General features: G+C 63.6%; 86 protein-coding genes and 17 pseudogenes (2 of these 103 cut by a window edge). 43 read left to right on the top strand and 60 right to left on the bottom strand.

Annotation, left to right across the window (positions count from 1 at the left end):
- The 7 genes from ACYCO6_RS03035 to ACYCO6_RS03005 form a co-directional block, all read left to right on the top strand.
- A protein-coding gene (locus ACYCO6_RS03035) for a LysR family transcriptional regulator (protein ID WP_459769159.1) crosses the window boundary here: on the top strand, positions 1-51 show its end. The gene continues 816 nt to the left of window position 1, outside the view; the window shows 51 of its 867 coding nt (coding positions 817-867); the start codon falls outside the window, past its left edge; its stop codon occupies positions 49-51.
- Between the two features lie 617 nt (positions 52-668).
- Positions 669-1832, top strand: a complete 1164-nt coding sequence (locus ACYCO6_RS03030) for an ABC transporter substrate-binding protein (RefSeq protein ID WP_459769158.1) — start codon at positions 669-671, stop codon at positions 1830-1832.
- A 97-nt stretch (positions 1833-1929) separates the two neighbouring features.
- On the top strand, positions 1930-2805 hold the full coding sequence (locus tag ACYCO6_RS03025; RefSeq protein WP_459769156.1) for a branched-chain amino acid ABC transporter permease: 876 nt from the start codon (positions 1930-1932) through the stop codon (positions 2803-2805).
- Entirely contained in the window at positions 2802-4646 is a 1845-nt protein-coding gene (locus ACYCO6_RS03020) for a branched-chain amino acid ABC transporter ATP-binding protein/permease (RefSeq protein WP_459769154.1), read from the top strand. Before ACYCO6_RS03025 ends, ACYCO6_RS03020 begins: the two co-directional genes overlap by 4 nt.
- Before the next feature lie 6 nt (positions 4647-4652).
- Positions 4653-5423: an ABC transporter ATP-binding protein gene (locus tag ACYCO6_RS03015; protein ID WP_459769152.1), complete on the top strand. Its 771-nt coding sequence runs from the start codon at positions 4653-4655 to the stop codon at positions 5421-5423.
- A gap of 438 nt (positions 5424-5861) precedes the next feature.
- A complete protein-coding gene (locus ACYCO6_RS03010) occupies positions 5862-9809 on the top strand; it encodes an ATP-binding protein (RefSeq protein ID WP_459769150.1) in 3948 nt (1315 codons plus the stop codon).
- A 430-nt stretch (positions 9810-10239) separates the two neighbouring features.
- Positions 10240-11919 carry an ATP-binding protein gene (locus ACYCO6_RS03005; protein WP_459769148.1) on the top strand — a complete coding sequence of 560 codons (1680 nt, stop codon included), beginning with the start codon at positions 10240-10242 and terminating at the stop codon, positions 11917-11919.
- Positions 11920-12047: 128 nt separating this feature from the next.
- On the opposite strand, the gene oxlT is transcribed toward ACYCO6_RS03005, so the two are convergent.
- The 3 genes from oxlT to ACYCO6_RS02990 all read right to left on the bottom strand — a co-directional run bounded on the left by oxlT (position 12048) and on the right by ACYCO6_RS02990 (position 16385).
- Positions 12048-13325, bottom strand: a complete 1278-nt coding sequence (gene oxlT / locus ACYCO6_RS03000; protein WP_459769146.1) for an oxalate/formate MFS antiporter — start codon at positions 13323-13325, stop codon at positions 12048-12050.
- A gap of 240 nt (positions 13326-13565) precedes the next feature.
- The gene (gene tcuC / locus ACYCO6_RS02995; protein ID WP_459769144.1) at positions 13566-14879 is read right to left on the bottom strand and encodes a tricarballylate/proton symporter TcuC; all 1314 of its coding nucleotides are present in this window, start codon (positions 14877-14879) and stop codon (positions 13566-13568) included.
- 435 nt (positions 14880-15314) lie between these two features.
- A complete protein-coding gene (locus tag ACYCO6_RS02990; RefSeq protein WP_459769142.1) occupies positions 15315-16385 on the bottom strand; it encodes an ABC transporter substrate-binding protein in 1071 nt (356 codons plus the stop codon).
- A gap of 137 nt (positions 16386-16522) precedes the next feature.
- On the opposite strand from ACYCO6_RS02990, the gene ACYCO6_RS02985 reads away from it, so the two are divergent.
- Both ACYCO6_RS02985 and ACYCO6_RS02980 read left to right on the top strand, forming a co-directional pair.
- Positions 16523-17188 (top strand): response regulator, encoded by a 666-nt coding sequence (locus tag ACYCO6_RS02985; RefSeq protein ID WP_459769140.1) that lies wholly within the window; start codon positions 16523-16525, stop codon positions 17186-17188.
- On the top strand, positions 17185-18621 hold the full coding sequence (locus ACYCO6_RS02980; protein WP_459769137.1) for a sensor histidine kinase: 1437 nt from the start codon (positions 17185-17187) through the stop codon (positions 18619-18621). The genes ACYCO6_RS02985 and ACYCO6_RS02980 overlap by 4 nt, the downstream gene beginning before the upstream one ends.
- Before the next feature lie 196 nt (positions 18622-18817).
- On the opposite strand, the gene ACYCO6_RS02975 is transcribed toward ACYCO6_RS02980, so the two are convergent.
- Positions 18818-19603: an anti-sigma factor family protein gene (locus ACYCO6_RS02975; RefSeq protein ID WP_459769135.1), complete on the bottom strand. Its 786-nt coding sequence runs from the start codon at positions 19601-19603 to the stop codon at positions 18818-18820.
- Positions 19600-20409 carry a sigma-70 family RNA polymerase sigma factor gene (locus ACYCO6_RS02970; RefSeq protein ID WP_459769133.1) on the bottom strand — a complete coding sequence of 270 codons (810 nt, stop codon included), beginning with the start codon at positions 20407-20409 and terminating at the stop codon, positions 19600-19602. Before ACYCO6_RS02970 ends, ACYCO6_RS02975 begins: the two co-directional genes overlap by 4 nt.
- A gap of 281 nt (positions 20410-20690) precedes the next feature.
- Here ACYCO6_RS02970 and ACYCO6_RS02965 point away from each other — a divergent pair, with 281 nt between their 5' ends.
- From ACYCO6_RS02965 to ACYCO6_RS02955, 3 genes are all read left to right on the top strand, one after another.
- On the top strand, positions 20691-21659 hold the full coding sequence (locus ACYCO6_RS02965) for an MBL fold metallo-hydrolase (RefSeq protein WP_459769131.1): 969 nt from the start codon (positions 20691-20693) through the stop codon (positions 21657-21659).
- A 76-nt stretch (positions 21660-21735) separates the two neighbouring features.
- The gene (locus tag ACYCO6_RS02960) at positions 21736-22152 is read left to right on the top strand and encodes a tetratricopeptide repeat protein (RefSeq protein ID WP_459773411.1); all 417 of its coding nucleotides are present in this window, start codon (positions 21736-21738) and stop codon (positions 22150-22152) included.
- Between the two features lie 62 nt (positions 22153-22214).
- Positions 22215-22655, top strand: coding sequence for a DoxX family protein (locus ACYCO6_RS02955; protein WP_459769129.1), 441 nt, complete (start codon positions 22215-22217; stop codon positions 22653-22655).
- A gap of 122 nt (positions 22656-22777) precedes the next feature.
- Here ACYCO6_RS02955 and ACYCO6_RS02950 read toward each other — a convergent pair whose 3' ends face one another.
- Positions 22778-24067 (bottom strand): cystathionine gamma-synthase family protein, encoded by a 1290-nt coding sequence (locus ACYCO6_RS02950; protein ID WP_459769127.1) that lies wholly within the window; start codon positions 24065-24067, stop codon positions 22778-22780.
- Positions 24068-24616: 549 nt separating this feature from the next.
- Positions 24617-25786, bottom strand: a complete 1170-nt coding sequence (locus ACYCO6_RS02945; RefSeq protein ID WP_459769125.1) for a GGDEF domain-containing protein — start codon at positions 25784-25786, stop codon at positions 24617-24619.
- Positions 25787-26120: 334 nt separating this feature from the next.
- Between ACYCO6_RS02945 and ACYCO6_RS02940 the strand changes: the two genes are divergently transcribed.
- The 4 genes from ACYCO6_RS02940 to ACYCO6_RS02925 all read left to right on the top strand — a co-directional run bounded on the left by ACYCO6_RS02940 (position 26121) and on the right by ACYCO6_RS02925 (position 30523).
- Positions 26121-26714, top strand: a complete 594-nt coding sequence (locus ACYCO6_RS02940) for an SDR family oxidoreductase (RefSeq protein WP_459769122.1) — start codon at positions 26121-26123, stop codon at positions 26712-26714.
- Positions 26715-26782: 68 nt separating this feature from the next.
- Positions 26783-27940: a Gfo/Idh/MocA family protein gene (locus ACYCO6_RS02935; RefSeq protein WP_459769120.1), complete on the top strand. Its 1158-nt coding sequence runs from the start codon at positions 26783-26785 to the stop codon at positions 27938-27940.
- Positions 27941-28021: 81 nt separating this feature from the next.
- On the top strand, positions 28022-28291 hold the full coding sequence (locus ACYCO6_RS02930) for a hypothetical protein (protein WP_459769118.1): 270 nt from the start codon (positions 28022-28024) through the stop codon (positions 28289-28291).
- Positions 28292-29425: 1134 nt separating this feature from the next.
- A complete protein-coding gene (locus ACYCO6_RS02925) occupies positions 29426-30523 on the top strand; it encodes an extracellular catalytic domain type 2 short-chain-length polyhydroxyalkanoate depolymerase (protein WP_459769116.1) in 1098 nt (365 codons plus the stop codon).
- Positions 30524-30778: 255 nt separating this feature from the next.
- Here ACYCO6_RS02925 and ACYCO6_RS02920 read toward each other — a convergent pair whose 3' ends face one another.
- The gene (locus ACYCO6_RS02920; protein ID WP_459769115.1) at positions 30779-31843 is read right to left on the bottom strand and encodes a lytic transglycosylase domain-containing protein; all 1065 of its coding nucleotides are present in this window, start codon (positions 31841-31843) and stop codon (positions 30779-30781) included.
- 92 nt (positions 31844-31935) lie between these two features.
- On the bottom strand, positions 31936-33039 hold the full coding sequence (locus ACYCO6_RS02915) for a L,D-transpeptidase (RefSeq protein WP_459769113.1): 1104 nt from the start codon (positions 33037-33039) through the stop codon (positions 31936-31938).
- 161 nt (positions 33040-33200) lie between these two features.
- Between ACYCO6_RS02915 and ACYCO6_RS02910 the strand changes: the two are divergent.
- A pseudogene (locus tag ACYCO6_RS02910) lies at positions 33201-33444 on the top strand (IS630 family transposase); the annotation flags it as partial.
- A gap of 141 nt (positions 33445-33585) precedes the next feature.
- Here the strand turns inward: ACYCO6_RS02910 and ACYCO6_RS02905 are convergent.
- From ACYCO6_RS02905 to ACYCO6_RS02880, 6 genes are all read right to left on the bottom strand, one after another.
- Positions 33586-35313, bottom strand: a complete 1728-nt coding sequence (locus tag ACYCO6_RS02905; RefSeq protein WP_459769111.1) for a response regulator — start codon at positions 35311-35313, stop codon at positions 33586-33588.
- A complete protein-coding gene (locus ACYCO6_RS02900; RefSeq protein ID WP_459769107.1) occupies positions 35310-35771 on the bottom strand; it encodes a response regulator in 462 nt (153 codons plus the stop codon). Before ACYCO6_RS02900 ends, ACYCO6_RS02905 begins: the two co-directional genes overlap by 4 nt.
- A gap of 1 nt (position 35772) precedes the next feature.
- Positions 35773-38031, bottom strand: a complete 2259-nt coding sequence (locus tag ACYCO6_RS02895; RefSeq protein WP_459769103.1) for an ATP-binding protein — start codon at positions 38029-38031, stop codon at positions 35773-35775.
- Between the two features lie 397 nt (positions 38032-38428).
- Entirely contained in the window at positions 38429-38713 is a 285-nt protein-coding gene (locus ACYCO6_RS02890; protein WP_459769100.1) for a hypothetical protein, read from the bottom strand.
- Positions 38714-39135: 422 nt separating this feature from the next.
- The gene (locus ACYCO6_RS02885) at positions 39136-39762 is read right to left on the bottom strand and encodes a DsbA family oxidoreductase (protein ID WP_459769098.1); all 627 of its coding nucleotides are present in this window, start codon (positions 39760-39762) and stop codon (positions 39136-39138) included.
- Positions 39763-39833: 71 nt separating this feature from the next.
- On the bottom strand, positions 39834-40934 hold the full coding sequence (locus ACYCO6_RS02880; protein ID WP_459769096.1) for an oxidoreductase: 1101 nt from the start codon (positions 40932-40934) through the stop codon (positions 39834-39836).
- 111 nt (positions 40935-41045) lie between these two features.
- Here ACYCO6_RS02880 and ACYCO6_RS02875 point away from each other — a divergent pair, with 111 nt between their 5' ends.
- Positions 41046-41939 carry a LysR family transcriptional regulator gene (locus ACYCO6_RS02875; RefSeq protein ID WP_459769093.1) on the top strand — a complete coding sequence of 298 codons (894 nt, stop codon included), beginning with the start codon at positions 41046-41048 and terminating at the stop codon, positions 41937-41939.
- Between the two features lie 111 nt (positions 41940-42050).
- Here ACYCO6_RS02875 and ACYCO6_RS02870 read toward each other — a convergent pair whose 3' ends face one another.
- Positions 42051-42200: a hypothetical protein gene (locus ACYCO6_RS02870; protein WP_459769092.1), complete on the bottom strand. Its 150-nt coding sequence runs from the start codon at positions 42198-42200 to the stop codon at positions 42051-42053.
- A 7-nt stretch (positions 42201-42207) separates the two neighbouring features.
- Positions 42208-43893, bottom strand: a complete 1686-nt coding sequence (locus tag ACYCO6_RS02865; protein ID WP_459769090.1) for a methyl-accepting chemotaxis protein — start codon at positions 43891-43893, stop codon at positions 42208-42210.
- Between the two features lie 306 nt (positions 43894-44199).
- On the opposite strand from ACYCO6_RS02865, the gene ACYCO6_RS02860 reads away from it, so the two are divergent.
- Positions 44200-44439 carry a hypothetical protein gene (locus tag ACYCO6_RS02860; protein ID WP_459769088.1) on the top strand — a complete coding sequence of 80 codons (240 nt, stop codon included), beginning with the start codon at positions 44200-44202 and terminating at the stop codon, positions 44437-44439.
- Between the two features lie 1034 nt (positions 44440-45473).
- Here the strand turns inward: ACYCO6_RS02860 and ACYCO6_RS02855 are convergent.
- Positions 45474-46049 (bottom strand): helix-turn-helix transcriptional regulator, encoded by a 576-nt coding sequence (locus ACYCO6_RS02855; RefSeq protein ID WP_459769086.1) that lies wholly within the window; start codon positions 46047-46049, stop codon positions 45474-45476.
- 380 nt (positions 46050-46429) lie between these two features.
- On the opposite strand from ACYCO6_RS02855, the gene ACYCO6_RS02850 reads away from it, so the two are divergent.
- Together ACYCO6_RS02850 and ACYCO6_RS02845 are read left to right on the top strand one after the other, a co-directional pair.
- Positions 46430-46897, top strand: coding sequence for a 5' nucleotidase, NT5C type (locus tag ACYCO6_RS02850; protein ID WP_459769084.1), 468 nt, complete (start codon positions 46430-46432; stop codon positions 46895-46897).
- A 24-nt stretch (positions 46898-46921) separates the two neighbouring features.
- A complete protein-coding gene (locus ACYCO6_RS02845) occupies positions 46922-47146 on the top strand; it encodes a hypothetical protein (RefSeq protein ID WP_459769082.1) in 225 nt (74 codons plus the stop codon).
- A 525-nt stretch (positions 47147-47671) separates the two neighbouring features.
- Here ACYCO6_RS02845 and ACYCO6_RS02840 read toward each other — a convergent pair.
- The 7 genes from ACYCO6_RS02840 to ACYCO6_RS02810 form a co-directional block, all read right to left on the bottom strand.
- A complete protein-coding gene (locus tag ACYCO6_RS02840; protein WP_459769080.1) occupies positions 47672-48754 on the bottom strand; it encodes a polyhydroxyalkanoate depolymerase in 1083 nt (360 codons plus the stop codon).
- Between the two features lie 438 nt (positions 48755-49192).
- A complete protein-coding gene (locus ACYCO6_RS02835) occupies positions 49193-49402 on the bottom strand; it encodes a cold-shock protein (RefSeq protein ID WP_459769078.1) in 210 nt (69 codons plus the stop codon).
- Positions 49403-49679: 277 nt separating this feature from the next.
- Positions 49680-50072, bottom strand: coding sequence for a response regulator (locus ACYCO6_RS02830; RefSeq protein ID WP_459769076.1), 393 nt, complete (start codon positions 50070-50072; stop codon positions 49680-49682).
- Positions 50073-50316: 244 nt separating this feature from the next.
- The gene (locus ACYCO6_RS02825; RefSeq protein WP_459769074.1) at positions 50317-50499 is read right to left on the bottom strand and encodes a hypothetical protein; all 183 of its coding nucleotides are present in this window, start codon (positions 50497-50499) and stop codon (positions 50317-50319) included.
- A 206-nt stretch (positions 50500-50705) separates the two neighbouring features.
- Positions 50706-51667 (bottom strand): IS630 family transposase gene (locus ACYCO6_RS02820; protein WP_459764350.1). Its coding sequence is split into 2 segments (ribosomal slippage): positions 50706-51328 and positions 51328-51667, totalling 963 coding nucleotides; the frame shifts between segments, so codons are not numbered across the junction.
- 12 nt (positions 51668-51679) lie between these two features.
- Complete coding sequence (locus ACYCO6_RS02815) at positions 51680-52561, bottom strand: HNH endonuclease (RefSeq protein WP_459769072.1); 882 nt, start codon at positions 52559-52561, stop codon at positions 51680-51682.
- Positions 52542-52778: a hypothetical protein gene (locus ACYCO6_RS02810; RefSeq protein WP_459769070.1), complete on the bottom strand. Its 237-nt coding sequence runs from the start codon at positions 52776-52778 to the stop codon at positions 52542-52544. The genes ACYCO6_RS02815 and ACYCO6_RS02810 overlap by 20 nt, the downstream gene beginning before the upstream one ends.
- A gap of 1155 nt (positions 52779-53933) precedes the next feature.
- Here ACYCO6_RS02810 and ACYCO6_RS02805 point away from each other — a divergent pair.
- The gene (locus ACYCO6_RS02805) at positions 53934-55535 is read left to right on the top strand and encodes a purple acid phosphatase family protein (RefSeq protein WP_459769068.1); all 1602 of its coding nucleotides are present in this window, start codon (positions 53934-53936) and stop codon (positions 55533-55535) included.
- Between the two features lie 212 nt (positions 55536-55747).
- Here the strand turns inward: ACYCO6_RS02805 and ACYCO6_RS02800 are convergent.
- A pseudogene (locus ACYCO6_RS02800) lies at positions 55748-55918 on the bottom strand (IS66 family transposase); the annotation flags it as partial.
- 255 nt (positions 55919-56173) lie between these two features.
- On the opposite strand from ACYCO6_RS02800, the pseudogene ACYCO6_RS02795 reads away from it, so the two are divergent.
- Positions 56174-56683 (top strand): annotated as a pseudogene (locus ACYCO6_RS02795) (Ros/MucR family transcriptional regulator); the annotation flags it as partial.
- Between the two features lie 377 nt (positions 56684-57060).
- On the opposite strand, the gene ACYCO6_RS02790 reads toward ACYCO6_RS02795, so the two are convergent.
- Together ACYCO6_RS02790 and tnpC (ACYCO6_RS02785) are read right to left on the bottom strand one after the other, a co-directional pair.
- A complete protein-coding gene (locus ACYCO6_RS02790; protein ID WP_459769067.1) occupies positions 57061-57945 on the bottom strand; it encodes an RNA-guided endonuclease InsQ/TnpB family protein in 885 nt (294 codons plus the stop codon).
- Positions 57946-58159: 214 nt separating this feature from the next.
- On the bottom strand, positions 58160-59389 hold the full coding sequence (gene tnpC, locus ACYCO6_RS02785; protein WP_459769065.1) for an IS66 family transposase: 1230 nt from the start codon (positions 59387-59389) through the stop codon (positions 58160-58162).
- Between the two features lie 154 nt (positions 59390-59543).
- On the opposite strand from tnpC (ACYCO6_RS02785), the gene istA (ACYCO6_RS02780) reads away from it, so the two are divergent.
- Both istA (ACYCO6_RS02780) and istB (ACYCO6_RS02775) read left to right on the top strand, forming a co-directional pair.
- Positions 59544-60809, top strand: coding sequence for an IS21 family transposase (istA, locus tag ACYCO6_RS02780; RefSeq protein WP_459761958.1), 1266 nt, complete (start codon positions 59544-59546; stop codon positions 60807-60809).
- Positions 60806-61675, top strand: a complete 870-nt coding sequence (istB, locus tag ACYCO6_RS02775; RefSeq protein ID WP_459761956.1) for an IS21-like element helper ATPase IstB — start codon at positions 60806-60808, stop codon at positions 61673-61675. The genes istA (ACYCO6_RS02780) and istB (ACYCO6_RS02775) overlap by 4 nt, the downstream gene beginning before the upstream one ends.
- Here the strand turns inward: istB (ACYCO6_RS02775) and ACYCO6_RS02770 are convergent, their stop codons facing one another.
- On the bottom strand, positions 61676-61807 hold the full coding sequence (locus ACYCO6_RS02770; RefSeq protein ID WP_459769063.1) for a hypothetical protein: 132 nt from the start codon (positions 61805-61807) through the stop codon (positions 61676-61678). It lies immediately after the preceding gene.
- A 268-nt stretch (positions 61808-62075) separates the two neighbouring features.
- Between ACYCO6_RS02770 and ACYCO6_RS02765 the strand changes: the two genes are divergently transcribed.
- Positions 62076-63086 (top strand): NAD-dependent epimerase/dehydratase family protein, encoded by a 1011-nt coding sequence (locus tag ACYCO6_RS02765; RefSeq protein WP_459769061.1) that lies wholly within the window; start codon positions 62076-62078, stop codon positions 63084-63086.
- 168 nt (positions 63087-63254) lie between these two features.
- Here the strand turns inward: ACYCO6_RS02765 and ACYCO6_RS02760 are convergent, their stop codons facing one another.
- Complete coding sequence (locus tag ACYCO6_RS02760; RefSeq protein WP_459769059.1) at positions 63255-65159, bottom strand: acyltransferase family protein; 1905 nt, start codon at positions 65157-65159, stop codon at positions 63255-63257.
- A gap of 233 nt (positions 65160-65392) precedes the next feature.
- The gene (locus tag ACYCO6_RS02755; protein WP_459769057.1) at positions 65393-66238 is read right to left on the bottom strand and encodes a class I SAM-dependent methyltransferase; all 846 of its coding nucleotides are present in this window, start codon (positions 66236-66238) and stop codon (positions 65393-65395) included.
- 181 nt (positions 66239-66419) lie between these two features.
- Here ACYCO6_RS02755 and ACYCO6_RS02750 point away from each other — a divergent pair.
- A pseudogene (locus ACYCO6_RS02750) lies at positions 66420-67336 on the top strand (IS630 family transposase).
- A gap of 478 nt (positions 67337-67814) precedes the next feature.
- Complete coding sequence (locus ACYCO6_RS02745; RefSeq protein WP_459769055.1) at positions 67815-68771, top strand: class I SAM-dependent methyltransferase; 957 nt, start codon at positions 67815-67817, stop codon at positions 68769-68771.
- Between the two features lie 94 nt (positions 68772-68865).
- Here the strand turns inward: ACYCO6_RS02745 and ACYCO6_RS02740 are convergent.
- Positions 68866-69623 (bottom strand): IS5 family transposase gene (locus ACYCO6_RS02740; RefSeq protein WP_459769053.1). Its coding sequence is split into 2 segments (ribosomal slippage): positions 68866-69287 and positions 69287-69623, totalling 759 coding nucleotides; the frame shifts between segments, so codons are not numbered across the junction.
- Positions 69624-69706: 83 nt separating this feature from the next.
- On the opposite strand from ACYCO6_RS02740, the pseudogene ACYCO6_RS02735 reads away from it, so the two are divergent.
- Positions 69707-70015, top strand: a pseudogene (locus ACYCO6_RS02735) (transposase); the annotation flags it as partial.
- Between the two features lie 1249 nt (positions 70016-71264).
- On the opposite strand, the pseudogene ACYCO6_RS02730 reads toward ACYCO6_RS02735, so the two are convergent.
- Positions 71265-71589 (bottom strand): annotated as a pseudogene (locus ACYCO6_RS02730) (IS481 family transposase); the annotation flags it as partial.
- A gap of 91 nt (positions 71590-71680) precedes the next feature.
- On the opposite strand from ACYCO6_RS02730, the gene ACYCO6_RS02725 reads away from it, so the two are divergent.
- On the top strand, positions 71681-73702 hold the full coding sequence (locus ACYCO6_RS02725; protein WP_459769051.1) for an acyltransferase family protein: 2022 nt from the start codon (positions 71681-71683) through the stop codon (positions 73700-73702).
- A gap of 202 nt (positions 73703-73904) precedes the next feature.
- Positions 73905-74582: an SGNH/GDSL hydrolase family protein gene (locus tag ACYCO6_RS02720; protein ID WP_459769049.1), complete on the top strand. Its 678-nt coding sequence runs from the start codon at positions 73905-73907 to the stop codon at positions 74580-74582.
- A gap of 93 nt (positions 74583-74675) precedes the next feature.
- Here ACYCO6_RS02720 and ACYCO6_RS02715 read toward each other — a convergent pair.
- Positions 74676-74786, bottom strand: a pseudogene (locus ACYCO6_RS02715) (IS5/IS1182 family transposase); the annotation flags it as partial.
- Positions 74787-75005: 219 nt separating this feature from the next.
- Between ACYCO6_RS02715 and tnpA the strand changes: the two are divergent.
- Positions 75006-75410 carry an IS66-like element accessory protein TnpA gene (gene tnpA, locus ACYCO6_RS02710; RefSeq protein WP_459764273.1) on the top strand — a complete coding sequence of 135 codons (405 nt, stop codon included), beginning with the start codon at positions 75006-75008 and terminating at the stop codon, positions 75408-75410.
- Positions 75407-75583: an IS66 family insertion sequence element accessory protein TnpB gene (gene tnpB / locus ACYCO6_RS02705; RefSeq protein WP_459769047.1), complete on the top strand. Its 177-nt coding sequence runs from the start codon at positions 75407-75409 to the stop codon at positions 75581-75583. Before tnpA ends, tnpB begins: the two co-directional genes overlap by 4 nt.
- A 27-nt stretch (positions 75584-75610) precedes the next feature.
- Here tnpB and asnB read toward each other — a convergent pair whose 3' ends face one another.
- From asnB to ACYCO6_RS02675, 6 genes are all read right to left on the bottom strand, one after another.
- Positions 75611-77479, bottom strand: a complete 1869-nt coding sequence (gene asnB, locus ACYCO6_RS02700; protein WP_459769045.1) for an asparagine synthase (glutamine-hydrolyzing) — start codon at positions 77477-77479, stop codon at positions 75611-75613.
- 147 nt (positions 77480-77626) lie between these two features.
- Entirely contained in the window at positions 77627-79081 is a 1455-nt protein-coding gene (locus ACYCO6_RS02695) for a right-handed parallel beta-helix repeat-containing protein (RefSeq protein WP_459769042.1), read from the bottom strand.
- Between the two features lies 1 nt (position 79082).
- Positions 79083-81356 (bottom strand): glycosyltransferase, encoded by a 2274-nt coding sequence (locus ACYCO6_RS02690; RefSeq protein ID WP_459769040.1) that lies wholly within the window; start codon positions 81354-81356, stop codon positions 79083-79085.
- Between the two features lie 130 nt (positions 81357-81486).
- A complete protein-coding gene (locus tag ACYCO6_RS02685) occupies positions 81487-82698 on the bottom strand; it encodes a glycosyltransferase (protein ID WP_459769038.1) in 1212 nt (403 codons plus the stop codon).
- A 234-nt stretch (positions 82699-82932) separates the two neighbouring features.
- The gene (locus tag ACYCO6_RS02680; RefSeq protein WP_459769036.1) at positions 82933-84375 is read right to left on the bottom strand and encodes a lipopolysaccharide biosynthesis protein; all 1443 of its coding nucleotides are present in this window, start codon (positions 84373-84375) and stop codon (positions 82933-82935) included.
- Positions 84376-84502: 127 nt separating this feature from the next.
- Positions 84503-85804, bottom strand: a complete 1302-nt coding sequence (locus ACYCO6_RS02675) for an O-antigen ligase family protein (RefSeq protein ID WP_459769034.1) — start codon at positions 85802-85804, stop codon at positions 84503-84505.
- A gap of 726 nt (positions 85805-86530) precedes the next feature.
- Between ACYCO6_RS02675 and tnpC (ACYCO6_RS02670) the strand changes: the two genes are divergently transcribed.
- On the top strand, positions 86531-87811 hold the full coding sequence (gene tnpC, locus ACYCO6_RS02670; RefSeq protein WP_459762615.1) for an IS66 family transposase: 1281 nt from the start codon (positions 86531-86533) through the stop codon (positions 87809-87811).
- 176 nt (positions 87812-87987) lie between these two features.
- Here tnpC (ACYCO6_RS02670) and ACYCO6_RS02665 read toward each other — a convergent pair whose 3' ends face one another.
- Together ACYCO6_RS02665 and ACYCO6_RS02660 are read right to left on the bottom strand one after the other, a co-directional pair.
- Positions 87988-88998: a Rossmann-fold NAD(P)-binding domain-containing protein gene (locus ACYCO6_RS02665; RefSeq protein ID WP_459769032.1), complete on the bottom strand. Its 1011-nt coding sequence runs from the start codon at positions 88996-88998 to the stop codon at positions 87988-87990.
- Between the two features lie 22 nt (positions 88999-89020).
- The gene (locus ACYCO6_RS02660; protein ID WP_459769030.1) at positions 89021-90454 is read right to left on the bottom strand and encodes an MBOAT family O-acyltransferase; all 1434 of its coding nucleotides are present in this window, start codon (positions 90452-90454) and stop codon (positions 89021-89023) included.
- Positions 90455-90688: 234 nt separating this feature from the next.
- Here ACYCO6_RS02660 and ACYCO6_RS02655 point away from each other — a divergent pair.
- Positions 90689-90904 (top strand): annotated as a pseudogene (locus ACYCO6_RS02655) (IS6 family transposase); the annotation flags it as partial.
- A 507-nt stretch (positions 90905-91411) separates the two neighbouring features.
- Here the strand turns inward: ACYCO6_RS02655 and ACYCO6_RS02650 are convergent.
- The 6 genes from ACYCO6_RS02650 to ACYCO6_RS02625 all read right to left on the bottom strand — a co-directional run bounded on the left by ACYCO6_RS02650 (position 91412) and on the right by ACYCO6_RS02625 (position 97940).
- Positions 91412-92611, bottom strand: a complete 1200-nt coding sequence (locus ACYCO6_RS02650; protein ID WP_459769027.1) for a glycosyltransferase family 4 protein — start codon at positions 92609-92611, stop codon at positions 91412-91414.
- Positions 92612-92786: 175 nt separating this feature from the next.
- Complete coding sequence (locus tag ACYCO6_RS02645; RefSeq protein WP_459769025.1) at positions 92787-94067, bottom strand: polysaccharide biosynthesis/export family protein; 1281 nt, start codon at positions 94065-94067, stop codon at positions 92787-92789.
- Positions 94064-95071 carry an SDR family NAD(P)-dependent oxidoreductase gene (locus ACYCO6_RS02640; protein WP_459769023.1) on the bottom strand — a complete coding sequence of 336 codons (1008 nt, stop codon included), beginning with the start codon at positions 95069-95071 and terminating at the stop codon, positions 94064-94066. The genes ACYCO6_RS02645 and ACYCO6_RS02640 overlap by 4 nt, the downstream gene beginning before the upstream one ends.
- Before the next feature lie 105 nt (positions 95072-95176).
- Positions 95177-96004 (bottom strand): sugar transferase, encoded by an 828-nt coding sequence (locus ACYCO6_RS02635; RefSeq protein WP_459769021.1) that lies wholly within the window; start codon positions 96002-96004, stop codon positions 95177-95179.
- A complete protein-coding gene (locus ACYCO6_RS02630; RefSeq protein ID WP_459769019.1) occupies positions 96001-97224 on the bottom strand; it encodes a DegT/DnrJ/EryC1/StrS family aminotransferase in 1224 nt (407 codons plus the stop codon). Before ACYCO6_RS02630 ends, ACYCO6_RS02635 begins: the two co-directional genes overlap by 4 nt.
- Positions 97224-97940, bottom strand: coding sequence for a nucleotidyltransferase family protein (locus ACYCO6_RS02625; protein WP_459769017.1), 717 nt, complete (start codon positions 97938-97940; stop codon positions 97224-97226). The genes ACYCO6_RS02630 and ACYCO6_RS02625 overlap by 1 nt, the downstream gene beginning before the upstream one ends.
- Before the next feature lie 546 nt (positions 97941-98486).
- Between ACYCO6_RS02625 and ACYCO6_RS02620 the strand changes: the two genes are divergently transcribed.
- Positions 98487-100478: a GumC family protein gene (locus ACYCO6_RS02620; protein ID WP_459769015.1), complete on the top strand. Its 1992-nt coding sequence runs from the start codon at positions 98487-98489 to the stop codon at positions 100476-100478.
- Between the two features lie 137 nt (positions 100479-100615).
- Here ACYCO6_RS02620 and ACYCO6_RS02615 read toward each other — a convergent pair whose 3' ends face one another.
- The 3 genes and pseudogenes from ACYCO6_RS02615 to ACYCO6_RS02605 form a co-directional block, all read right to left on the bottom strand.
- A complete protein-coding gene (locus ACYCO6_RS02615; RefSeq protein WP_459769013.1) occupies positions 100616-101029 on the bottom strand; it encodes a transposase in 414 nt (137 codons plus the stop codon).
- Between the two features lie 63 nt (positions 101030-101092).
- The gene (locus tag ACYCO6_RS02610) at positions 101093-101764 is read right to left on the bottom strand and encodes a Crp/Fnr family transcriptional regulator (protein WP_459769011.1); all 672 of its coding nucleotides are present in this window, start codon (positions 101762-101764) and stop codon (positions 101093-101095) included.
- 555 nt (positions 101765-102319) lie between these two features.
- A pseudogene (locus ACYCO6_RS02605) lies at positions 102320-102877 on the bottom strand (DDE-type integrase/transposase/recombinase); the annotation flags it as partial.
- A 154-nt stretch (positions 102878-103031) separates the two neighbouring features.
- Here ACYCO6_RS02605 and istA (ACYCO6_RS02600) point away from each other — a divergent pair.
- Together istA (ACYCO6_RS02600) and istB (ACYCO6_RS02595) are read left to right on the top strand one after the other, a co-directional pair.
- Positions 103032-104297, top strand: a complete 1266-nt coding sequence (gene istA / locus ACYCO6_RS02600) for an IS21 family transposase (RefSeq protein WP_459761958.1) — start codon at positions 103032-103034, stop codon at positions 104295-104297.
- A complete protein-coding gene (gene istB, locus ACYCO6_RS02595) occupies positions 104294-105163 on the top strand; it encodes an IS21-like element helper ATPase IstB (RefSeq protein WP_459761956.1) in 870 nt (289 codons plus the stop codon). The genes istA (ACYCO6_RS02600) and istB (ACYCO6_RS02595) overlap by 4 nt, the downstream gene beginning before the upstream one ends.
- Before the next feature lie 69 nt (positions 105164-105232).
- Here istB (ACYCO6_RS02595) and ACYCO6_RS02590 read toward each other — a convergent pair.
- Positions 105233-105633 (bottom strand): annotated as a pseudogene (locus ACYCO6_RS02590) (transposase family protein); the annotation flags it as partial.
- 243 nt (positions 105634-105876) lie between these two features.
- Positions 105877-106293, bottom strand: a pseudogene (locus tag ACYCO6_RS02585) (transposase); the annotation flags it as partial.
- Between the two features lies 1 nt (position 106294).
- Between ACYCO6_RS02585 and ACYCO6_RS02580 the strand changes: the two are divergent.
- Positions 106295-106519, top strand: a pseudogene (locus ACYCO6_RS02580) (IS1182-like element ISMtsp10 family transposase); the annotation flags it as partial.
- 251 nt (positions 106520-106770) lie between these two features.
- On the opposite strand, the gene ACYCO6_RS02575 reads toward ACYCO6_RS02580, so the two are convergent.
- The 3 genes and pseudogenes from ACYCO6_RS02575 to ACYCO6_RS02565 all read right to left on the bottom strand — a co-directional run.
- Positions 106771-107472 (bottom strand): class I SAM-dependent methyltransferase, encoded by a 702-nt coding sequence (locus ACYCO6_RS02575; protein WP_459769009.1) that lies wholly within the window; start codon positions 107470-107472, stop codon positions 106771-106773.
- A gap of 102 nt (positions 107473-107574) precedes the next feature.
- Complete coding sequence (locus ACYCO6_RS02570; RefSeq protein ID WP_459769006.1) at positions 107575-108363, bottom strand: ATP-grasp fold amidoligase family protein; 789 nt, start codon at positions 108361-108363, stop codon at positions 107575-107577.
- Positions 108364-108719: 356 nt separating this feature from the next.
- Positions 108720-109002 (bottom strand): annotated as a pseudogene (locus ACYCO6_RS02565) (hypothetical protein); the annotation flags it as partial.
- A gap of 70 nt (positions 109003-109072) precedes the next feature.
- Here ACYCO6_RS02565 and ACYCO6_RS02560 point away from each other — a divergent pair.
- Together ACYCO6_RS02560 and ACYCO6_RS02555 are read left to right on the top strand one after the other, a co-directional pair.
- A pseudogene (locus ACYCO6_RS02560) lies at positions 109073-109381 on the top strand (IS3-like element ISMtsp5 family transposase); the annotation flags it as partial.
- A 1927-nt stretch (positions 109382-111308) separates the two neighbouring features.
- Positions 111309-111494 carry a hypothetical protein gene (locus tag ACYCO6_RS02555; RefSeq protein ID WP_459769004.1) on the top strand — a complete coding sequence of 62 codons (186 nt, stop codon included), beginning with the start codon at positions 111309-111311 and terminating at the stop codon, positions 111492-111494.
- Between the two features lie 190 nt (positions 111495-111684).
- On the opposite strand, the gene ACYCO6_RS02550 is transcribed toward ACYCO6_RS02555, so the two are convergent.
- Positions 111685-112974 (bottom strand): GMC oxidoreductase, encoded by a 1290-nt coding sequence (locus ACYCO6_RS02550; RefSeq protein ID WP_459773410.1) that lies wholly within the window; start codon positions 112972-112974, stop codon positions 111685-111687.
- 138 nt (positions 112975-113112) lie between these two features.
- A pseudogene (locus ACYCO6_RS02545) lies at positions 113113-113247 on the bottom strand (NAD(P)-binding protein); the annotation flags it as partial.
- Between the two features lie 471 nt (positions 113248-113718).
- Between ACYCO6_RS02545 and ACYCO6_RS02540 the strand changes: the two are divergent.
- Positions 113719-114006 (top strand): hypothetical protein, encoded by a 288-nt coding sequence (locus tag ACYCO6_RS02540; protein ID WP_459769002.1) that lies wholly within the window; start codon positions 113719-113721, stop codon positions 114004-114006.
- 661 nt (positions 114007-114667) lie between these two features.
- Positions 114668-114772, top strand: a pseudogene (locus ACYCO6_RS02535) (IS481 family transposase); the annotation flags it as partial.
- Here ACYCO6_RS02535 and ACYCO6_RS02530 read toward each other — a convergent pair.
- A pseudogene (locus tag ACYCO6_RS02530) lies at positions 114763-114936 on the bottom strand (molybdopterin-dependent oxidoreductase); the annotation flags it as partial. The pseudogenes ACYCO6_RS02535 and ACYCO6_RS02530 overlap by 10 nt on opposite strands.
- Positions 114937-115042: 106 nt before the next feature.
- A protein-coding gene (locus ACYCO6_RS02525) for an amidase (protein WP_459769000.1) crosses the window boundary here: on the bottom strand, positions 115043-115343 show its end. The gene runs 1262 nt beyond the window's last position; the window shows 301 of its 1563 coding nt (coding positions 1263-1563); its start codon lies beyond the right edge, outside the window — the gene reads right to left on this strand; it ends in the stop codon at positions 115043-115045.

The raw sequence follows: 115343 nt of genomic DNA, 5'->3' as shown, positions 1-115343 counted from the left end.
CCGCTGCAGTCACTTATGAAATTGCTGCCCCGTGGCACCGTCAACGCCTGAGCGTCCGTACAAAATCCGCTGCCGCTCTCAATGCAGTGTCTTTGATCTGGATTCGGCCCCATTCTTAAACAGGCACGTGGCCGTCAAAGAAGTCGTGTATGACTTTTCAACTCCGAACGCCCGATCTCACCCAAATCATGCGCGCAAATATTTTGCCTGCAGCTCAGAAAAGGTTCGATAATGGCTTTCCGCCTCCCGGCTCAAGCTGCAGGCAAGCGGACGTTCCATGCCGCTCAGGTAAATGCCTGAAAAATTCCCCATTCCGCCGAGGCCTGCAGCGTCCCGGAACTGGCCCCTGGTGCAACAAAGCTCTTGAGCCCCGAACGCACGCCAAATCGCCATTGACCTGTTACCAGTGAGCACACGTTCCGCTTCACACCCATTCCATCACTGGCGCTTCGGCCGCACCTCTTAACAGACTGTATTGCGTCAGCGTTTCGCAGCGATCGCTCCTCCCTCCTGCCGCGCCCAGCCGGACGCCGTCGAGTGACGATCTTAAGTCTTCCTCTCATCGAAGCAGACCACCGAACGTGCTGCAGGATAGACAGCGACACGCGGAGTATGGCCCATTGTCAGCAACGCCGGGCCTCAGCATCGGCGATGGGACGGATACGCCAATGAGGACAACGCGTCGCGTTTTCTTGACGGGTGCCGCATCCGCAGTCGCGGGCGGTCTGGCGCCGGGAGTGATCCGCTCGGCCTGCGCCCAGGGTGCCGGCTCGACGATCCGGATTGGCATGGTGCTGCCGGTGACGGGGCCGGGCGCAGATGCGGGCCGCTACGCGCTGAGCGGCGCCAAGATCGCCCTAGAGGCGGTCAACAAAGCCGGCGGCGTGCTCGGCAAGCCACTTGAGATCGTCACTGAGGACGACCAGACCACCAATCCCGGTGCGGTCTTCGCCTTCTCCAAGCTCGCCTCGCAGAGCGACCTCGTCGGCTTCCTGGGCTCGATCCGCTCGACCCAGAACCATGCCATGGCCCCCGACATCCTGAAGACCGGCAAGCCCGTCTGCTTCGGCGGCACCGACCCGGTGCTGACGCAGCTCGGCAACCCCTGGCTCTTCCGCTTCCGTCCCAACGACAGCTTCTCGGCCCGCGTGATCGCCGAGCACGGCGTCAACGGGCTCGGCAAGAAGAAGTGGGCAATCATCCACTCCACCGACGCCTTCGGCACAAGCGGCGCCAAGGCGCTGGCCGAGAGCCTCGCCAAGAGTGGCGCCACGGTCGCCCTCGACCAGGGCTACACCAACCAGAGCCAGGACTTCACGCCGGTCGTACTGGCGATACGCCAGTCGGGCGCCGACGTCATCGGCTCGTACTTCACCTTCGAGAACGACATCGGGATCTTTGCGAGGCAGTTGCGCCAGCTCGGCGTCACCGCGCCCTGGGTCGGCTCCCCGTCGATCACCAACGTGACGGCCCTGAAGCTCGCCGGGCCGTCCCTGTACGGCACCTACGGCGTGGCCGACTACGCCGAGGAATCGAGCGACGCCGCCCGCGCCTACGGCAAGGCCTACCGGGCGGCGACGAAGATCGCGCCCGACAACCAGTCGTCCTGGACCTTCGACGCGGTCACGGTGCTCGCCAAGGCGATCAACGCGGCGGGCAAGACCGATCCGCAGGCAATCCGCGAAGCTCTTCTTGCAGTGCGCGGCCACGAGGGCGCCGAGGGCACCTACAACTTCGATAAAAACGGTGACGGTCTGCACGGCTACAACGTCGTGCGCAACGACAAGGGTAACATCGTCTTCGATCGGCGGATCGATTTCTACCAGGGCTGAAACGCCCGGATCGAGACAGGCCCCGCGGCCGCACCGATCCGGCAGGGTCGGCACGGTCCCGGGGGCATCCCCCGGAGAGGCAACGCGTGCGGACCGCATGGACCTGATCCTGCAACTCCTCTTCACCGGGATCGGCATCGGCTCCGTCTACGCCCTGGTGGCGCTCGGCTTCGTGCTGATCTTCCGCGCCACCAACGTGGTGAACTTCGCCCAGGGCGAGTTCTCGATGGTGGCGGCCTTCCTGATGGTCGTCTTCGCCGTCGACCTCCAATGGCCGTACTGGTTGTCGATCCTCCTCACCATCGGCGGGATGGCGCTGCTCGGTGCCCTGTTTAACCTGGGCGTCTACTATCCGCTGCGACACCGCAGTTACCTACCGGTGATCATCTCGACCATCGGCGCCTCGATCTTCCTGGCCAACACCACCCTCGCCCTCTACGGTCCGCAACCGCAGGTGCTGCCGCCCGTCTTCGAGACGCAAGGCTTTCTGCTCGGCCCGGTCTTCCTCGACAGCCAGTACCTGCTGATCATCGCCGTTACGGCGACGCTGGTGGCGTTCCAGTACTGGTTCTTCGAGCACACGCTGATCGGCAAGAAGCTTCAGGCGACCTCGCAGGACAAGGAGATGGCCGCGCTCCTCGGAATTCCCGTGGCCGGGATGATCATGCTGACCTTCGTGTACAGCGCGGTGCTCGGCGGGATCGCCGGCATCCTCGTGGCGCCCGTTCTATTCGTGTCGATCCAGATGGGCGCCACGATCGCCCTCAAGGCCTTCGCGGCGACCATCATCGGCGGCTTCGGCGACGTGACCGGCGCGATCATCGGCGGCTTGGCGCTCGGCATCATCGAGACCTTCGGGGCGGCCTACATCTCGGTGCCCTACAAGGACGCCTTCGCCTTCCTGGTCCTCGTGATCTTCCTCGTCGTGCGCCCGCAGGGCCTGTTCGGCGAGCGCGTGGCGGAGAAGGCATGAGCGCCCCCCCTTCCCCGATCGCCGGCCCGGCCGCCGCGGCTCCGGTCCGCACGCCCGCCGCACGCCGCCGGCTGCCGCTCGGCAGCCTCGCCTATGCGGCTCTTGCGGTCGCCACCGTGGCGCTTGCCGCGACGACGCCGCTCAGCGGCTACGCCCTGAACATCCTGATGCAGGCGGCGACCTACGCCATCGCGGTGATCGGGCTCACCGTCGTGCTGGGCCTGTGCGGGCAGATCAACCTGGCCCAGGCCGCGTTTTTCGGTATCGGCGCCTACGCGGTCGGCCTCGGCACGGTCGACGGCGGGCTGAACTTCTGGATCTGCTTGGTCATCGGCCTCGGCCTCGCCGTGGTGCTCGGCGCTGCGCTCGGCGCCTCCACCCTGCGGCTCGGCGGCCACTATCTTGCCATGGTGACGATCTCGTTCCAGCAGATCCTGACGCTGGTGCTGACCAACTGGATCCCGGTGACGCACGGGCCGGACGGGGTACCCAACATCCGCCGCCCCGCCCTCTTCGCAGACGGACAGAGCTATCTCGCCCTCTGCGTGCTCGTGCTGGCCGTGGTCGGTTGGCTCGTCTGGCACATGCCGCAGACCCGGCTCGGGCGCGCCATGCGCGCGGTGCGCGACAACGAACTCGCCGCGGGCGTCTCGGGCATCGACATCTACCGCACCAAGGTTGCCGCCTTCGCCCTCGGGGCGCTGCTCGCGGGCCTCGGCGGCGGCCTGTTCGCCGGCAGCTTCACCTACATCAGCCCCGACCAGTTCTCCTTCGCCGAATCGATCGTCTTCCTGACGATGGCGCTGCTCGGCGGCGTCGGCTCGCCGGTGGGCGCCGTGATCGGCACCGCCCTGCTGATCCTGATCCCTGAATGGCTCCGCTTCCTCAAGGAGATCCCGGGGCTCTACCTCGCGATCTACGGGCTCGCGGTGATCCTGATCGTGGTGTTCATGCCCGACGGGATCTGGGGCTTCCTCGGCGATCAGGTCCGGCGCCTGCGCCGAGCCCGCCCGGCACCGCCGCAGGCGGCCGAGCTGACGCTGGTCCAGGATGAGGCCTCCGCCGCGCCGATGCTGGAGGTGTCGGGGCTGGCCAAGCACTTCGGTGGTCTCAAGGCCGTGGACGCGGTGAGCTTCACGGTGGCGCGGGGCGGAATCCACGCGCTGATAGGTCCGAACGGCTCCGGCAAGACCACGACGCTCAACGTCCTCTCGGGCCTCTACAGCCCGACGGGCGGCAGCGTGCGCCTGGCCGGCCGGGACGTCACCCATCTGCCGCCGCACCGGCGGGCGGCGGCCGGGATCGGGCGCACCTTCCAGAACATCCGCCTGTTCCGCTCCATGAGCGCCCTAGAGAACGTCATCATTGGGGCCGAGCGTCCCAACAACCCGCTGGCCGCCCGCGACCGGGCGGCGCTGGAGGCCCGCGCGCGGTCGGCCCTGGCCTTCGTGGGGCTCGAAACGCGGGCGCAGGAGCCGATCTCCGGCTTCTCGTACGGCCACCAGCGCCTGATCGAGATCGCGCGGGCGCTCGCCGGCAACCCCGTGCTCCTCCTCCTCGACGAGCCGGCCGCGGGGCTCAATTCCAGCGAGAAGATCGCCCTCACGGGGCTGCTGCGGCGGATGGCGGCCAAGGGCCTGACCATCCTGATCATCGACCACGACATGACGCTGGTGAGCGACGTGGCGAGCCACGTCACCGTCCTGAACTTCGGCCGCCGCATCGCCGACGGCGTCACCGCGGGCGTCCTGCGCGAGCCCGCGGTGATCGAGGCCTATCTCGGCGAGGACGCCTCCGCGGGCCCAGCGGCGAGCCTCAAGACCGACCTCGCTCCGGTGTGACCCGCGATGGCGCCGCTCTCGACACCGCTTCTGGAGATCCGCGATCTCGTCGTCCGCTACGGGGAGATCGAGGCCGTGCGCGGGCTGTCGTTCTCCGTGGGCGCCGGGGAGGTCGTGACCCTGCTCGGCTCGAATGGCGCCGGCAAGTCGACGACCCTGAAGGCGATCTCGGGTGTGGTGAGACCCGCCGCCGGCACGATCCTGCTGGAGGGGCAGCCTTTGGAGGGCCTCAAGCCGGAGGCGATCGTGCGCCTGGGCGTTGCCCACGTGCCGGAGGGGCGCCGGATCTTCCCGGGCCTGACCGTGCGCGAGAACATCATGCTGGGCGCCTCGAACCGAACAGGCCTCACCAAGCGAGCCCTGCGCGACGAGGTCGAGGCGATGTTCGACCTCTTTCCGGACATCCGCCGGTTCGGCAATGCGCTGGGCTGGACGCTGTCCGGCGGCCAACTCCAGATGGTGGCGCTCGCCCGCGGCCTGATGGCCAAGCCCCGCATCCTGCTTCTCGACGAGCCCTCGCTCGGCCTGGCTCCGGTGATCGTCCAGGCGGTGTTCGCGATCATCGCCGAGGTGCGCCGCCGCGGGACCACAGTGCTGCTGGTCGAGCAGAACGCCCGGATGGGTCTCTCGGTGGCCGATCGCGGCTACGTGCTGGAGACCGGCCGGCTCGTCTTGGAAGGCGAACCGCATGCGCTATGGGCTAACGACGAAATCCGGTCGGCGTATCTCGGAGGACGCACGAAGCCTGCGGTCCTGGTCTCACAGGAACGCTTGTAAGAGGGGAGCTTGGCGGTTCAGGTGATGCACGGTTTCACCGCGCTGCGCTGCCCGGAAGCAGGCACCCCGGGAGACCGCAACGGGTGGCAAGCCGCCCAGCGGGCCCGATGTCGGCTCCTGGCGTGATCCTGACCCGGAACCTTCGCTGTAGGAGCGTCCGCTGCCGGGTTCGGCTGGACGGCGGCAATGAGTGCTAGGCGAACGTCCGCCTGTCGGGGATCAGCCAAGGTTCGCTGAGAGCGTGTACGGTCGTCGAACGATCAGAGATCACGGCTGCCATGCGGAGGCTGGCCCACGGCTCGCATTGTCCCGGCTGAGGGAAGCCGATGAGGCCAAGCGCCTTGAGGGGGTGCCCGAGCTACCGGTCTCGCTGGCGCATGGGCGCAATCGCTCGTAAACGCCTAGATCGCCAAATCCCGCAGACCAGTGAAGACCGCAGTGGCCGAACGCCCACTCCCCGAAGGCCATCCGGAGCTCAGTTTCCTCGCGGGGGGAGGCGAACTCGGCGCGCTCATCCGCACGCAAGATTGGGCCTCCACACCCCTCGGCTCGGCCCATGCCTGGCCTCAGAGTCTCAAGACCGCAGTGCGGATCATGCTCACCTCCCGGCAGCCGATCTGGATCGGCTGGGGGCCCGGTCTCACCTTCCTGTACAACGACGCCTACAAATCGATCATCGGCGGAAAGCACCCCTCGGCTCTCGGCCGTCCAACCGCGGAGGTGTGGCGTGAAATCTGGGCCGATATCGGCCCCCTACTCGCGACTGCCATGGGCGGCATCGAGGGGACCTTTGTCGAAGAGCAGCTCCTGATCATGGAGCGCAACGGATACCCAGAAGAGACCTACTACACCTTCTCGTACAGTCCGATCCCCGGCGACGACGGCCAGCCGGGCGGCATCATCTGCGCCAACAGCGAGGACACGCACAGGGTCGTCGGCGACCGTCAGCTCGCGTTGCTGCGTGAACTGGCGGCCGAGACCGTGCCGGCGCGGTCCTGGCGGGAAGCCTGTGAGCGTAGCGCGGCCGCACTGGCGCGTGATCCGCACGACATCACGTTCGCTCTGCTCTACATCGTCGAGCCTGGCCAAGAGGAGGCCGAACTCGCCGCCGTGACGGGCCTGGACCCCGCGTCCGCCGGTGTCGGCAGCCGTATCGGGCTCGACGATGGCAGTTCCTGGCCGATCGGGTCCGTGGCCCGCTCCCAGGAGGTGCATCTCGTCGGGAACCTGGGTGAGATCGCCCCGATCGGGACCGCTGGCGTCTGGAAGCGTCCGCCCGATCGGGCCGCAGTGCTGCCTGTACCGGCCAGCAGTGACACCGGCCGCGGCGGCGTGCTGGTCGTGGGCCTCAACCCATACCGGCTGTTCGACAAGGACTATCGCGCCTTCCTCGGCCTCGTGGCGGGGCAGATCTCGGCAGCCATCGCCAGTGCCGATGCCCATGAGGAGGAGCGGCGCCGCGCCGAGGCTCTGGCCGAACTCGATCGGGCCAAGACCGCCTTCTTCTCCAACGTCAGCCATGAGTTCCGCACGCCTCTCACCCTGATGCTCGGCCCTCTTGAGGAGGTGCTGGAGAGCGGCTCGGGCAGCGATGCCGTACGCGCGCAGGTGGAGCTCGCCCATCGGAACGGCACGCGCCTGCTGCGCTTGGTCAACAGCCTGCTCGACTTCTCGCGCCTCGAAGCAGGGCGGGTGAGCGCCGTTTTCGAGCCGGTGGACCTGTGCCAACTCACAGGCGAGATCGCCTCCAGCTTCCGCTCGGCCGTCGAGCGGGCCGGCCTCTCTCTCGAGGTCCGCTGCAAGCCGCTGCCTCTGCCGTCGTACGTCGACCGGGAGCTGTGGGAGAAAATCGTTCTCAATCTCCTGTCCAACGCCTTCAAGTTCACGATGCGTGGCGGGATCACGGTGACCGTTGAGCCCTCGGCGGACGGTCGCGCTGCCCGCGTCGCGGTCGCGGATACGGGCATCGGCATCCAGGCCCCCGAGATCCCGAAGCTGTTCGAGCGATTTTACCGCGTCGAGGGCGTGCAGGGACGCAGTTTCGAGGGAAGCGGGATCGGGCTCGCTCTCGTACAGGAGCTCGTCCGGCTGCACGGAAGCGAGATCGCCGTCGAGAGCACCGTCGGTCAGGGCACAACCTTCACGATTACGCTTCCGCTCGGGCGCTTTCACCTCCCGGCTGCGCAAGTGCGCGACCACGCCGCCGATCCGGCGGCACCTGTGGCAAACGCGCACGAGTACCTGGAGGAGGCGCTGCGGTGGTTGCCAGAGGCTGCGCCGCTCGAGGCCGCCGGAGAGCTGTCAACCGCCGGACTGGAGGCGATTGCGCCCGACGGATCCCAGAGGGTCGGGGCAGGTAGATACGTGCTCCTCGCCGACGACAACGCCGACATGCGCAGCTACGTCGCGCGGCTGCTCGAGAGCCAGGGCTACCGGGTGAAAGCCGTGGGCGATGGGGAGGAGGCTCTCGCGGTCGCGTGCACCACGTCGCCGGACCTGCTCCTGACGGACGTGATGATGCCGAAGCTCGACGGCTTCGGGTTGCTGCGCGCGGTTCGCCGAGAGCCTGGCATCGCCGGGGTTCCGGTGATCATGCTCTCCGCACGAGCCGGCGAGGAGGCCAAGATCGAGGGCCTCAATGCCGGGGCCGACGACTATCTTGTGAAGCCCTTCGCGGCCCGCGAACTCCTGGCCCGCGTCAACGCGACCATCCAGGTGGCCGAAGTGCGCCGCGAGGCCAACCGGGCGATCTGGGCGAGCGAGCAACGTTTCCGCATCAGCCAGGACCGGCTGTCTATGGCGCTCTCGACGGGAGGCGTCGGCATCTTCGAGTGGGAGATCGACACCGACAAGGTGGCGGTGCTCGGGCCGATCGCTGCGCTGTTCGGCGTCAACCGGGAGGACTCTGAGGCCGCCGGCCTGCCGCTCGCATCCTTCATTGCCGGCATTCACCCGCAGGACCGATCACGCGTGCAGGAGGTGATCTCGCAGTCGATTGCCGCCTCGACACCCTACCGTGCCGAATACCGCGTTATTGGCGGTGATGGCGAGCGGATCGTGCTCGCGGTGGGCCAGCACTCGATATCACCGGGCCGGGGACGGCGGCTCGCCGGCGTGATCATGGACGTTACCGAGCGGCGGCGCGCTGAGCAGGGGTTGCAGGCGCTGAATGATCGCCTTGAGCAGCGCATCTCCGAGGAGCTGGGCGAGCGCCTGAAGGCCCAGGAAGCTCTGCGCCAAGCCCAGAAGATGGAGGCGGTGGGCCAGCTCACCGGTGGCGTGGCGCACGACTTCAACAACCTGCTGACCATCATCCGCTCGTCGGTGGATTTCCTGCAACGGCCGAATCTGCCGGAGGAGCGGCGGCGGCGATACATGGACGCGGTGTCGGACACGGTGGACCGGGCCGCCAAGCTCACCGGCCAGCTTCTCGCCTTCGCCCGGCGGCAGGCGCTCAAGCCTGAGACCTTCGAGGTCGGCGCCTGTCTGCGCGGCATTGCCGATATGCTCGACACAGTCACCGGCGCCCGCATCCGGGTTGTCCTGGAGGCGCCGGACACCCCCTGCTACGCCCGCTGCGATCGCAGCCAATTCGAGACCGCTCTGGTCAACATGGCAGTCAACGCCCGTGACGCGATGGATGGCGCAGGCACGCTGACCCTGCGGTTGGCCTGCCATCATCCGCTTCCGGCGATCCGCGGCCACGCCGGCTCCCGTTCAGCCTTCGTCGCGGTCTCGCTGACGGACACCGGCACGGGCATTACACCGAGCGATCTCACCCGCATCTTCGAGCCGTTCTTCACCACCAAGGAGGTGGGCAAGGGCACCGGGCTTGGGCTGTCCCAGGTGTTTGGCTTCGCCAAGCAGTCGGGCGGCGACATCGACGTGGCGAGCGCAGTGGGTGCGGGTACCACTTTCACGCTGTACCTCCCCGAAGTTGACGTGACGGATGCGGCTGTTTTCGAGCAGGCTGGTGAAGCCGGGGCGACCGACGGAGCCGGCCGGAAGGTTCTCGTGGTCGAGGACAACGTCGAGGTCGGCCGCTTCGCGACCCAGATCCTGGAAGACCTTGGCTATGCGCCGGAGTGGGCGGCGAACGCCGAGGCGGCCCTGGAGCGGCTTGGCTCGGACGGCGACGGGTTCGACGTGGTGTTCTCGGATGTGGTGATGCCGGGCATGGGCGGGCTTGCGCTGGCCGATGAGCTGCGACGGCGGCTACCCGATCTGCCGGTGGTGCTGACCTCGGGCTACAGCCACGTGCTCGCCCAGGAGGGTAGCCATGGCTTCGAGTTGCTGCACAAGCCCTATGCGGCCGACGAGCTCTCGCGGGTGTTGAGGCAGGTCATCGGTCATCGAGGCCGCGTCCCTCAAGACAGCATTCGGTAGTCCCCTTGGAGATGCCGGTTCGAGGAGCAAACCAGCTCTCCCCACCGCGGGCCTGGACGGTTCTCTGATGGCGCCACTCAGGTCCAGGACCTCTGCTGCGGCAGCGTCCGCGTCCGAGATGATGCCGGGTTCATCCGAGCGGCGACAATGGACGCGAAGCCGACGGCCGGATCTGGAGAAGTCCGGAGCAACGCGCATGCGAAGCCTCAAGCCCGTCGAGACCCCAGAACTCCTTTTGCGGAAGCTGCCTCTATCGATGCGAAGGCCGACCTCAGCCTTCAGGCTATGAGCTCATGATCGCCCGGACGGGGAGCATTCGGCGAGCAGCCGCATTCTCCGCTACATGGCGCCCATGAATGATGACCAACGATCACCAGAGCCCACCGGAGGTGACGGCGATGTCAGCGCGGGCGAGCCGGCCCGTGGCCGCATGGACCAGGGCGCCTTGGAACCGCTCGGCCGGCCAGGATTGCGCCACTGGCAACAGAGTACCATCACCGACCCGGGCCTGAACGAGCGCGGGAGCGTCTTCTTCGCCGCCGTCGAGATGACCCGGATGCCGATGATCCTGGCCGATCCGCGCCAGGACGACATCCCCATCGTCTTCGCCAACAATGCCTTCCTCGACCTGACCGGCTATGAGGAAGGCGAGGTACTCGGGCGCAACTGCCGCTTCCTGCAGGGCGCAGGCACCGACCCAGCGCACGTGCGCCAGCTCCGGGAGGCCGTCGCTGCGGGCAAGGCCACTGCCGTTGAGATCCTGAACTATCGTCGGGACGGCACGCCGTTCTGGAACGCGGTGTTCATGGGTCCGGTGCATAACCCCGAAGGCGAGATCATCTACTTCTTCGCCAGCCAGCTCGACGTGACCCTGCGGCGGGAGTCGGAGCAGCAGTTCCGGCAGGCGCAGAAGATGGAGGCCATCGGGCAGCTGACCGCAGGGCTGGCCCATGACTTCAACAACCTCCTGCATGTCATCAACGGCAGCCTGGAGCGGCTGGCAGCCAAGCGTCACGATGACAAGGCCTTCGAGCGGTATCATACGGCAGCCACCGCGGCGGCCGACCGCGGTGCGAAGCTGACCCATCAACTTCTCGCCTTCGCCCGCCGCGGCCGGCTGGAGCCGAAGGGCGTCGACCTGAGCGAACTGGTCAACTCCGTCGCCGAGTTGCTGGAGTCCTCGGTTGGCAGCAAGGCCACCCTGCACCTGAATCTGCAGCGGCGTCTGCCGCAGGTGCGGGTCGACGCGACTCACTTGGAAATGGCGCTCCTGAACGTGGTCGTGAACGCGCGCGACGCGTCTCCGAACGGCGGCGCCATCACGGTCACCACACGGCAGGTCCACCTCAACGGCGATGCCGCCTCGCGGCACTTGGAGCCGGGCGACTACGTGCTGCTGTGCGTCTCCGACGAGGGCACCGGAATGGCACCTCATATCCTGGCGCGGGCGACAGAGCCCTTCTTCACCACCAAGTCGCGCGGGGAGGGAACGGGCCTTGGCCTCGCCATGGCACACGGCTTCGTCCAGCAATCGGGGGGCCGGCTGGAGATCGAGAGTGCGGTCGGGCGCGGCACGACCATTCGCATGCTGTTTCCCGTGCTGAGGCAGAAGACGGATGACGCTGGCCACGGCGCGGTACAGACGGGCTATCAGGCGCGGCCCCTCGACCACCTGACCGCACCGCCGCTCGTCCTCGTCGTCGACGACAGCCGCGAGGCAGCTGCGCTGGCAGGAGAGGCGCTGCAGGACATCGGTTATCGCGTCGTGATCGCCCATAGCGCCGAGGAGGCGCTGGAGCGGTTCGAGGAAGCACTGGCGGGCGGGGACGGGTTCAAGCTCGTGTTCTCAGACGTGATCATGCCCGGCGGCGCGAATGGCCTCGTTCTGGCCGAGCAGGTCAGCAGCCGTGACCCGAGTGTGCCGGTCCTGCTCACCACCGGCTACAACGACGAGATGGCGATCGACGGCCCCCAGCCGCATGCCATGGACGTGCTGGGCAAGCCGTACCGGCGCAGCGAGTTGATCGACCGCGTGCAGGCTGCGCTGCGCAGGGGAGCACGGACCGGGCCGGGACGACAGAGCTCTGACTTCGGCCATGCTAAGGCATAAAGCCCCGCAAGGCCCTGTCCGCTTTGCCTTCCGGACCGTGCGCTTCCTGGATGCTGCCGGGTTCGGCTGAACGGCGGCGATGGACGCGAAACCGACTGCCGCTTCGCGGCCCACGGGTGCTCGTCCTCTCAGATCGTCGCGGCACTGCCGAGTGCGGGCTCAGGCGCCCGCTCGCGCCCAAGCCAGCTGCGCCGCATGGGTTTCAGTACGAAGTAGGCCAGCACGGCGGTGACGAGGTCGAGGACGATCGCGATCGAGAAGACCGGCTCCCAGTGGCCGGCCGCGTCGTGGATGAGCGCCGCGACAGGACCGCCCAGGAGCGAGCCAACGCCTTGTGCCATGTAGAGGAAGCCGTAATTCGTGGTGGCGTGCTTCGTCCCGAAGGTGTCGGTCAGGATTGAGGGGAACAACGAGAAGATCTCGCCCCAGGCGAAAAACACCACGCCTGACAGCAGTGCGAACGCGTAGGCGTTCTGCCGATTGTAGAGCAGCAGGCCGATCGCAAACGCCTCGAGCGTGAACGCGATCGCCATCGTATTCTCGCGGCCGATATGGTCCGACACCCAGCCAAAGAAGGGGCGCGTCAGGCCGTTGGTGATACGGTCGAAGGTCAGCGCGAAGGGGAGCGCCGCAAAGCCGAACACGAGGGCATCGGCGACGCCGAACTCGCGGGCGAAGTTGGCGAAATTCGCTGTGACCATCAAGCCGCCCGTCGACATCATCGTCATCATGGCGAACATCAACCAGAACAGCGGCGTGCGCAGCATCGCCCTCGGACCGGTGTCGGCTGCCGTGCTCGCGGTTCTTTCCGGATCGATCGACGGCACCTCGCCAGCCTGTGGCGCGCGCAGGCCGAGAGCGGCGAGCCCCCCGACTGCACCGAGGATGCAACCGAAGACCAAAAGCGTGTGCCGGAAGTCGGTGGCCGCGATCATGTCGGCGATCGGAAAGGTGGTGATCATGGCGCCCATGCCGTAGCCGGCCGCCACGATGCCGGCGGCGAAGCCCCGGCGGTCCGGGAACCAGCGCACCATCAGGCAGACTATGCCGACATAGACGATGCCGGTGCCGAGGCCGCAGAGCAAACCGTAGGTGGCATACAAGGCGAGCAGGCTCTCGGCTTTCGACGCCATGATCCAACCGAGCCCGCTCAGGGCGGCACCCACGGCGATCATCAGCTTCGGACTGAACCGGTCGATCAGGTAGCCCTGCACTGGCGAGAAGAAGGTCTGCAGCACGATCAGCAGCGTGAAGGTGACCTGCACAGCGGCGAGCGAAGCACCGGTGCTCGCCTGAAAGGGTTTGACGAACAGGGTCCAGACGTATTGCGGGCTCGAAATCGTCATCATGACGATCAGGCCCAGCAGGAGTTGCAGCCAGCGCCGACGCGACTCGACTGGGTCCATTTACACCTCCCGGCACCTTTTAAATAATGACATCATCAGCGCCGGCAGGCGTCAATCGTGCGCCGCAGCGCAGCTGCAGGCGCAGCGCCGCAGAATACGGTTGACCGCGCGTTGCATCTTGAGCGATGCGCGGGATTCGAGCCTTTATCGGGAGAGATCTGACTATAGAGGAGCGGCGTCGATCGAGCTGTGGCCGGCGCCTTTGTTGATCGGCGCCGGCTGGCAGCGATCCGCTGATTATCAAGCGGCCGCGGCGTCCCTGGCGAACTCCGTCCGCGCGGGGCTCCGCTCCCGATAGATGAGGAGCGTGGAGACGAGGCCGCAGGCGCCCGCGAACGCGAGCCAGAAGGCCGGGGCGGCGCGGTTGCCGGTCTCCTCGATGAGCCAGGTCGAGATGAGCGGGGTGAAGCCGCCGAACAGAGCCGTCGCCAGCGAATAGGCGAGTGAGAAGCCCGCGGTGCGCACGTGCGCCGGCACGATCTCGGTCAGCGCCACCACCATCGCGCCGTTGTAGCTCCCGTACAGGAAGGACAGCCACAGGAGCACGACCAGCATGTTGCCGAAGGACGGGTTGGCGACGAGCCACGCGAGCGCCGGGTAGGCGGTGAGCAGGGTCAGGGCCGAGAACGTGAGCAGGATGGGCTTGCGGCCGATCCGGTCAGAGAGCGCGCCCATCACAGGCAGCCAGAAGAAGTTCGACACCGCGACGCAGAAGGTGACGATGAGGCTGTCCTCGGCTGAGAGCTTCAGCACAGCCTTGCCGAAGGTCGGCGTGTAGACCGTGATGGTGTAGAACGAGACCGTGGTCATCACCACGAGCAGCATCCCGAGCCCCACGATCTGCCAGTTGCGGCCGAGCGAGGTGAAGATCTCCCGGGCCTTGGGACGGTGTTTGCGCTTGAGGAATTCCTCGGTCTCCTCCAGCGAGCGGCGGATGTAGAACAGGAACGGCACGATCAGGCAGCCGATGACGAACGGCACGCGCCACCCCCAGGAGCCCACCGCCTCGGGCGTGAGGGTCCGGCTCAGGCCGTAGCCGATGAGCGCTGAGGCCATGATGGCGACCTGCTGGCTGCCCGATTGCCAGCTGACGTAGAAGCCCTTGCGGCCGGGCGTCGCCATCTCGGCGAGGTAGACCGACACGCCGCCGAGTTCGACGCCCGCCGAGAAGCCCTGCAGCAGCCGGCCGATCAGCACCAGGAAGGGCGCGAACAGACCGATGGTCTCATAGGACGGCACGAAGGCGATGAGAATCGTGCCCATCGCCATGACACCGAGCGTGACGATGAGGCCCTGCCGCCGCCCGACCCGGTCGACGTAGGCACCGAGGAAAATGGCCCCGAGAGGCCGCATCAGGAACCCCGCCCCGAAGGTCACGAAGGTGAGCATCAGGGAGGCATATTCATTGCCGGCGGGAAAGAACGCCTTCGAGATGGAGGTAGCGTAGAACCCGAACAGGAAGAAGTCGAACATTTCGAGAAAATTGCCGCTCGTGACGCGCAGCACTGTGGCGATCTTGGATCGCGAGCGGTCTTCGGGGGCGAAGTGCGCCATAATATCCTCCCAGGGTGTGTTTGGCGTCGTTGTCAGGATGAGCCCGCCGCCGAGCGGCCGGGCTGCGATCGGGATTATCCATCGCGCTTCCGCGCCGGAGACCGCGCGGCGGCGCTCCTCGTCCCCTGCAGGGGGTGAGCAACCTCGGTCGGCGCCGCGAACCGACCGCCGTCTTGTCTGGATTGAAGAACCCGCGGCCGCGGCCGCGCGGATCGTCGGCGCGCGATCCGCGCGTCGATGGGCGCTTCACCCCGTCGCACTGAGCCTCTCGGCCGTCGGGAAGCCGCGGGGCTGCAAGGGCGCCGCGCTGGGCGATAGGTCCATGATCTGCATCCGTTCCCTCCTGATTGTATTTTGGAGGGACTGTAAGGATCGAACCTGTCACCAACCTGTCACGACAAGACGTCGCGCCATAAACTGGCCAAACCGTCCAGCTTACCGCCCCTCGATGACATGCCGCCACTGCTTCAGCGTGCGGTTGCGCTTGATCTGGTCGAGTGATGTGAGGAGTTCGGGCCCGACCTCGATGGGGCGTGGGTTGGGCGCCGCTGCGACCGGATCGTCGGGCCGGCGCGCGTCGGGCCGGGCCGGCGTCACCGAGCGGGCGGCCAGCTCCGCCTGGCCCTCCCGCGACAGCATGTAATCGAGGAAGAGCCGGGCCGCCGCCTTGTGCTGCGCGGCCTTGGGGATGAACGCGATGCGTGAGGTGACCAGCACGTAATCGGAGGGAAGGACGACGCCGATCTTCGGATCGCGCTTGGCACGCTCCAGCGCGTAGGAGCCGAAGACGTCGTAGGCCAGCAGCGCTTCGCCCGAGGCGACGCGGTCGAGCATGGGCGTGGTGGCCGTGTAGAGTTTCACCCCCACCTGTCCGAGGGCGCGCTCGAGATCCCAGGTCCGCGGCGTTACCGCGAGGTTCTGGGTGAGGAACAGGAACCCGACGCCACTGCGTTCCGGGTCGTAGGTGGCGATCTTGCCGTGCCAGTCCGCGGGGTTCTGCGTCAGGCTGCGCACGAGGTCCGCGTGGCTGCGCGGCACGCGGTCGTCGGGGAGCAGGGTGCGGTTATAGGCGATCGCGACCGGCTCGGCAGTGACGCCGTAGGCCTCGTAGCGCCACACGGCCCAGGCCGGCAGCCCGTCCGCCTCCCGGGAGACGTGGCGCTCGGCGAAGCCGTCGTTCACGAGCTTGACCTGGAGGTCCATGGCCGAACTCCAGAGGATGTCCGCCGTACCCTTGCCCTCGCCGACCTGGGTAAGGAACTCCTCGAAGAGCTTCGACGAGTTAAGCTTGGCGTAGGAGACGGCGATTGCCGGATAGTGCTGCCGGAAGCCCTCCAGCAGCGCAGAGGCCTCCGCCTCGTCGGTCGTGGCGCGGATCACCACCGCGCCTTCCCGCTGGGCCTGCGCGACGTCCTGGGGCTGCACGTCGACGGGGGCGTCGATCTGAGCTCGGGCGGAGACGGTGAGGACGCCCAAGGCGATCAGTCCAGCCGCGAGGATGCGCACGTTCCCTCTCCCGTCGCGCGGCTTTTCGGTTGCCAGCAGGGCCCCCAGTCGCGAGAATCGAAGGCTACAGGCTCGCGCCGCGATGCCAAGCCGCCGCAGCGCGGATACGCGGAGCCTCGACGGGGGAGGACGAGCGGATGCGGGTGCTCGTCGTGGAGGACGACGCCGCCCTGGCCCGGGGACTCCTGGCGTCGCTCCGGCTCGCCGGCTTCGCGGCGGATCATGAGCCGGACGGTGAGGCGGCCGCGTACCTTGCCCTCTCGGAACCCTACAGCCTGATCGTGCTCGACATCGGCCTGCCGGGTCTGTCCGGCTTCGAGGTCCTGCAGCGCATCCGTGCGGCGGGCGTCTCCGTGCCCGTGCTGATCCTGAGCGCGCGCGACGCTGTGGCGGACCGGGTGCGCGGCCTCGATCGCGGCGCAGACGACTACATGCTCAAGCCCTTCGCGCCCGCAGAATTCGAGGCGCGCGTGCGGGCGCTGATCCGGCGGGGCCAGGGGCAGCCCAACCCCGTTCTGTGCTGCGGGGCGCTCGCCCTCGACCGTGCCACCGGCGCGGTGACGCTCGACGGCGAGCCGCTGGCGCTGCGTCGCCGGGAACGCGCCGTGCTCGCCGTGCTGATGGCGAAGGCCGGCCAAGTGGTGCCGAAGGAGCGGCTGAGCGGCGAGGTATTCGGGTTCGACGACGAGGTGGCGCCGAACGCCCTCGAGCTCTACGTCGCGCGGCTGCGCAAGAAGCTGCTGCCAAAGGGGCCGGAGATCCGCACGATCCGCGGGCTCGGCTACCTGCTCGACGCCGGATGAGCCGGCGCCCGCCCTCCCTGCGGCGTGGGCTGATGGTGCGCATGCTCCTGCCCGCGACGGTCCTCGCCCTCGTGCTCGGCCTCGGCGGCGCCCTCGTCATTCGGGACGTCGTCGAGACGACGCACGACCGCCTCCTCGACGGCTCCGTCCTGGCGATCGCCGAGCGCCTCGCCGTGGACGAGGACAACGAGGTCACGGTCGACCTGCCGCGGGTGGCGCTCGGCATGCTGGAGAGCCAAGCGCAGGACCGGATCTACTACAGCGTCAGCTATCAGGGGCAGCTCGTCACCGGATACCGTGACCTGCCTCGCCCCGTCCCGGACATCGAGCCCGGCCCGACCCAGCACCGGGACGCGGTCATGCGCGGGGCGCCCGTGCGCGTCGCCGCCCAGGCTCGGCGCCTCTACGGCAAGCCGGGCTCGGTCCTGGTCCAGGTGGCCGAGACGCGCGACGCCCGCCGCGCCCTGGAGACGCGACTCCTCGGCGGCCTGTTCCTGCTCGAAGCCGTCCTTCTGGCCCTCGTCGGAGTGTTGACGTGGATCGGGATCGGCCGCGGTCTCGCGCCCCTGGAGCGGCTCAGCGCCGAGATCGACCGGCGGGCGGCCCCCGGCGCGATCAGCCTGCAACCGCTTGACGCCTCAAACGTGCCCGTCGAGGCGGCCGCCCCGGTTCTGGCCTTCAACATCCTCCTGGCGCGGCTGGACGAGGTCATGGCGGCCGTCCGGCGCTTCACCGCGGACGCCTCGCACCAGATGCGGACGCCTCTGGCCGTTCTGCGCACGCATGTCGACCTCGCGCGCCGCCATGGCGTCGACGCACGCCCCGAAGGCCGTGCCGCCCTCGACGACATCGAGGGCGCGGCGCTCCGCCTCGAGCATCTGCTGGCCCAGCTCCTCGCGCTTGCCCGCGCCGACGAGAGCCCCGGTGGGCTGGCGATGACGGATCTCGATCTCGCCGGCCTTGCGGCTTCCGTCCTGACGGAGCAGGTGCCGCGGGCGATCGCGGCGGGCATCGAGGTCGAGTACGAGCGGCCGGACGAACCCGTCCCGGTTCGCGGTGATCCGACCCTGATCGGCGAGATCCTCGGCAACATCATCGACAACGCGATCCGCTATGCCGGGCGCGGCGCCCGGGTGGTCGTGCGGGTGGCCAACGCGCCGGGCGGCGCCAGTGCGGAGGTCGAGGACGACGGGCCGGGTATCGCGCCGGAGCACCGGGAGAAGGTGTTCGCGCGCTTCTACAGGGTCGCGCGGAGCGGCGGCCCGGAGGGCAGCGGCCTCGGTCTCGCCGTGGTCCGGGCCCTTGCCGACCGGCTCGGGGCCGCCGTGTCTCTCCATGACGGTCGCCGGGGTGGGCGTGGGCTTCTGGTCAGACTCGTCTTCCCGCCAACCGCATCCGAATCCCCGGCCCGCCAGGCGAAGCGGCTGAACTAGCACCCGGTCGTGCGCTATCAGGGTTCAAGTTCCGTACGCCGCGCTCGTGCAACGACCAGAAGCAACCGATGGCTGCCGATCCGCGTCGGAGCGACTGAAGCGAAGATGCGGACAAGCCGCATTCGACCGGATCATCGGCACGCGCGCGCCTTCATTGCGCGTCGGTTTCCAGAGATCTGACGCGATGCAGGCGCCTCTATCGAGCATCGGACTGCGAAAAAGCCCGTCGGAGCTGCAAAAGATCTGAATCTGATACGTCTGATACGGCGCAGAACGTGAGGCCATCCGAGGTCCACCAGACCATATTGTATCCGTGTTCGCTGTACGTTTGCGCTCCAGTCTCGCGCGCGGGCCATACGAAGACGTTGATGACGTGCTCGCGGCGCCGGTAAACGATGACGGGCACCGGCCGGCCGGCGATGTAGTCGAGCCGCCCCCCTACGAGCGGAAACCCCTGCGGGCTAAGATCCACGACAGGCGGCGAGACGTCGGCCTTGCCGTTGAACCAGGGTTTGACCGTGTGCCGGTCAGAGGTCTGCACGTCGGTGAGGTGATCCACCAGCAACGAGCGTACGTGGCTCGACACCAGCTCGTCCTGAAGCGACGGGCTCGGGCGCGGGACCCCGAGCACGAGAAACAGGCTCGCGGCCAAGGCAGCGGCAGACGGGATGAAGCTCCAGCGCCGAACGAATGCGAGGATCTGTATGGTCTGTTGACCCGCATTGCGCCTCGCTCGCGCGCTCGCGCGTGCGACGGCGTCAACGAGCTGTGCGCGCACGTGCTCCGGGACCGGCCACGCGACGCCGTCCTGCCCGACGGTCCGCCTCAAGGTCGAGAAGCGCTCGACTTCCGCACGACAATGCGGGCAGCCTGCGAGATGGGACTCGAACGCGAGGGCGTTCACGGCGTCCAGCTCGCCGTCGATGAAGCCGTGCAGTGTCACCGCCCATTGTACGCAAGGATCGGCTTCGCAGGGTGTCACGAGCGCGTCCTCCCGGTCTGAGCGTCCCGTGTCCAGGCCTGGGCAAATTCGCTTCGAGCCCGTGCCAAGCGCGACATCACCGTCCCAATCGGCATCTCCGTCACCACGGCGATGTCGCGGTAGGAGAGATGCTCCAGCTCGCGCAGCACGAGGACCTCGCGCGAGGGCCGCGAAAGCCCGAGGAGGACGCTTCGAACCCGCTCCGCCTCAGTCTTGCGGATCAAGGCCGCCTCGGGTGTATCCTCTTGGGAGACGACACGGTCGAGCGCTGACCCGCCCTCGTCATCACCGCCCTCTCCGGCCTCGACGTCGGCCTCGTAGCGCGCCGTCCGAGCCCGAGCCGTGCGCCAATCGTGATGGCAATTGCGCACGATCGCGAACAGCCACGCCCGGACATTGCCGTCCCGGAAGCTGCCGAAATGCCGGCAGGCTCTGAGGCATGCGTCCTGCACGATGTCGTGGGCGGCATCGGCATCGCGGCTGAGGAACCGCGCGAAGCTGTAGGCGGCATCCAGTTGCGGAAGGATCAGGCGCTGGAACCGGTCAGCGGCATCAGCATCGAGCACCGGGTGCGTGTCCTCGTGCGATGCGGACGCCACGGCGGCGAAGATTCGGGCGAATGGATCCGCTGTCGCCGCTCGGCGACGGCGGTGGCGGGCGAAGGCCGGCACCCACGCACGGCGCGCGTCAACGGCAAGCAGGCTCACGCGCTTCACGAGCCCTTCGAGCGACATCCCCCGCACGCTCACGAGGTAGGCTGCGGCCGCTCCCTGCTCACCGCGGAAGTGTATCGGGTTGTTCGCCATCTCTGTCACCCGCTCATGAAATCGCACGTCCGAGTGCAGGTCTCTTATTGAGGGACTGTACGCGCGCTCGTTTTATTCGCGGCCGGCGCCGATACCGGTGCGAATGAGTCGAACGCCTCAGATTTTGAGAATAAAGCGCCGGCGCTCGCAGTCTCTCTCAATGGCAGGAGGGCTCATTGCCAGGCTGCACGCCGGAAAAGGGCTTCTTCCCCGGATCACCCGCCGACGAGGCGCGTGACCTTGCCGATCGAGTCTCGACCCGCAAAGAGGAGAGGAGATTCATGATGACCCTGTCTCGCCGGGCCGCCTGCGCGGCCTTGGGTGCTTCGGCGGCCTACGGCCTGAACCGGCCGCTGCGCTTCATTCCCGCCGCGAGCGCCGCGCTGGTCGAACCGACCGTGGGGTTTCACAAGTTCAAGGTCGGCTCGGCCGAGGTCACGGCTGTCTATGACGGCATCTGGCGCAAACCGCACGATCCGGCCTTCATCAAGGACGTGACCGTCGATCAGACGAAGGAGGCCCTCGCGAAGGCAGGCCTCACGACCGACTTCATGCCGATCCCGCTGACTGTCTTCGTGCTCAAACTGGGCGATCGATACGTGATGTGCGACGCAGGCTCGGGCGTTGGGCAGTGGCAGGCCAACGCCACGCACCTGCCCGGCAACATGGCGGCAGCGGGGATCGACCATACCCAGATCGACACCGTGCTCGTCTCCCACTTCCACCCCGACCACGTCTGGGGGCTGATGCAGAAGGGCACCAACGCGCCGACCTTCCCGAACGCCGAGCTCGTCGTGAGCAGCACGGAGTACCGGTGGTGGACCGACCCGAATCGGCTCGGGCAGTTGCCGGAGGGCCGGCGCGGCGCGGGCAAGCGGATCGCGGACGTATTCCCGACCTGGAAGAACTGGCATCTGGTCGAGGACGGGGCCGAAGTCGCGCCCGGGGTGCGGCTCGTCCTCGCGCCCGGCCACACGCCCGGGCACTCCGCGCTGCTCCTGTCCTCCGGCACGGACCAGCTGATGATCTCGGCCGACACGATGTACGTGCCCGCTTTGCTCGCGCCTCATCCCGACTGGCAGGGGAGCTACGACCAAGACGGTCCGATGGCAATCGCCAGCCGCCGCAAGCTGGTCGACCGCACCATCGCCGACAAGGTGGCGATCTGCGGCTCACACTTCCCGTTCCCGGGCTTCGGCACCTTCGTCAGGGACGGCAACGCCTACGCGTTCACGCCCGTGGAAGCCTGAACGTCCTCGGGACACAAGGAAACCGGACATGACCAACAGCATCTCACTGCGCGCCGTCGTGACGGCTGCCGGCCTCATGGCGGCCCTGCTCACCGCGTCGCTTCCCGCCGCTGCGGTCGACGACGACTCGTCGGACGGGACAGTCGACCTCACGTCTGTGCGGGCCAAGATCGCCGCCAAGGACTACACAGCCGCACTTTCCGAGCTGCGCGACTTGGCGGAGGATAACCAGCAGGCGGACGTCTACAACCTCCTCGGCTTCACCTTGCGCAAGGCCGGCGATCTCAAGACCTCGCTCACCTACTACACGAAGGCACTCGACTTGCGGCCAGACTATAGGGCGGCACGCGAGTATCTGGGCGAACTGTACGTGGAGATGGGCGACATGGCGAAAGCGCAAGACCAGCTCGCAGCGCTCGGCAAGCTCTGTCCTGGCGGGTGCGAGGAGCGTGCGGACCTCGAACGGGCGATCGCCGCGAAGGCCGGCGGCTGACGCCCCGGGCACGGGGCCGCCACCGGGCTCGTGCTCGGCTCTCATCAAGCGAGGATTCTGCCATGGCCCTCACCTTTCGTGCCGTACCGAGCCCCGTGTTCGATGGCCTCCTCCTGCTCGCACGGCTTCTGCTCGCCTGGATCTTCATCCGCGAGGGGCTCTCCCTGGCGGCGAACCTCGACGGCACCATCGCGGCGATGGGCAAGCTCGGCATCCCGCGCGCTCTGGCAATCGGGACGATCGTCCTTCAGCTCGGCGCGGGGCTCGCGATCGCAACGGGCTGGCAGACGCGAGGTGCCGCCCTGGCGCTCTGCCTCTTCTGTCTCGCGACAGCGACACTCTTCCATACGAACTTCGCCGCTCGCAACGAGTTGCTGCATTTCGAGAAGGATCTGGCGATCGCCGGCGGCATGCTCACCCTCATGGTTTGCGGCGCCGGTCGCTTCGCGTTGGATCGAGCGTCGTTCCCCGGAACGTTGGCCGGATGCCCGACGGGCGAATGACCGGGGCGGGCGCAAATCCGAAGGTCCGCCTTCGACGGAGTCGCAAAGTCGGTTCCTGGCGCAGGTCGGGCGGCCTGGATGGCGTCGCCTGACGTTCGCGTACCACGCGGGTTGAGCGCCGCTCAGCCGAGGACAGCGAGAGCCGCAGCAAGGTCGGCGACCAGATCGTCAGGATGCTCGATCCCGATCGATACCCTGATTGTCGCGTCCGTTATGCCGAGGCGGTCACGCACGGCCTTTGGCACACCCGAATGGGTCGTGGAGGCCGGATGGCTGGCGAGCGACTCCGTGCCCCCCAGGCTGACCGCGAGCTTGAACAACTGAAGAGCGTTGAGAACCTGGAACGCTTCCGCCTCGCCGCCGATGATGTCGAAGGAGAACGTCGAGCCTGGCGCCGCACATTGCTCGGCATAGACATGAGCTTGCTTCGATCCAGGGTCGAGATGTGCGAGATGGTGGAGGCGCGACACCTTCGGATGCGCGGCCAGCATGTGGCCGACGATCTCGCCGTTGCGATTGGCGGCCCCCATCCGCAGCGCCAAGGTTTCGAGCGACCGCCCGAGCATCCAGCAGGAATGCGGATCGAGACCGGTCCCGATCGCCGAGCGCAGCAGTCGCACCGGCCTTATCCGCGCTGATGAGCCGAGGGCAGCGCCAGCGATCAGGTCGGAGTGGCCGCCGACGTACTTTGTCAGCGAGTAAACCGAGATGTCGGCGCCGTGACGCAGCGGGTGCTGGAAGAGAGGACCGAGGAGGGTGTTGTCGCAGACGACGACCGGAGCCTCACCGCCCTGCCGGGCGCCTATCTCGTCGGCGACCTCGCGGATCAGGCTGAGATCGACGAGGGTGTTGAGCGGGTTCGAGGGTGTCTCGATCATGACGACGCTGACTCGGCCCGCCCCAGCGGCTTGGTTGGCCGCGGCGCGCACGCTCGCCGGATCGATCCCATCGGCGAAGCCGAACGGCGCGATACCGAAGCCGGCCAGGGTCTTGGAGATGAGCGTTTCGGTGCCTCCATAGAGTGGCTGCGAGTGCAGGATCGCGTCGCCGGGCCGCGCGAAGGCCAGGATGGTGGTCGCGATCGCCGACATGCCGGAGGAGAAGACCAGTCCGGTCTCGGCCCCCTCGAACACGGCCAGCCGATCCTCCACGATCTCGCTGTTTGGATGATTGAAGCGCGAGTAGACGAGCCCCGCCGCCTCGCCCACCGGGGGTTCGCGCCGCCCGGAGACATAGTCGAAGAAGGCCTTGCCGTGCTCGGCCGAGGTGAAGACGAAGGTCGATGTGAGGAAGACCGGCGGCTTCACCGCGCCCTCGGACAGGACTGGATCGTAGCCATAGCCGAGCATCAGAGTTTCGGGATGGAGCGGGCGGTCGCCGAGCACCTTCTTGTGGTAGCGATCATCGGACATGCTGGCCTCGCTCCGACACGGCTCCAGCCCGGGGCTGGGTCATCCGGCTGCACTTCGAATCCGGTTTTCCGGACGAAGAAGCATGGCATAGCCACGCCCGCTTCAAAACGTTGCGACGGGTTCGGAGAGCCTCAGGCACTCGGCGGCGCACGGGCGTTCTTGACCCAAAGCGGAGTGGCTGCCTTCAATGTTCAACCTGAAAAGCTGGACAGAATTCACTCGCAGCCCGCCGTAAAGGCGGCACCGCTCGCCAACGTGCTTTGAGACGAGGAGCCGGCGCTCGTCGGTCAGCGCAGGCATCGACATGGCGCGCCCCATAGGTCCGCCGCGTCGGATCTGGAACGAGACTCCATCCGCGGCCGTGACGGCCTGGGCTTCCCTCAGCGGCCCCCGCGACCGGTCGGTCTTGCGGAGTCCCTCGACGGCGATGGCCGAGGCTCCGGGAGCGATGGCGCGCGGAACCGGCGATTCGAGCGACGGGACGGCCGCCAACAGCTTGCGCGTGGCGGAACACCGCCCCGCCGGGACGGGTGGCACGATCTTCCGACGTTAGGCGGCCGCCATGACCGCGGCCGGCTCTGAGACCTCAAGCCGATCACGACCGAGGACCTTCGCCCGGTAGAGGGCGCGGTCGGCGCAGGCGAGGACTTCCCCGAGATCGTTTCGGCCAGGCACCGGTTCGGCAAGACCGATGCTGACCGTCGCCTCGATCCCGAGGCCGTCCGCGCGTCCGGCAGTCGCCTTGAACCGGCGCGCGATGGTCAGGCCGACCTCTCGTGCCTGTTGATGCCCGAGACCGGGTAGAAGCGCAGCAAACTCCTCGCCGCCCAACCTGACGAGGAGTGCGTTCGGCCCCGCCGCGTCGCGAGCCGTGTCGGCGAACAACCTCAGGACCTCGTCGCCGACCGCATGTCCGTAGCGGTCGTTGATCGACTTGAAGTGGTCGAGATCGAAGGCGAGCAGCGAGATGGGACTCCCAGTGTGTGCCGCCAGGATGCGCCGACCCTGTTCGAAGAAGCCAAGACGGTTGGTCAGTCCGGTAAGATGGTCGGTGCGGGATTCGCGACGCAGTAGCTCCTGCTCCTCCTCGCGGACGAGCGCCAGGAAGGACATCGGCATGGCGACGGAGTACAGGACGGCCTCGTACATCGTCGCCTTGGCCACGACGGACAGGACGGCGTCCCCGTAGCGCAGGGCGAGTACGGGGGTCACGGTCGCCCGGCCGAGATAGAACAGGGCATGGATGGCCGAGACGGCTGCAGCGACAGGTCTGGAGCGCAGGCGCAGAACCGTACGGCTGCGCAGGAGGGTCCAGGCCGTGAGGCCGCAGGTCAGCCCTATCGGCAGCGCCGAGACGTGATTCCAGAAGATCAGCGGGAAGCGCGTGCCGACGGTTGCCCAGAGCAGGGCGAGAGCGGAGAGGATGGCGGTCGTCCATCCCAGCCGGTGCCGCCCGTCGAAACGGGCGGCGCAATCGAGCACCAGAAGGTAGCCGCACATCATCAGGGCGTTGGTCAGGAGCAGGCCACCCGCACCCGGGAAGTGCGCGCGGGTCATCGCGACCACGCATCCCAGGGCGAAGACGACGAGGCTCGCGGCAAGCGTGCCGAGGAGGCCCGCGCGGCTGCGGTGGGCCTGCCGCTCCCAAAGGAGACCCGCCGCCGAGACCAGCAGCGTCCCGATCGTCAGATACCAGAGGGTTTGAAGATCGATCTGCATAGTTTTGACCGCCTCGATTCGAAGCCTACAGGACGAGGCGCGAAAGTTCCTTTACGTTGTCGGCATCCTCTTCGACATGGTTCGCGCATCGTTAAGCGCATCGGATGTTCGCCCGCGCCCGCTCGAGCGCTCCCGATCGGGTAGGACCGGCCCGAATCCCGCTAGGCTTGATCCCAGGCCGGTGCCCGCGTCTCCGGCAGTCCCGGTGGGAGCAGGCTCCGGGGGCGTCGGTCCACTGCCTGCAGCGAAGAGAGATCACATAACCTCAAGGTGCCACCGCCGGTCCGTTCCTGGCAGACTCTTGCAACATTTGCTGCGGTGCATGGTTGGCGGCATGCGCGCGCCGTCCTCCTCGGCGGCCGATTTCGATCCTCGCGTCGAGAGCCTGCAGATGCCGGACCGCCCCGATCCGTCCCGCCGTCTTCTGGTCGGCGGCCTCGACATCCTGGCCAACAACGCCGTCTACCAGAAGACGGCGAAGTCGATCGACGAGATCTCGGACGAGAATCTCGATCAGACGTTCCAGACCAACGTCTACGCGATGTTCTGGACCACGAAGTCCGCGATGGCGCACCTGCAGCCCGGCTCCGCCATCATCAACACCTCATCGATCAAAGCCTACGAGCCCGGGGCGCCGCTGATCGACTACGCCGCCACCAAGGCTGCCATCGCAAACTTCCCGAAGCACCTTGCCAAGCAACGCGCGCCGAAGGGCATCCGGGCGAACGCCGTGGCACCCGGCCCGTTCTGGACGCCCCTGCAGGTCAGCGGCGGCAAGCTGCCCCATACGCTCCCGCGATTCGGCGCCGATACGCCGATAGGGCGTCCGGGCCAGTCGGCGGAGCCAGCCGGCATCTATGTGCTGCTGGCCTCGAACGAGGCGAGCTACTCGACGGGGCAGGTCTTCGGCGCCGTCGGCGGCCCCTGACCCCGTCGTCTCCGGATCCCGAACCCGACTCTCCGCGCTATCGACCGTCCCGCTTCAGGAGACCTCCATTGAGCATCGCGTCAGCCCTCGGCCTCACCTCCGGCAGGAAAGTCCGCTACGCCTTCGTCGCGCTTGGCGACATCACCCAGGAGGCCATGCTGCCGGGCGTCAAGCACACCGGCAACTCGGAGGTGGTCGCGTTTGTTACGGGCGACCCCGAGAAGGCGCGCGGCGTCGGCGAGCAGTACGGCGTGAGCGACAGCTACAGCTACGAGCAGTTCGGCGAGCTCCTCGCTTCGGGCAAGATCGACGCGATCTACCTCGCCACTCCCAACTGGCGCCATGCCGAGTTCGCGGTCCCCGCCTTGAAGGCAGGCATTCACGTGCTGGTGGAGAAGCCGCTGGAGATCTCGACCGAGAAGTGCCGCGGGATCCTGGAGGTGGCAAAGAACTCGTCGGCGAAGCTGATGGTGGCCTACCGGCTGCATTTCGAGCCCGCGACGCTCGCGACCATCGACCTGATCCGCTCGGGCCAGCTCGGCGATCTCGTGAGCTTCACGTCGACCTTCACCCAGATGGTCTCGCCCGAGAACCACCGGGCGAAGAACGGTGTCGCGGCCGGGCCGATCTTCGACATGGGTCCGTATCCGGTGAACGCGGCCCGTTACGTTTTCGAGGACGAGCCGACCGAGGTAGTCTCGGCGGTCGGCATCCGGCACCCGGAGGCAGGCCTCGGCGATTTCGACGATACGGTCGCGGTGACGTTGCGCTTCCCCGGCAACCGCCTCGCGCAGTTCGTGCTCTCCTACTGGGGGAACACGCTCGACACCTACGCGGTGGTGGGCACGAAAGGCAGCGTCGAGATGAATCCGGGCTTCATGTACGGCAAGCCACTGGAGCGCACCGTCACGGTGGGCGAGAGCAAGAACCACGAGAGCTTCAAGAACACCGACCATTTTGGCGGCGAGCTGAAGTACTTCTCCGACTGCATCCTGAACGACAAGGACCCGGAGCCGGACGCGGAGGAGGGCTACGCCGACGTGCGCGTGCTGGAGGGTATCGTTCAGGCCATAAAGACCGGCGCGGCCGTGAAACTGGAGCCGTTCACCCGCACCGAGCGGATCGACACGAAATCTCAGCGCGAGACGCTGAAGGCCCAGAAATCGCCCGAGCTCGTCAACACCGCGAACCCGGGCAAGGGGAAGGAAAAGGTGCCGAAGAACTGACGGCGTCCCGAGACCTGGCTTTGCCGCCCGCGACGTGATCGCCGTCTGTCGCGGCCTTAACCGGTCTATCAGAGCGACTCGATGACCCTGACGGAGCTGCCCGAGCGCACCCGGCTCGATGCCGAGGTCGCGGCGATGAGCCTGCTTCCGGCCTTCACCCCGGACCTCTGCATCGACGCGCCGACCACGGGGCACGTGATCAGCGCCTGCGCACTCGGTGTGTTCGTGGGCGCTCCCCCGATCACGATCCTGGCGGTGCGGGTCGCCTGGCGGGCGCTCCTCGTCGGCCTCATGGTGCTGTTTGCGCTCGGCAGCGGCCTCTCCGCGACCGCTCCGACCAAGCCTGGATGATGGCCTTCCGCTTTCTCGCCGGGCTGCCGCATGGCGCCGACCTCGGCGTGAGCCAGCAAAAGGCTAGATCACCAGAGGACGCGCGGTAACCGCCTCTTCCATCGCTCGCCAGCACGCAGCGCTTCAACCGGTTGAGAGCGCCGTGCCGTACGCGGCTGTGGCACAGGCTGAACGGCCACAACAGGCGTTGCGATCGGGGCAGGAACGGCAGCAGGCGTGACCTGCGGCTGGGCCGTCGACCCGGCGCGAGGCCCTCGCCCTGCGCTGGTCCTTGCGGCTGGCTTCTGCACGGGCTCGGCCGGAGGTTTAACCCGGCGGACGCGCGGCAGGCGGTCAACGGCAGGTATCTCACGCACCTCCGGCACCTCGGGCTCGACGGGCATCGAGAACGTCGGCACCAGGCTCGGTAGGACACGGCGTGCTTGCGCTTCGGCCCGGACAAGCTCGGCCCGCGCTGCGGGCGTGCGCTGTACCGGCTGCGCCTCGGCGGGCTCGTCATCGCCAACCAGCGGCACGCCTCGCCAGAGGTCTTGGCCCTTGCGGGATCGTGAGGTGGCCTCGTGCAGGGAGGCGCGGGATGTACGGGTGTGCTTGACTTCGACCGTGAACGGTCGCGCGCTGCGGCGCTTCATGTGTGTGGAAATCCTGAGAACATCACGTTCAGCGGCGCGGATGACGCCGATCGAGCCAAAACATCATATGGGATGCTCTCGATCCTTGTCGAGGGGGATCGTTCAACGCGTTGCTGAGAGAATCACAATCTCTCCGAGATCAACCTTGAGGGCCGGCACGGCGCAGACGCCGACGAAGAACCAGATCCAGGTTTTCACGAACGCGAGCCCGATCGTCGGGGCACGCACGTACAGGGTGGTGCAGCGGGCCCGATCAACGCGAGAGGGGCTAGGACGTTCAAGTCGCGGGCTGCCGGGAGATTGAGCATGCGCTAACCTCCCGCTGCGCGGTTGCGAGAGTGTAAAACAACGCTGCCAACAGCTGGTAAAGAAATGGAGCGCAGGCATGAGAGTTAACGCACGCCGCTGCTTTCATCTCATCGACCTCGCTGCCGTCGCATGCGCATTCGCGACAGCCACTCTGGCCGACGACGGCCGCGGTCTGCAGCGCGGCGGCGACCCGATGCAGGTCAGCATCTCTGGCCTCTCATCCGGCGCCGCGATGGCGGTCCAATACGCGGTGGCCCATTCCAGCACTGTTAGGGCTGTGGGCGCGGTCGCGGGGCCGCAGTGGGGTTGTGCTGATGGAAGCCTGTCGCGGGCGGTGAATGCCTGCATGTGTGGCCGCGGCGCGCTCACGCCGACAATCGATACGGCCCATCGCTTGGCTGCCAGCGGAGCGATCGACAATCTCCGCGCCGGCAAGCCGCAGTCCCTGAGCCGGTCATGGGTGTTCCAAAGCCCTGCCGACGAGACCGTCACAGCGGGATCGGGCAGAGCCGATGCAGCCTTCCTGACAGCTTTTATCGGTGCGGAGCCGGAACTCGACCGCGGCAACGCCGCCGATGGGAGCGACCGAGCCGGACATGGCATCATCACACCCGACGGCACCGATGCCTGCGCCTTCGACGGGATGGAGGGGAGCTTCATCCGGCGATGCGGCGCAGAGGACAACCCGGGGAAGATGTTCCACGCGCTCTTCGATGTGCAGGCGCCCTATGACCCGGGCCAGCGGGCCCCACGGGTCCCGGCGTCCGAGGTATGGGCGTTCGATCAGCAGCACCTCATCGCGCGGGTAAAAGCCAGCCACCCTGCCCTCGCGAACGACTACTACAATGCTCTCTGGCTCTGGTGGCCCGACAAGAGTGCCCGACGGCGCAACCTCGATATGGCATCGGCAGGGTACATCTACGTGCCGCCCGCATGTCGTGCGATTGGCAGCTCCTGCCGCGTGCACATTGCGCTCCATGGCTGCAAGCAGGACGCCCGCCAGTTCTCGCTGCAGGCCGGCTACAACGAATGGGCAGAGCACTACAGAACCATCGTCGTCTATCCGGCACTCGCGCCGAGTGAGGCGGTGCCCGGGGCCATTTGCCGTCTGCCAGCTCTCGACGGCGTGGCCGACGCCGCATGGATCGAGCCGAATCCGAACGGTTGCTGGGACTGGTGGGGGTACCTCGACACATCCTCGGACAAGGGGCGCTATCTCACGAAGCAGGCGCCGCAGATCCGAGTTCTCGAGGGCATCGTCGCCGAGGTGACAGCGCCGGGCTCGAATTGAGCATCTCGGGTAGCGCACAGCGGCGCGTCTTCCGGTTGGCTCACCAGCAACGTCCGGCAAACGACAATTCTTGTCCGGTAGGTCAGTGCAGGAGTGATGCACTGGCCATCTAAACGCCTCGCTCACCCCAAAGCACTGATCGTCCAGAGGACGGGACGCCCCACAGCGTCGAGCAAAACCACTCGATGCTCGCGACGACGGTTCCCGAGAAGGTTTGCCCGAGTCAAACACGCGCGCCGCACCGAAATCGAGCGCTCAGGTCTTCAGAACGATACAGGCTCCACCCACGGTGTGGATTTTGGCGCATAGCGCATCGGCCTGCTCCCGGCTCTGCGCCGGTATGCGGATCCGGTAGAACGCTTGCGTCCCACGGCTGTGCAGTCGCGTGCCGATGACCATCGGTCGCGCCTGCCCGATGACCCTGGCGTAGGTCGCCTGCGCTTGCGAGAAGCTCCGCAGTGCGAGCGCCTTGGAGAAGTTGGCGGCCAGCTGAATGCCCCAGGGTCCCCAAGGCGGCGGGACCGGCTTCTCGCCGGGACTGAAATCGTGACCTCGGGCGTGTCGGCCGTCGCGTGCTGGCGCACGTTCGGCGAAGCGGTCAGCCCGGGACGGGATCTGCAGAGCCGCGGTAACTTGCAAACAGGTCTGAGGCGATTTCGGCTGCGTGGCGCCCGGCTTCTCCGCAGCTTTGACCTTGCGCTCTGCAGTGTTCGCCTCCGCAGCAGCGACCTCCGGGTGAATGGCCTTACGAGACTCTTCGGGAGGCTTGCTGAGCTTGTTCTGTTCGCCGGCGCGCGTGGTCTCTGTTGGAGCAGCCTCATTGCTTGTGCCGCCGCGCCATTCCTCGGCCGGGCTGCCGGTGATCCAGAGCACGTAGGCGCGGGTCTCGGCCGGCAGGTCGCCGCTGCCCGCCAGCCAGTTCGTCACGCGCTGCGCGCCACCGTTATACGCCGCAGCGGCGAGCCCGAGATTGCCGAACCGGCGCTTGAGATCCGCGAGGAGATGCGCCGCGTGCGGGATCGCCTGTTCGGGGTCGAATGGATCGAGGAGACCACGCTCCTGCGCGGTACCGGGCATGAACTGCGCCACCCCTTGCGCGCCGGCCGGGCTCACGGCACCCGCGCGGAAGCTGCTCTCGCGCCAGATCAGCCGCGTCAGGAACGACACCGGCAGGTTGCGGGCCCTGGCTGAGCCCTCGATGAGGCGGCAGAGCGCCTGCTCCACGGTCTCGGTCGAGTTCACGGAGGGCGCGGCGCAGGCGGGCGTCGCGAGAATGACGACGCCGAGCACGGCCGCTGGTGTGAGGAGCAGCTTGAGCATGATCAGGACGCGGCAGTAACGCGTCCCGGCGGGTTTGCGATCCGTTGCGCGTTGACGTGCTCTACAGACGGGCTGGTATGCCGAGAACCGCCCTACTCGGTCCAGCCGTCGCCGGATCCAACCTGCCAAAGTTCAGAAGATGCGCGCTGCGCATGATGGGCACGCACGCGGGCGCGCATGTCGGCCGAGCGGCCCCGTCCAGTTCTCCCTGCCACCGCACCATTGGTGACCACAACCTTGGTCGTGCCTGCACCCTCTGCCCGAACAAGCGTGAACAGCGCGGCAGCATGGGACGGCGCGAGTCGGACGCATCCGTGAGACGCCGGTCGCCCCAGCTGGCGTGTCGCTCTGCTGCTATGGATGGCGTGCCCGGCAGCTGTGAAGAAGATGGAATAGGGCATCGGGGCATCATCCCACTCCTTGGAGTAGTGCACCTTTGCCAGCCACAAGGGACGGAACGTGCCTGCCGGTGTCCTGTACGGTGCTCGCGCCGTTGAGACCGCCCACGAGTAGCGCAGCTTCCCATCAACCGTCACCCGCATGCGCTGCGTCGCCTTGTCGACCGTGATGAGCACGCGTGCAGGAGCCGCAACAGCGGGCTTTGCAATCTCGCCAGCCGGCATCGTTCCGGGCTGAGCCTCGGAGGCAGCAGGAGGGGCGTTTACGGAACCGGGCGCCAGGGTTGCCGAGAGCGGCGCTCCCGGAGCGCCTACCGGGTTCGGGGAAGCCGTGATCGGAATCGGGATGGGCGTTCTGTTGGTGGTACCGTCCGACGGCTCCGGCGAGGAAGCTGCTGCCGCGACGGTCCCAGGGGCCGCCGGGGTCCCCATCGGGCCGGCTTCAACGGTTCCACTTGCCGCGTTGTCGGCTACAGCCGGCGGGTTGCGCACTTCGAGGCCGGGTGCAGGGCTTTGGGAAGTCACGGCCTGTTCTGCTGGCGCGACGGGAGGAGAAGCGTCCACCGCCGCAGATCTTTGCTGATCGAGCTTCCGCTGCGCGTCCAGTTTCGCGGCCTGCTCTGCCTTCTCCTTTTGCCGCCGTTCCGCTGCCTCTCGTGCGAGCCGTTTATCCAGCTCCAGGCGATCACGTTTTGCCTCTTCGAGAACCTTGAAGGGGTCGACGTACTGGGCGGAAGCCATGTTGGCGCCGGCTGTCGTGAGCATGCACGACGCAATCAGCAGCTTGACAACGTGCATCTTTCGTCTCCGGCGGGAACACCACGCATGGCCGTGTCAACATAATCGGACCGTACGGCCAAGGTTCCGAATTCGGTGTTTCGAAGTGGTGTCGAGAGCTTCGCAACGAGGAGCACCGCGACGAGCGGGGGACGTTGAGGGAGCTTACCGATGTCTTCACTCTGTCCGTCGACTTGCGCGGGCGTGTCGTGGCTGCCGTGGCGGCAGGTGCCACCCGCAACCGCGCCGCCGCTCGCTTCTCGTCAGCGTGTGGAGCGTCAACCGCCGGTGCAGGCAAGTGGCGCCTAAGCCGATGAGTGGCGACACACCTCGCAAGCCATCGAGGCCGATGCCGAGCTGATTCTGGCGACCTCCGAGCCGAGGCCGCGCCTTTTCCTGCAGGCCGTTGGGGCTCACCGGGCCGAGAGCAGGCACTCGAGGCAGCCGGAGCGGCCGCCTAACCGTTAGCCGGGGCTCAGCATGCGGATCATCGACTCGGCATCGATCGAGGGCCGGCCCGTCTCGCTGTAGAATAGCCGCAAATGTCCACGCAGGCCGAAGAGGTGCTTAAGCGCTTCGGTTTCGGTCCGAGACCAGGCGAAGGCCAGGGGCGGCCCTGCCTGTCAGGGCGGCCGCGACCTTGCGTTCGAGCTCGCCGTCCCGGTACGGCTTCAGGACGATGGCGTCGGCCCCGGCTGCCCCGGCCAGGGCCAGCGCCGCCGTATCGGCGAAGCCCGTGACGAACAGGACCGGCATCGCCGGCCACCGCCTGCGGATTTCGGTCGCCGCCTCGGCCCCGTTCATGCCGGGCATCGCGAAGTCGAGGACCACGAGGTCGACGCGTGAATCGGCTTCGAGGCTCGCCAGCGCCTGCAGGCCGGAGGCCGCCTCCCGCACGGAGTAGCCAGCCTCCGCCAGCCGGGTCGCCGTGACCTCGCGCACCCCGACGTCGTCGTCCACCACCAGGAGCACGGGCCACAGGCCCGGCGAGCAGGCCCGCGTGAAGTCGATAGATGCGGTCGCGGCCGGCGTGGTCGCATCGCTCTCCGCGACGCGCGGCAGGTAGACCTTGAACGAGGTGCCCTCACCGAGCGCGGTGTCGATCCGGATCCCGCCGCCGGATTGCTTGATGAAGCCGTAGACCTGGGCGAGCCCGAGGCCTGAGCCCTTTCCAGTCTCCTTGGTGGTGAAGAACGGCTCAAAGACCCGCGCCAGCACGTCCGGCGGCATACCCGTCCCGGTGTCGCTGACGGAGATCATCACGTACTCGCCCGGCCGCGGTTGCTCCGGCCGCGTCGGAACCGCGGTGACGGTGACGTTGGCGGTCTCGACGGTCAGTCGCCCGCCGACCGCCATCGCGTCGCGGGCGTTGATGGCGAGGTTGAGGATGACGAGTTCGATCTGAGTGGCGTCGACCAGGGCCGGCCACAGCCCGTCCTGCAGCGTCGTCTCGATCTGGATGGCGCCCCCGATGGAGCTCTGCAGCAGGTCGCGCATCGACACGACGGTCTTGTTGAGGCTGACCGGGGTCGGTTCCAGGCGCTGCCTCCGCGAGAAGGCGAGGAGTTGGGCCGTCAGGTTGGCGCCGCGCGCGGCCGCGCCACGCATCATGTCGAGCCGCCTCTTCGAGCGCTCGTCGGTGACTGCGCCTTCCAGGAACTCGATGTTGCCGGCGATCACCGTGAGCAGGTTGTTGAAATCGTGCGCGACGCCGCTGGTCAACTGCCCGACCGCGTCCAGACGCTGGGCGAGCCGAAGGGCGTCCTCGGCCCGCTCGCGCTCGACGATCTGCTCCTGAAGGGCCGCGTTGGCCTCAGCGAGTTCGCGGGTGCGCTCCGCGATGCGCGCCTCAAGCGTCTCGTTGAGCGCCTGCAGGGCCGTCTCGGCGGCGCGCTTGTCCTCCCGCGCCCTCGCTTCGGCGAGCGCCCGCACGATGGTGCGGGACATCCGGTCGAGCCGCTGCTTGGTCACGTAGTCGGTGGCGCCGTTCTTCAGGGCCTCGACGGCGACCTCCTCACCGAGCGTCCCGGAGCAGAAGATGAAGGGCGTGTCGGGGCAATGCTGCCGGGCGATGCCGAGCGCGCTCACGCCGTCGAAGGTCGGCAGCACGTAATCGGCCAGGATGACATCGTGCCGTCGGGCGGCAGCCGCGGCGGCGAACTCGTCGCGCGTAATGACCCGCTCGATCGTCACGGGATGACCGAGGTTCTCCAACTCGGCCTCGATGAGTTCCGCATCGAGATCGCTGTCCTCCAGGTGGAGGATGCGCAGGGGGCCCGCGCCGGCTCCGATCACGCGTTCGATGGCCAGCCTCCCCGGTGCGGCGGCGGCTCGTTCAGGAGCGCCCAGAACACGCCGATCTCCTTGATCGCCGCGAAGAACTCGTCGAACGCGACCGGCTTCACCACGAAGGCGTTGACCCCGAGATTATAGGAGCGGACGACGTCGCTCTCCTCGCGCGACGAGGTCAGCATGACCACCGGGATGCTGCGGGTGTCGCGGTCGCCCTTGATCTTGGCGAGCACCTCAAGACCGTCGACCTTAGGCAGCTTGAGATCGAGCAGGACCACCGCCGGATCCTGGGCCTGGCGCTTCTCGTGCGGCCCGCGCCGGTAGACGAAATCGAGCGCCTCGGCCCCGTCCCGGCAGATGACGATCTCGTTGGCGAGCTGGCTCGATTCGAGGGCGGCGAGCGTCAGTTCGACGTCGTTCGGGTTGTCCTCGACGAGGAGGATCGGCTTCAGTCCGGCCATGTCAGTGCACCTCCTCCCGGATGGGTAGGGTGAAGTGGAAGGTGGCGCCCTCACCGGGCCTGCCCTCGGCCCAGGTCCGGCCGCCGTGGCGCTCGACGATGCGGCGGACATTGGCAAGCCCGATGCCGGTGCCCTCGAACTCCTCGACCCGGTGCAGGCGCTGAAACACGCCGAACAGCTTGTCGACGTAGGCCATGTCGAAGCCGACGCCGTTGTCACGCACGAAGAACACCGCCTCGCCGTCCTGCGGCGGCAGCCTGCCGACCTCGATGACCGCCTCTGGCTTGCCGCGGGTATACTTCACAGCGTTCGAGAGCAGGTTCTCGATGACGAGGCGCAGCATGACCGGGTCGGCATGGACCCGGCCAAGAGAGCCGATCTCCCAGCGCACGGTTCGGTCGGGCGTGACGTCGCGCTCGACCTTGCGCCGAACCTCGTCGACCAGGGCGTTCAGGTCGCCGGACACCTTGTTCAGGGAATGCCGACCCATCTGCGAGAAGGTCAGGAGGTTGTCGACGAGGGTGCCGGCCGAGAAGGCGGCCTCGATGATGGTCTCGACATAGTGTCGGCCCTTCTCCGAGAGGTTCGCCCCCTCGCGGGTCTTGAGCAGGTTCGAGTAGCCGACGATGTGCCGGAAAGGCGCACGAAGGTCGTGGCTGACCGAGTATGAGAACGCCTCCAGCTCCTTGTTCGAGCGCTGCAGCTCCTCGCTCATCGCGGCGAGTTCCTCCGCCCGGCGCAGCACGATGCCGAGCACCGAGGCGCGCAGGTCCTTGGCCGCTTCCACCTCCGGGACCGACCACGGCAAGGAGCGGCCCTTCACCGTCTCCTTCCAGGTCTCGAACGACTTGCGTGGGTGCAGCCGGTCGGGCCCCCCCGCCGGATCCGGCTGCGCAGCCTTCACGGGGTTTCCGCCCCACTTCACGGTGCGCACCACCTCCGGCCTGAACCAGAGAATGTAGCTCGCGTACTTCTTCGAGACCGAGATGGCGAGCACGCCGCTGGCGCAATCGGCGATCGCCTCGGCCCGCGGGAAGCCCTCCGCCAGGCTGTCAGTCGCGAACACGTCGTCGACGTCCCCGCGGGTCGACAGCCAATCGTACAGGGCACGGACCTCGCGCTCCGAGGGCGTCGATCCGAGAAGCCGGCAGCGGTCGGTCGTCACCACGGCTGCGCCCGAAGCATTCACCAGCGCGAGCACGTCGTCGGGATGGTTCATCAGGCCGTCGACGAAGCTCTCCTCCTCGGCCATGTAGCCGAGCAGCCTCGCCTGCACGGCACCGAGCGCCAGCCGTTGCTCGGCCTGCTCGCCGCGGACCTTCGCGGAGAGTTGTAAGGCAAAGATCTGCGTGAGGAAGTCGCAGGCGTTGCGGGCCTGGAGCGGCACGCGCTTCGGACCCCGATTGTGGCAGGAGACAAGCCCCCAGAGCGCATCGTCGACCAGGATCGAAACCGACATGGACGCCATCGTGCCCATGTTGCGCATGTACTCGATATGGACCGGCGAGACCGAGCGCAGCACCGACTGACTCAGGTCGAGAGGCTCGCCCGCCGGGGTAAGGGCCGGCCGAATCGGCACCGGGTCGTAGCCGGCGTCGGGGATGATGCGCAGGCGGTTGCGCCGGTAGAGCTCGCGCGCCTGCGCCGGGATGTCGGAGGCGGGGAAGCGCAGGTCGAGGTAGGAGGGCAGGACGCCGTTCCCATCCTCGGCCAGCACCGTGCCGTGCCAGTCCCGATCGAACCGGTAGACCAGGGCCCGGTCGAAACCGGTTACGTGGCGAATGTCCTCCGCGAGGAGCTGGCAGAGATCCTCGACGGAGCGGGCCGCGTGGAGGCGCTCGACGAAAGCGCGCAGCCGCGGCGTGAGCGCGTCGAGGCCGGAACCGCCGGAGAGGTCGGCGGTCTCCTCAAGCTCCAGCACGACGAGACCGTCGACCCGATGGGCGGCGACCTCGTAGGCCTGGCGCGCGCTCCCGGATCCGAGCGTGACCGTGCGCAGGTAGGTCGCGCCGTCGTTCCATCTTCCGCCGTCGAGGTAGCGCCGAACGACGGCATCCAGCTCGGGAAAGGCGCGGTCGAGCGTGGCGCCGACGGGGGCGGCCGCAGGGGCGTTGGCGCTGGCCTGGACGATGCGCAGGGCTGGCAAGTCGAGGGCGAGCAGGAAGCCATGAGGCTGGACGCTGCCAACGACGTGGATGGGCTCGCGATCGCAGGCCGTCAGGTCGATGTCGTTCTGGGCCGCGTCGTTGCGCTGGTACAAGCCTGGGTCCCGCTGCCGGCCGGGTCCGCAGGCGGACCCATCCGTCCTGTTACCAGCTCGGCTCGAACCCCGATATGGGTCAAAAGCACCGGTGCCGCGGATTGTACCTGGCCTTATCGTGCCGGGATGCACGACCGGCGGTCGCCGCGGCGCGGGATGCCTCGCGCCATCACCCTCTCGCGCCGGAGGCCATAGACGCCAACCGCATGGCCTCCGGGATGCTGGACCTCAGGCGGTTGTCCATAACGGCGTGATCGACCCCGGGACGCACCGCCGCCCAAGCCGTTCGGCATTGACGAGCTCCCCGAGAGAAAGCTTTCGGATTTGACGGCTGGAGTGCCGCCTGCGCCGACCGAACGGCCGGGTCCCTGATCCTCCCGGCCGCCCAGCGGGCCTCTCAGTAGCTGTAGGACCGGCGCGGGTAAGCCTGCGGGGGGCCGTATCCCGTGTCGCGCGGCTGCACCCGCGAGCCGTACTCGATCTCCTTGCGCCGGGCCTGCCTGTTGGCCAGGTAGCGACCGCCGAGGCAGCCCGCCACGGCGCCGACGACGCCGCGCTCGGCCAGATAGTGGCCGGCCAAGCCGCCGATGATTGCGCCCTTGATGCAGCCTTTCGCCTCGGCCGCACCGATGCTCACGAGGGTTACGATGGCGACGGTGGATGCGTGCCCGACGATGCGCATGGTGTTCACTCCTGGAGGATCCGAGAGAGAATGCCCCTGAAGTGGGAGCGTTCCGGCCAACCCGACAGCAGTCGAAGATGCTTTGCCAGACGGAGCGCGTGCCTTGGGATCATGCGGCGGTCGCCTTCGCAGTTCCCTTCACGCGTCGATGAACCCTGACGCGCGGAAATGTCCGCTCTGAGGCCGCGTTTTGCACATCCGCGGTGACCGGATCGGGCGCGAGGCCCCGGGCAGCATCTGGCCGATGGCGGTCGGTCCGCGCTCGGGCGGCCACCGCGGTGAACCGGACACTCTGCTCTCGACCCGACTCCGACCTTCGATCATGCCCGATGTGATGGCCGGATTCGGCGAAAGCATACGGTTTGATGCAAGCTTCAGGCGTGACTGTCACGCGCCTGAGGCGCCCGAGGGAAATGTTCGCGCTAAGCCGTTTGCCGCAGGATTTCGGCTCGCAATGCTTCGGGCTGCGGGGTGCCCGAGAACAGCCGATTGCCGACAGCAACAGAGGGGACGGCACGGATGCCCGCCTCTCGCGCCACGCGCAGCGCCGCATCGTGGCGCTCCCCGTAGAGGGGCGATCCCAGCACTCCATCAAGGCCGGCGGGATCAAGACCAAGATCTTGCATGATCGCCTTGAGCACGTCGGTGTCGCCGACGTCGCAATCCTGCTGAAAGAAGGCGCGCAGAACCGCATCGACGTAAGCGTCGCCCCGGCCGTGCTCGACGGCATACTGCAGCCCGAGGAACGCCTTGCGGGTGTACGGTTGCGGCGAAACGGTCGGCAGGCGGATGGCGATGCCCATCCGCTCGGCTGCGGGGTAGACGCCCTGCCTCCATGCCGTGGGTAGATATTCGTCCTCTGGCCGCAACGTCGGAATCGGGTAAGGGCGCAACTCGAACGGCATCCACACGACATCAACCGCGAGCCCCTCGGTAGCGGCTCGGATGACGTGCTCCCCTAAGAGGCAGTACGGGCAGACAAAGTCGATCCACACGCGAACGGTCGCTCGGGAGGCTGTCTTTGCGGCGGTGCTGGCGTCCTGGCTCATCCTTCGATCCATATGGTCGCGCGGCGGGAAGGGGTCACCGGAACAAGGGGGCACCCCGCTTCTCGGGTCCTTCAGGCCGCAAGCTCCGTCGGTTTGATGTTCGCAATCGGCCCGAGGATGGCGTGGTCGAAATCGGCCAATTCCTCGGCTGCCTGAATGCGTCTCGGAAAATCGGGGTTGGCGAGCGCGGCCTTGCCGAGCGCCACGATGTCAGCACCTGCGGCCAGGACCTCCTGCGCCCGCACACGGTCCCGAACGCCGCCATTGGCGATCAGCGAGACATGCGGCGCGTAGCGACGGGCAAGCGAGACGAGGCTGTCTCCTCCGTCCTCGAACGCGGGCTCCCAGGCCGCGTGTTCGGTGACGTGGATGTAGGTGGCCCCGGCCTCGGCGAGGGTGCCGAAAATGGCCTCGGCATCCTGCTCACGGCCTGCCCATTTATGGGTGAAATCGTTGACCTTGCCCTGCGAGATCCGGACCCCAACCGGCACGCTCGGACCGACCTTCGCCCGGACTGCCTCGAGGACGGTGCGCACGAATGTGGTGCGCTGGCGGGTATCGCCGCCCCACCGGTCGCTGCGTCGGTTGGCGTAATCGGTCAGGAACTGGTCGATGAGGTAGCCGTTCGCGCCGTGGATCTCGATGCCGTCGAACCCGGCCGTGACTGCACGTCCGGCCGATGCGGCGAAGCCCTGGACCGCATCGGCGATCTGCTCCTCGGTGATGGCCGCAGGCATCGGGTAGGCGCCCCTGCCGTAGTAGAACTCCATCTGCTGCCCCTTGGGCTGCACGGCCGATGGTCCGACGCTGGTAGCGCGGAAGCGGTTGCCCTGGCGGATCGCACCTGCGTGCATCAACTGCGCGAAGATGCGCGCCCCGTGCCGGTGGGCCGCGTCCACGACCGGCCGCCACGCCTGCGCCTGCGTCTCGTCGGTGATGCCGGGCTGGTGGATGTACCCCTGCGAGAACGCCCGATCTGTGTAGATGCCCTCGGAGATCAGCAGGCCGAAACCGCCACGGGCGAACCGCTCATAGTAGCGCGCCATCGTCTGCGTGGCAGTGCCGTCCTCGGCAGCACTCACGCGCGTCATCGGCGCGACCGCGAGGCGGTTCCTGAACTTCACGCCGTTTATATCGATGCCGGAGAAAAGGTCCTTCGCGTCCGTGCTCATGTTCGGCCTCCACGCCGCCGTCGCGGCTCTGTCGGCAGGCAGGTAGCCGTTGCAGCGGCCTTGCAGTAGCCGAGGTGGACGATAAGGATCTTATCGCCCAGTGTTATGCCGATGAACCTCTCGGACGTGGCCCTGTTCTGCGCGATCGTCGCGACCGGCAGCCTTTCGGCCGCCGGACGGCGGGCGGGTTTGTCACCGATGGCGGTCAGCCGCCGGTTGACGGCACTGGAACAGGAACTCGGGGCGCGGCTACTCCACCGCACCACCCGGTCGGTAGCCCTGACGGCGGATGGTGAGACGTTCCTGCCGCTCGCTCGGACGATGCTGGAGGCGAGAGACGCTGCTACGGCGGCCTTCTCCGAACAGCGCGGAGGATTGAGCGGCGTCCTGCGCGTGACAGCCCCTAATCGGATCGGCCGCGCTGTCGTCGTGCCGCTGGTGGTCCGGCTGATGGCGGAAAACCCGCTGCTACAGGTTGACCTGACCTTCACGGACGGGATCGTCGATATCGTGGCGTCCGGGATCGACGTAGCACTCAGGGTCGCGACCTTGCAGGCTTCGGAACTCGTCGCCGTGCGGCTGGTGGACAACCCGCGCATCCTCTGCGCGGCCCCGAGCTATCTCGCGGCGCATGGGTGCCCTGAACGGTTGAGGGATCTCGACGGACACGCCTGCCTCACGCTCCATGCCATGGATGCGTGGTCCTTCCAGCAGGCGGGGCAACCGATTGCCAAGCGCACCAAGGGGCGGCTTGCTACGAACAGCGTCGATACGGTGCACGCCGCCTGCGTTGCTGGGGCGGGGCTTGCGCTGCTGACCTATTGGGACGTGGCGCAGGAGCTTGCCGATGGCACCCTCGCTGCCGTTACCCTGGCCGACGCCGAGCCGGAGCAACTTGCCATCTGGGCGGTGCTGCCAACCCGCCAGCACATGCCCGCACGAGTGGCTCAGTTCATCCACGCCTTGAAGATCGCGCTGACGACGGCTGGCACTCGGGTTCTCTGAACGATGACGGCTGGTCCAGGGGTCTGATTGTCCGCTTCGTCTGGCGATCCGGACGTTCGTCCGGAGAGCAGCGGCCTTCCGCTGCCCACCCAACTTGCTCCTGCCTTCGGCTCACCGCCAGAAGCGTTCAGCACGGACCTGATGTGGGCCGCGCGGACCCAGAGCCAAGCCCTGCTCCTGCGCGTCTGCTAAGCCGGCGATCAGGCGCGTTGTCTGCTCTGCGCTGGGATAGCGGACGGGCAGGATGAGGATCTCGGCCATCGCGTCCTCAGGCAGCGCGCACGGTGGCGAGGAACCGGCTCATCTCGGACGCGAGCTGCTCGGACTGGCGCGACAGCTCGGAGGCTGCGCCAAGCACTTGGGAGGCGGCCGCCCCCGTCTCCTCGGCCGCACCCGCCACGCCGGCGATGTTGCTGGTCACCTCACCCGTGCCGCACGCCGCCTGGGCGACGTTGCGCACGATCTCCTGTGTGGCCGCACCTTGCTGCTCCACCGCCGCCGCGATGCTCGTCGCCACGCTGCTGATCTCTTGAATCCGCGTGCTGATCGAGCCGATCGCGGTCACCGCCTGACCGGTCGAGCCCTGGATGCGCGCGATCTGGCCTGAGATCTCGCTCGTGGCCTTCGCGGTCTGCTCCGCGAGCGCCTTCACCTCGCTCGCCACCACCGCGAAGCCCTTGCCGGCCGCACCGGCGCGGGCGGCCTCGATGGTGGCGTTGAGCGCCAGCAGGTTGGTCTGACCGGCAATCGTCGAGATCAGCGTCACCACGTCGCCGATCCGCGACACGGCCCCGTTCAGCTCCTGCACGAGCGCGGCCGTCTGGCTGGCCTCATCCACGGCCGTGCGGGCCAGATGCGCCGAGCCAGCCACCTGCCGGCCGATCTCCTGAACCGACGAGCCCAGCTCCTCGGCAGCGGCCGCTACGGTGTTGACGTTCGAGGCGGCCTCCTCGGCGGCCGCGGCCACACTCGTGGATTGGCTGGCCGTCTGGGTGGCCGTGGCGGTCATCTGCTGAGCGGTGGCCTGCAACTCGGTGGCCGAGGAGGAAACCATGCCGACGATGCCGCCAACGGCCGCCTCGAAGCTGTCGGCCATCTGGCGCATGCCGGCCTTGCGCTGCTCCTCGGCTGAGGCGCGGGCGAGCGCCGTCTCCTCCTCCAGCCGACGGGTGCGGATCAGGTTGTCCTTGAAGACCTGAACGGCCGACGCCATCGCGCCGATCTCATCCTGCCGGCCGACACCGGGAACAGCGGTGGTCGCATCACCGGAGGCCAGCAAGCCCATTGCGGACGTCATGCGCTCGACGGGCCGCGCAATGCCGAAGAGGCTGAAGAGAGCTGCGCCGAGAGAGGTGAGCAGGGCGACGCCCATGGCGATATAGGCGGTGCGGGTGGCCGCGTCGGCGCTCGCGATGCTGGCGCTCACCGCAGCCTCGGCGGCCTGCTTGTTGAGGCCTACCCCCCGCTGAAGGGCATCCGCGGCTTCCTTGTTCAACTGCGCGAGTTCGGGCTTGGTCAACACGGCCAAAGCCTCGGCCTTGCGATCGCCCGCCATCGCGTCGAGCACGGGCTGCTGCTCCTGCAGGTACTGCGCCCAGGCGGTTGAGAACTGGCCATAGGCGGCCCTCTCTTCAGCGGAGCTGATCATCGGCTCGTACTCACGCCGGAGCTGCGCGAGGGCATCTGCGGCAGCGGCGAGCGTCTTCGTGTTGGCCGCCAGGTCAGCAGGCGAGTTGGAGGCGACGACGAACCGGTAGAGCTTGACCCGGTAGTCGCGCATGGCGGTGTTGATGCGATTGACGGTGTTGACCGCGGGAAGCCGTATTGCGCCGACATCGCTGACGTTCTGCCGGATCTCGGAAAGATCCCGGATGCTGAGGAGACCCTGACCGGCGGAGATCACGGCCGCAAGCCCGAACAGGCCAGCGAGAGCAGATTTGATCGACAGACGCATGAATGATGCAGCCAAACGACAGAGTACGTCAGCTATGCGTATTCAATATGACTGCTTAATTATCGCTTAATAAGCCGTCTCGACCCTCCATCAGAGAACGATACTGGTTTTAAGCATCTGCAGAAACGATCGGTTCGCAGATAAACATTTCGATAACGTACGCATCCCAATTCCAACGCCGGATGACAAACGCCAAGATAATTCTCAAATCGTACGACGGATTACAAATCTGCCGCTGCGGAGGCGGTTAACGAACCGTTAGGATATCGCGTTGACGGTTGAGGCTTCCGGTGACCGGGGGCAGCGATGGTCGCATCGTACAACAATCGGGTCCGAACCGCCGTTCTCGCTGGGGCGATCGCAACAGAGCTGGCGCGTGCAGCCCATCACGTTGCTGAACAAGGGCAGGTTGCAGCCGCTGAGGCGCTACTCGAACAGGCGCGTCACAACCGCATCCTGGCACTCCGACTGCACGCTGAAGCCGATGCCGAGCAGTACCTGAAGACGATCGGGGTGGCTGGATCAGATGGTCGTTTCGTTTCCTGACCGGCCCAAACCCAGAGCGGCAAGCCCGCATGAGCCGGCGCTGGCTGCTCTCACCCGCGCCATCGAGCGCGCCTGCCCGCCACCGAGCGCCCGCACGCTGCCCGACGAGCTGCGTGTACTGCTCACGTGCTTGAGGCAGTCCAGAAGGAAAGCCACGCGCCCGGCCGCGACATAGGCGAGCTTTGCACGAAGGTGATCACCTTTTGCCTGCGACGAGTGATGCCCAGATCGATCGGCAAACACGCCCTATCTACCGCGTGGGTTGTGGCGCGAGCTGAGCCATACCGTACTCCCAGGCGGCCGGACGGCAGGACGGGCGGAAAGCGACGATGGGGACGCAACGCACCACAGGAGTCCAGTGCTCAGGTTGGCCACCGCTGTGATCCGGAGCGCGATTTGACAACCGACCAGCTTGTGACCGCCCGATCCGTACAGCGGTGATCGCCTTCCTTCTGCATGTCGCCCCAGTCATTCCCTTCTGCGCCGCCTCCAATACATAGTCCTCGGAGATTTCCGCCACTGCGGACGATGTTTGCGGCAGATTTTGTTGCGATCAGGCCCTCTTTGCTCACCGCAAAGTCGCCCCGGAACCCGAAAAATCTATCCGGGGCTGGCCTGCCCCGACTCGGATCAGAAACAATCCTTACCTCGAACGGTGGATGACAGCTCGCTCCGCTGGATGGTAGATTGCTTAAAGTCCGGCTTTGATGCAGAGACACCGGATCCACCCGGTGAACGGGGTGCCGATTGGACGCTCGTAGGTCCGTTGAGGTGAGCTTCACGGAGGTCTGCGCCGCGACGCGACGGGCTTCTGAGGACGCGCACCTCGTCTTCGCCGATCAGTGCCTTGCTGCGGTCCTTCTGCCGGCCGAGCGGGGCTGGTTCCTGCAGGCTGGCTTCGGTCCCTGCGATCACGAAGCCATGGTATTCGACACGCTCTCGTCCGCAGCCGATTGGGTGCGGGAGTGCTTCGCCGCAGCAGCCTCTGCCATCGGTTCCGGGCCGCTTAACAGGGTCGGCCCGCCAGCCAGGGCTTAGGGCAGCGCCGCTAGGCGCGAGACGAGCACCACAAGCTCAGCTTGGCGATGCGTGTGCGTCTTCTCGAACGCGGATTTGAGCTGGGTCCGCACCGTCGCGACACTGAGATGTAGCATCTCTGCTATCTCGGTCAGCGTCTTGCCGCTGACCAAGAGCAGCGTCAGCCGCGCCTCGGCGCGCGTGAGGCCGAAGATCTGCTCCAGGCAGGCTGTGCTGGGCAGCGGTGTCGCATCAAGGTCGATCAGCAGCAGAACCGAGTGCGGGCCGTCGTCGCTCAGCACGGGCACCGGCACGCAGTTCATGATCAGCGGCCGCTGACCGCTGCGCTCGATCAGGATCCAATTCTCGTTATCAAGGCTGATGCGAGATCGGCCGCGACCGAGCAGCTGCTTGATGACTTCGCGTCCAGAGCCATTCAGGGCGGCGACTGCAGCCTCGTCCAGCTCGAACATCCGCTGCAGGGTGAGCCGGGCGCTGATGTTTGTCGCCAGGATATGGCCGGTGGTGGACAGGATGATGCCGCCGCATCCCATACGGTCGAACACGCGCAACAGGGGCATGCCCACCAGCATGGTTGATAGCCTTCGCCACTCCCACCCAAACCTCAAGCGAGGCACTTTAGATTAGTTACAATCGATGAACGGCATCGTCGCATCCCCCAAATAGGGTAAGTATCGTTCGAGGGATGCTCCGAGCAGGGAAACTGGCAGTTCCGCAGGGACGGAACCCGGATGTGGGCGGCACGCCGTCGTAGACCCCGATCGACCTCGACGCGGTGGTTCATCGCCGAGTTTGGTGGATCACGCTGCGAGGAGGAAGCGGCCGCGCAGGTGGTCGAGCTTGGCCTGGGTGGGACGGCAGGTGCACTGGCCATTGCGAGCGAGCAAATTTGGGAACCGCTCGGCGGGGGCCGGACGGGGCGAGGCATTTCAGTCACGGAGGTGCCCCGCTGATGCCGACGGTGTTCCTCGACTGCGACGGAGTCTTGGCCGACTTCGACGCGGGCGCTGCCCGGGTCCTCGGGATGCGGCCGGATGCGTTCGAGAGACGCTTCGGCCTGAAGCGCTTCTGGAGCATCCTGGCCTCCACCCCAGACTTTTTCGACAGCCTCGACCTTCTGCCGGACGCAGCGGAACTCTACGAGGCGGTCCACCACCTCAACCCCGTGATCCTGACCGGGCTGCCGCGCGGCGACTGGGCCGAGCCGCAGAAGCGCCGCTGGTCAGCCCGGCACTTCCCGGGTGTCGAGGTGATCACGACGACAGCAGCCTTGAAGCGCGAGCATTGCCGCCCCGGCGATGCTCTGGTGGATGATCGTGACAAGTACCGGTCCCTTTGGGAGAACGCCGGGGGCATGTTCATTCACCATAGGAGTGCATCCGCCTCGATCCGGCACTTGCGCGAGCACGGCTTCCACTGAGGCTCAGATACGAGCAGGCCTAAGATGGATAAGTACGAGATCACGGTCGACCCAGCCTCGGCTCGCGATCACGTGGTCGGTCTCGACCGCCTTGCACTCGACCTGCCGACCAAGCGTCCGCGTGACGTGAAAGGTCCCGGCGTCGGGACGATTGGTCGCTCCCGCGCTTCGAAGGACGGGTGCATGGACGCCTCGATCATCATTGGCCTCACCAGCAATCTCGCCAGCCCCCGAGAGCGCCGAGTCTGACTAAACCGAGTGCTCACGTTAGCCTACATTATAAATCCACTCATGTTACAGTAACGATCTCAATTCAATTCCAGAACAAAGATCAATTTGTGTTGCAGAAAGTGGTAAGATCTAGATCTATTCTGTTTAAATTGCAATATTTATAAGATCTTGGGCTACAATGTCTCGTAAGAATGAGCGAAAGAGTGATCCGGCTTTTTGCGAAGCTGTCGAAGGCGTGCGTACCGCGGTAAGCGTCCTGCCCGGCCTCGAGACCAAGGATCGTGAGGCGGAGCTGATCACCACGTTCGCGCTTACGAGGCTCGCCCGGGCGGGCGGCCTCGCCGATCCGAGGGTGAGCCGCTTGGCCAACTTCGCTCCCGATCTACGGGCAGGTGACGACGTACAGACCCGAGACCGGAAAGGTGTAAGGGCCGCACCGGGCAAGCCTGACAGAGAGGGCAGTCGAACTCGAACTCCGCCGTGCTAAGCTGTGGCCTTACTGCGGTCGCAAGATCCCAGTCTCACGCGGGGAGCTCGCTCAGCTCATCCGGCGGCCTCCATGTCGTCGAAAAAACGCACGATGGCAGGCACCACAAGGAATCTCATTCGCGCGCCGTGGATCAGGGCGAAATGACCGCACCCTGGAACGAGGAAGTGTCGGCGCAGATGCTCCGGGAGGCCGGTGCAGAGCGCATGCGCCGCAGAGGTCTGGCCAGGGCCGGCAATATCGTCGTTCTCGCCCTCGATAGTCATCAACCCGGTGCGGCGGATTTCAGCCGGCAGGATAGGTTCGCCTCCGCTCAGGTGGAAGCCGCGCCACAGACCCTTCTCGATAAAAACCTGGCGTACGATGTCGCGGACAAGCTCCGCCGGCAGGTTCATAAACTGCGATACGAGGGACCAGAACGGGAAGCCCAGCGGATCCTCACCGTCGTCGTTCACGAGCTTCCAGAATATTTCGCCCGATAACCAATGCCGGGCCAGGTAGCTCGAGAAGGTGCCCAATTGCGCTGCGCCAGGGTAGATTCGGCGGCCCGCGCCAGGCGCCCCGTCGGGGACAGTTTCCATGGCGGCTTCCTGAATACGTGATGCCGTAGGGGAGCGGCAGGCGAGGACAACGCGTGTTGGATTTGCCAGAGGGTCGACAGGGCCGGCGACGAGGGTTAGCGAGCAGGGTGCAGCTTTGCCACCCCGGGCGGAAAGCAGGGCTGTCGCAGCGAGGGCCGGAATGACGCCTTGGCACACGCCAACGACATGCAGATTGGGGCCGAGCCCTCGAATCACGTCGACCACGTAGGCGATGTTGTCGGAGAGGTCGAAAGAACCGCAACAGACCGGAATGTACCAGGGATCCCGCCAGTCGGTTACGGCGACGGTTGCATGGCGCAGAAGTGCGATCACGAGATCGCGCAGCAGTATCGGATAAGCACCCGCAAGTGGGGCGATCAGGAGAACGCGCCGTTCTCTTACTTCGCCGGCGAACTCCGTGATGACGCCGAAGTCGCGGGCAATAACGTCGCGCTGTACAATCGGCACGCTGCGCCCACCAAGGCTTGAAGCAGCGATACCGAGCGGGTGCCGCCCGGGCCAGCTGGCCGGCAGCTCCCGAACGGGGCGGCCCGACATGACGATCTCAACCTCGCTTCTCGCGTCCGATCGGGACATGCCCGGCCAGGGACGTCATTGAGGCAGAGCAAACAGCGGTAGCGGACCGGATCGTCCAGAATACCTGCTTCTCGCCGGGGAGAACTAGTTCCCCAGAAGGATCCGACGCGCAACTGCTTGCGGGGTCCCATTCGCGGAGGTACCGGCCGATCACCCCAGCCACGCATTCGAGAGCGACGCGCCGGGCCGGTCACGTGGTTTCACCTGCCGGAGATGCAGCCGGCCAGCGGCGAGTGCGGCCCCGGGTAATGGCGGGGTCGGTAGTTCCGAAAGGCTGACCAGACCTTGATGGAGTAGGGGTGCGGGACGTCGTCGGCCATCGGCACGCTATGCCAGGCCACACCGGATGACGCCACAGCTGAGGCGGCGTCATCATTCTCTGGGTAGGCCTGCTACGCTTTAGACCGCCTTCAGGTTGGCGGCACTCTCCTTGCCGCTGCGCCGGTCAGCCTCGACGTCGTAGGAGATCTTCTGCCCTTCGATGAGGTTGCGCATTCCGGCGCGCTCCACGGCCGAGATGTGCACGAACACGTCCTTGCCGCCGTCGTCGGGCTGGATGAAGCCGTAGCCCTTGGTCTCGTTGAACCACTTCACTGTACCGGTAGCCATGTGGAGATGCCCTGGTCGTCTCTGGCCCACCAACGTGGAGGCCGTGAGCGCTGAACGGCCCGGTCCAGAGGCCTGTTCCAGGGCCGCCTGCAATCAGCGCGCGGTTCCGGCCCTTGCCGTCAGCGCCGATGCCGAGGGATGCCACCGACTAAAGATCCCTCGGGGTGGAAAACAGATATTGGGTGGTTCTCCGAAAGCGAACCAACCCGATAGCACCCGTGTCGGCCGTTCAGGGCGCCGCCCCATGCCATGTGGGTGATGTCCGCGGAGGACGGGCTTATGGAGCCTGCCGGGGCGGCTTGACGAGCTTGGCCAGACTGCGCACCAACTCCGCTTCCGTGAACGGTTTCTCCAACCGCGGCCGGTGGCGATAGACGTAGGCATCCGCCAGCTTCACGCCACCTGTGGCGAACAGGTACGGCACGCCCAGAACGCACAGCTTGTCGGCGACTCGGTACACGTTGTCCCCGTCGCCGAGGTTGGCGTCGCGCACCGCCGCATCGGGTCGGCGACCCTCGATCAGGTCGAGCGCTCGGTCCACACCCGGCACAGGTCCGAGCACCTCAGCACCGGCCGCCTGCAGCCAGCGCTTCACCTCCATGGCGATGAGGTACTCGTCCTCGACCACCAAGATGCAGCAGCCAGCGAGGGGATGCGCATGGTCGGACACCGGCTCTCCGGAGCAGGCCGTGTCGGAACGCCTCACGATAAACGCCCCCCGCAAGCCTTGCGTTCACGCATATCAGGAGCCCGGCATCTCGATCCGGCAGCGCACGCCGCCTCGGTCAAGCGTTTAGTCGACCTCGGCCTGCAGCGCGTAGGCCAGTGCCTCTTGGATCAACTCCGTCCCGTAGCCACGGCGTGGGATGAACTCCGGATCGATCGCGAGAGCGTCCTCGATCCAGAACAGCTGCTCACCGGGCCTCTGAGTGGTCGACGTCGAGGATCTCTGCGGCTGCGGTGCGCACCCGTTGGGCAAAGCTCGCCCGCTTTCGTTCGATCTCCCGCAAGAGTGTATCCCGGCGCTGATCTGCCAGAGAGGCCAACCGGTCGATGCGCTCGCCGGCGGGCAGGCTCAGAAGGAAACCCTGTGCCATGATGTCTGCCCCCGTGAGACCACGTTCCTGAAGCAATCTGTCGACGCGGCCCTTCTCGATCTTTCTTCCGGTCACCCAGCCGCCCGCGAGGACACCGGGTTCGAACCCGGGGCCATATGCACATCGACGCTTTCCACATTTTGGAGAGCCGGTCGGATCCAATCCTCAACAGCCTTCAACCGAGCTTGCACTAGAGCTGTTCCCGGTCAGGTAGCGACGGCCAAGTCGTTCTCGTAGCCGGCTGCGGCGAGGTAGTTGCGGCACTCTTGCGGCGTGAAACGGGTGAAGGCCTGCCGGATCGCCGCCCACAGATCCGGGATCGTGCGGGCTGCCGCGCTGCGCAACAGCGCCTTCAGCTTTGCGAAGGCCTGTTCAATCGGGTTGAAATCAGGGCTGTAGGACGGAAGGTAGAGCAGCCGCGCTCCTGCGGCCTCGATCGCATCCTGCACGCCGGCGACCTTGTGGGCTGGCAGATTGTCCATGACGACGATGTCGCCCGGCTGCAGCACCGGGACCAAGGTGTCGGTGACATAGCTGCAAAAGCGCGTGCCGTTCGTGGGGCCGTCCAGCAGCGCGGTGGCACACAGCCCGCTCGTGCGCAGGGCGGCGGTGATGGTCGTGGTTTTGTAATGGCCCAGTGGGGCTGCGAGCCGGCAGCGCTCGCCGCGTGGGGCCCAGCCGGAGCGCCGCGCCATGTTGGTGGCCGCCGCTGTCTCGTCCAGGAACACCAGCCGGTCCGGATCGAGCTCGGGCTGTGCCTCAAACCACGCCTCGCGGGCCGCTCTTACGTCTTCACGCTCCTGCTCAGCTGCGAACGTCGCCCCCTTTTCCAGGTGATCGCGTGTCGCTGGAAGAAGCGCGACAGGCCGCTTGTGCTGGTCTGGACGCCCTGCTCAGCCAGTCGGTCGCGCAACTCGCGCAGGAAGAGACGCGGCTCCTGCTCGGAGGTCGCCAGGATCAGTGCGGCATGCGCCTCGATGCGCTGCGAGGTGTGATCGCCGCCCATCGGCTTGGGCGCGACATGGCCCTCTTGGTGCGAGCGCTGCGACCAGCGGCTGGCGCTCGACACGCTGACCCCAAAGCGAGCTGCGGCTCGGTGGCACGAGGCCCCTGCCGCCACGGCAGCCACGACACGCTCGCGTAAGTCGACCGACAGAGGTGAAGGCATCGGCATGCTCCTTCACCCGTCAACGCGCCAGCCGCTAACCCGTCGCAATCCGCCCGGGACCGGCTCTAGGATCTGTCCGCGCCAGCGGCGCAGCCGTTTGGCCTCCCAGACGAGATCCACGACGTCCTTGACCCAGATCGCCTCGATCACGTCAGCGGGTTTGACCTGCTGGATGATGCTGCGCAGGAGCGCATCGTACTGCTCCCCGTTCTCGTCCGGGAGAAGTGGACGGTCGCCGCATAGGAAGCTGAGATGAACCGGGATCGTCGGAAGGATCTCGCCTGAAGCGGCCCCATCCTCGCGGGCGCCGTGAGCCCGCCCCGATTTGGCCGTCGGTCGGTTCGCCCTATGGTTCGTCGTTCCTGCCCTGCTCTCCTTGTCGGAAGGTCCAGGCTGGGCACAAAGCTGGTTCGCGGGCGCCTTGGCCGGATCCACTGAGAATGGCTTTGGTTTGAGCCTCCACGCCCTCCCCTGCCCCGCTCCCGACTCGACATCGACGAGCGGACGAGCACGGGTTTCGCGAAAGACGACCGTGCCGTTGACCTTTCGCTTGAGAGCGCCCACCCGCGAGCCGGGCAGCGGACGAGCGGTGGCAACAGCAGCCCTCAGATGACGGATCTTCCGCCGTTTGGCCTCGGCAGTGCGGGCGTGATCGTCCCGCGTCTTCTCCCGACCGCACGCTTCGTGCGCCGGTCCCATGTTCTCGAGGTCATCGGCTCCGCCGAGTTCGAGGGCGCGGATGTGCTCGACGATCCAGCGCTCGCGCACGCCGTCGATGCGCTGACCGCAGATGACACAGGTGCCGCCCGTCCGCTCCCAGGCTTGGAGGCGCCGCCGCCCCGACAAGGATTGCCGGCGGGTCGTGCCCACGTCCTCACGAGCGACGTAGGGCATCGGGGCGCTCATTCCGAGGAGTCGGTCGGTCAGCAAGCGCCTTGAGCGCCCGGTGGGTCAGGTGCTCCCAGTCGCACAGGAGCTGCTCATAGCGCTCGATCAACGCCCTGAGCTCCGGATCCTCCTCGCGGGCCACGAGCTTCACCTGGAGGCTCAACGACGCCACTGTCGGGTATGCGGGATCAGCCGCGCGCTTGCGCGGGCTCTTCTGGGGCATAGTCCGCCTCTCCGCTTAGGTCGGGATGAGAAGATCGTTCAGGGCGATACGCCCCTGCCGCCGCGGGCCGTCGTGTCAGCGCGAGGCCGGGATCAAGCTGGCAGCCGTGCCCGGCAGACACAGGGCGCTTGGGCTGGGCCGTGAGCGCGCCACAGGGATCTGCGCTGGTGAGGCTTCAATGCCTTGCAACGCCCTCCCCTCGGCTTCCGCTGTCCTCACCCCCGAAAGATTGCTGCGGCGCACCGGTTCCTGCGCTCGCTCGGAGCGATCCTGCTCACGTAGCGTCGCCGACAGGCGCGCAGCTTTGGCAGCCTGCCACGTTCCGGTCAGAGCCGCAGAGATGCAGAGGCTCCAAGCTTCGCCAGTGACGGCACGGCGAGCCTTCGCGGCCGCGGTGGCTGTGCACATGATAGCTCGGCGATCATAAACGCCAGCGTTGACCAAAGGACAGCTGCGCATCATGGCGCTCGCACGCTGGGCAGCGAGCTTCGCAAACGCTCGCTGCCGGCAGCGGCCTTTCCGCTCCTCTGGAGGCAACTGGATGCGATCTGCACGGATGTCGCGTAAGGCAGCAGACCAGGAGATCGAGCGAGAGCGGGTCATTACGTCTATCGCTTTCATATCGAATGATAGTTTTCATATCATGTGATCGGCGCGTGCGCAACATGGCATCTACTGGCAGTGTGATGCTCACAGGAGCACAGGTCCGGGCGGCCCGTGCCCTACTTCGCTGGAGCGCAGATGAGCTGGCTGATTTATCTCGACTAGGGGTCGCCACGATCAGAAGAGCCGAGGCTAATGATGGGCCTGTCGCATCTACGCCGGCGAATGTTCAGGCAATCGTCAATGCCTTCGAAAAGGCTGGTGTTGAATTGATCCCCGAAAATGGTGGAGGAGCTGGCGTTCGCTTCCGTGAAAGGCGGGACGTCGGCCAGAACACCTCAGATCCACGCTGATCCGGCGCTGCGCACTCAGCGGCTCCATGTGCCTCACCGAAGCCGCCGGTCTGAGCGAGATCCAGCAAGGCAGTAAGAGGCGGATCCCGACATAGGCCAGCCCATCAGTCACTGGAATCAAGGTCCAAGGTAAACTCATCGGATCGTCACCGATGTGCGATAGTCTGGCTTCCTCAGCTCACCACACCAGGCAGGACCCATGATGACCGGCGACCACATGGGGTTGGACATGGAGGTGAGCCGCCGCAGGCTGCTGATCGCTGCAGGCCTCGCGCCCGGTCTCCTCGTGTCGTCGGGCATCGATGGCGCGCCCAGCAGCCAGGCCTCCGCGCTGCCGGGAGCGCCGTCAGGGCAGGCAGGAATGCCGGCGATTTCGGGGCTGCATTTGCAGTTCGGCGGCGACGCTGCGAGCGAGGTCACCGTGTCGTGGCACACATTGCTGCCGGTCGTCAGGCCATGCGTCTTGCTCGGCCGCCTGGACGGCCGGCTCGAGCAGACCGCCGAGGCCGCGCCGAGCCAATACGTCGACGGCAAGTCGGGGCGAACCGTTCACGCCTACCACGCGAAGCTCGGGAGACTGAAGCCCGATACCGCTTATATGTACGCCGCCGTGCACGATGGCGCCGATCCAGAGTTCGGGACCTTCCGGACCGCGCCGCGCGGGCGCGCGGCCTTCACGTTCACCAGCTTCGGCGACCAGGGGACGCCGACGATGGGTCGGCAGATCGACGTGCCGGCGGGGTCCTCGCTGCGGGCGCCGCTGTTCGTCAACGACAACCTCGGCTCGCCAGCGGCGGGCGACACGGCGCTTGGCGTCGAGCGGCTGCGACCGCTGTTCCACCTCTTCAACGGCGACCTGTGCTACGCCAACCTCGCACACGACCGCGTCCGGACGTGGTGGGATTTCTGGGAGAACAACACCCGCAGCGCCCGCAACCGGCCCTGGATGCCTTCGCCTGGAAATCATGAGAACGAGCTTGGCAATGGGCTGATCGGTTACAAGGCCTACCAGACCTTCTTCGCCGTGCCGCCAGCGACGGGGCAGACCGATGTCACGCGCGGGCTCTGGTACGCCTTCACGGCGGGATCCGTCCGCGTGATCAGTATCGCCAACGACGACGTCGCATACCAGGACGCAGGCGATTCCTACGTCCGAGGTTACTCGGCGGGCGCTCAGAAGACGTGGCTGGCGGGCGAGCTGGCCGCCACGCGGGCCGATCGCGACATCGACTGGATCGTCGTTTGCATGCACCAGGCTGCGATCTCCACGGCCGACAAGTCCAACGGCGCGGACCTCGGCATTCGCGAGGAATGGGTGCCGCTGTTCGACAAGTATAACGTTGATCTCGTGGTCTGCGGGCACGAGCACCACTACGAGCGGTCGCACCCGATTAGGGGGCAAGAAGCCAACCAGACACTGACCCCCAAGCCGCAGGCGTCCGCCATTGATGTGATCGACACCACGAGAGGCACGGTCCACATGGTGATCGGCGGCGGGGGAACGTCGGCGCCAACGAACGAGCGATTCTTCGACCCGCCGCGGTGCGAAGTGACAGTCTCGGTCGGCGCGCCCGACCCGACAACGGGCCGGCGGCCATCGGTCTGCGTCACGGAGGACGCACACTGGTCAGCGGTGCGCAATACCGCCCACCCCTACGGCTTCGCGGCATTCAGGGTCGATCCGGGAGCGGGCCCTGGCGCCGAGACCACCATGAGGGTCACCTATTACGACGTCGTTGGCCTTGGCGGCGAGCTGGCCCCCTTCGAGACGTTCACGCTGCGGCGCCCACGGCGAGATTGAAATCTCCCGAAACACGCGACCACCTGCTCACGCCGTGTATCACCAATCCCGGCTCGTGCGGCTCGCGGGACGTACGGCGGCAGGAGTATAGCAAACTTCGTTTTGGAGCCGCAGACGTGCCTTTGCCGTCCCGCTTTCACGAATTGTTCGCGATAGGAAGTACGAAGCAGTGGGCCAGCAGCTGTAATTACCCCGGCCTGTGATGATGGTGTTCAGGCGCCGACGGTCTTGAGGACGGTGGCGAACGGGCTGGCGCCGCTCAGGCGCGCGGTGCCGACGACGGTGCGGATATCAGCTTCGCCGGAAGCCGCCCACATAGCGCGATAGCCGTTGGTCATCTTTCGCCGGATGACAGATGGACGCAGGAGTCGCTCGGAGCCATTACTCGACGCACCGTTCGAGGACGGCGCTACTTCGGCGATCGCGTCCTGAGAGCCCGCGGCCGCAAAACGGGGGCCTGGCTCTCATGGGTGACCGGGGCTCATCTCGGCTTTGATCAGCTACTCGCGGATGTCCGGTAGAAATTGGTCTTGAAACCGGTAGATATCCGGCGCCAAATGCCTCTTTTCCGAAAGCGGACTCTTGGCTACCTTTCGGAACCGGCGCGTTCGTTCGGCTTTCAAGCGAGTGAGGCGCAAATGGACGACAACATACCTGTTTCGGTAGCCGAGAAGAGCGATTTTATCGAGATAACGGCCGACATTGTCGCGGCCTACGTTGCGAACAACTCTGCGGCGGCCGCTGAACTGCCGGCGCCCCTTTCTGGCGTCCACGCTGCGATTGCTGGGTTGGGCGGCCCCTCTGCTCCAGCCGAACCCGACGTGCAGAAGCCGACACCCGCGCAGATCCGCAAGTCCATCACGCCGGACGCGCTGATCAGCTTCATCGGCGGTAAGCCTTACAAGACTCTCAAACGGCACCTGACCGGCCACGGCATGACCATCGAGGAATACCGCGCCCGCTACGGCCTGCCGCGGGACTACCCATCCACGGCCGCCAGCTACTCGGCGATGCGCGCCGAGTTCGCCCGGAGCAATGGGCTCGGCCGGCAGCGTCGGAAAGTGGCTGCGAAGGCGGCCCAGGCCGCGGAGGCTGTCACTGAGGCCCCCAACAAGGCCCGCAGCCGGAAGAAGGCGGCGGTGCCGGCTGCGAAGCCGACCAAGTCCGGCAAATCGAAGAAGGCTGCGGCGGCCGCGTTGCGTCGAGCCGTCGCGAGGCGGCCCCGGTTGCTCAAGCGGTCCGGGGCCATTCCGCATCCGCGGGCAGCCGCCATGCCGCGGTGGTAGCACGTCAAACACCCGAGCTTCGCGCCGGCCAGCCCCGAGTGGACAGTGCCTCGCTCGTGCTGGGCGCCGTGAGAGGGCCTGAGCGTCCCCCTTCCGTCGACGGGCGTCTATACGTCAGCGGCGCCCAGGCGCAGACGGCGGGGTACCGCTTAGAAGGCCTGGGTCCTCGCTTCGGATCCACACGCTGTTGCTGCCGGAGCCCCGAGCGCCGCTGTTGGGCGGCCTACCCAGTGCAAAGATTAACATCTTCCCCGCCGTGAACGGCGGGGATTTTCGGAGACCGTGAGGTCCCGTCCAGTTGACGCTTCGACGGGCTGCCGATGCACACCCTCCACGTCCAGCAACGGTGTGTTCCACCGCCGTTCGATGTTGATCGCTGCGTTGGTATCGGCGTGATCGGTGTGGCCGCAGCTGATGCAGGTGAAGCGCGCTTGGCTCTCGCGGCTTCTCGCATCGACCACACCGCACGCCGCACAGGTCTGCGACGTGAACCGCGCGGGGACAGTCACGATCTGACCGCCGCGCTCCTCCATCTTGTAGGTCAGGATCGTCGCGAAGAGGTGCCAGCCCGCGTTGAGGATCGCCCGGTTGAGCCCGGCCTTCTGCCGGACGTTGCGGCCGGGCTCAGCCACCGTGCCCCGCGCGCTGGCAGTCATGCCACGCGTGTTCAGGTCTTCGATCACCGCCACGCCGAAGCGCTTGGCGATGTCGAGCGCGGCGCGGTGGTGGAAGTCGCGTCGGATGCGCGCCTGCCGCGCTTGAAGCCGGGCGAGGCGGGCCTGCGCCCGCCGTCGGCGGTTCGATTCGCGCTTGCGTCGGGCGAGGATGCGCTGTGCCTTGCGCTTGCGGGCCTCGATCTGCTCCAGGCTCCCCGGCATGGTCAGCATGTCGCCCGTAGACAAGGCCAGCGTTGTGGCGACGCTCCGATCAATCCCGACCACCCCGGAGCTTGGCGCGGGTGCTTCGTGCTCGATCTCGCAGGTGAAGGCGGCGTGCCAGCCGAGCGCATCGAGGCTGACGGTGACGTTCTTCACGACACCTCGGATCGATCGGCTGTCGCGGAACTTCACCCAGCCGATCTTGGGCAGGCGCACGGCCGACCAGTTCGCGTTGAGCCGCTGCACCGCGACTTCGCGACCAGCGAAGCGGAAGCTATCGTCAACACCGCGATGGCGATAGCCGCCTTGGTATGCGGCTCCAGCAGTAAAGGACTCAGCCCAAATGCTTACTGTTTCGAGGAATACTGGGTTGGCACCTATTTCGAATTCTGGTTGTATCCGCGCTGTGGCACCTACAGGAACTTCGAAAGGTAATTACCCAGGCCTGTGATGGCTGGGCTCAGGCGCCGACGGTTTTGAGGATGGCGCCGAAGGGACTGCTGCCTGTGAGGCGCGCGGTGTCGACGACGGTGCGAATGGCGGCCTCGCCCTCGGCCGCCCACATGGCCCGGTAGCCGTTGGTGACCTTCCGCTGCACGACAGCCGGACGCAGCAGCCGCTCGGAGCCGTTGTTCGTCGGCTCGACCTTTCCGGGATAGGCGAGGAAGACCAGGAGCTGATCGCGGGCGCGGCTGATCTTGGCCTGTAGGTCGCGGCTCAGATCACAGCGGCTCGACGTGGCGAGGATGGCACCCAGTTGCCGATCCAGGCTGCGGCGCTTGGCCGAGAGCGTCGCGGCGGCCAAGTCGGTGACGCGCCCGGCCAGGGCGAACACGCGCTGCAGCCAGAGTTGCAGACGCCAGGGCACGGGATCGTCGCTGGCCTCGACGACATAGGCGACGTCGCGTGCCAGATGCGCCAGGCAGGTCTGGTGCTCATCCGCATGGCCTTGCTGGGCGGTGTAGCGGTCGGAGATCCACACCGCGGGCCGATGCCCGTCCATCATCTCGTGCACCACGACAGCGCCGCGCGTCGGCGAGGCCGCGTGCACCACGGCTTGCGCCGAGTGGAACAGCCAGTGGTAAGCGTTCGAGCCCTCGATCCGCACGCCGGTCTCGTCGCAGGCGACAACCTCGGCCTTGCGCAGGGCGGCGATGGCAGTGTCACGACCGGCACGGAAGCGGCCTTGCGCGCGGCGGAGCAGGTTCATCAGACCGCCCTGGCTCAGCGTCAGACCGAACAGGTCGGAGAGCGCCGCCTGCAGCCGTTCGTAGGAGAGCGCCTGGAAGGTCTTCAGGTACGTCGCCACCGCGTGCAGCCGCGGACCGAACGGGGTGCCGCGCGCCGCCTCCGGCACCGGTGCGACGACCCGCTCTCCGCAGCTCGGACAACAAACGGCGAGGCGCTGGTGCTGCGTCACGATCGGCGCCACCGCGGGCAGCTCGATTTGCTCAGAGACGCTGACGATCTCTGCCGGAAGAGCGGCATGCAGGCTGCCGCCGCAGCGCGTGCAAGCCTCGGGACGATGCTCGACGAGCGTATCGGGATCGTCGCTCAACGCCCGGCTGTGACCCTCGTGACCGGGCTTGGCGCCGCCGGGCTTGGACTGCGCGCGCTGCTCCTTGCGATCGGTCGCGGGCGGCTTGGACGAGGTGCGCGAGGTCTTCTCTGGCCGCTGCAGCCGCAGCACCTGTCAGTGGGCGTTGAATACTCCCTGATTGTGGGGACCGAAAATTCCCTGGTTGGTGCCCTGGCCTGAGTGCGCGGCGGGCACCCCGCGTCCCCGGGCTTATCCATCCTCCGCCATCATGCCCGCCGATGCGTATCGGCCGGGAGCGACGAGGATGGTCCTGCTGGGAGAACTCCTCATGATCCTCGACCTGCACCGCCAGGGTCTGTCGATCACCGCCATCGCCCGCCGGACCGGGCGCGATCCAAAGACCGTCCGCAAGTACATCGCGCGCGGCCTCGAACCGCCCGCCTACGGTCCACGCCAAGCCGGACGCCCGAGCAAGCTCGCCCCCTACCTCGTCTATCTGCGCGAGCGCGTCGCCGCCTTTCCTGATCTCAGCGCCGTGCGCCTGACCCGCGAGCTGCGGGAGCGCGGCTATACGGGGGACTACACCGCCGTAAAGCGGTTCGTGGCCGCGATCCGGCCGCCCGAGGCCCAGCCCTACGAGGTTCGCTTCGAGACGCCCGCCGGCCAGCAGGCGCAGGTCGACTTCGCCCGCTTCGAGGTCTCCTTCACGGACACACCGGGCGCGACCTGCATCGTCTGGCTGTTCTCGCTCGTGCTCGGCCATTCCCGGCATATCGAGGCACGCTTTGTCCTGCATCAGGACCTGCAGACCCTGCTGCGCTGTCACATCCAGGCGTTTGCCGCGATGGGCGGCGTGCCGATCGAGATCCTCTACGACCGCATGAAGACCGCGGTCACCGGCGAGGAAGCGGACGGCCACATCGTCTACAACCGATCCCTGCTGGCGCTGGCCAAACACTACGGCTTCCTGCCGCGTGCCTGCCGCCCCTACAGGGCCAAAACCAAGGGTAAGGTCGAGCGGCCGTTCTCCTACATCCGCCAGGACTTCTTCCTGGCCCGCTCATTCCGCAACCTTGACGACCTGAACCTCCAGCTCAAGGTCTGGCTCGACACCGTCGCCAACGTTCGCCTGCACGGCACCACGCAGCGGATCGTCTCGGAGGCCTTCGCCGCCGAGAAGCCCGAGTTGCAGCCGCTGCCGGCCGTGCCCTTCAATGCCCTGCTCAAGCTGGAACGGCGCGTCAGCCATGACGGCCTCGTCTCGATCGGCGGCAACTACTACAGCGTGCCGGACCGGACGCGGCGGGTCGTCGAGGTGCACCAGCTGCCCGACACGATCCGTATCCTCGACGGCGGCCGGCTCGTGGCGAGCCACCCGATCCTGGAGGGCCGGCGACAGTACCGCGTCGATCCCGACCATCGACAAGGCGCGGCCGCTCGGGCCATGCGGCACGGCCATCCCGACAGCCTGACGATCGGTTGCCGGGGCGATCACGTCGCCCGGCGCTCGCTGTCGGTCTACCAGGCCGTCGGCGAGCGGCTCGCCGCCGGGATCGAGGGCCGGTCATGACCCGCGCCGCCCCCTCCCATGCCACCACGACCCTGGACAGCATCAAGCGCAGCTTGGTCGGCCTGCGCATGCCGCGCGCCCTGGAAGTCCTCGACGCCGCGATCCGGCGCATCGAACAGGGTGAGATCGACGGCATCTCTGCCCTCGACGAGATCCTGACCGAAGAACTGACGTTGCGCGAGAACCGCCGGGTGAAGACCGCCCTGCTCGTGGCACGCCTGACCACGATCAAGACGCTGTCGGGCTTCGACTTCGCTTTCCAGCCCTCCCTCGACCGGGAGCGGATCATGGCGCTGGCGGAACTGACCTTCATCGATCGGGCCGAGGTCGTCCATCTCCTCGGCCCGCCCGGCACCGGCAAGAGCCATCTCGCCACGGCGCTTGCCGTCGAGGCGGTAAAGGCCGGGCGCAGCGTCGTGTTCTCGACGCTGGCTGATCTGATCGCTTCGCTGGCCAAAGCTGAGCGCGACGGCGCGTTGCGCGAGCGGATCCGCTACCTCAGTCGGGCCTCCCTCTTGGTGGTGGACGAGATCGGGTACCTTCCCGTCGTTCCGGGTGGGGGCAACCTGTTCTTCCAGCTCGTCAACGCGCGCTACGAGAAGGGCGCGATGATCCTGACCTCGAACCGCGGCTTTGCCGAATGGGGAGAGGTATTTGGCGATCCCGTGGTGGCCACGGCTCTGCTGGACCGCCTGCTTCATCACGCCGTCGTCGTTCAGATCGAAGGAGCGAGCTACCGGCTGCGCCAGCATGGCGAACTTGTGCCCGAGCACGTCCGCTCGAAGGCACTCATCACCCCACCGCCCCCTCCACGCCGCCGTGGCCGGCCACCAAAGAGCGCGACCCTCGATCACAGCGCCGGCTGATCACCGTCGACCACCAAACCCGCCGATCAGGGAATTTTCGATGCCCATAATTGCGGAGACTTCGGTGCCCGTTGACAGCACCAACTCGATCAGCTCCTCGCGGCTCAGCCGTTCCAGTTCGCTGCGGCCCATCTCACGAGAGAATCAGCGAAATTGGCTCCCGGCAAGAGGCAAGCTCGTCCCGGCAAGCGGCGCAGCCGCGGGCGTTCAACCGCCGACCAATCCACCCCGTGGGTAATTACTTCGAAAGAGTGCGAGGGACGAGGCGCCCCAGCCGTTTCGCTTCCGGCTTACAGTCGGCCGCTGCGGGCGCCATGCTCGGAGCCCTCGACGGCTGTTCGGCCTGATTTAATATTTTGAAGAGCGAGGCGCGTCGAGTGCGTTCTCATTGGAGGGCTAAATGCGTGTCTTGGTAACAGGGTCCGCCGGGTTTATTGGCTATCACCTTTGCCGCCGCTTGCTGGCTGAGGGCCATGCCGTCACCGGCCTCGATGGCTTCTCGACCTACTACGACGTAAATCTCAAGCGCGCGCGCCACAGCGATCTTGCCCAGTCGGCCGAGTTTGAGGCGGTGGAGGGACGGATCGAGACGCCCGGCCTGCTGCATGATCTCATCGGCCGCACCGGCCCGGAGGTCGTCATCCACCTCGCCGCTCAGGCCGGCGTGCGCTACAGCTTGGAGAACCCGCAGGCCTACGCCGATGCCAACCTCGTCGGCAGCTTCAACCTCCTGGAGGCAGTCCGCGCGCACCCTGTGCGGCACCTGCTGCTCGCCTCGACGAGCTCAGCCTACGGCGGCAACACTACCCTGCCCTTCCGCGAAACCGACCGCGCCGTCAGCCCGCTGACCTTCTACGCCGCCACGAAGCTCGCCATGGAGGCGATGGCCCACTCCTACGCGCATCTTTTCTCCATCCCCACAACAGCGTTCCGCTTCTTCACCGTCTACGGCCCCTGGGGCCGGCCGGACATGGCGCTCTTCCTGTTCACGCGAAAGATCCTCAACGGCGAGCCGATCGAGGTCTTCGCAGGAGGCGCGGCTGAGCGGGATTTTACCTACGTCGAGGATCTCGTGGAGGCTGTCCGCCGCCTCGTCGATCGGCCCCCGCCGCTGCCGGGCGCGGGCGTGGACCGCGTGCCGGGCGATACCCTGAGCGACTGCGCACCATATCGACTGGTCAACATCGGCGCGGGTCAGCCGCTGCGCCTCGACGCGATGATTGACACCCTGGAGGCGGCGCTCGGGCGACGAGCGCAGCGGATCCTGAAGCCTTTGCCGCCGGGCGACGTGCCGCGCACCCACGCGAGCACTAAGCTGCTGCACCAGCTCGTGGGCCCCATCGACAGCACGCCGGCTGAAAAGGGTATCGCCGCTTTCGTGGCCTGGTACCGCACCTTCTACCAGGTCTGACTGAGTGACCAATTATAAGTCTCTGCGGTGTCGAGCCGCGGCGGTCAGATCCATTGCAGGCCGGGCCCGCGTATCGAGTACGGCCGGGCGGATGAGCCGCCGACGGCGACGGTATAGATGCCGCAGGATCTTATGGGTAGCAATTTCCGCCCAGTCTTTATTAAGACCCTAATTTCGCATTATGTCGTCCAAGTAAGTGAGTTTTTGCCTCACAAAGGAAGCTCGAAGATGGGTTTGATCCATATATATAGCATTTCCACCGGAGTCTAGAACCTTGCAGATTTCGCGATTGCATAACCATTGCGAAGGGTCTATTATAAAAGCACCACCTTCTTGCCCAACCTTGGCGATCGCTTCATTGATATAGCCGACCCTTCTGGTGTGATCCGACACCGCAATCCCCGCATCTTTCGTCGCGCTATTTGTTCTAATTAACCAAACTGGATCGGCGGTCGGACCGCCAGGCGGATTGAGAATTAGGAATACCTGTTTGCCCGAAGCAACAAGCTTGGAGATTTCGCCGCAAAGATCTGCCAAAACTTGATGAAGGTCGTCCCCTAGCAGATTTAGCGGTCTGCCAGTGCTCTGATCAAAATAGTCACCTCGGTTGACAAAGCCTCTCCAGGCCCCGCCGATGATTACCGTCTTAACTGCTTCGCTATGAGCAATTTCGAATCCCAGCTTACTAAAATACGCACAATCCCGGTCGGAGCGTCGATTGATATTGGGTACCGGGGCACACCCTCCGCGGGTCACGAATTGAATCGTTCGGCGGTTTTCGTGATTACGCGCGATAAAATCGGCGCGAGGAAAGTACTGCCGGACGAAACTGTCCCCAAAAAAGAGCACACGGTCTGTCGATTTACCGGGCAAAGTAACAACGGTAGCAATATTCTGCCAATCGTTCCTCGCTTCCAGAAACGGGCGATATTCATTCAGACGCTCCGGAATGACGTTCATAGCAATCAGCGCCGCAGCGAACGCACATGCGCCGCTATACAGCAGAAGTTTCAACGCGGCGGCTTTCGACTCAGCTCCAAAGAGGCTTCTATAGGGCCATTCAATGTAATTATATGAAAAATTCGCCGCAACGATGGACAGCAAAAGCAAGAATATGCGCAATTCGACCGACAAGTCTTCTCCGATGGCCACGCGTGGAAAAATCAGGAGCGGCCAATGCCACAGGTAAAGCGGATAGCTGCGTTGCCCTATCCAAAGGAACGTCGGAGATGACAAAACGCATCTATTAAGTACAGATCCGGGTGTGCAAATCACCAGAATCGTACCGAATGTAGGAAAAAGGGCCAGCCAGCCCGGAAAAGTCGAATGCTCATCGAGGAGGATCGCTGCCGCCGTTAGCAAGCAGAAACCAAGAACCGAAAGGAGGTTCTGCGCCCTGACCGCATTTCGTTCAATAGCCGTTCGGGACAGCGCTAGCAAAGCACCCAACACAAATTCCCAGGCTCGCATCGGCAACAGATAGAACGCCAACAAAGGGTGTCGTTCCACAAGCGCTAAGTTCAACACCATGGATGCCAGGCCCACGCAGGCTACTATCAGCTTCGCTCTAGGCCTGATTGCCGGCGTCAAAATGAATGTTAATACGAGCGGCCAGATGGCATAGAACTGTTCCTCTACAGCTAGTGACCAGATGTGCAGCAGAGGACTTGGAATCATTGATGTGTCGAAATATCCCGCGCCTCGAGCAAATTTAAAATTTACTACGTACACGAGTGAGTACAGAGTGTCGCGACCGAGCTCGAGAAATTCATTTTGGAAATATATGAACCATCCGACAATAAGAGAAAGAGCGGTTACAACTAGGAGACTGGGAAACAGCCGCCTTATTCGGGCAGCATAGAAGGTCGAGAGGCTGAACATCCCGCAACTGAGGTCTTTTCGTATGGACAGCGAAACCACGTATCCCGAAATTACAAAAAAGACGTCCACGCCGATGTAGCCGCCGTGTAAAATCTCCGGGAAAAAATGAAAAACCAGCACGGCACCAACGGCGACAGCTCGGAGGCCGTCGATGTCCAACCTTCGCCCAGATTGTATTTCAGCGCGGGGCATCGATTCCTCGGAATGTGCGAATTATACCGAACTGGCCGCTCCGAGATGAAGCAAGTACTAGGAGTCGGCCTCAGAAACATTCGCTACGTGGAGTCGCTAATCCGAGTCGCCCGGCGCCGCTGTGGGGTAGTCTGACCAACACCGATCATCCTTCTTTCACGAGAACCGGCTCGGATTTGACAGTTGGTGGAAAAGGGCGAGAGTGAGGTAGACAAATATCTGCGTCGCCTGCATTACCTGGTCTGCCCAAGGACAGCTAAACTACTTGGAGTCGAGTAGATGCCACTGCCTGGAATGGACCCAAGCGGAAATACGTCCAAGTGAGGATTTTCACGTTTAATCCGCTCCACCGCATGGTAAGGCCCCCCGATAACCGCGCGATCCGAACGGAGCCTCTTTCTCTCGGGATAGTAATCGTGTAATAGTATTGCGCCGTTCTTTTTTATTATTTTTAGCGCAAAGCTTATTTCTTCATATACTTTTGATGCGGCATGATTACCGTCAAGAAAAACCAGGTCAAAGCTCCTCGCTTGACGGTTCATAAACTTACTACTATCATCTACAACGAAATTAATATTATCGAGCGACAGTTCTTTGGCGTAATCGAGCGGTGATTTTTTCAGACCAAAGACTTGCCACGGGCCATCGGGAGCGTTTACATCTACGATGTCGACCGTCGTTACATTGGCGCTTGCGTCTAATCTTCTTAAGGCTGCCGCGATGTATAGAGTTGACCCGCCAACATTGGTTCCGATTTCCAGTACGTGCAATGGCTTCATACCCATGATCATAAAATAAATGTGCCTTCGGCAACTCGGACTTACAGCCAGTTCGAATTCCCCTCTCCCAAAGATTTTTCCGATCAATGCATTGTCTGCATTCCATGCGTCTGCGAATACGGGATTTACGTAGAATTGTTTCGGATCAAATGCCGTCAACTGCATAAGGTTCTTTGACGGAAAGCTTTTTTTATCGGTGAGGTATAATGCAAATCGTCCCCGTACCTCATCTTTAATTCTTACGATTGATGGGGGTAACGCGGAATAAATTCTACTTTTAATCATAAGGAATTCTCTCAATTAGTGCTCTGCACCTGCAGAGGGGTAGACACGTGCTGCCGAAACGAAGTACATTGGGAGAAAAGATAGAGCTTGAGAGGGAATCGCAATTTGCGATCTGTCAAAATCGCGACTAAAGCGGAGCCCCTCCGATCGGAAGCTATGCTGGGCGGCTGAGGGTAGATGGAGCAAGGAGGCGCTCATGCCGACAACCTTGTCCGTTGATCTGCGCCAGCGCGTGGCGTCCGCAGTCTCAGCCGGGGCGACCTGCCGGCAAGCCGCCGAGCGCTTCGGCGTGAGCCGGGCCAGCGCCAGCCGCTGGTCACAGCAGAAGCGGCGCGTGGGGCACGTCGCACCCAAGCCGCTGGGCGGCGACCAGCGCTCCCGTCACATTGAGGCTCATGCCGACCTGATCCGGCGGACCTATGAGGCTCGCCCGCAGATCCTCCTGCGGGAGTTGCGCGAAGCTCTCCAGGCGCACGGGGTTGCGGTCAGCACCAGCTCTCTGTCGCGCTTCTTCGCCCGGCACCGGAAGACGTAAGAGCGGCACGTGAGGCTTGGTTTGAGAGCCAGCCCGAACTCGATCCGGATCGTCTCGTGTTCCTGGACGAGACGGCGGCGACCACCAGCATGGTCCGCCGCTATGGCTGGGCAGAGCGCGGCGCCCGCTGCCGGATCGCGGCGCCGGCGGGCCACTGGAAAACCACCACCGTCATCGCCGGGCTGAGGACGAGCGGGCCCGAGGCGATCGCGCTGCTGGACGGGCCTGTCACGGGTGAACGCTTCCGCGCCTACGTGGGCGAGACGCTGGTCCCGACCCTGAGGCCCGGCGACACGCTCATCCTGGACAACCTCGGCGCTCACAAGGTGGCGGGCGTGCGCGAGGCGATCGAAGCAGCCGGAGCCCGGCTCCTGTACCTCCCACCGTACTCGCCTGAGTTCAACCCGATTGAGCTGGCCTTCGCGAAGCTCAAAACGCTCCTGCGCAACGCGGCGGCCCGCACCGTCAGCGATCTCTGGGCGGCGATCCACAAAGCCTTCACGCGCTTCTCGCCCGAGGAGTGCCGCAACTACTTCACGGCGGCCGGCTACGAGGATGACGCTTGTGCTTCAAGCTGACCGGGACCCGCTCTAGAGCGGGCGATATTCTTCGGCATCTGCTTGCCCGGCCGGTTCTCGCGATGGATGCGGCATCGGAAGCCGTTGCCCGACAGGTGCACCTCGTTCTGTTTCGAGCCGTCGGCGGTATTGGCCCAGACGTCGCCGGCGCTGTTGGCCTTATAACAGGCGCTGCGTTTGCACCCCCGTCGTGCCGGGCCGTGGCGGTGGTGATGTAGAGCGGCATCCGATCATATTGGATCATCGGGATAGCAGCTGCCGCAGGCGGCGGGCCCCTATGACGGCTGCGCAGCTTGGGTCGCGAATCCGCCCTGCGGTGTTCCCTGCCAGGGGCGGACACGATATTGACTACGGTCAACTTAGCGAGTCCCAGATCGCTTATAATTCCGGGGCATTGCCATCGCGTGGGGTTGCTTGCAAGCGAATGGACACAGACGTGGAAGTTCCCTGAACGCGCCGTACTAGGAATGAGGCAGCGATGCAGACAGATACGATCTTTGACTCGGACGGCTGGACCATCACGCTTGAACCCTGTGGAGATCGCATCCGCATCAATGTCCACGATGCACGGGCTAGACATCATCCCTTTCCTGAGCTGCTGACGCGCTATCCCCGCAGCCTCATAGAGGAGTTTTTAAGGATCAAAGGACCGATCTGGTTCACAGGGGAAATTGCTCGCGACGAAAAATCCGATTACCTTGAGGATATCTTCACGAGCGCAGTGCTTGGATACTTTGACCCTGACCATTTGAATCACGCCCGAATTCTGGATTTCGGCTGCGGCAGGGGCGCTTCAACCGTCATCATCGCTCGTCGATTCCCCAATGCGGCAATCGTCGCCACAGATATCCATAATTTGAAAATTGCAGAAGCGCGTGCCGACTTTCATGGCCTGAGAAACATCGATTTTGTGCAAGCACCGAGCGGCGACGTGTTGCCAGATGGCCTCGGCTCATTCGACTGCATCATCCTAAGCGCGGTCTACGAGCATATCCTCCCGGATGAGCGCAGACGGATTTTCCCGCAGATGTGGGCGTCACTTCGCAAAGGCGGCGTCATGCTGATCTACGAGACGCCCAATCGATGGTTTCCGGTTGAAACCCACACAACGGGCGGCCTGCCCCTAATAAATTACATGCCACCGAAGCTAGCTCTGGCAACTGCCAGACATTCGCCGTTCCGTGATTTGAAGCACCAAGACTGGCCGACAATGTTACGAAACGGGATCCGTGGTGGATCGATCGGCGAACTGCGGCGGTTGCTTCCGGACGCTGCCCTCCTTGAGCCCCGGAAGGGAGACCGCATCGATCTTTGGCTAGAGGTCAGCGGCGGAGGGCAAGGGCGGCGAGCATTCGCTGTTTTCGCGAGGGCGCTCAACTGGGTGACCGGCGTCGAGCTGCTCCCCTCCTTAACGGTTGCTCTTCAAAAGAAATGAGCCTTTCTGCTTCAAGCATTCTGATTTTGCGGCTTATCAAACGGCTGACGACTTCCCTATGAGGGTTCGAACTTGCATTAGGGTTTGGACTCGATCAGCACCAGAAGGCGATGACGGCGGCCAGAGCGAGGGCCGAGCCGTAGTTGCGGGCGAGTTTGTCGTAGCGAGTGGCAATGCGGCGGAAGTCTTTGAGGCGGTTGAAGGTGGCCTCGATCCGCCAGCGCTCCCGATAGCGTGGCCTGTCATGGCAGATCTTCCGCTTGCGGCCGCGCTTGCCCGGGATGACCGGCGTGATGCCGCTCTTGCGCAGGTCAGCGCGCAGCCAGTCGGCATCGTAGCCCCTGTCGGCGGCCAGACGCTGGATCCGGCCAGGCGCTTCGGCCAACACCGTCGGGGCGGTGGTCACGTCGCTGGCGTTGCCGGGCGTCAGCAGCAGGACGCCGGGGCGACCGAGGACATCGGTGAGCGCGTGGATCTTGGTAGTCTGGCCGCCGCGCGACGGGCCGATGGCCTGCGCCGTCGCCCTCCTTTGCCGCCATGGGCCGAGCGGTGGGCCCGGACGTAGCTGCTGTCGAGGGCAGCTGCATCGCCTGCCCATCCGGCCTTGGCCAGCGCGGCGAGCATGGCTTTCCAGAAGCCGCGGCGCGACCAGCGGTTGAAGCGGTTGTAGACCGTGGTACGCGGGCCGTAGGCGACCGGGCAATCGCGCCAGCGACAGCCCGATGTCAGGACGTGCAGGATGCCCGAGATGATCTGCCGGTCGTCCTTCCGCTCAGGTCCGGACTGACCCTTGGGCATGAACGGTTCGATCACCGCCCACTGCTCATCCGAGAGCCAGAACAGGTCCGCCATCGCCACCTCCAGGCCGCTAAACGGCCGCCTGGAATCACAAAACGACAAACCCTGCAACGCCTTGGTTCGGTTCACACCCTGGGGACGTGGGCGCGCATCTTGGTCTCACCCCGGCCCGCTACTAGTCAGGCGAGACCGACATCCGGCGCAAGATCAGCCGCTGCGACGATGAGCTCGCCCGCACCGCGCTCTACGAGGCGGCCCATTCCCTGCTGGTGCGCTCGCGCAAATGGTCGAGCCTGCGCGCCTGGGGCATGCGGGTGGCCAAGCATCGGGGCATGGCCCGTACTCGCGTGGCGGTCGCGCGCAAGCTCGCTGTTGTCCTGCACACGATGTGGCGAAAAGAGACCTCATTCCGCTTCGGCAAAGCGCCGGAACCGACTGCCGCATGAAGGAGACACGCGTGCTGCAGCAGGCCGGACTTCGCCCACATGGGTGAACCGGATCGTTCCCGCGGGGACGATGGGTGAGGCGATCTCGTTAGGAGCCAAGAGCCTGCGGCCCCGCCGTAAGGTCGTCGGACAGATTGAGACACCTCGCTCTTCCGACCCCATCATGCGGCGGCCTTCAGCGCCGACCGCGAAAAGAAGCGCGTGACCTGCGGGCAGGATACGTCCGGGACCTATGAGGATCAGGAGCACCTTGCTTCGGTGACCCCAATCAGAGAGGGCTCCCAGTGCGGCGGCGCGCGCCGCTTGCTCGGTCAAGCGTTCCGACCGCGTGTAGGGGTCGGCGATGAGCCGGCGGCATAGTTGGCTAGGGCATCCGGGGCACACGGTCGCGGCACATGGGAGTCGCCGACTGATGACGCGCAAAGACATAGTGACCGCCGCAACCTGTAATGAGGGCAAACGGCGACTACAGCACCCCCACCACTTCACGCATCCTTGAGCGGCGTCCCGTATCAGAGACATATCGTTCGACTTTGATGATTTACATCGGATTGTAAATCTATAGCACAGAACAATATCGACGCATCGGCAAGATCCGGTGCGACTTCTAAACATGAATTCTTCTGAAAAATCGGTTCCGGTGAAAATTGAAGCCGCCGGACGACTCGGAAACTTGACATCAGTCAATTTGCCCGAGCGGATTTCATATAAGTCAGATCCGGGCTTTTTGGGAGCGGGCGCTCATGGTCTCAAGTAAATGTACTGCGGTGGCCGGCTGCGCTCGGCATTTTCGCGCTGCCGTCCATCGCAGTCTAATGTCATCCGGCGACGATTGATTGCGGCGTTCCCAAATATTCGTGACGCGGGCGAACAGATTCGTCTGAGTGGACGCTCCATCTGACAAGACGTACTGAATGACAGGAGCCACTATCCCGAACTCTAAAATGATCTGCGAGCCCGACGAGAGAAGGACACTGTTCAGCGCAAGGACGAAAATGATGAGCCGCACGATGGCGTCCCCTCTACACTGTCCGGAATACGTCAAAGGAAGTTTAGCCGGGCACGTTGCTACCCACCAGAATCATCAGGCAGAATGCTGCCCTTAGATCGCTAAGAGCAAATGACGACCTGATAGAAGTCGCTAGCACACAGAGGCCAACGGATGCGCCATTCGCTCGAAGAATAATTTGTTGCAACCGCTCCGAAAAACGTGCTGCGCGGCGCGCGTTTAGTTCCTGTCAGTGCACCGCTAGATGTTCGGCGCCAGCATTTGGTGTGTTGGGTCGAGCCTGAAGCATTCGGCTTCTTCCCAAGTTTGGCAGACGACCTCGTAGAGTGTGAGTCTGCACAGCGTCTTGAGCTGCCTTCCGTAGTTGTAGCTGTCGACGAACAGTTGGAGGTGCTGCAGCAGCTCGTCATGGTTGGTGTAATGGTAGCCCTTAGCCTCAGCGTCCTTGATGATGCGGTTCATCTGCGCCGCTTGATCAATCGTTCACGCGGCGATGCAGCTTGGTCACGCGATGCTCGACCATCGTCTGCTCGCAGGCCCACTCGAACGGACGCCAGCGAAAGATATGCAGCAAACTTTCATCGTACGAAAGCAGAAACTCGTAACATGCCGACTAGTTCCGAGCGGGATCACATACACAATAGCAACGATGGCGAATGTTTCCCCAACTGCAACTTCCTATCGCTAAAACAACGGGGTTTCTATTGCCTGCAACAGTTCGCGAAAACCCGAGTTTCACAACGCTGAGAACAGCGGGCGCCGGAAGGCATACCGGCTCGACGCGCCGTGAAGACATTGATGGCCTCAGAGCAGTCGCAGTTTGCTGCGTTTTGCTGTTCCACTTTTTCCCCAGTGCCTTCCCGGGTGGATTTATTGGTGTCGATGTATTTTTCGTAATATCCGGCTATGTCGTTTCGCTATCCATTATAAAGGATCTGGACTCCGAGCATTTTTCTGCAACAATTTTCTATAGCAAGCGAATTAGAAGGCTTTACCCGCCCCTTTTAGCAACAATTTTTCTCAGTCTTGCTGCAAGTTGGGCGATCGACTTAGGCTCGGATTTTCGTCACGCGGCGAAAGACGGTCTCGTCGCACTCCTTTATCTAACCAACATGCAACTTTCTGCTGGAACCGGTTATTTCGAACCGTCAGCGAGCACACGAGTATTTCTTCATTTGTGGTCGCTTGCAGTTGAGGAGCAATTTTACATTTTATGGCCTCTCGTCTTGGCATCGGTGTACCGCTCTAATCTTAGGATAATAGCTCCAGCATGCGTAATGATGGCGTCATTCGCTGCGTTCTGCGCACTCGGCGGAGAACATACAAATTTCGCTTTCTATGCATTGCCGACGCGCGCGTGGCAATTCATGGCGGGCGCACTACTCGCCCAAATTAATCGCCAACGTTCTTCATTCCTCAGTTTTAGTGATGCCGATAATTGTCTTGCCAGTTCGGCTATACCCGTGATAAGCACTGCCTCAATCTTGGCGTGCGGTATAATGTATTCTTCCGGCGGATCTTATGCGCCGCTCATCGCGCTGGTGCCGACTCTGGGAGCAGTATCCATTATCAGCAGTCCAAAGTCCATTATCAATCGTTACTTACTGTCGAGCGCTTCCGCCGTCTGGCTAGGCAGCCGGAGCTATGCAGTTTACCTTTGGCATTGGCCAGTCATTGTGTTTTACAAATCATATTCCGGCCAGAATTTATCTTATTTGATCGGAATCGCTTTGATGGTCCTGACCGTTCTCGCCGCCGACGTTACCTTTAGATTCCTCGAACAGCCTTTGCGACGCGCTGCTTCTAAGAGGCCCAAATTCGTCACAAGAAATCTTCTAGCTGCGCAGGCAGCTCTAATGCTCCTCGCTCTGATTTCTTGGAGGGGTCTCATCCCTGAATTCTCGTCTGATTCAAAAATGTATTCAGATGCTCTGGAGGATTGGACATATCTCGATAGTTTGGCTGTCCTCGGTGGGTCGAAGCCCGATAAAATCCTGTTTTTTGGAGATAGTTACGTTCAGCAGATATATCCGCGCATGTTGAGGCGCAGCCAAGAAACGAGGGGCGATCACAGGACTATAGTTTTTTCAACGATGCCCGGCTGTGCTCCCGTGCCTGCAATCAACCGCCTTTCCGACAAGTATTGCGCAGATTTCGTCGATAAAAGCTTCGCTCTCGCGCATGGAACTGAGTTTTCGTTAGTCATCATTGGAGGATCATGGCTTGGATTTATGAGTAGAGGCGATTATTATAGAATATCTGATTATTCCAAAAGGCCAATTGATTTCTGGTCATCTGAAGGCGATTTTGCATTCGACGCACTCGAGTCGCAGATCGCATCGCTAACGAGAAGCGGCAAGAAAGTGAGGCTGATCCTTGAATGGCCGAGCAGTCGAAAAGCAAACCCGAAGTTTCTATATAGAACAAAGGGCAGCAATGATATTTCCATAACGATGTCTGAACATGTAAAAAGGACGGCGGCTATCAACGATCGCTTGCGGCATATTGCCCAGCGCGCAGGTGCTACAACAATAGATCCTGCCAATTTCATGTGCGACAGCAAAGAGTGTCGATTTTTAAATGAGCTAGGGAGGCCAGTTTTCAAGGACGGTTCACACATCAATTCTAGTTATGCTAGAGACAGTCTATATGCGCTCGATGATATATTTTCTGATTAGGATTTGCTTGAGCGGAACGTGGCTTCTGGCTGAGGCCAGCGGCGCTGCCAGCCCGAAGCATGACCTCTGGCATGTCGATATTTCACGAGGTACTACATCGAAGACAGGTCCACTCAGTTGTATGCGAAAATTATCGATATCTGAAAAGCCGCCCATTGAATATACTTTCGCGGGTCATCTTCAGAGGACCAGAACTTCTGACATGGATGCGAAGGTTGGTCTGGCGGATAAGACTTCAGCACTGCCGGCGGCGCTCTTTCCAGAGAAGTTCACAAATGCGTCGTGCCCGCAATGGCCATTGATCGTTGCTTATCATGGAGACTCGACTATTGAGGGGAGCAGAGGGTACAAGCCTGCACCTGCAGTATTTCAGGAAAAATTGCCCGCGGGGTTTGTCGTAATTAATGAGGGTGTCGGAGGAGCAACGGCGAAAATGCTCCTCGATGGCACCGACGGCAAACATCCGCCCTGGCGCGAGTGGTTAGCGAAATCGCAAGCGAAGTACGTGATCATCAATCATTCTCTTAACGACCAATCTTCCTATGATGTGACCGAATACGAGGAATATTTGATACGTATTGTCAACCTCGCCAGATCTTACGGAAAAATAGTCGTGCTGGAAACGCCGAATCCGACGAGATATTCGGCGATACTGCGGCCGTACGTTGCCGTCGTGAGAAAAATATCCGCCATGAAAGGGGTTTTTTTGATTGACCAATTTTCGTATTTGAATAATTATATGAAGATAAACAATATAGGCGTCTATGATATTACGTATGATGGCGTCCATCCAACTCAAAAGACACATGATCTGAAGGGCGAATATGCCGCAGCGGTTTTTGCGAGCGTCATCATTGCCGGTACTAGTTGCTCGTGGTAGCGGAATTGGTCGACTGGTGCGGCATGGAGGGGCGCGGCTCGGGGCAAGTTTCTCCGCGGAAACGCTACGACGACTGAGATTCCGTCCGAGAAGTCAGGCTGAGCGGGCAAGGCGTCTGACGAGGATCAGGACGGCTGCGACGTAGAAGGTTTTAGCGGACGTGAGCGTGGCCTCAGCATCCTTCCAGAGGCGGCGATTGCGGCTAGGTCGCGAACCCGTAACAGGTGGCACGGTTGAGCCGCCGCATCGTTAGCCCTTTGGACACGGAGGGATTTGGATGGCGCGGTTTCACCTGACAAATGCGGAGTGGGCTGTGATCGGTCGTAAGCACTGTCTGGGCGGCACCTTCCGGCAAGCGGTGTGAAGGCGACATACGGAGCGGAATGGGAGCTCCGTCACATGTCGATGCCAGGGCGTATGGCTATGTCGGAGCCGATCCGGCGCCTGGAGCTGTTTACCGGGGCCGGCCGGCGGCGGACGTGGTCGGATGAGGAAAAGGCCGCCATCGTCGCCGAGAGTGATGGGCCGGGCACCTCGATCAGCGCGGTGGCACGCCGACACGGACTGAGCGCCTCGCAGCTGTTCACGTGGCGGCGCTTGGCGCGTCAGGCTGGGAGGCACGACGACCGCACAGTACGGTTCGTGCCGGCCGTCCTGAGTGTGGGCCCGCAGGAGCCGGTGTCTGCGCAGACGGGCTCCGGGCTGCGTGAGCAACGCGGCTGTCACGGCATCGAAGTTGAGATCGCAGGCGCCACGGTCCGCATCGCTCAGGGCGCGAGCGCGGCTCAGATCGCCGCGGTGATCCGGGCGCTGAAGGCTCCCCTATGATCGGGCCCTCCGGCGCGGTGCGCGTGATGCTGGCCACACGGCCGGTGGACTTCCGCAAGGGCATGGACGGGCTGGCCGCTCTGGTGCGCGACGCGATGGGCGCGGATCCGTTCTCCGGCACGGTCTACGTGTTCCGCTCGAAGCGCGCCGACCGGGTGAAGCTCCTGGTCTGAAATGGAAGCGGGCTGCCGAACAGCAGACTAGGCATAGAACCGGCCCCACGCCTCGAGCATAAGGAGGCGCCAGAGCAGTGTTCCGAAGCTACGGCCCTTTGCTGATCGTGTGAGCTCGATAATTCGCTCGACGCCCGTGCCCGTCCAAAAGCCCATTGCTAAGGCACGCCCATCGAGAAGTCGCTCGCGCGTGAACTGGTGCCCGGCAGACGACTGGAACCAGATATCGTGCGGTACGCCGAAGCCTTGCTTCCTGCCGGTGCGCACGGTCTCGGGAAGAAAGCGCGTCGCCAGGGTGCGGAGCGGCAACTTTCCCTGATCGTGGTTCAAAAGACACCCGCGCGGCAGGCGGGCTGCCCATTCCACAAGGCGAACGTCCAGCAACGGAGAACGCACCTCGATCGAGTGCGCCATTGAAGCCCGGTCTACCTTTACGAGTACGTCGTCGGGTAGATACATGCGATAGTCGAGATCTTGCTGACGTGTTGTCAACGGCGCGCCCCGGCTCCGGGCCCACCGAGTTTGGAGCGGCGCTCCGCCATGTCGAAGCGCAGAATGCAGCCGCGGATGAACGAACTGGACCAGTGCTGGGTCACTCGGCACTTCGTCGAAGGCCGCCGCACAGCCATGGTCGGCCAGCCCTATCTTATGGAGGCGGTGACGAGTGAGTGATAGGGCGGGGACGAGGCGTTCCACCTGTCGCAGCAAAGGTCCGATACGACTCCCTAAAGAGATCAATCGCTGCCTCCTAAAGCTCTCCACGTACCGGCGGTAGCCGCCGAAGGCCTCGTCACCACCATCGCCCGAAAGGAACACCGTCGCGTTCCCGGCTGCGGCCTCGCAAAGTGTGAACGTCGGAAGCGCAGAGGGGTCGCCGAACGGTTCGTCGAAAAACCACGCCAATCGGTCAAGCTTTTCGAGTCCACCGATTGGCTGATGGACGACGCGATGTTCCAGGCCCGCATGCGCCGCGGTCGCTGCCGCCGACACCGACTCGTCCGAGCAGGACTCGGTAAACCCGACGGTCATTGCAAGCGGACGAACGCCGCCCGTCCTGGCGGCAACCGTTGCGACAAGCCCGCTATCGATGCCGCCGGATAGGAACACGCCAACCGGAACGTCGCTACGCAATCGGATCCGGACCGCGTCGACGAATAGACTCTCCAACTCGTCAAGCTCGGCGGCTGAGAGCGGCCGCTCTGACGGATCTTGGTTAAGCGTCATGGTCCAGTAGGGCCGCGCTTCGGCCGCACTTGGATCATCCAGCGATCCAGTCATAGCATGCCCCGGTGGGAGCTTGGCATAGCCGCGGAAGATGCAGGTCTCACTTGGAAGATAACCAAGGGTGAGATATTGCGCGACCGCGTCAGGATCGACCTCGCGCGCCTCATTTGGCCACACCAGGAGCGCCTTCAATTCGGATGCGAAACGCATGCCCGAAGACGACGCTCGATAGTAGAGGGGCTTCACTCCCAACCTGTCACGCGCGAGGAGAAATCTGCGCTCGTGCGTGTCGATGAACGCAAGAGCGAACATGCCGTTGAGTCGGGCGAGCGCGGCTTCGCCGTGACGTATGAGGATCTTCAGCAGCACCTCGGTGTCTGACGTTCCGAGGAAGCGCTCGCCACTCTGCTCCAGCTCGCGCCGCAGTTCGACATAGTTATAGATCTCGCCGTTGAATGCCAGCCAGAAGCGCCGGTCCACATCATGCATCGGCTGATGACCCGACGGGCTGAGATCCAGGATGCTGAGGCGGCGAAAACCGAGCGACCACCCGATCCCGCCTTCGACGCCAAAGTCGTCCGGACCTCGGTGACGGAGCAGATCTGTCATCGCGACGGTGATCGCACCCGTGTCTTCCCGCTCGGGCTCAATCCAGCCGCAAATGCCACACATGGGATCTCCTCACTCCAGTATTCGTTTGTTTTGTTCATAGCGGAAAGTGGCGCCCCGCAGTTCAACGGCTTTGGCAACTCGGATCCGAATGAGCACACATGCACGTCGCTGATATTGCAATGTTCTGAACTCGATCCACGAGTGTCACTAAAGCGATTGAAGCGCTCCAAGATCCAAAACGGATCCCGTATAGGTGATATGCCCGGGCAGCCCGACGATGGTGCCGCGGCGACAGAGGCGGCTTGTGCGGCTCGGCCGAAGGAAGCCGCTGATCGGGAGCGAGCCGTCAGCGAGTCGCGCGGAACGCGCCTCCGCGTCATTGAGCGTCTCAAAATCGGTTTGGTCGAGCGCCAAAGGAGGCTCGAACACGTTCCATGGAATTCGGTTTCTGACGTTGTGACTCTCCAAGGCGAGTTTGATCAGTAATTCATTAACTTTTCCTGTTGAAAACGCAACGTTATTACAAAGTATCGTTTGTGCGCAGCCCTGGAATACGAAGGCATAACCGGGCGTGCTTTCGCACCCTTCGGAATTGCACCCATTGTTGAAGGCTGTGTTGTTGAACACCGTGTGTGCTTCAGTTCCGCCATTGTAGTCATTGTCGTCGAAGCCGATGGTTCTATTGTTCCACGCTATGCATCGCGTGACGGTGTGACCGCCATGTCGGGCTTTGCTCCCCAGTCGCCGTCCGCCCAATTTGAACCCGACGCCGTCGCCCTGGGCGTTTGGTGTTCCGTCAGAGAAGCAGCCGTTGTCGAAGGCCCAGTTATTGTCCACCAGGTAGCCGGTCGCGGAGCGGCTGTCCTGCGGTGGTGACGTCACATAGAAGTCAAAGCCGTCGTCTGTGTTGCGCCAAGCGCGATTGCCGGTGATCGTGGTCCCGATGCTCGTGAGAAGCACGATCTGGAATCCGTCAGCATTCCCGCCCGTTGCGCCCGGACCTCCCCCGTGATTACCGTAAGAATCGCAGTTCCGCACCGCGTTGCCGTCGCCCTCGCCATAAATCCCAAGGCCGACGCCGTGCTCGTCGTTGAGCCATCCGTTGTCACGCGTTACGCAACGCTCGATGACGAATCCGTCATGAGAACCGTTCACGTGGATCCCACCCATCGGACCGTTGCACACGGTGATGCCGTGCAGCTCGACGTAGGGCGCGTCCCAGAACACCAGCGGAAACCCGCCTGCGCTCCTCCTCGACGCCCAGGCCATGTCGGGGCCGGTTGGGGGGCGAATCCCGCTCCCGTCGATGACCGGCTTCTCGCCGGCATAGCTCTCGATCCGAATTGGGTTGCCTGGCCTACCGCCCCGATTCGCAAGAAGCCATCCGGACGCGGTTCCGTTAAAGCTATAGGTGCCGCCGCGCAGCACGATCGTGTCTCCCGCCTCGGCAGCAGCGTAGGCGCGGGGTAGGGACTCGAACGGACGCGCGGGGCTGCCGAACCCGAGCTCATCGGAGCCACCGGGTGCGACGTGGTACACTCGACCATTGTGAGGGGTCCTGGCGCCTCGAAGGGCCTCGGATGCGGGCGACCCTTCGAGGCACAAAGCATTAACTGCGGCGAGCAGGCTGGTGCCCGCGACCAGTCGACGGCGCGTCAGCATCTCAGTTGCCCCCCCTCATCGCCGGCCTCAGCCATGAAGCCACTCGACGACCGATCCCGAGCAGAGATCCCAGCCCGTAGCTGACATGTAGCGTCGCGAGCGTAATCGGTAATGCGAGGAGGTGTAGGCCGCGCTCTGTGCGAGCTGAGAGAAGTGTCGCGGTCAGAAGAATACTGAGGTACAGGGCGATACTGACTGCCGCTGCATCGTGCGCCAGCGGCCAGACGACACCAGTAGCAGCCGTGGCGAGCAGGACGCTTACGAGCACCAAGGGCGCGAGATGATGCGGTGCGACCGCGCCGGGGTTTTCGAACAGGGTTCGTGCAACGCCAAAGCCGTTGCCGAGATATTGCCGCCCGAGCGCGCGCAGTGTCTGCCGGGTCTGGTAAAGGGCGCACGCCTCCGAGGTCACGTACAGGCCATAACCGAGGGCACGGACGCGCTGATTGTAGTCATTATCTTCCGCGCGCGGAAGATCCTCGCGTATCGGACCAACCTGGTCTACGACAAAGCGCCAGTAGCAGCCGTTCCATACGCTCGTTGCCCACCCCTCCGCGCCGTCCCGGCGGAACTTCGCTACGCCTATCCCGAACGGGCTCCAGTGAGCCGCGACGATGGCCCGGCCGACGAGGGTTTGAGCCGGTGCTGGCCGTGCCACGGTTCCAACGCCTGCTGCACCCGTCCGGAGTAGGGCCGCCACACAAACACGGACCAGATCTGCACTGTAAGACGCATGTGCGTCGAGCCGCATCACGACACTGCCAGTCGCACGCGAAAGCGCGAGGTTGAGGCCGGCGGCCGTGCTCTGGGAGTGATTGTCGAGGACGGCAAACCGCGGATCGCGCTCAGACAACCGCTGCAATGCCTCGCGCGTGCCGTCAGTCGAGCCGCCGTCGGCAAACCAGATCTCGTCTATTGCCGCGTAGTCCTGCGCCAGGATATCGGCGACGAGTCCGTCCAGGGCGGCGATCTCGTTGCGCAAAGGGACGACAAGGCTGACCCGCGGTTGCGTTGGCGCGGGTGACAGCGGACAAGCCTCAAGCGCCGATCGCGTGGGCGCGCTGCATCCGAACCCCGGGCGGCCAGCTCGATCTCCGACCGCCCTTGACATCGTGATCGCGTGGCGGATGCCGTCAAGGACCCGATCCCGGTTCACCTCCAAAGTATTCGCAGCCATCAGTGCTCGACCTCGTCGGGCTAACCCCTCGCGCAGCACCGGCTCGCGCACGATGCGCTCAATCGCGTCAGCGAGAGCGCTGGGATCCCTTGGCGGCACCAAAAGTGCTGTGTCGCCGTTCGACAGGAACGCCGGTACTCCGCCTACAGCTGTCGCGACGATGGGCAGCCCAAAGGACAGGGCCTCGTCAACGACCTGGGGGAAGCCCTCAGTCAGTGATGGCAGCACCATGGTCCCAGCTCGGCTGTAGAGGGCGAACAGCGGAGGTCCATAGGCGATGTAGCCATGGAACGAGACCTGCCCGACTAGGTTAAGGCGGCGTGCCAGAGCGCGCACCTCCGCGTCCAGGGCGCCGGTCCCTACGACGTCAACGTGGCAGATCATACCTCTGCGTCGCAGCTCCACCAGCGCCGCGAGCAAGTAAGCATGACCCTTTTCAGGGGAAAGACGGCCGATACAGATCAGCCGGGTCGGATCGTTGCCGACAGCCATTCGAGAGGACGCCTCGAACTCAGCCCGGCTGATGAGGCAGACGTGATGATCGTACACGCGTTCGCAGCAATGGCGATAGGCGTCGGCCATTTCAGCGCCGACGGCCAGAACGGTCCGCCGCCGCGCCAAGCGCCGGAAATCCAATTCCAGGGCCGCTGCTGCGGCGACCGCAGCGAGCCGCTTCAGTCCAGAATGGGCGCTCACTTGCCATTTGACCAAGTTCTGGCGTACTACCAAAACGACTGGCACGCCGTGCGCAATGCAGATCCGAGCGATCATCTGCCCGATCGGGTGCGGGCCACAGATCAGAATGGCGTCCCAATCTCTGACTTGCCCGGTGATTGCGCGGCGGATCCTCTGATAAATTCGGGGATTGGAACGCCACAATCGGTAAAGGTCTTGGTAGTAGGGAAGAGGGCAAAGTTCGAAGAGGTCCGAGTCGAGGGCGTAGGGCGCCCGTCCCGGCTGCGGTGCTTCGCGGCCTATAAGTACGACGCGCTCCACGGCACTGGAAAAACTCGCCAGGAAGAGGGCGTATGATTCATTCGTGAAGAGCTTAGCGCCGTCCCTCCACAGCACCATATCTGCAAATACTGCGAGTCTCATCGGATCGCTTCCCTGTCATTTAATTCGGCAAAATTTCCCTTCAGTCCTGAATTATTGCAAATGTGTTTTTAGGCGTTTGGGTCTTCGCGTTCTTTAACGCTCAACCGGGATCCAATTCGGTCCAGAACGCTCAAGTTTCTGCGGCTACTCCATTGTTCGGCCACGCACTCTGACCTCGCGCATCATCGCCGTGGTCGCATAGGCGCCAGAGCGCCTCGGCCAACCTGTCGGCGTCATAGTTCTGCTGTATATGGGCGCGGGCAGCGGCACCCATCCGGGTGCGCAGGGCAACGTCGCGTGCAAGCTTCTCAACGTAGACCGCTAGTTCACCGGCGTCGAAACCGCCGACAAAGCCAGTCTCGCCATGCAGGATGAGAGCAGGCACCGCGTTGACGCGAGTTGTGACGCAGGGAACACCAACCGCCATCGCCTCAAGCACCACGTTGGGCATCCCTTCATAGTCTGAGGTTAGTAGGAAGAGATCAGCGGCGCAGATCAGATTTTGCGCATCAGGCACTTGGCCCAGGAACTCAATCTGCTTCTCCAGATCGAGCTGCGCCACCCGTTCCTGGAGGGCGGTCAAGCTTCCGTTATCACTTCCGGCGATCACCGCCCGCACGCGCATGTTCTGAGCAACCAGTGCCACGGTGTCGACGAAGCGCGCGAAACACTTCTGCGGCACCAGGCGCCCGACCCCCACGATGAGGATGTCGTCTGTCGCTAATCTCAGCCGCGCGCGCCACTCGCGGCGCCACGCTTGAATCTGATCGGGCTGTATCGGCTCGACGCCATTCGGCACGTAGACAGCTTTGCAGGCTAGGCCTGACCGTGCGGAAAGCGCCGCGAACGTCTCATACGAGTTGCAGACCGCAACGGACAGGGCTGCCGCGCTCGCCCAAGCCCAGACCGCGCGTGCGCGCTCCGGGAGGTCCGAGAACAGGCTATTGCGGAACGAACCGATGCGCCGGGCTGTCATCCCCAGCAGGCAGACCGCAAACACATTCGTGTAGGACGACCACGAGAAGAACGCGATGGGCCTCTGCCGCCGTACGATCCAGCAGAAGTGCAGGAGCTTGGCGAGGGGGTTGCCGGTCAGCAGGACGATCGGGACACCGAGCGCGCGAATTGGCTCCTCCCAGAAGCCGAGTTCCCCCGAGACGTAGAGGACCGGAGCCCAGGCGCTGCGGTCGCAGCGGGCGAGAAACAGGTAGAGCTGTCGCTCGCTTCCACCCTGCCCCAGTTGACCGATAACCACAGCTACGGGCAGGGGGGCGGCCCGGGCACGTTCGCCCGTCTGCAGGGAGGCGCCGGCCCCCTTGCGCAGCACCGGACGCTCAGACACGGCGGCGCTCCTCTGCGGAGGCCTGCGCGACTAAGTAATTCTGTGCCGTCGTGTCAGGCAATCGCGTGCGGCCGCCTGAGCCGCTCGTGCACCAGCTCCGAAAGGAAAGGCCGCCTCGTCTGGGCACGTCGCAATGCGCGTGCAGGATTTCCCAGCGCACTCGGTACGGCGGTATGGCCGAGTCGGCGGCGCGCATACTGTGGAATGATTTCTGCAGTCCCCGCTGACCAAACATCAGAGCCTCCTGAGTATTAGACCGCGGATCAGCCGGCGGTCAGGGCCGGTCACAAGGCAGCCGTAACTGATGACGCAGTAGGCGAGCGCGACCGTTCCGGCGACGGTGACCAGCGATAGCCATGTCGAAGGCGCGCAGAGATGGGTCAGAATCTTCCCGGCGAGAGTGACGCTCAGAACGCCGATCAAGCCCGGGACGAGGGGCAGCACAAAGCTCCACCAGCGTGCGCCGACAATGGAAGCGCAGTAGAGGGCTAGAAAAAGCACATTCTTGGCCGTCCAAATAAACGCTGTAGCAGCGGCCACGCCAGCGACGCCCCAGCCGCTCCAGCGGGCAAGCGCGAGCGCCAAGATAATGTCGGCGACGCCTGCAGTGAGCGAAACAATCGCCTGCGCCCGGACTTTGTTGTAGGCCGTCAAAATATACGCGAGTGGGCGCGTTGCGAGGTTTATCGCAAGATGGCCACAGAGCAACGCAAGAACCCAGTCCAGCTCCGCGAAGCCGCTGCCGAGCCAGAGGGACAGGAGAGGGGCTCCAAAGCCGCAAAGAAGGCCGGCAGGCAATGCCAGCGCGACGCTGATAAGCCGTACGGCTTGTCGGGCAAGTCGCTCAATTCCTGCGAAGTCTTCGACAGCGTAGCGAGCCATAATCTCTGGACTGAGTATCGGTACGACGATTTCCGCGAACGTCGCGATAAGGGCCGGAAGAACCAGTAACGAGCCGTAGCGCCCGGTCATCTCGGCGCCGAATACCGCATTAACGATCACGAGATCAATCTGCGTGAGCAAAAATATTCCAATCACATTTACGCTTGACCAACCGCCCAAGCCAAGAAATCTTCGGGCGACGTCGAGACGCGCCTCGTGCGGTCTGAACACGAGCTGCGGGGTGAGATAGCGCCAAGTTAGGACCTCACACAGCAGCGCGATGAAGGCGGAGGCCAGAAACCCGACACCGACATGCCATAGGTTTGCTGGCCAAATTGCTGAGCAGAGCACCACAAGCCCGACCCGAACAATCAGGGTTGCGGCACGCACAGCATTGCGAAGGTCGAAGCGGTGGGCGATCTGGCTCGAAGTGCCGAACAAGCCGCCGATCACGGCTGCTACCATCGTCGCCGAGACGCTGGCGAACAGGAAGCGGGCCTGTGACTCGGTGCCCGCCGGCACGTTGAAGAGGCTGGGAAACAGCCAGGTTATTACTGCGGCGGGAAGCGTCAGACCCGCGCAGGCCAGCAGGGTAAGGGCGGCTGCGCCGTTGAAGGTTTGCCGGGCAGCGCTCCCATCGCTTCGGCCGAGATCGATCGCCAGATAGCGATAGATCGACGTGTTGAGGCCCTCCGAAATCACGCCAGCATATATCACTATGGAGTTTGCCAGGGGAACGATCCCGTAGGATGCCGGCCCGAGATGGCGGATGAGATAAGGGACATACCAGATCATCAGCCCAGTGCTCAGGGCGAAGTAAGCAAAGCTCGAGGTAGCATTTGCTAAGAATCGCGCCTGTCCGGCGGATCTGTGCGCCGCACTCGAACGAGATCTACTAACGTGCACCGCGGGAGAAAAAGCCTTATTCATGCTCTGCGGCCCCCGGCCTGTGCACCACCCTAGGTCGGCCGGTCCCGCCCGAGACCATCTGTGCCCTCGCGAGATGCGCGGGAAGCAGCAGCAGGGCGAGGAGCAAAAAGAAGGTCGGGTGGTTCCCCTGTCCGCCCCCTTTGAACCACGACACGAGATAGCCAGTCGTCGCGCCCGCCACGACCATGTGATATCCTTCCGGCGCGCCCTCGACTGCCGCCCAGGCGGCGCGCGAGCGCACAAAGCTCCAGAGCGCGGTCAAGATCGTGGCCGTGTAGAGCGCAATCCCAACCACGCCGACATCGACACCCACTTCCAGAAACGGCTGGTGGCTCGGCAAATCTGTGTGTCTGTTGTAGGAGCTTGTGACGGAGGCGATGTAGTCGTGCAGCGCGAGCGGACCGTTTCCGACGCCCGCTCCAGTGAATGGTTGATCGACAATGAAGAGGACACTGGCCTCCCAGAGATCGACACGCCCTCCCATCTCCCCGCCTTCCCCCTCGGCGAAACGCTGCAACACAACGTTTAGCAGGAACGGCGCGGCTACGAGGACACCGGTAAGGAGCACCAAGCCGAAAATGCCCCAGGGCCGCGTAGAGCGAGCGGATAAGAACGCGAGCAGGGTAAGCGCGAGGGAGATCGTGCTGCCGCGCGACCCACTCAATGCCGCGAAGACCATGGTGCCTAGAATGTAGACGATACTGAGCATCATCAATGCTAGACGCCGCTTGCCGGAGCTGCGGAGTACAGGCCAGATTACACCAGGCAGCATCAGAATAAGCAACGTCCCGAGCATATTCTCATTTATTCCGAGCACTTTAAGCCGGTGGTTGAAATCGTAACTTGTGAACATAACAGTATAAAATGATGAGATAACGATGATCCACCCGTTTGAACCTAAGACGAGCATAAGAGTGTCGGCCGTTTGTATCGAACGAATTCGATTGACGGTAAGGAAGAGCACCGTGAAACCGAAGAGCCAGGCAACCATAGCATGCCGGCTCAAGCTGAGATCAGCAGCCCAAAGCATGCTCATCGCCGCCCAGGCAATTAACAGAGCCATCAAGATGCAGGTCCCACTCCACTGGCTAGGGGCCCTAGGCCACGCCAGCCATGTCCCAAGCGCGGTCACGAGCGCGCCATTGAGAGCGATTGTGTAGAGCGGCTCGAAACGGAGGCCGGGTGGCAACAGAAGAAGCGCTATGGTCCCATTCAAGCACAGCATGAAACGCTCAACGACGAGGAAGTACAATGACAATGCGAGGGCTGCGGCATTTAGGGTCAGCCGCATCATCACGTTTCGCGTCCGGAGTAGCCCGCCAGTTAACCTCGTCCATACACACAGGCTAAGGATAGATCCGCCGCAATACTAGGTCTCGACCGCCTGACCAGGGATGGAGTCGAGATTGCTCATTTTCGACGGTGCACGACACGATTCATACCATCTTCATTCGGGTTACATCTGGATAAACTCAAATCTAATCACGCTTTATTCAGATCAAATACGGCATGACGTGTGCTGACGCGACCAGCGATCCTCCACGGCCGCCAAGCTATCGAGAGTGCTGAGTATCAGTTATAGAACGTAGCGCGGAGTGAATTGACAGGAGTCAATTTTGCGCCCCTGCCGATCGCCGGATCAGGCGCTGACGACCAGTAAAATGGCTCCAGCGACACACGACTGTGAATCGACCTAAAATCACCGCGCAGAAGATGATTGTCACGACAGGCCGCGCGGAGCGGGCCTAAAACTAGAGCAGGCTCAGAGCCGCTCGTGCATAGACGCGGACGGCTGATGCAGAATGGCTCTTTGCACAAAGTACAACCTCGGAAACCATCGGGCATGCGCTCCGATAATGGAGCGAATACCGCCTGGCTTGCGGATGTAGCGGCTGAAGAAAGCTCCGGCGGTAATTACCCACGGGGTGGATTGGTCGGCGGTTGAACGCCCGCGGCTGCGCCGCTTGCCGGGACGAGCTTGCCTCTTGCCGGGAGCCAATTTCGCTGATTCTCTCGTGAGATGGGCCGCAGCGAACTGGAACGGCTGAGCCGCGAGGAGCTGATCGAGTTGGTGCTGCGGCTGCAGCGGCCAGAGAAGACCTCGCGCACCTCGTCCAAGCCGCCCGCGACCGATCGCAAGGAGCAGCGCGCGCAGTCCAAGCCCGGCGGCGCCAAGCCCGGTCACGAGGGTCACAGCCGGGCGTTGAGCGACGATCCCGATACGCTCGTCGAGCATCGTCCCGAGGCTTGCACGCGCTGCGGCGGCAGCCTGCATGCCGCTCTTCCGGCAGAGATCGTCAGCGTCTCTGAGCAAATCGAGCTGCCCGCGGTGGCGCCGATCGTGACGCAGCACCAGCGCCTCGCCGTTTGTTGTCCGAGCTGCGGAGAGCGGGTCGTCGCACCGGTGCCGGAGGCGGCGCGCGGCACCCCGTTCGGTCCGCGGCTGCACGCGGTGGCGACGTACCTGAAGACCTTCCAGGCGCTCTCCTACGAACGGCTGCAGGCGGCGCTCTCCGACCTGTTCGGTCTGACGCTGAGCCAGGGCGGTCTGATGAACCTGCTCCGCCGCGCGCAAGGCCGCTTCCGTGCCGGTCGTGACACTGCCATCGCCGCCCTGCGCAAGGCCGAGGTTGTCGCCTGCGACGAGACCGGCGTGCGGATCGAGGGCTCGAACGCTTACCACTGGCTGTTCCACTCGGCGCAAGCCGTGGTGCACGCGGCCTCGCCGACGCGCGGCGCTGTCGTGGTGCACGAGATGATGGACGGGCATCGGCCCGCGGTGTGGATCTCCGACCGCTACACCGCCCAGCAAGGCCATGCGGATGAGCACCAGACCTGCCTGGCGCATCTGGCACGCGACGTCGCCTATGTCGTCGAGGCCAGCGACGATCCCGTGCCCTGGCGTCTGCAACTCTGGCTGCAGCGCGTGTTCGCCCTGGCCGGGCGCGTCACCGACTTGGCCGCCGCGACGCTCTCGGCCAAGCGCCGCAGCCTGGATCGGCAACTGGGTGCCATCCTCGCCACGTCGAGCCGCTGTGATCTGAGCCGCGACCTACAGGCCAAGATCAGCCGCGCCCGCGATCAGCTCCTGGTCTTCCTCGCCTATCCCGGAAAGGTCGAGCCGACGAACAACGGCTCCGAGCGGCTGCTGCGTCCGGCTGTCGTGCAGCGGAAGGTCACCAACGGCTACCGGGCCATGTGGGCGGCCGAGGGCGAGGCCGCCATTCGCACCGTCGTCGACACCGCGCGCCTCACAGGCAGCAGTCCCTTCGGCGCCATCCTCAAAACCGTCGGCGCCTGAGCCCAGCCATCACAGGCCTGGGTAATTACCTCCGGCGGCCCTGACCAGAGCATTGATGCTCGCAAACAGGTCGCAGTGGGTGAACTCGCGGCGGAACCGGCGCCAGAGCATCTCGATCGGGTTCAGCCATGGACTGTAGTGCGGCCCCTCGGTTCAGCGCGCCGCCAACGATCGTTTCAGGGCACCGCGGATCCTAGGCGGGACGGGCTCGCCGTCGGGGCCGGAGCGTTCACCGGTCGCTCTCCGAGAAGGGCGGAGCGAAAGTAGGCACTCGCCGCCGTGGCGGTGCCGAGGGATGCCGAGAAGTGCACGGCCGCGGCGGGGGACATATGGTAACCATCCGGGTAATCGCCAGGGTGTGCGGGCTGGATTCCTTGCAGATTGAGCAGTTCCGCACCGCCGCCGTGGATGGTTCTCCGAAGCTTCTCCGGCAGCGGGTAATGCTTGGGAAGCGGGATCGCCACGAAAATGATGTCCGTGCCGTCCTTCCTGACAGTCTCGATGAACCGCGCCAGCCGAGCATAGGTGACGGGCTGGCCGGCCACGGCTGAGCTCCGACGCGCGTTAGCGGCCTCATTCAACGTCTGCGCCAGCGCCTCGTAACCTGGGATGAGCGCGAGTACGCGCGTCTGCACCCTTTCCCTATTGGCCCATACTCTTGAGACCGCGGCGAGCAAGTAACGGACGCGGTCGCTCACGGAAAGGACGTCGTTGGAGAAAGCTTCCGCAAGAAAAGGGAGCCCAGCGAACAGGCTGCCGAGGCGCTCAGAATGTACTGGTCGATTATCCGCGAGCTGGTCCAGGGCGAAGCAGATCACCAACACGCGCGGCCGAGGTTGGGCCGGTTCGACAAAGCGCCGATACAGGTAGAACCAGTCCAGTACGCTCGTGTCATCGGGATAGATGAGAGCGAACTTCGCGCGGGGTAGGCCGTGGAGCGACCATATGCTCTCAATTACGTCGGTCCGTATTCCGGCACGGGTCAGCGAATTTCCGAGGAAGAGAACACCCGGCCCCGGTGCCGCCTCAAAATTCCGCATGATGGCAGGGATTTCCTTCACATGCTGCATGTCCAACGAGAGCCGCGATTCTGCAAAAGAAAGGCTGAATTCGCCGAGAAGAAGCATCGCCACAACGGTGGAGATCACCTTCCATTCGGATCTGCCACGGAACACGCGTCGAAGCACGAGCGCCTCCCTCAACCGGCTATCAGAATTGAAAATAGACGAACTCGTGGCTGCTCGGAGACTGAAAGAAGATCAGCATCAACACTATATATGAGTAAACCGCCGCGCGGGCAGGCCAAGCGCTCCGGACAAGAGCCAACGAGTTTTCCTGGCCACTAATCCAGCACTCGAAAATATAAAGTGGAAGAGCGTAGAAGGCGACCAGCAACAGCATGGACACTGCCTCGGGGGTTATGCTCAAGTCTGTGGCCATCAGGCACAGGAAGGTCCCGACTTGCTGCATGTTCTCGGCCCGGAACAGGAGCCAGCCAAAGCAGACGAGGTGGAACATTAGCACGATGCGCCAACTGCGCCCTAGGGCAGTAATGGGTCGTTCATTCCCCCACCCCGCGAGGCGGTATACGCAAAGCAAGACGCCGTGATAGATACCCCAGGCCACGAAGGTCCAGTTGGCCCCGTGCCAGACGCCGCCAAGAAGCATCGTAATCATGAGATTGCGGATGACGAAATACTCATTCCCACGATTACCGCCGAGAGCTACGTAGAGGTAATCGCGCAACCACGTGGACAGACTAATGTGCCAGCGCCGCCAGAAATCGCTTGGCGAGATGGCCAGGTAGGGCACCTTGAAGTTGTCAATAAGGTCAATTCCGAGCCATCGGGCAACACCTTGAGCGATCGAACTGTAACCTGAGAAATCCGCATAGATCTGCCAAGCAAATGCATAAATTCCGACGAGACACTCAGGCCCGGTAAGATGAGCTGGGTCGCGGCCGAAGATAGAATTCACCACTAGCGCCAGATTGTCTCCAATCACGACCTTTTTGAACAGACCGAGAAGGACATAGTAGAGGCCAACCACGAGATCATCAGAGCGGCGGACCCGCGGCGATTCGAGTTGCTTCAAGAGGCCCCGACCAAGAGGATCCTGCCCCTTGGCGCCGGAGCGCATGATCGGCCCGGCGACCAAATGGGGGAAGAAGGAGACGTACAGCGCGAAATTCCAAAAGCTTGTGGCCGGCTTGGTGCCCCCCCGCGCGATGTCAAAGACGTAGCTCATGCTTTGGAAGGTGTAGAAAGAGATGCCGACCGGCAATATGACTTGTGCAAGCGGCAGCGAAACACTTATACCCGCCCAGTGCAGCGCTGCGACGAACTCGCTCGCGAAGAAATTGTAGTATTTGAAAAATCCCAACAGCGATAGATTTGTGATCACGGAGAGCCAAATATAGCACCGCTTGACCTTGTCGGACGGAGCAGAGGCGACGAGCAGGCCGAGGCAGAAGTCCATAACCGTCGAGAAGGCGATCAGAGGCACGAAGCGCCAGTCCCACCATCCGTAGAAGATATAGCTGGCCGCAAGGATGAAGAACGTCTGCGTGCGGAATGGCAGCCGCCAGTAGACGAGAAATACGACGGCGAAGAAAATCCAGAACGTCCAGCTGTTGAACAACATTTGCGTTCACTCCGAGGCCGGCACCGAAAGCCATCAGACGTTCCCCTACTGCGGGAAGGTTAGTCTCCCTCGGAGCAGCACTTGTTGATGCCTGCCAATTTATCCGTGACCTAGACAGACCCGTAGCCTGGCAAGGGGCTATCGAGCCAGGGCTGTCGCAAAGGCCAATGCTCTGAGGTTCACGGTTCATTAGCCATACCGGCTCAGCTTCCCGCTGAGTTTCGGAGCTAGCCGATGATCCTCGACGCCCTTGCCCTCGAGCTGAAGCGGGAGGCTCACGGCGACTTTAAGGGCTGCAATTTCGAGGTCACGCTGATCATCCAGGCTCTATCCCGGTGCCTAAGTTGCCCATTGAGCTACAGCGACATCGAGGATATGCTGCTGCGGCGCGGGCTGCAGGAGGACCACTCTACCGCCAAGCGCCGGGTGCCGGTCGGCCGACCCTGCCTCGTAGCAGAGGTGGACGCGTTCATGTTTGGCGGCCAACTTTTGCGCGACGATCTGGATGAGATTCCGTATTGCCTCACTCAGAATGCCCCCGGGCTGAACGGTCATTGCCGTACGCCGATGCTCCCGATGGCACGGTCGCGGACCCCGGCCCCCCTCGGAGGACCGGGCACCAAGCTGGTAGGCTCCCGCTGACGCGTTTTCACACTGCGGCCGCAGGGCCCGATCAATCGTCGCGGCACTGATCGACAGCAGGGCCGCCCAGATCTCGGATGCGAGGGTGAGGTCGCCATGGCATTCCATCTCGCGGGCACCAGCGTGAGGATGAGCGCCTCCCACCGTCTGAAGATCCGGTCGGAGGCCTCCCCCAGCAGGATCAGCGCCGCGCCGACCGTTTCGTCGTACAGTCGGCCCGGCAGCCGCACTCACGGGCCAATTCAACATCATGCCGCGTCTTCGGATTAGCGTGCCGTGAGCTCAAAACAAATCCGCCTCGGATCATGGCTGATCTCACCTCTGACAATATATTCGTTTTAGCTCCGACACCACGACGTCCGGGGCGTGCCTTCGGCCAACGTAATCCAATCCGTTTGCACCAAGAACTTGATTCAGATCGGCATCGTGTACCAAAGTCATAACATTGCTGATAAGCACATGGACATCACTGCTTACGAGTCCAAGCGCCTCTTCGACAATGACTCCGCCGGGATCGACTGAAAGCGAAACAACCGGCACGCCAAGGCTCCAGGCCTCCAGCATCGTGTTCGGAAAACCCTCGGCGTCTGACGTGTTGACCAAGACTTTACTATGCGCCAACGCGTGTTGAACGTCGTCAGCGCGCAGTTCTCCAAGCATAGAGACGTTTTTGAGCGATGCGGCGCGATGCGCAAGATGAAGGCGCACGTCGCTCGGCAGAACGGGATCGTAGCCGCCGACGACCGCGAAAGTCAGGGTCGGGCAGGCTTGCGCAAGATCGAGAAGCCGATCTAGACGCTTCTCTAGGCGGATTTTCGCAATCCAGATTACGTCGTAGTGTGCTGAATCGTAATTGCGAGGCCTGCTACGGATATCGCGCACTATATTCGGGAGAAGAGTGGTCTTCGCCCGTAGGGTCGGTGCAAGAGCTGCACGTTGGCGCTCATGTTGAACCGCGATCAGGTTTGCGCTATACAGCCCGAGCGTAAAAAGCGGCGCGTGAAACCACCGGCGGTGATCGAAGGCCGACCACGCGCGCGTATGCAGATCGTGCGCCAAGGCGTAAACAAAGCAGGCCCTCGGCCGGACCCGAGCAGCCAACCCCATGAACACAAGAAAGTCGCTCGGGAGGCGTGCATAAAGAATGTCGGGCGCAAAACGGCGGAGAGCTCGCCAGAAGGCAAGGAAGCTTTTCGGTCGGCGCCAATCCGGAGCTGCATCGATACATAGGACCCCCGAGACAGTCTCGGGCGGGTTCGAGCCGCGCCCATCACCGTAGATGATGCTAACGGCGTGACCACAGGCTGCAAGGGCGGCGGCCAGATAGGCGATTTGGGCCTCAGCGCCGCCGGAAGTTCTCGAATCGCCGGTTAACACTTTGAACGTGCGCTGTCCCGGCGAGAAGAAGCACCAGCCCGGGAGCCTGCCAACCGAGGCCGTCGGTCGGACATGCCCTCTAGATGGCTTACTCCTGTGCTGCAAGTCCAGGCCGTGTCCGTCGACAATGACGCTCATAAATAGCATGAGCCTCCGCGGCGACTTCTACCCTCGCTGATGGTGTGGTCACGGCATTTCATTTCGGCACCATTACCCTGGTGGATAAAGGTGACCCAGCGACGGCCGGTCGCACGGAGCCTGCGCTAGGAAGAGAGGAAGCCGAGCTTCGTCCAAGGTCGGAAAGTCGGCAGGATCAGTGCGTCTCAATGGCAGCCTCCAAACCCTGTTTCTGCTTGACCTCCAGCGCGTCGCCAGGTTGAAGCTCCGTCTCCTCGCTACCCGCGATCCGCGTCCATTCGGAGCCGGATCGTCGGATAATTGTCACCACGACCGTCGCGGCCGTGCCTGGAATGATTACGCCATGTATTCCGCCGAGAAAGGCAAGCTTCTGCTTGGCGCCGTCCAGCCTCACTATAAGCTCGTCGAGTTTGCCGCGCTGCTCTCGCAAATCGCGCAGGAGTTCAAGCTCATGCTGGCTGTCGAGCTTCGACTGCCGCCACACGAACTCGTCGCGCAGCTGTTTGACTTCAGCGAGCCGTGTGGAGGTCTGCAGCCGGCGCGTCGATGAGAGTAGGACGGCCCGCCGCGTATCCGTGACGCGCTGAGTGACGACGCTGCCCGATCCGAGAAGCCTGGTCAAACGGTCGAGTTCCTCCGAGTCCGCCTCGGCACCACGTCGCTCTTCCTGCTCCTGCGTTGTCAGCGACGCGATCTGCTCATCCGCCTTAACGATAGCCCCGCTCAGGTAGGCTCGTTCGCGCGCAAGGTTCGAAAGGCCGACCTTCAGTGTGCGTGTTTCGATCCGGACAAATTCCGCCAGTGCAGACTGTGGTACGGAAACACCGTCGAGGGATTTCTGCTTGATCTCTTCGACACCCTGCAATTCTGCCTCAAGACGCCAGAAGCGCGCAATCTCCCGCGCATAGTCCAGCAGGATGGTTTTGCGTTGGCGGTCGTACTCGGCCACGTCGACGCCCGCGGTCGCCGCACTTCCGCGCAGGAGGCTCGGACCTCCAGAGAGAGCCAGCGCTTGCCGGACGGTCATCATCGGACGGAATGGGTACTGCCCCGGGGTCTGGACGTCACCGCTGACCACGATCGGTCGGTACTCGATCACCGTGATCGCGGTATCGCCTGGCTGTAGTAGGATTTGGCGTTCTCGGCCGTCGGAGCCACGCTGCCGCAGGACCTTATTCGTAAGGATCCCCTCCACGGTCGATTGAACTTGACGCGGACTCAGTCCTGCGACCTGCACCGTCCCGACGACTGGCACTGAAATCGTTCCGTCTATCTGGACCACAGTGCGCTGGTGCAAGTCAGGCATTCCAGCAACCGACAATTCGAGCGTGTCTCCGGACGCAAGCCGATACTCGGCACGGGCCGGGTTAGGCGCGCTGCAACACAAGACGATGATGAGAGCAGCAAACCGTTTTCGGTGCCCTGCGGAGAACCGGCCTGTATGGGATCGGTTCATGTCATGTAGCCCCACTGTTGTCGGACAAGGCCAGCCGCTAAACGGGAGCGCCACCATGCGATCGTCTGAACCAGGCCGTCGCGCAAGTCCGTTTGGGGCCGCCAGCCAGTCGCGGCCTCAAGGGCCGTGCTGTCGGCGAGCAGCGCGCGCACCTCTGAGGAGGCTGGTCGCAAGCGGGCGGGATCTTGGGCAATATCCTTGCCGCAATCTGTCAATTCGAAGATGAGTGTGACGAGATCGGCGATCGCTGTCTGCCGGCCGCTCCCCGCGTTGTAGGGCTGCCCGTACCGGATCCCCGGCGCACACCCGATCGCAAGGAAGGCCGCGACGGTTTCCTGGATGAAGGTAAGGTCACGTATGGGTGTCAGGTCTCCTACGCGCAGAACCTGACAGCTCGGGTCAAGAGCCTGCCGGATCAGAGTCGGCACGATTGCGCGCTCACTCTGGCGCGGACCGAAGGTGTTGAACGGGCGCAGTATCGCTACCGGGAGATCGAATGATAAAGCAAAGGATTGCGCGAGCATATCGGCACCGATCTTCGACGCCGAGTAAGGCGATTGCCCCTGTAGGGGATGCTGTTCGCTGATCGGCATGGTGAGCGCCGTACCGTAGACTTCGCTCGACGACGTATGCACCACACGGGACACGCCGCACTGGCGGGCCGCTTCGAGGACATTTAGAGTCCCGAGTACGTTCGTCTCGACATAGGACTGCGCTGCCACGTAGGAGTGCGGGATAGCGATCAGCGCCGCCAGATGAAAGATGACGTCGTGTCCGGGGACGATCCGCTGGATGAAACCCGGGTCCCGCACATCACCGCGCACCACGTCGAGCGCGCTGCGGATATGATGTGGCACCTCGTCAAGCCACCCATGGCTGTCGAACGAGTTATACAGGGCTAGTGCGGTGACCGAGGCTCCGGCCCGCACTAATGCCTCGGTCAGATGTGAGCCAATGAAACCCTCGGCCCCGGTAATAAACACTCTCGCATCCCGATAATCCATCTCAGGTCTCTCTTGTGGAATGCCAGGCCGACCCGAATTCGGGCGAAATCCGCCTGATCAGGCCAGGACACCTTTCGAAGATCGGACCTCATTAAGTAATTCTAGCTACTCCCGCATGGCTGCGGCGCCGAGGGGGTATAGGGTCCGGGCGGTTGAGACCGAGATCGCAGCGTCAATCGTTCCGAGGTGGTCAGACGGGGTTGATTCGATTAGCGTTGCTCTTGCGTCGCTAAAGACATCGGACAACGGCCTTAACGGGGCGCTCTCCGGGCCGATCCGCGAGATCGGGACGCCACAGACGGCTGCAGCACAGTAGAAAATCAACCGCGCGTCGGTTAGCACAGTTCGCCGCCGAAGATAGTCGAGATCGATGAGTGCCTTGATCGGGAAGAGAACGCTGCGGTAAAAATTCACCGCATCTGCGTCGGTTCCCGCATAGAAGGCGGCCTCGTTGCGGAAGAGGATCTGACAGGGACCCACTAGACCAGGCCTATGATCTAAAAGACGTTCGAACTCGCCTTGGAAGCAATCGGCAAAGGTCAGACTTTCAGGGCGCGGCCCTACGATGGCCATTTCGCCCCGAAGGACGTTCCAGAGTTGCGGGAGCTCATCGAGCTTCGCCAGCATCAAAAGCCTTCCGACGACAGTCATTCGCGCGTCGTCCCGCCGGGTGAGCGGAGATCCATCTGGATCAGCATCAGCGCGGAACTTTCTGAATTTGTACATTACGAACTGGCGTCCGTTCCGTCCGAGGCGGACTTGCCCGAACAGCACAGGACCTCGCGACTCTGTACGGATTGCGACCGCGATCAGCAGCAGCAGTGGGAGGATCAATGCGAGGGCTAAGACTGCGACAAGCAAATCGAAGATGCGACGAGCGCGATCCTCTGGACTTGATGCTGCGAGCGCAAAGCATGGTGCGATTCTGATCATCTTAGGTTCTGCGCAACCTGATCGAAGGGAGCGGTAGGGTGGTGCAAAGAGAGCCGCTGTGAAGCGAGCGCCGCCCCAAGAGCTGCGACCACGCGGGCGACATCGTCTGCCTCCATGGCCGGGTGCAATGGCAGGGTCAGCTCTCGCGCGGCGAAATCCTCTGTGGCAGGTAAACTGAGGTCCGGAACAAAAGACCGGTAAAATGAAAGCCGATGGACCGGCGGATAATGTATGGTGGTTTGAATGTCCTCAGCCCATAACGCGTCGATCACCTTCTGGCGGTCGATTCCGGGCGGCAGCAGCACCGGCATAATGTGGTTCACTGACGGACGGCCAGCGTCGAACGGAATGGTCACGTCCGGATGTTCACGCCCGAGGCTCGAGCGGTAGAGCGCGGCCAAGATTTGCCGCTTGTGGTTCCAAGCCGGGAGACGGGTGAGCTGCACCAGTCCGACAGCTGCCCGCAGCTCGTCAAGCCGATAGTTGAAGCCGAGTGCAGTCACGTCGTAGGTAGGCGCGCGACTGGTGAGGCGCTGGTGCGTCCCGCTGGTCATCCCGTGTCCGCGTGCTCGGCGGATCGACTTACGCAGACCTACATCCGCGGCCAGAATCATCCCTCCCTCGGCGGTAGTCATATTCTTGTTGCCGTAGAAGCTGAAAGCCGCGGCCTCGCCGAAGGTGCCGACGCCAGGTAGCCCCGCCGCATGGGCGGCGTCCTCAATCAGCCGCAGATGGTATTTCCGCGCAAAGGCACGCCATACTTCGCGGTCGGGCATGTAGCCAGCGAAATGCACCAGGATGAGGGCTTTAGTCCGCGTCGTGCACTTCGCGGCAGCGTCATCAACACACATAATTGGCAAATCCGGCGCGCTGATATCGACAAATACCGGCTTCGCACCGACATAGAGGATACAATTCACCGTCGCTACAAAGGTCAGAGCCGGAACGAGAACTTCGTCGCCGGGACCGAGTCCGAGCCCCTGAAGAATGAGGTGCAGCGCCGCGGTGCAGGAGTTCACCGCAACGGCATCCTCGGCCTGGTGCATCGCGGCGAAGGCTTGCTCGAAGTCATCGACGCGCTTTCCCATCGTGATCCAGCCGGAGTCGATGACCTGAGACAAGGCTGCCGTCTCCTCCGGCCCAAAAGATGGTTCGGAGACGAGCAGCGTCCCGGTACGTCTCGAGCGTGCTTTGCTGGATAAGGGAGCATTCGCAGCCATCAGCTAACAGCCTTCAGCAGAGCGGGCGTTTGCTCGTCCCAGTCAATTTCTTGCGCCTTCTGAAAGTCGTCTACACGGCCAATATCTAGCCACAGACCACCGTGTTTGTATGTGGTCACAGGAATGCGCTTCTCCAAAAGACAATGAACCAGATCGTCCACGCCGAACGGCACACCGCTCGGAATATGCTTCAGGATTTCGGGCTGCATGCAATATACTCCCATACTGACGTCATTGAAGAGCGTCGGCTTTTCCATAAAGCCTGTCACAGTGCAGTCTTTGTCTTCAATGACCCCGAAGTCCAGTTTGTTGTGACGTGTCGTGGTGGCAATTGTCATCAAGCTGCCGCGGTCGCGGTGGTGCCCGAGAAATCCCTGCAGATTAAGATCGGTCAAAACGTCTCCATTCAGGACGAAGAATGGTGACGTAAGATGTTTTTTTAGCAGAGTTAGCGGTCCGATTGTGCCTAGTGGCTCAGCCTCCTCGGTGTAAACGATATTCGTTCCCCACTGACGCCCATTTCCGCAGAAGCTACGAATAAGGTGGCCCAAGTACCCCGTCGTGACATAGAGCTCGACGACGCCATTTCTCCGCAGCCATTTGATTAAGAGCTCAATCACAGGTCTTGCGCCAATCGGCATCAGCGGCTTGGGGAGAATGGACGTATATGGTCTGAGACGCATCCCGCGTCCGCCTGCTTGAATGACGGCCTTCATAGCGACCTCCTCATGCTCTGCAGGGTTCGCTCGGCATTATCGTGAGGTCCGCGCACGAGCGCAGAATCGGGCGCCCGCAGATGCAGCCTCGTTAATTCGTGGCTTGTTAGGGCCGCGCCCCAACAAAGAGCTGCTTCGGTCTGGTTGCGCAAGCCCGTGAACAGCCGCCGATCTTAAAGGGCTCAAACCTATCAGATTTGCCGCCGTGCAGTTGTACCGAGCATCCCATACTAGATCGATTTCAGAATACTGTATGTTTCAGAAGGCTGCCCATCGCATACCGCAAATCTAACCTCAGGTTTCTAGATTGGTTCTTCAAGACCGGTCGGCTTAATTATACCTCCGCGTTGTGTCCCTTATTGAGGCAATAGTTATGACGTTGACTGACTGCTGCTCATACCGCACCGGCGGCTCTCGAAATTGACATCCATCAAATCATTAGCTGTTTTTCGAACCTAGCGTGCGGCGTCGTGAGCCGGCCGGCGGGCAACGACTGAAGCGCTGTTGCTCTCGGTGAGTATGCTCGCTGCTTAGAAGGGGGGGAGTGTGAACAAGGATGCTGGGGACTTTATCCGCAATCGTCGTTTGCGCTTTTCGTCCGCGGTCATGTCAGATCGAGCGGAACCGGCTGCAGAGACGCGGGACGGACAGCCGGCCTTCGGCGGCCGGCGGCCGATCCTCAATATCATACGGCGACGCGCCCGCTTCATTGCGGCAGTCGCACTGACCGGCACAGCGCTTATCGGCGTTGCGGCTTTGGCCGTTCCACCCTCCTACACTGCGACGGCGCAGCTTATGGTCAGACCGACCAGTTCCGAGATAGCTGCCTCGCTCCTCGGTCCGGTGATCGATACGCACATCGCCATGATGACATCCGTCGACTGCTTGCGCCGTGTGTTGAAGAGGCGGCCGAAGATGGATAGCTCCGCCGCATTTGTCCCCGAGCGCGGGCCGCCGACAACGAGTGATCGTTTGCGCAAGGCGTTGATGGCAGCGACTGCCGCCGCCAAAGCGGCACTCTTTCCGGCTCGTCCGGCACAGGATGGTTCGGTTGCGGAAGGATCGGCTCAGGAGCTTGCAGCGCTCAAGAACTCTCTTTTGGTGCGGCAAGAGCGACTCTCGAGTATCGTGGCCGTCAGCGCCATGAGCAAGAACCCTTACGAGGCGACGGCGACGGTCAACGAGCTCGTGACACTGCACGTTGAGCAATTAGCAGAACGGAAGCGTCGCGATACAGAGATGCTTCGTTCTTTACAGGATGCGGACATCGAGGGCGCGCGCAGAGAACTGAAGCAGGCAGAGGACGCTTTAACAGCGTTTCAGGCTGTCCACGGCACTGTCGGCCCGGACGACACCGCCGACCTAATTGCGGAGGTGCAACGCCAGCTCGCGCAGGCGCGGGCGGACCTACGCCTGCGCGAGCTGGCGCAAAACCGCGCCAACGTACCGGCCAATGATGACGAGTCGAACGCTTCGTCCGAGAGCCGCCGGGTCGGCCAACTGGAATTTAGGCTTCGGAACCTCCAGGACAAAAGCAGACTTGCGTTCCGGGAGCGAATGGATCAGCAGGCACTCGAGCTCCGGATCGCCTCGGCGCGCAAATTGCTCGATGACATGATGGTCCGCCGGCAGGAGGACACGAAAGATTCGACGCAATCTTTCGCGGCCGACGCGCGGGTCTTTTCCCTGGCGACCGTCCCCTCGCGCCCGAGTTCGACGAACCCGCTACTCTTGGTGCCGCCTGCATTCGTGGCCTTCAGCGTGCTTGGCGTGGCACTCGCGGTGCTGATTGACCGGATGGACCATACGGTGAGAAGTGTGCGCGAGGCCGAGGACGCTGCAGGATTTCCCTGCCTCGGACTAATCCCGCGCCTGTTGCCGCACTCATATTTCCGCTGGTCAAGAAGCCTCAAATGCCGTGAGCAATTACGCGCGGATGCGCTTGAAGCGGTATCTCAGTCGATTGCCCAGCTCTACGACGGCAGGCGTGGCTTGCGGATCATACTCATCACGTCTGGGTGCGATGCCGATGACAAGCAAGACTTTGCGATTGACCTCGGCAGCCATCTGGCTTGTACAGAATACAGAGTCATGGTGATGCGAATAAAGGACCGGCAGACGGCGTCCGGCTCCGCCCGGTGTAGTGTGCAAGCTGCTGCTGCAAGTGGGGATGACTGTTCATCAACGCGCAATCCCAATTATCGGTTCGACCCGGTTCACGCGGCGGCACAGGAAATCACCGGACTCCTTTCCCGGTCGGGCGAGCGTTTTGAAATTCTTCAGGCTTCATATGATTACATCATCATTGACGCGCCACCGGCCCTGCTTACGATGAACACGCGCATTCTGGCGGCGAAGGTCGACGGCGTTGTTTTAGGACTGCGCTGGGGTGCCACGCGGCGGGAGACTATAAGTGAGACGCTCTTAGCGCTCCGCCGGGTTGCTGAATTTTCCAGCGAGTTTAACGTTGACTACTTTACGGTTCTAACCGACGTCGACCCCAATGGCTTTTGGTATCGTTGGCCGGCAATCGTCTAGTATCCGTGGCGCTATGTTGAGTGGGTCCCTTCGGGTGGGCACAGTCAGGCGGCGGTTTTGACTGTGTATTGGGCGTGTTGCTCCTCGAACCGCACGGAGCTCAGGCAACCGAGTGCGGAGTGTAGACGGCGGGCACTTTAGACCTCGTCGATGAAGCGTGGCAGCTCGCCGGCAACATCGGCGAAGGCCTCGAACGTCATGGGGCATACGGCTTCGACCTTGAGCGTCTTCATGGAGCTTTCAGCCTTGGCGTTATGGTAGGGATTGCCCCGCCGGTCCATCGGGCCAACGCGCCCGTGCTCGGCCAAGATCTTCCGATACGCCTCGGCAGCGTATTGACTGCCGCGGTCCGTGCGATGGGTCAGTCCAGGAGCTGGACGACGTTCGATGGCCGCGCGCAGGGCCGCGACGGTCAGGCGGGCGTCGATGGAACGGCTAAGCGCGTAGCGGACCACCCGCCGCGGACAGGCATCCGAGGCGCAATCCACTATGCCGAAGGAAGTCGGCTTATAGGTTACCGCTTCGTCTTCGGCATCTTCGTCCGAGTTCAAGTATCGAACCGGATCCCACGGCCCATTCTTAATTGGCATGGCGGTTCGTGAGACATGTGGCATCTACTCACCGCCCGCGATACGCCGCAGTTCTTCGGGGCGTCGAAAACGGATGGTCTTGCTATTGGGCAGGTCGATGATGCCGCGGTGCTCGAGTTCTTTCAGGCCACGGCATACTGTTTCCAGCGACGTACCTATATGATCTGAGATGTCGCGTCTAGGAACAACAAATCGGACTGCGTCATCAAATGTCAAAGAAGGCGGAAAGTGCTTTTCCATCCGAAGAAGCCACCAGGCGATACGGCTGAGAGAGCAGCGGTGACTGATTGCATCGAGAAGTGCTAGCGTCTCTTGCAGAACGGGATCGGCCATGATCAGCGGTTCTCCCGTCGCCAGCGGAAGCGCCTTCGCGCCCCGCAAGGTGCAGTGCGTCACGGCTTCAGCTGTGTAGAACGACGGGTGGCGAAAACAGGACCCGACGACGTCACCGGGCCAAAAGAAGGCAAGAATCTGCCTGCCTCCGTCTCTTTTCAGGCAGACTGCACGGATACAGCCCTCGATCACGCAGTACGTCTGGTCCTGCGTCTCTCCCTGCCAAAAAATCACACTATCTCGGTCCCGCTTGGTGACTGACTGCGTCGCTGCTGAGGCGTCGCGCGCAAGACCAAATAAATCGTTGCCTTGCAGATGCCCTAATCCACGGGAAACGTCTTCACTCTGGCGCATCGCAATCATCTAACTTTCCTCCGTTTGCCAAGCTAAGCGCCGCTACGGCAGACGCTTATTGGCAAAGAATTGAACGTCCACATTTGGACGTCGGAGCGAGAACGTCCGCGCTCTTCGCCCGCACTAGACTATGATCGAGTTCGGATAAATAGCCATCCGAGGGTTATTAGGTCACATAGATCCGTGAATTCAGCATACATTTTTCATTATGGCAAGTACGATCCATCGGGCCGCGGATCGATTCGCGCGAAAGTTGATTTTCCAGAGCGGATGGATCTGTAATCTTTCGTACCTGCGTTGAAAATACTTGGACAGCTCAGCACAAGGCCGCGTGACGGCTAAGAGCTCCGCATCTTTGTGCCCATCCGCTGCGTACTAATGGCAAACAGCAATAGAGGTCGGCGCAGCATCTCCTTTTTCCGCGTTTCGGAATGAGGCGGCGAAATTGCTACAGGTTACTTCCAGTGGGACTGCTGGTGAGAGCTGGGCACCCGGAATTACGCACGTGTTTGTGCGAGCCGGATTTTCCTGGCTCCCTCATGGGTTGCGCCATATCGCACTGGCTTAGTTGTCTGGATGCGAGACCTCCTTGGCGTCGGCGACAACCTTGAGCGCTTTTGGGAGCGCATCCGGGTCCGGCGGTTTGGTGACCGGCTTGGCGAGTTCGGGTTTGGCCGTCAGCCGCTCGCGCAGGACCACATCGGGTGAGCGGCCCTTCAGGACACGCTGATGGCGGCCGTTGTAGGCGACATTGAAGCCAGCCAGCAGCATCTCAAGATCCTGGTGGCTGTAGAGGGTGATGCCCAGCACCTCGCGCTGCACCCGGCCGTTGAACCGCTCGACCATGCCGTTGGTGCGCGGCGTGTAGGGTTTGGTCATGCGATGCTGCACACCGTGCCGCTTGCAGGCGTGCTCGAACGCGTCGGCCGTGAAGCACGAACCGCGGTCAGTCAGCACGTGCGTGACGCGGAACGGAAAAGCGCCGAGCGCCTCGTCGAGGAAGGCGACGGCCGAGGCGGTGGTCTCGTCGTCCTTGACAGCCAGATGCACGTAGCGCGAGGCGCGATCGATCGCGACGTACAGGTAGCGCTTGCGCAGGACGCGATCGCGATCCTGCAGCTTGTGTCAGTGGGCGTTGAATACTCCCTGATTGTGGGGACCGAAAATTCCCTGGTTGGTGCCCTGGCCTGAGTGCGCGGCGGGCACCCCGCGTCCCCGGGCTTATCCATCCTCCGCCATCATGCCCGCCGATGCGTATCGGCCGGGAGCGACGAGGATGGTCCTGCTGGGAGAACTCCTCATGATCCTCGACCTGCACCGCCAGGGTCTGTCGATCACCGCCATCGCCCGCCGGACCGGGCGCGATCCAAAGACCGTCCGCAAGTACATCGCGCGCGGCCTCGAACCGCCCGCCTACGGTCCACGCCAAGCCGGACGCCCGAGCAAGCTCGCCCCCTACCTCGTCTATCTGCGCGAGCGCGTCGCCGCCTTTCCTGATCTCAGCGCCGTGCGCCTGACCCGCGAGCTGCGGGAGCGCGGCTATACGGGGGACTACACCGCCGTAAAGCGGTTCGTGGCCGCGATCCGGCCGCCCGAGGCCCAGCCCTACGAGGTTCGCTTCGAGACGCCCGCCGGCCAGCAGGCGCAGGTCGACTTCGCCCGCTTCGAGGTCTCCTTCACGGACACACCGGGCGCGACCTGCATCGTCTGGCTGTTCTCGCTCGTGCTCGGCCATTCCCGGCATATCGAGGCACGCTTTGTCCTGCATCAGGACCTGCAGACCCTGCTGCGCTGTCACATCCAGGCGTTTGCCGCGATGGGCGGCGTGCCGATCGAGATCCTCTACGACCGCATGAAGACCGCGGTCACCGGCGAGGAAGCGGACGGCCACATCGTCTACAACCGATCCCTGCTGGCGCTGGCCAAACACTACGGCTTCCTGCCGCGTGCCTGCCGCCCCTACAGGGCCAAAACCAAGGGTAAGGTCGAGCGGCCGTTCTCCTACATCCGCCAGGACTTCTTCCTGGCCCGCTCATTCCGCAACCTTGACGACCTGAACCTCCAGCTCAAGGTCTGGCTCGACACCGTCGCCAACGTTCGCCTGCACGGCACCACGCAGCGGATCGTCTCGGAGGCCTTCGCCGCCGAGAAGCCCGAGTTGCAGCCGCTGCCGGCCGTGCCCTTCAATGCCCTGCTCAAGCTGGAACGGCGCGTCAGCCATGACGGCCTCGTCTCGATCGGCGGCAACTACTACAGCGTGCCGGACCGGACGCGGCGGGTCGTCGAGGTGCACCAGCTGCCCGACACGATCCGTATCCTCGACGGCGGCCGGCTCGTGGCGAGCCACCCGATCCTGGAGGGCCGGCGACAGTACCGCGTCGATCCCGACCATCGACAAGGCGCGGCCGCTCGGGCCATGCGGCACGGCCATCCCGACAGCCTGACGATCGGTTGCCGGGGCGATCACGTCGCCCGGCGCTCGCTGTCGGTCTACCAGGCCGTCGGCGAGCGGCTCGCCGCCGGGATCGAGGGCCGGTCATGACCCGCGCCGCCCCCTCCCATGCCACCACGACCCTGGACAGCATCAAGCGCAGCTTGGTCGGCCTGCGCATGCCGCGCGCCCTGGAAGTCCTCGACGCCGCGATCCGGCGCATCGAACAGGGTGAGATCGACGGCATCTCTGCCCTCGACGAGATCCTGACCGAAGAACTGACGTTGCGCGAGAACCGCCGGGTGAAGACCGCCCTGCTCGTGGCACGCCTGACCACGATCAAGACGCTGTCGGGCTTCGACTTCGCTTTCCAGCCCTCCCTCGACCGGGAGCGGATCATGGCGCTGGCGGAACTGACCTTCATCGATCGGGCCGAGGTCGTCCATCTCCTCGGCCCGCCCGGCACCGGCAAGAGCCATCTCGCCACGGCGCTTGCCGTCGAGGCGGTAAAGGCCGGGCGCAGCGTCGTGTTCTCGACGCTGGCTGATCTGATCGCTTCGCTGGCCAAAGCTGAGCGCGACGGCGCGTTGCGCGAGCGGATCCGCTACCTCAGTCGGGCCTCCCTCTTGGTGGTGGACGAGATCGGGTACCTTCCCGTCGTTCCGGGTGGGGGCAACCTGTTCTTCCAGCTCGTCAACGCGCGCTACGAGAAGGGCGCGATGATCCTGACCTCGAACCGCGGCTTTGCCGAATGGGGAGAGGTATTTGGCGATCCCGTGGTGGCCACGGCTCTGCTGGACCGCCTGCTTCATCACGCCGTCGTCGTTCAGATCGAAGGAGCGAGCTACCGGCTGCGCCAGCATGGCGAACTTGTGCCCGAGCACGTCCGCTCGAAGGCACTCATCACCCCACCGCCCCCTCCACGCCGCCGTGGCCGGCCACCAAAGAGCGCGACCCTCGATCACAGCGCCGGCTGATCACCGTCGACCACCAAACCCGCCGATCAGGGAATTTTCGATGCCCATAATTGCGGAGACTTCGGTGCCCGTTGACAGCTTGGGCAGGTGCTTCACGTCCATGTGGATGAAGCCGACCTCGTAGTCCTTGAAGCTGCCGTGCGGCTTGCGGGCCTTCTCGGCAGGCGGCAGCCGGTTGAGCCCTCGGCCTTGAGGATGCGGTAGACCGCATCCCGGTTCAGGTGTGGCAAGAAGTGGCCGACGACGAAAGTCAGCGCGTCGAGGGGAAAGCCGGTGCTTCGGCGGAGCGCGCACACGATGGCGCACTCCTCATCGCTGGCGCGCCAGGGCAGCTTGTGGGGTCGCGCCGAGCGATCCTGGCAAGCATCGGGACGGCGTATGCGCCACTTGCGGATGATCTCGGTGAAGACACCGTAGCGCTTGGTCAGCACACCGGAGCTCTTATGGGAGCGGGCAATCTCAGCGCGCACCGCTGGGGCTGTGCGCGTCTTCTGTAATCGGGTTGGTCAATGACCGGCTTTGATGCCACGTCGCGGGGTCCGCTCTTCTGTTCGTGGTCGGCGAGGTGCCGCCACAGGATACGGCCAGGTAGGCAGGACGGACCAATCTACGAAGCGGGCTCGACCGAGGTCGGCACCGGCGCTGTTGCGGTCTTGTCCAACCTCGTCCCCGTGACTGGACCTCAGCCGCTGGATCGGTGCGAGGGTTGCCGCTCAGGCCGCTATCGCGCCTCGACTCCAGCGGAACTCGGTGCCGTCGCGCCACATCCGATGCAGCACGACGGCCAGTTTGCGGGCGACCGCCACCTTCGCGCGACGCATGCCGGCGCGCTTGGCCTCGGCCATGCCCCACGCCTTGAGCGCCGACCATCTCTGGGTGCGGGTCAGCAGAACGTTGGCTGCCTCGTACAAGGCTTGGCGCGCCAGGCCATCACCCCGTTTGCTGATGTGCCCGGTTCCGTCCGTCTCGCCGGATTGATAGCGGCGTGGAGTCAGACCGAAGTGTGCCCCGACAGCGCGTGAGCGGGTGAAGCGGCTTTGATCGTCAACGGCCGAGCAGAAGGTCAAAGCCGTGACGGGGTCGATCCCAGGCGCGGTCATCAGGCGCCGGCAGACTGGATCCGACGGCACGGCGAAGGGCGCGACGGTGTGGAGTGGCTACAAGGTGCACCAGACCGTGACGTGCGGCGTGAGCACCCCGAACCTGGTCACCGACATCGAGACAACGACCGCCGGGGTCTCGGACGACACGACGACATCCACCATCCACGCAGCACTCAATGCCCGGGGCCTGCTCCCGAAGACTCACACCGCGGACAGAGACTTCGTGAATGCGGCTCTGCTCGTTGGCGCGCAATGCCTATGGGTGTCCGGTAGAGTTGCTGCTTTGGAAGTGGATGCTCGCCACCACGACCGAAGCCGCCTAGCTGCCAGGGCCACTCGCCGAGCGCTTCAGTCAACCCAGAAGAAAGTAGTTGCGATCACGAGCCCCGCTGCAAGCCTCGTCAAGCTTAAACAGATCAAACGGCTCTGTTCGGCGCTGCAAAACGGGAAGATGGGTGAAGACTGCAACGACAAGCTCAATGCGGGCCGTGTTGATATTTGATCCTAAAGAGATGGTTTTTCAATCCAGGCTAAAGCATGCGTTCTAAGCGCCGGAATGCTGTTCAGCATAGAATAGACCGATGGGTGCAGCCAGCAAACTGCGCGCGCAAGTGGCGGCGCGAGAGTTATCCTTTTGAACGCTACCCGGCCTGAGGGGAAAAGCGAATGGATCTGCTTGAGCGGCACTCCTCTGACATCCGGATTGTACGGGTTGTTTACCGTCAAATCGTACCACAAGACTGCGCCTGACGGCTTCAACCATCGCCACATTGCACTAGCAAGATCCTTTTGGAAGTCATTGTCGGCGATCGAGGAAAAGACGGTGAATTGCAGTACAATATCCTGACTAGATGGCTCGATGGGTGCCGTGCGGGCGTCGCCAGTTATCAATCCGATCGTCTCTGGTAACTTCCGACGAGCTCGAACTATATAATCTCTATTAAGCTCGATACCAACCAATCTTTCCGGAGAAAATCCGAAAGTTAGCAGTTCCGATAAGACGTTGCCCTCACCGCATCCGATTTCAACAAGGCGAAGCTTCGATAAATCATGCCATCCTCGTCTAGCCAAATAGTATTTAACAGCTCTCTTTCTTTCATCTACAATCTTGATCATCTCCGGGCGCTTGAGACTATAGCGCTCTCCGTCGTCGCGACGTGAGTAGCGTTCTTTTATTGCCTCAATCTCGCGTTCCGGATCGCCCATGTTTTCCTCCAAGGTTATGGTCAGGGGAAGAGATCGTTGGCTTCAGCAGAGAATCAAAACCCGTCGTGACCATTCGGCCTCAAAATGGGTTGATCGCTTTTTTCAGGAGCGCGGGAGTAGCGCCGATCCCGCCGCCGCCAAGATGCTCTTGATCTCCGATAGAACTTCTATGCTGAAACGTTCGTCTGAAAATCTGCCGGCCGACGCTTCGGGCGTGAATGTGAATTCTCCAAAATATATTTTCCCCTGAATCGGATAGAGATCGATCCGCACGAAGTCAAAAGGCTGGGAAAGATTAGATGAAAATTCCACCATCCTCTCGAATTCGAGAGGCTTCCGCAGAATTTGATCCGGGATCGGATATTTGTATTCTATATTCATCGGCCTGAAATCTGGAACAGACACTAAAGCCCGCTTATGATTGAGGAACCGATCTAGATCAATCTGGCAAAAGAGTACTCGTCCTCTGCAGCAGAAAAATTTGTAATCGGGCGGTGACCGACCTTCAAAGTTCAAGCATTCCTCCACGATTATTTTGCGCGTCAGCTTAGCATATTGAGTTTCACGAAATGCTTGAAAATAATTCTTGGTTGCCGAATCGTAAAGCAGTCTGATTTTGGAAATTGTCGGGCTTTCTTCGAGAAATGTTATCCCGCCTGAATTGTGCGTTGGTTTCGCGATAACCGGCGCCCCGAAATGTCTGGTCAAGCGTAATCGAAGGTCTTCGGCGCTCGTCAGGCCGTATAATTCTATAACGTCTTCGTTTTTAGGTGTTAGCACCCTTGGCTCAAGACCTTTTGCGATAATTTTTGCGTGCTCTTTATCAGATGATGATATCTCCAGTGCGCTCCACTTATTTGATATCATTCGGTAGAAAAAGTAGTCGTTCAAACTACTGTGTGGACTATGCGGGTCTCTGGGCATTCTCCCAATCGATTTGCAGAAGTCATGCGCAGCGCAAGCATAGTTGAAAGGTCTGATATTCGGTAGTATGTTTTTTGCTTCGCGCCACAGTCCGTCGATGGCGCGAGTAGGAAAGCTCGCGAACCATGGGCTGATCAGCTTATGGTTTGAAACTCTGTCCATAGATCAAAACCGTGTAGGATCCTGTGATAAGCGCCCGCTGCCGAAAAAAGCGCAGAGTCATGCTACGAGCGGAGAATCACGCAGACTTTGATCGTTCGCAAATTTCCGTAATGTCGAAGCTTGGAGCGCGACCTGAGCGGGGTGAAACGGATGGTGGGCTGCTGAAACCTCATCGACGTCCCTCGTTGACGAAAAAAGCCTTGGCCGGCGTCAGGATCTCGCGGTCCTGACGCAGCATCTCGTTCTGGCGGGGCAGGCGCTTCAACTCGGCGACTATGTTCAGCTGCCGGTCAGAAGGCGGCGCGTCCGTCTCTCGATGGCGCTGGCCGTCGATCCAGTTGCGCAATGTCGAGAGACGGCCACGAGATCGGCGGCGACCTCGCGGCGCGAGCGGCCGCTCTTGCGCGCCCCCAGCCGCCGCGTGCTGCGCCTAATGCGCGCGATGTTTGATCCCGCGGTGTGGTGGTACGTTTGGCCACCATGCTGCGAGGGATGCGCTATGGGCCAAGTTCTCCACGGCAGCCAGTACGTTTCGGATGCTGTCCAGGCGGAACTGGCGGCCCTGGGCACCGCGAGTTCGCCCGCCTTCGTGCCCGCCCCTTCGTGCCCGCCCCAAAGGGAACGGTTGCGCCGAGCATTTCATCCGTACGTTGAAGGCGAACCTGTTGCGGGTGAAACACGTCGACACGATCGAAGACCTACGCCGCGCCCTTGTGGCGTTTCGCGAGCTCTACAATGAGAGGTGGTTGACCGAGCGGCACGGGTGCCGACGACGACCGCCATTCGCGCCGCTCCGCTTCCGCCCGCGATCTTGGCCGCGTAGGCTTCAAATCGGCGTCTCGCAATCCGCGGGCGGTATAGCGGTTTGCTTCACGTCGCATTGAGGCATTGCCCAGCCCCGGACTTTGGCAAAACGAAGCCACTGCTGAGCATCGCAACCTCAGCAATTGAGCCTGGAGTGCGATGAGACGGCGCTGATTGGAGACTTCGCGGCGGAGCTCGCGCGCGTGCTCGCGCCTCGTCTGCTCCAGCCGCACCGCCTTCCGCGCCGCTATTGGGCCTCCATCAGCGGCATGCCGGCGCGGGGCGTTTGCGAAGCCCAGCCCGCCGGTCCGATCATCCGCAGTTTTGTCGGATGGCGCTTGTGGAAGTGGCCCGAGGTGTTGCTGCGTGTTGCAGGCCCTGCAGAACACGTTTGGGGCAATAAAAAACCCGCCAAGCCAATGACCCCGCGGGTGATTTCTGTGGTGAGCGCGCTGGGACTCGAACCCAGGACCTACAGATTAAAAGAAACTGATGCGCCGGAAAGAGGCAAGCAATTCCAATGCGCTCGGTCTCCAAATTAGGCCAGCATATCTGGCGAGATCGCCTATGGGCAGGAGCCAGTTTGGAAACCGCCCCTGAGCCATTCTGCCTGCCCCGGCGCCCTGCCCTGCTGAGGGGTTCCAGCAAAGGGAACGGCTACGGCCGCTGACATCCATTCTGGTCGCAGATGTAGATCCCGGTCTCACCTCGCATGGTGCATGGCTTCCTAGGAAGATTCCGGAAGGCGACGTACCGATCGGTCATCCACTGGTCTACGAAGCGCTTAGAGCATGCGGGCGGACGCTTGGCTGGCTGGGCCAGTGCCGAGCCTGTCAGCACAAGCGAGGCGATCAGGTGGGACAGGAGTTTAAGCATCAAGGTCTGCGTTTGGCCCACTAGGCTTCTTCGACACCAGCGGCCAATCACCGGCTACCTGAAGCTGCCCCTCGATGTAGGGATCCGGGTTCCGGCCTCTCAAGATTTCGTTGGCTCGCCAAGCTCGGGCTTGTGGCGGCAGAAGGTGGATCCAGGGCGGACGGCCATCGGGATTCTGGCGGCGATCGCGGTGCGGTCCCAGCTCCGAGTCCCGGATAGTTCAGGGGCAGACGCTTTACCGGTCCACGGCGGAGCAGCTGGCGTGCGCTTGCTTCATTGATCGGCCGCGATCGTCGTTGGCCTTGGCGGTGTTCGCATAGCTGCGGTGTCCTGGACGAATGAAACCGCCTCGTTTCGCCCAGATTGATGCTTGATCAGGGGCACGGTCCCTGGCGCGATCAGGTGGTCCTTGCAGGGTATCGGGCGGTGATGGGCGTGATTGTTTCTGAGCGGTTGAGGAAGCGGTCTACTGCCCAGCCGCCGCTATCGCTTGTCGTAGCATCGGTCGTTTTTGCGATTGTGATCTGGGTTCCGATCTATCTGCTTGCTTATCGGCTCCACGTCCTCGAGAGAAGGAACGTAGGCGCACCAGCCGCACACCCCCTGATCGGCCGCTTTTGGGGCGTTCCATTGCGAACAGGCCGGGCAGACCTTCACGACGATGCGTGGGCCGTGGACGTATGCCAGTCCGCGGCCGCGGAACGTGACCTTTCCTTGAGGGAGGTCATCCGACATCGGTAGTTCCTACGTACCAAGTCGATAATCCGGATCAGCCGCTGGTATTTCCGGCCGGCGTCCCACCGGCGCCCGTTGGTCCGGTGGAATACGCGCTGCCCATGCGGCCGCCCGCAGCCCTCACAGCGTCCACCAGCGTGCCGGAACCGGATCACGGCCGACAGCTGCGGCCAGTCGATGAGGTAGAAGAAGCGGTGCTCGCGCCGGATCGGCATGAGGGCGCACTGCGGTATTCGGGGTGAAGAAAGCGTAGCGCTGCCCCCGGGCCGCACCTGGGCACCAACAATTGCCTGTCGGCGTTTCTCTGCGATCCCGCTAGCGCATCTGGTGAAGAGATGGGCGAGGGACAGGATCAGATCCTCGACGCGGCTGCGGCGCTTCGGGCCCACGGCCACACCGTCGAGCTGGATGGCGCGTCTGAGCGCTGGCTGATCGACGGCGGCCTTTGGCTCACAGACACGGAGTTGCTGGCCTTGGCAGTCCGCCTCGGCCTGATGGAAGGTCTTGCGCGGCCACAGTAGTCGTCGCGAACAGCAGGAGGCGCTTCAGCTGCCCCTCGCCGCGAATTCCCAGACCGGCACACCCCATTCCTCGCCGGGTAGGTTCCGGTAGGCCGAGATCCGCTCCAACAAGATCCCGTTCGACGGCGCGCTGGGTCCGCATCAACCACCACCGTCAAGCTAACTAGCACAATGTGCTATTAAGAGACTTCTAATATTTGGCACGAAGTACCGACTCGGCCGCTAGCATGGCAAGCTGCATGATTGTTAACGTTGGGTTTGCGCTGCCGGAGGACGGGAAGACAGCAGCGCTCGCAACTAGCAGATTTGAGACGGCGTGGCATCGCAGGTCTGGTCCCACCACAGAAGCCGACGAACGTAAGCCCATCCGCGCCGTGCCGGCCGGGTGGCAAGCGTCGTCTGACATCTCGCACAAGGGCCGGCCTTGTTTCTCATCAATTTCTGCGGCCCAACGTACCGGCATCGTGCTATCAAGTTTGTGGACTTTCCAGAAAGCCTTTGCACGCTTCAGAACGGCTTGAAAGGTCCTCTCCTCAGTCCTTCCTTTCTGCCAGTGCATTTGCAAGATGGGAATTCCGAAGTCATCCGCGCGCCCGCTTAAACTCAATCTGCAAGCTCTATCTGGAACTTGCTCAATGCGAGCCTCCAAAGCCAGCTCGACGCCTTTGCTTCTTTCCATGGCGGCTGAATGACAGGACCAGTAAAGGCTTGGGCAAACTTGCTCAAACCGGTTTCTCAAGGCCTTAACTGAGGACAGCACTCGCGAATGTCCGCCTATTGCAAGTCGCCGAGCATGCGGCGCCCAGTGATTTGCTGGAAACACATAACTGGCCGACACATAGCCGCTGGCTGCCCGGTCTGCGAGCTGAGATGAAAATGTGGTTTCGAGGCGAAGGCGACGTCTGGTGCGATGCTGAATATGTAGCCGGAAGAGTTGTGCGTTAGCCGTCACACCTCGGCCAATCTCGGCGATCAAATGATCGTGGAAGTAGCGACCGAGCGCACCACAATCCGAAAATGCTCGCTCGTTCGTAGATCTATCAAGCAGTAGGAGCAATCGTGTAGTTTCCAGGGTTCCACATGCTATGATGAATTCTTCGGCCTCGACAATCAGCCCGCGGCCTGCGGCGCATGTTGTTTGGACGGCGACAACTCGCCCTGAAATGGGGTCACATGTAAACCCGGCCGCGGTCGCATCGAGCCAAAGATCTATCTTCTCGGTCCGCAGTAAAAGATCGTGAAAAAGATAAGCGAAATTTCTCCTGCACAGATCGGGAAATTTTATCCAGCGCCCAACCAGCCCGCTGTCAGCATTGGTGGAAGCAACCAGATCGGACGGTTCCTGCTCGTAGCTGGTATGGTCCAGATCGAGCAGCTGTTCGACTTCGACAAGGAAGCGGTCGAGATCTGCCCGCTGCAAAGGCCAGCCAGCCATGCCAAGATGAGAGCGGGCGCCAAAATCGGACTCTGCCAGCGGCAAGAGACCTCCGCCCCAAATGGCCGAAGTTCCGCCCAGACCGCGTGCTCGTCCATCGGCGGCATGCCGGTAGGGACTGTCACACAAGTCGACCTCATTTAAGTGATGCAAGTCCTTACGGGCAGTAGCGCTGCCGCTCTCAAGTACCACAACATGACGTCCAGCGTCGGCGAGCCTTTTCGCCGTTACTAGTCCAGCGATGCCACCACCAATCACACAAACGGAACTTTGGACACGAAAGGTTGCCCTATCCAAAGACGCCGCATTTCGGATCATATCGCCGCACCTACATTCTATTTAAAAATTTGCTTACGCACATGTGGGAGTAGCCCGCGTCGGCGAACCGGGCGGGAGTAAGAAAGGGAACGCTCGGCACGTTACACCAAGCGGCTGCCTGAACAGTAACAGCGCCTGGAGCGAAGGGAAGGCTGTCGCGATGGCAGAACGGGCTGGCTCTCAGCAGTGCACTTCTCCGGGCGCTACAGAGGAAAGCCCGCCGCGGCGAGCCGGTCGGACTTCCGTGCGGACAGTGCGGACGCTGCAGACACCTTTCCGAGTGCCTCACCTGCGGAGGTATCGAGATCGCGCGGCCCCGCATGGCCCTCCCCGTCTGAGGAGGACCTGTGGCGGCTGGGGCGTGGATGGCCCCTAGGATTGCTTGTGCTGGCCCGTGGCGCCCGTCGTTGTGCCGGCCGGGCTGAGAGGCCGCCCATTACCTACCCGCACCGCGAGCTTTAGCTTGGCCGCATGTCCGATCTCGGCTTGCAGCTCCCGCTCCGGATCTTCGTCATGGAGGAGTCGGTGAAGGTGATGGACGCGGACGGGCGATGTGCGGCCTACGTCTACACGGCGGCCGAGCGCGAGCGGCGCTTGCAGACCAAGCGCCTATCGCCCGAGGAGGGCATCGAGGCGGCCAAGGTGATCGCGCGGGCCCTGACGGTCGAGCTGGAGCGTCGCAGCTCCGGGCTGGCCCGGGACTCCGCCGATCTCCTGCGCGGGATAGATGCGGTGACCGAGTCGGCTGAGCAGACATGAGAGGTCCCGCCGCGGCGAGCCACCTTGTAATCAGTTCTCGGGGCGCCAACCTCTCCTGTAATCGGATTGGATGAGAGGTCAAATGCCCCGACTGCTACAAAACCCCGATGGAAAGTACGCGATTTACTTCGGCGATTAGGCGTTGGCTACAGGCCTGAGCCATCGCCAAGCAGCCTATTTCGCCATCAGGGCAAACATCAAACCGCAGCATTAGCGACGGGCGCCAGCCCACCGCAGCGAACGGGGCGGGCTTTTGGTAGGCCCCGTCACAACCGCGGTAGCTCGCGCATGAACACCGCGACGATCTCGGCCTCCCATGCATGCAACTGAGGCATCAGTAGAAGTTGACTGGCTGCAGCCACCGCCGCCGCGCCTACTACTAAGGTGGCGATATCGGCGATGGGGCTCGTCCGGTGCATGGCATGGTCCTTCGGGAGCGCGTCTGGTTTCACGGCATGAGATACCCCTATTCCAGCCGTCACAGCCCGAATGTGCTCAGCGTCACACCAGTATATCCTGACGAGACGCGGTACGTTCTCGCGCACGAAAGAGCCTGTTTGGTAGTGGGACGTTGTTGGGACCGGGTGCGTTGGGCCATCGAGGAGCATGCCTGGCGCTTTGACGGCTGCCGTGGCCGTGGCTCCCGCCGGAGGGCCCGCTGATGCTCGCCATCCATCCCCAGGCTCGCACCACCCCGGCGGTTCGCGCCGAGATCGCCCGCTCCCATGAGAGTTCCGGCGTGCTGGCCAAGCGCTACGGCGTCTCCAGCTGCGGCGGACGCGCCGTCATCTGCAGGAGCGGGCGTTTGCCTGGGTAGGCCACCAGCGGCCGCTCGCCGTTGCCGAAGGGCAGGTCGACTTCGCGCGCCAGCGCTCGGTGGCCGGCAAGAGCTAGGGCGCCTACCCCAAACAGCACATCACGTCTAAGCATGTTCTCGTTCCTTGCATCCCTGTTCGCACGCCGTTCAAACGCGCAGCCCCAGCCCGAGCAGCCGGTCGGCGTTGCGCCAGAGGGCGGCCTCCAGGGCCTCGGTTCCTCAGGTAGGAACCGTCTCGGCGAAGATCGGCGGGCGGTGCTCATGAAACCCCGTCGCTTGCTCGAATGCATAGGCCATCCGCAGCAGCAGCGCTTCGTCGAAATGATCTCCAACGATCTGCAGCCCGATCGGCAAGCCGCCCGGATCAAAGCCGCAGGGCACAACCACGGATGGCAACGCCACATAGCTGAATGGAATTGTGAACTGTCGACCTCGCCCGTAATCCTGTGCCGAAGCTTTCAGAAGTGGCGCCGTCGTCGGCAGCGCCGGGGTCAGCAGCGCGTCGACATGATCGAATACC

This window comes from Methylobacterium sp. CM6257, from assembly GCF_054611515.1.
This window is presented reverse-complemented; position numbering and strand designations above follow the sequence as displayed.

Excerpts from the sequence above, each read along its gene's own strand:
- ACYCO6_RS03030 (WP_459769158.1), top strand. The coding sequence starts at position 669 with ATGAGGACAACGCGTCGCGTTTTCTTGACGGGTGCCGCATCCGCAGTC.
- ACYCO6_RS03025 (WP_459769156.1), top strand. The coding sequence starts at position 1,930 with ATGGACCTGATCCTGCAACTCCTCTTCACCGGGATCGGCATCGGCTCC.
- ACYCO6_RS03020 (WP_459769154.1), top strand. The coding sequence starts at position 2,802 with ATGAGCGCCCCCCCTTCCCCGATCGCCGGCCCGGCCGCCGCGGCTCCG.
- ACYCO6_RS03015 (WP_459769152.1), top strand. The coding sequence starts at position 4,653 with ATGGCGCCGCTCTCGACACCGCTTCTGGAGATCCGCGATCTCGTCGTC.
- ACYCO6_RS03005 (WP_459769148.1), top strand. The coding sequence starts at position 10,240 with ATGGACCAGGGCGCCTTGGAACCGCTCGGCCGGCCAGGATTGCGCCAC.
- oxlT (WP_459769146.1), bottom strand. The coding sequence starts at position 13,325 with ATGGACCCAGTCGAGTCGCGTCGGCGCTGGCTGCAACTCCTGCTGGGC.
- tcuC (WP_459769144.1), bottom strand. The coding sequence starts at position 14,879 with ATGGCGCACTTCGCCCCCGAAGACCGCTCGCGATCCAAGATCGCCACA.
- ACYCO6_RS02985 (WP_459769140.1), top strand. The coding sequence starts at position 16,523 with ATGCGGGTGCTCGTCGTGGAGGACGACGCCGCCCTGGCCCGGGGACTC.
- ACYCO6_RS02980 (WP_459769137.1), top strand. The coding sequence starts at position 17,185 with ATGAGCCGGCGCCCGCCCTCCCTGCGGCGTGGGCTGATGGTGCGCATG.
- ACYCO6_RS02970 (WP_459769133.1), bottom strand. The coding sequence starts at position 20,409 with ATGGCGAACAACCCGATACACTTCCGCGGTGAGCAGGGAGCGGCCGCA.
- ACYCO6_RS02965 (WP_459769131.1), top strand. The coding sequence starts at position 20,691 with ATGATGACCCTGTCTCGCCGGGCCGCCTGCGCGGCCTTGGGTGCTTCG.
- ACYCO6_RS02960 (WP_459773411.1), top strand. The coding sequence starts at position 21,736 with ATGGCGGCCCTGCTCACCGCGTCGCTTCCCGCCGCTGCGGTCGACGAC.
- ACYCO6_RS02955 (WP_459769129.1), top strand. The coding sequence starts at position 22,215 with ATGGCCCTCACCTTTCGTGCCGTACCGAGCCCCGTGTTCGATGGCCTC.
- ACYCO6_RS02950 (WP_459769127.1), bottom strand. The coding sequence starts at position 24,067 with ATGTCCGATGATCGCTACCACAAGAAGGTGCTCGGCGACCGCCCGCTC.
- ACYCO6_RS02945 (WP_459769125.1), bottom strand. The coding sequence starts at position 25,786 with ATGCAGATCGATCTTCAAACCCTCTGGTATCTGACGATCGGGACGCTG.
- ACYCO6_RS02940 (WP_459769122.1), top strand. The coding sequence starts at position 26,121 with ATGCGCGCGCCGTCCTCCTCGGCGGCCGATTTCGATCCTCGCGTCGAG.
- ACYCO6_RS02930 (WP_459769118.1), top strand. The coding sequence starts at position 28,022 with ATGACCCTGACGGAGCTGCCCGAGCGCACCCGGCTCGATGCCGAGGTC.
- ACYCO6_RS02925 (WP_459769116.1), top strand. The coding sequence starts at position 29,426 with ATGCAGGTCAGCATCTCTGGCCTCTCATCCGGCGCCGCGATGGCGGTC.
- ACYCO6_RS02920 (WP_459769115.1), bottom strand. The coding sequence starts at position 31,843 with ATGCTCAAGCTGCTCCTCACACCAGCGGCCGTGCTCGGCGTCGTCATT.
- ACYCO6_RS02915 (WP_459769113.1), bottom strand. The coding sequence starts at position 33,039 with ATGCACGTTGTCAAGCTGCTGATTGCGTCGTGCATGCTCACGACAGCC.
- ACYCO6_RS02900 (WP_459769107.1), bottom strand. The coding sequence starts at position 35,771 with ATGGCCGGACTGAAGCCGATCCTCCTCGTCGAGGACAACCCGAACGAC.
- ACYCO6_RS02890 (WP_459769100.1), bottom strand. The coding sequence starts at position 38,713 with ATGCGCATCGTCGGGCACGCATCCACCGTCGCCATCGTAACCCTCGTG.
- ACYCO6_RS02885 (WP_459769098.1), bottom strand. The coding sequence starts at position 39,762 with ATGAGCCAGGACGCCAGCACCGCCGCAAAGACAGCCTCCCGAGCGACC.
- ACYCO6_RS02880 (WP_459769096.1), bottom strand. The coding sequence starts at position 40,934 with ATGAGCACGGACGCGAAGGACCTTTTCTCCGGCATCGATATAAACGGC.
- ACYCO6_RS02875 (WP_459769093.1), top strand. The coding sequence starts at position 41,046 with ATGAACCTCTCGGACGTGGCCCTGTTCTGCGCGATCGTCGCGACCGGC.
- ACYCO6_RS02870 (WP_459769092.1), bottom strand. The coding sequence starts at position 42,200 with ATGGCCGAGATCCTCATCCTGCCCGTCCGCTATCCCAGCGCAGAGCAG.
- ACYCO6_RS02865 (WP_459769090.1), bottom strand. The coding sequence starts at position 43,893 with ATGCGTCTGTCGATCAAATCTGCTCTCGCTGGCCTGTTCGGGCTTGCG.
- ACYCO6_RS02860 (WP_459769088.1), top strand. The coding sequence starts at position 44,200 with ATGGTCGCATCGTACAACAATCGGGTCCGAACCGCCGTTCTCGCTGGG.
- ACYCO6_RS02855 (WP_459769086.1), bottom strand. The coding sequence starts at position 46,049 with ATGCTGGTGGGCATGCCCCTGTTGCGCGTGTTCGACCGTATGGGATGC.
- ACYCO6_RS02850 (WP_459769084.1), top strand. The coding sequence starts at position 46,430 with ATGCCGACGGTGTTCCTCGACTGCGACGGAGTCTTGGCCGACTTCGAC.
- ACYCO6_RS02845 (WP_459769082.1), top strand. The coding sequence starts at position 46,922 with ATGGATAAGTACGAGATCACGGTCGACCCAGCCTCGGCTCGCGATCAC.
- ACYCO6_RS02840 (WP_459769080.1), bottom strand. The coding sequence starts at position 48,754 with ATGTCGGGCCGCCCCGTTCGGGAGCTGCCGGCCAGCTGGCCCGGGCGG.
- ACYCO6_RS02835 (WP_459769078.1), bottom strand. The coding sequence starts at position 49,402 with ATGGCTACCGGTACAGTGAAGTGGTTCAACGAGACCAAGGGCTACGGC.
- ACYCO6_RS02825 (WP_459769074.1), bottom strand. The coding sequence starts at position 50,499 with ATGGCACAGGGTTTCCTTCTGAGCCTGCCCGCCGGCGAGCGCATCGAC.
- ACYCO6_RS02815 (WP_459769072.1), bottom strand. The coding sequence starts at position 52,561 with ATGCCCTACGTCGCTCGTGAGGACGTGGGCACGACCCGCCGGCAATCC.
- ACYCO6_RS02810 (WP_459769070.1), bottom strand. The coding sequence starts at position 52,778 with ATGCCCCAGAAGAGCCCGCGCAAGCGCGCGGCTGATCCCGCATACCCG.
- ACYCO6_RS02805 (WP_459769068.1), top strand. The coding sequence starts at position 53,934 with ATGATGACCGGCGACCACATGGGGTTGGACATGGAGGTGAGCCGCCGC.
- istA (WP_459761958.1), top strand. The coding sequence starts at position 59,544 with ATGGTCCTGCTGGGAGAACTCCTCATGATCCTCGACCTGCACCGCCAG.
- istB (WP_459761956.1), top strand. The coding sequence starts at position 60,806 with ATGACCCGCGCCGCCCCCTCCCATGCCACCACGACCCTGGACAGCATC.
- ACYCO6_RS02770 (WP_459769063.1), bottom strand. The coding sequence starts at position 61,807 with ATGGGCCGCAGCGAACTGGAACGGCTGAGCCGCGAGGAGCTGATCGAG.
- ACYCO6_RS02765 (WP_459769061.1), top strand. The coding sequence starts at position 62,076 with ATGCGTGTCTTGGTAACAGGGTCCGCCGGGTTTATTGGCTATCACCTT.
- ACYCO6_RS02760 (WP_459769059.1), bottom strand. The coding sequence starts at position 65,159 with ATGCCCCGCGCTGAAATACAATCTGGGCGAAGGTTGGACATCGACGGC.
- ACYCO6_RS02745 (WP_459769055.1), top strand. The coding sequence starts at position 67,815 with ATGCAGACAGATACGATCTTTGACTCGGACGGCTGGACCATCACGCTT.
- ACYCO6_RS02725 (WP_459769051.1), top strand. The coding sequence starts at position 71,681 with ATGTTTCCCCAACTGCAACTTCCTATCGCTAAAACAACGGGGTTTCTA.
- ACYCO6_RS02720 (WP_459769049.1), top strand. The coding sequence starts at position 73,905 with ATGGATGCGAAGGTTGGTCTGGCGGATAAGACTTCAGCACTGCCGGCG.
- tnpA (WP_459764273.1), top strand. The coding sequence starts at position 75,006 with ATGTCGGAGCCGATCCGGCGCCTGGAGCTGTTTACCGGGGCCGGCCGG.
- tnpB (WP_459769047.1), top strand. The coding sequence starts at position 75,407 with ATGATCGGGCCCTCCGGCGCGGTGCGCGTGATGCTGGCCACACGGCCG.
- asnB (WP_459769045.1), bottom strand. The coding sequence starts at position 77,479 with ATGTGTGGCATTTGCGGCTGGATTGAGCCCGAGCGGGAAGACACGGGT.
- ACYCO6_RS02695 (WP_459769042.1), bottom strand. The coding sequence starts at position 79,081 with ATGCTGACGCGCCGTCGACTGGTCGCGGGCACCAGCCTGCTCGCCGCA.
- ACYCO6_RS02690 (WP_459769040.1), bottom strand. The coding sequence starts at position 81,356 with ATGAGACTCGCAGTATTTGCAGATATGGTGCTGTGGAGGGACGGCGCT.
- ACYCO6_RS02680 (WP_459769036.1), bottom strand. The coding sequence starts at position 84,375 with ATGATCTGGTATGTCCCTTATCTCATCCGCCATCTCGGGCCGGCATCC.
- ACYCO6_RS02675 (WP_459769034.1), bottom strand. The coding sequence starts at position 85,804 with ATGATGCGGCTGACCCTAAATGCCGCAGCCCTCGCATTGTCATTGTAC.
- tnpC (WP_459762615.1), top strand. The coding sequence starts at position 86,531 with ATGGGCCGCAGCGAACTGGAACGGCTGAGCCGCGAGGAGCTGATCGAG.
- ACYCO6_RS02660 (WP_459769030.1), bottom strand. The coding sequence starts at position 90,454 with ATGTTGTTCAACAGCTGGACGTTCTGGATTTTCTTCGCCGTCGTATTT.
- ACYCO6_RS02650 (WP_459769027.1), bottom strand. The coding sequence starts at position 92,611 with ATGAGCGTCATTGTCGACGGACACGGCCTGGACTTGCAGCACAGGAGT.
- ACYCO6_RS02645 (WP_459769025.1), bottom strand. The coding sequence starts at position 94,067 with ATGAACCGATCCCATACAGGCCGGTTCTCCGCAGGGCACCGAAAACGG.
- ACYCO6_RS02640 (WP_459769023.1), bottom strand. The coding sequence starts at position 95,071 with ATGGATTATCGGGATGCGAGAGTGTTTATTACCGGGGCCGAGGGTTTC.
- ACYCO6_RS02635 (WP_459769021.1), bottom strand. The coding sequence starts at position 96,004 with ATGATCAGAATCGCACCATGCTTTGCGCTCGCAGCATCAAGTCCAGAG.
- ACYCO6_RS02630 (WP_459769019.1), bottom strand. The coding sequence starts at position 97,224 with ATGGCTGCGAATGCTCCCTTATCCAGCAAAGCACGCTCGAGACGTACC.
- ACYCO6_RS02625 (WP_459769017.1), bottom strand. The coding sequence starts at position 97,940 with ATGAAGGCCGTCATTCAAGCAGGCGGACGCGGGATGCGTCTCAGACCA.
- ACYCO6_RS02610 (WP_459769011.1), bottom strand. The coding sequence starts at position 101,764 with ATGATTGCGATGCGCCAGAGTGAAGACGTTTCCCGTGGATTAGGGCAT.
- istA (WP_459761958.1), top strand. The coding sequence starts at position 103,032 with ATGGTCCTGCTGGGAGAACTCCTCATGATCCTCGACCTGCACCGCCAG.
- istB (WP_459761956.1), top strand. The coding sequence starts at position 104,294 with ATGACCCGCGCCGCCCCCTCCCATGCCACCACGACCCTGGACAGCATC.
- ACYCO6_RS02575 (WP_459769009.1), bottom strand. The coding sequence starts at position 107,472 with ATGGGCGATCCGGAACGCGAGATTGAGGCAATAAAAGAACGCTACTCA.
- ACYCO6_RS02555 (WP_459769004.1), top strand. The coding sequence starts at position 111,309 with ATGGGCGAGGGACAGGATCAGATCCTCGACGCGGCTGCGGCGCTTCGG.
- ACYCO6_RS02540 (WP_459769002.1), top strand. The coding sequence starts at position 113,719 with ATGTCCGATCTCGGCTTGCAGCTCCCGCTCCGGATCTTCGTCATGGAG.